Here is an 82,805-nt window from a genome sequence, read left to right on the forward strand (position 1 = left end):
GGTTACCGACCGCCGTCCGTGTTCTTGGCGTTCTTGGCGTTCTTGGCGTTCTCGACCGCGTGGCCGCCGAACTGGTTGCGCAGCGACGCGATCATCTTCATCTGCGGGGAGTCCTCTTGGCGCGAGGCGAACCGGGCGAAGAGGGAGGCTGTGATCGCGGGCAGCGGCACAGCGTGGTCGATGGCCGCCTCAACGGTCCAGCGGCCCTCGCCGGAGTCCTGGGCGACGCCCTTGAGTCCGTCCAGATGCTCGTCCTCGTCGAGGGCGTCGACCGCGAGGTCGAGCAGCCAGGAGCGGATGACCGTACCTTCCCGCCAGGAGCGGAAGACCTCGCGGACGTCGGTGACGGAATCGACCTTCTCCAGTAGCTCCCAGCCCTCGGCGTAGGCCTGCATCATCGCGTACTCGATGCCGTTGTGGACCATCTTGGAGAAGTGCCCGGCGCCGACGTTGCCCGCGTGGACGTAGCCGTACGGCCCCTCCGGCTTGAGCGCGTCGAAGATCGGCTGGACTCTGGCGACGTGCTCGGCGACGCCGCCGACCATCAGCGCGTAGCCGTTCTCCAGCCCCCACACGCCGCCGGAGACACCCGCGTCGACGAAGCCGATGCCCGTGGCGCCCAGTTCGGCGGCATGTCTCTCGTCCTCGGTCCAGCGGGAGTTGCCGCCGTCGACGACGGTATCGCCGGGCTCAAGGAGCTTTCCGAGTTCGTCGATGACGGACTGGGTGGCGGCGCCGGCCGGAACCATCACCCAGACCGTACGTGGCGCTTCGAGTTTCTCGACCAGTGCGGACAAGCTGTCGGCGTCGGAGAGTTCGGGGTTGTGGTCGTAGCCGACGACGGTGTGGCCGGCGCGGCGGATCCGCTCGCGCATGTTGCCGCCCATCTTGCCGAGGCCAATGAGTCCGAGCTGCATGTCAGTTACTCCTGTGCTGTTCGTGGTCGGTCAGCATGCCGATGCGACGGCTGTGGCCCGGGTCCTGGCTGAAGGGGGTCCTCACGACGACCTCCCACAGGTGCCCGGCTGCCACGACGGTGTGCATCCGGGCGCCCGATGCTGATGACGTCGGCGTCGTTGTGCTCGCGGCCGAGGCGTGCGGCGTTGTCGTTCCGGGCCGGGGACATCGCTGCTCCCGGCGTCAGACATCGTTCTTCAGCTCCCTGGCGGTGGCGCTCAGGGCGTCGGCGTAAGCCTCGTCCGGGTCGAGACGACGCAGTTCCTCGGCGATCAGCTCGGCCGTGCCGCGGACGCGCAAAGGGAGGGCGCGGGTGGGCTGGTGAGGGATGGACAAGGTGGCAAGGGTCCCGTCCGGGCGGTCGATGACGATCTCGCCGTCGGCGGTGCGCAACCGCACACCGGTGATGACAGGGCCCTTGGTCACAACGCGTCGCACCGGCACGCCGAGTCGGTCGGCGAACCAGCGGGCCAGCAGCTCGGCGCTGGGATTCTCGGCCTCGCTCTCCACGACCGCCCAGGTCACTGTGGCGCGGGCCTGGTCCAACGCCGCCGCCAGCATCGAGCGCCACGGAGTGAGCCGGGTCCAGGCGAGGTCGGTGTCACCGGGGGCGTACGTGGTGGTGCGTACGGCCAGCTCCCTGAGGGGTTCCTCGACGGCGTACGAGTCGGTGATGCGGCGCTGCGCCAGGGCGCCGAGCGGATCCTTCGCCGGGGCGGCCGGGGCGTCCACCGGCCACCAGACGACCACCGGCGTGTCAGGCAGCAGCAGCGGTACGACCGCAGAGTCGGCGTTTTCGGTCAGTTCGCCGTACAGCCGCAGGAGGACGGTCTCGGCGTTGCCGGCGTCGCTGCCGACCTGTACTTCGGCGTCCAGGCGGGTCTCGCCGCGCCGCTGTGCCCTGCGGGTGGGGCGCTTGATGACAGCCAGGATGCGGGAGGGGTGTTCGCGGGAGGCATCGGACGCGGCCTTGACCGCGTCATGAGCGTTCTCCTCGTCCGTGACGATGACCAGGTTGAGCACCATGCCGACGGCAGGGCTGCCGTTGGCCCGGCGTGCCTGGACCAACGCTTTGTTGATCTCGCCGGCTGTGGTGTTCGGGAGTTCGATGTTCATGGCCTTCGCCAGCTTCTTCCGTCTCGTGCGAGCATCTGATCCGCCTCGACAGGCCCCCAGCTTCCAGCGGCGTACTGGGCCGGTGTGCCGTGCTTTTCCCAGTACTCCTCGATGGGATCGAGGATCTTCCAGGATTCCTCGACCTCCTCGGTGCGAGGGAAGAGATTGGCGTCGCCGAGCAGGACGTCGAGGATCAGCCGCTCGTACGCCTCGGGGCTCTCCTCGGTGAAGGACTCGCCGTAGGCGAAGTCCATGGTGACGTCGCGGATCTCCATCGAGGTGCCCGGCACCTTGGAGCCGAAGCGGACGGTAACGCCCTCGTCGGGCTGGACGCGGATGACGATCGCGTTCTGGCCCAGTTCCTCGGTGGCCGTCGAGTCGAACGGGGAGTGCGGGGCGCGCTGGAGGACGACCGCGATCTCTGTCACGCGCCGCCCGAGCCGCTTGCCCGTGCGCAGGTAGAAGGGGACGCCCGCCCAACGCCGATTGTCGATCTCCAGCTTGATCGCGGCGTATGTGTCGGTCTTCGACGCGGGGTCGATGCCATCCTCTTCGAGGTAGCCGATGACCTTCTCACCGCCCTGCCAGCCGGTGGCGTACTGCCCGCGCACCGTGTGCTTGCCCAGGTCGTCGGGGAGCGTGGCGGCCTTGAGGACCTTCAGTTTCTCCGTGACCAGGGACTCGGCGTCGAAGGCGGAGGGCTCCTCCATCGCGGTCAGCGCGAGGAGTTGGAGGAGGTGGTTCTGGATGACGTCCCTGGCCGAGCCGATGCCGTCGTAGTAGCCGGCGCGGCCGCCGATGCCGATGTCCTCGGCCATGGTGATCTGCACGTGGTCGATGAAGGACCGGTTCCAGATCGGCTCGAACATCTGGTTGGCGAAGCGCAGCGCCAGGATGTTCTGGACGGTTTCCTTGCCCAGATAGTGGTCGATGCGGAACACCTGGTCAGGAGGGAAGACCTCATGGACGACCTGGTTCAGTTCCTTGGCGCTGGTGAGGTCGTGGCCGAAGGGTTTCTCGATGACCGCACGCCGCCACGAACCCTCGGGGGCATCGGACAGGCCGTGCCTCTTCAGCTGCCGTACCACTTGGGGGAAGAACTTCGGCGGAACGGAGAGGTAGAAGGCGTAGTTGCCGCTGGTGCCCCGGGCCGCGTCGAGCTCGTCAACCGTCTCGCGCAGATTCTTGAACGCCTCGTCGTCGCCGAAGTCACCGGGGATGAATCGCATCCCTTCGGACAGTTGGTTCCAGACCTCCTCGCGGAATGGGGTCCGAGCGTGTTCGCGTACGGAGTCGTGGACGATCTGGGCGAAGTCCTGGTGCTCCCACTCGCGACGAGCGAAACCGACCAGCGAGAAGCCCGGCGGCAGGAGACCGCGGTTGGCGAGGTCGTAGACGGCCGGCATCAGCTTCTTGCGGGACAGGTCGCCGGTGACGCCGAAGATCACGAGGCCGGACGGTCCGGCGATGCGGGGAAGGCGACGGTCCGCGGGGGAGCGCAGCGGGTTGGTCCAGCCTTCGGTGACGTTTTGTGGCATGACGTCAGGCCTCCTTGGAGTCAAGGCGCTCGGTCTCGGTGGAGGCGAGCAAGTCGTTCCATGCCCGCTCGGACTTCGCGACGCTCTCGTCCTCCACAAGCCGCGCCACTCCGTCGTACGAGATTCCGGGCCTCTCGACCGCGTCGAGGTCGGCGCGCGTCTGCTTGTAAGGGACGGTGATGGTGTTGCCGGTGATCCGGCCGTGGTCCTCGGCGGCCGTGGCCTCCGGCATGGTGTTCACCGTGTTCGGAGCGACCGGACCGTCGACGTACAGGGTTTCGGTCAAGGTGGTCATCTTCTTTCTGGCGATCGGATCAACCGCGCGCGGCAGCCAGCGACTCTCGGGCGGCGGCGGCGACCTTCTCGGGGGTGAAGCCGAATTCGGCGAACAGGGTCTCGGCGTCGGCGGAGGCGCCGAAGTGTTCGAGAGAGACGATGCGCCCTGCGTCACCTACGTACTTGTGCCACGTCAGGCCGATGCCCGCCTCGACCGCGACGCGGGCCTTCACGGACGGTGGCAGAACGCTGTCGCGGTACTCGCGCGGCTGCTCCTCGAACCACTCGACGGACGGCATCGACACGACCCGGGTGCCGATCCCCTCGGCCTCCAGACGTTCGCGGGCGGCGACGGCGAGCTGGACCTCGGAGCCGGTGGCGATGAGTACGACGGCCGGGGTGCCGTCGGAGGAGTCCTGGAGGACGTAACCGCCGCGTGCGGCATCCTCGTTGGGCGCGTACGTCGGCACGCCCTGGCGGGTGAGGGCCAGGCCGTGCGGGGCCGGGTTGGTGGCGTGGCGTTTGAGGATCTCGCCCCAGGCCATGGCGGTCTCGTTGGCGTCGGCGGGACGGACGATGTTCAGGCCGGGGATGGCGCGAAGCGAGGCAAGGTGTTCGACCGGCTGGTGGGTCGGGCCGTCCTCGCCGAGGCCGATGGAGTCGTGCGTCCACACGTATGTCACGGGAAGCTTCATCAGCGCGGCCATGCGGACGGCGTTGCGCATGTAGTCGGAGAACACCAGGAAGGTGCCGCCGTAGATACGGGTGTTGCCGTGCAGCGCGACGCCGTTCATCTCCGCGGCCATCGAGAACTCGCGGATGCCGAAGTGGACCGTACGGCCGTACGGGTCGGCCTCGGGCAGCGGGTTGCCCTGGGGCAGGAAGGACGACGTCTTGTCGATGGTGGTGTTGTTCGAGCCGGCCAGGTCGGCTGAGCCGCCCCAGAGCTCGGGCAGGACCGCGCCGAGCGACTGGAGCACCTTGCCGGAGGCGGCCCGGGTGGCGACCGCCTTGCCGGGTTCGAAGACCGGCAGGGCGTGTTCCCAGCCCTCGGGCAGCTTACCGGCCACGACGCGGTCGAAGAGCTTCGCGCGCTCCGGGTTGGCACCGCGCCACTTGTCGATCCGACTGTCCCAGGCCGCGTGTGCTTCGGCGCCCCGGTCCAGGGCCGCGCGAGTGTGAGCGAGGACGTCGTCGGCGACGTCGAAGGTCTTGTCCGGGTCGAATCCGAGGACCCGCTTGGTGGCCGCGACCTCGTCCGCGCCGAGTGCGGAGCCGTGCGCGGCCTCGGTGTTCTGGGCGCCCGGGGCGGGCCAGGCGATGATCGTGCGCATGGCGATGATCGAGGGTCGCTCGGTCTCGGCCTGCGCCGCCTTGAGAGCCGCGTAGAGCGCGTGGACATCGATGTCGCCGCTCTCGGTGGGCTCGATGCGCTGCGTGTGCCAGCCGTACGCCTCGTACCGCTTCAGCACGTCCTCGGAGAACGCGGTGGCGGTGTCGCCCTCGATGGAGATGTGGTTGTCGTCGTAGACGAAGACGAGATTGCCGAGCTTCTGGTGTCCGGCGAGGGAGGATGCCTCGGCGGAGACGCCCTCCTCAAGGTCGCCGTCGGAGATGATCGCCCAGATGGTGTGGTCGAAAGGGGACTCGTTCGAGGGAGCGTCCGGGTCGAACAGGCCGCGCTCGTAACGGGCGGCCATCGCCATGCCGACGGCGTTCGCGACGCCTTGGCCGAGGGGGCCCGTCGTGGTTTCCACACCGATGGTGTGACCGTGCTCGGGATGGCCAGGTGTGAGCGAACGGTGCGTACGGAAAGACTTGAGATCGTCCAGATCGAGACCGAACCCGGCGAGGAAGAGCTGAGTGTAGAGCGTCAGCGAGGTGTGTCCCGGGGACAGGACGAACCGGTCACGGCCGAACCAGCCCGCGTCGGCCGGGTCGTAACGCATCACCTTCTGGAAGATCGTGTACGCGGCAGGGGCCAGACTCATCGCGGTGCCGGGGTGGCCGTTCCCGACCTTCTGTACGGCGTCGGCCGCCAGGATGCGGGCAGTGTCAACAGCCCGCTGGTCCAGGTCTGTCCATTCGAGACTGCTATGTGAAGGCTTGCTCATCGTGATCGAGCTCTCTCCGTCGTCTTCGGCGCTCGGGTGCGCCCTTGGTAAGTAGTTGAACGTTATACAACGTGGATCGAGCGTGTATTCCCCTCGATTGGACGCGATGTGCCGCCTCGGGGGCACGGACACCGGATGTCATGGCCACGGCAGCGGGACCACCGCGATACCGTGCGTATGCCGTGGGTGTGCGCGGGTGCCTACGGGGGCGACGTTAGGCCCTGCGCCGGGGCTCGCGTTGTCCGGGAACGCATGCGGACGTGCCCGGCAGCGTACGGAGTTCGGTGTGGCGCGCGTTCCCGGCTCCGCGCTGCTGGGCGCGGCCTCGTGCTGGTCGAGGCTGGTCTGGATACGGTCGGGACCGCCCCTGGCCTCGCTCACCTTCTGGTTTCACGGCAGCACGGCATGATCATTTATCGGACAGCCCGCCGCTTCCGAACCAGGGCGTGTTTCGAAAGCGGAGCTGTCCGCCCGGAGGGCGGGGCCCGCGGTGTCTGGTGCGTGCGATCGCAGGGCGGAGGATCGGCATCGTCGATGGACTTCGACGTCCTTGCTGCCTGGGCCTCATACGGACCTGCGTGAGCTGGGACTGGACCTTCCCGCGATCCGGAGGGTCTATGCGCGCAGTTCCGGCGGCTCCTTCTCGATCCCGAGGTCGGCGTCGACGTCGTAGCCGACCGCTGTGTGCCGCACTGTCGGATGTCCTATGTCGGCGCCCATGTCGAAAGCGGCCTCACCGACCACCTCGGCCAGTTCCTCTTCCTCGCGCCGCTGGACGGCACGGTTGTGGTGCTCGCTGATCCGTTCGACTACTTCCCGGACGTATCCGTGGTGCCGCCCCGAGGGCTGCTCGACATCGCTCATGTACCAGATCCTCCGTGTGTGCGACCGGCCTCCTCAACTGTGCCCAGGTGACAAGCCGGTGACGTTGTGGGTGCCGGGAACCACAGGTTTGCCGGTGAGTTCCAAGAAATGAGTTCCAGGAAGCGCCAAGGGCCGACCCACGCTAGGGCGCGTTTCGAAAGTAGCGCCGTCCGCCCCCTGGGGCGGGGCTCGCGGCGTCTGGTGCGTGCGATCGCAAGGCGGAGGATCGTTCGCGTACTGGACGTACTGGGACGACTCCGGCAACTCGGCGAGCGTGCGTGCCAGGCGTTGCGAGCCAGGCGGGGCTTTCGAAACACGCCGTAGAACCACGGTAGGGGTAGTAATGGCCCGTGCGCGTACGACCGCTGTACCGACAGCGCACGGAAGGCGGCAGCCGTACCCGAGTGCCGGCTGACGAGGACATATCGGTGCGCTGTGAGGACGAATTCAGTGCACGGACAGACCAGCCAGGCATGACGCCAACGTTGTGACGGTGGGGATGGCCGACAGGTGTCCCGGTCTCCGTCAAGTGATGTGACGCAGCAGCGCGGCGACCGCCAGCGGTGCTTCGCCGGGAGGTCGTACCACCATGATCTTCCAGTTCGGCGCGTACCGGTCGAACCGATGCTGGGGCAGATCGGGGAAGCGGTCCGCGATCGACTTCGGCATGATGCAGACGCCCAGATCATTGCGGACCAGTTCGGCTGCCGCGACGATGTCGTTGACCTCGAACGTCGTGCCGCGGTCGACACCCGCGGCCCGGAAGGCCCGGTCGACCGCGTAGCGGATGGCCCAGCCGGGTGGGAATTCGACCTGAGGTAGCTGGGCGATGTCGCCGAGCCGTACCTCGCCGTTCGGCGACGTCCCGGCGAGCACCCGCCGGGACGACGCCAACAACACCATGTCCTCGCGGGACAGCAGCCTGGTCACCAGCCCGCGCTGCTGCTGGCGGTCGAGCGCCACCACGGCCAGGTCCACCGTGCCCTCGCGCAGTGCCTGCCGGATGTCGGCGACCGCCGCCTGCCGCAACTGTACGACCACGCCCGGATGCTCCGCCCGTAGTGCGGCGAGGGCGTGATGGAGCCCCGCCCACACCCCTTGCATCGTGCCGACCGTCACTCGCCCGCGTAGCTGTCCCTGTACGGCATCGACGGCCTCCCGTGCCAGTTCGGCGGCCCGGAGCACCGTGCGTGCGGCGGGTACGAACGCCTCCCCGGCCGGGGTCAGCACGACATGGTGTGTGGTGCGGTCGAAGAGAGGGGTGCCCAGTTCCCGTTCGAGGGCCCGGACCGTGCTCGACACCGCGGACTGGACTACGTGCAGCCGTCTTGCCGCCGCCGTGAAACCGCCCGCTTCCGCAACCGAGACGACGACCTCCATCTGCCGCAGATCCATCATCCGCTCCCGGTTCAGTAGCGCTCCGTCTGGTGCGAAGGCGACGGTTCCTGATCTTCGCCGCATCGTATGCGGAAGGCGGAGCGTCGTCGTGCGCTGCCGGGTCATGCCTCCTCAGGCACCCTCATATGTACGCTGACGGCGGCCCGCCATTCCTCAGACGCGGACCAGTGGCGTGTCGACCAGATGTTCGGCCAGGAACCACGCCTGCCGTTCACCGCTCCGGATCACCTGTGACACCAGCAGGTCGATGGTGCCGTCGTCACCCCACTCGGCGGTCCGGGCCGAGGCGTCGTGGGCGTCGATGAGGATGGCCTCGTGGGCCTCCAGCAACCGGGAGAGCATGGCGGGCACCTCCTCAACGCCGTCCGGAGGCCGCGGGATCGAGGTGATCTCCGCGACATGCCGGGGATCTCCGACCGCGACGCCGCCCAGGGACTGGACGCGCTCGGCGATGGTGTCGATGATTTCCAGTTGTTCTCCCGCGTGCTTGTCCAGCACCAGGTGCAGTTGGTAGAAGGTCGCGCCGCGCATCAGCCAATGGTGCTTCTTGTAGAGGCCGTAGAGGATCTGTGTGTCCGCCAGGACCTTGTTCAGACGCTGGCAGGAATACATCCGGGCCTCGTAGGTCAGGCCGACCGGAAATTGCTTGACGGTCCCGAATTCCTGGATCACCTGGCCTTTCTGGTGCAGCCAGGGCTGGCTGCCGTTCACCGGCTTGGAATTGGTGGTCATGGTCCGCCTTTCACAGTGCCGTGCTGTGCGTACCAGGGCGACGCTAGGTGTGAGAACGCGGACCGGCTTGTCCTGCAGCGCATGACTTTGCACCCGTCAGCGCACTGTGCTCGGCGTTCGCGCCCGCGTTCGCTCTCGGTCAAGCCTTCCCGCGCGGCGGACCCTGGCCGGTTGGGACAGTCCTGAGGGAGGCAGTGCGCTGTCGGAACGCAGCCTGTGCGCTGCCGGGTCATACAGACGCTTCGGCTCGAAATAGCTTTGCGTCGCCAGCAGTTGTGGGTCACCGGGTCCGGGGCTCTGCATCGCGCAGAAAGCCCACCCGGAACGCGGATCAGTTCAGCGTGGGCGCGGTAACACGCGTCTCCGCCTTCTCTCCGGCCCGCCGCTGACGACGCGTATGGCAGTCGATCCGAATGAAATCGACGCCTTTCATCCCGCAGGAGGTTGTCGAAGGTGTCCCCGATGCCGGTCGGTGGGCTGGTTCCCCACGCCACCGACAACGCCGCGGACCTCGTGGTCCGCAACGCGAAGATCCACACAGGAGACCCGGGCCGCCCGCAGGCCGAGGCGATCGCCATCCGCGATGGTGTCATCACGGTTGTCGGCGACGACAACGACGTGGCCTCTCAGGTCGGCCCTGCCACAAAGGTGGTCGACGCCCTCGGCCGTCGGATGGTGCCCGGCCTCAACGACGCCCACGCGCATGTCATCCGAGGCGGACTCAACTACGTACTGGAGCTGCGGTGGGACGGTGTCGCCACGCTGCGCCAGGGCCTGGCGATGCTGCGCGAGCAGGCGGCGCGCACTCCCAAGGGCCAGTGGGTGCGGGTGGTGGGCGGATGGTCTGCCGAGCAGTTCGCCGAGCGGCGGCTGCCGACCGTCGCCGAGCTGAACGCCGCCGCGCCGGACGTCCCGGTGTTCGTTCTGCACCTGTACCAGTCCGCGGTGCTCAACCGGGCGGCGCTCAAGGCCGCCGGATTCACCCGGGATACCCCCGACCCCAAGGGCGGCCAGATCGTGCGGGGCCGGGACGGTGAGCCCACGGGCATGCTGCTGGCCGCTCCCAGTGCCCTGATCCTCTACTCGACCCTGGCCAACGCTCCGGTGCTGGAGGGCGAGGACAAGAAGACCTCGACCCGTCATTTCCTGCGGGAGCTGAACAGGTTTGGCCTCACGTCGGCGATAGACGCGGCCGGAGGGTTCCAGAACTTCCCCGACAACTACAGCACGGTCATCGAACTGGCCAAGGCCGGTCAACTGTCGCTGCGCATCGCCTATCACCTGTTCCCACAGACCGCGGGCCAGGAGATCGACGATCTCACCCGCTGGATCGAAATGGCCAGACCCGAGGACGGGGACGAGTGGCTGCGCCTCAACGGTGCCGGAGAGAACCTCACCTGGGCGGCGGCGGATTTCGAGAACTTCGCCGAGCCGCGACCGGAACTCGCCGACTACGAAGAGCAATTCGAGAAGGCCGTACGTCTCCTCATGGAGAACGGCTGGGGATTCAGGCTGCACGCCACCTATGACGAGACCATCCGCCGAGATCTCGCGGTATTCGAGAAGCTTGCCGCGGAAGGGCTCTTCCCGGCCGGAAATCGGTGGCTGTTCGACCACGCGGAGACCGCCTCCGCGGACAGTCTCGATCGCGTCGCCGCCCTCGGCGGCGCCATGTCCGTGCAGAACCGGCTGTCCTTCCAGGGCGAGGCGTTCGTACGCCGCTACGGCCCCGGTGCCGCCGCGGACGCGCCTCCGATCCGGGCCATGCTGGAACGCGGCCTGACCGTCGGCGGCGGGACCGACGCCACCCGGATCTCCACCTACAACCCGTGGATCGCCCTGCACTGGCTTATCACCGGCCGCACCGTCGGCGACCTCGTCGTCCGACCGCCGCACAACCGGGTCGACCGGCGGACGGCGCTGTCGATGTTCACCGAGGCCGGTGCGGCGCTGACCGGCGAGGCGAGTGTCAAGGGCGTCCTGCGGCCGGGCTACCTCGGCGACCTCGCGGTCCTGTCCGAGGACTACTTCACCGTGCCCGAGCCGGACATCGCGCACATCGAGTCCCTGCTGACCGTTGTCGGCGGCCGGATCGTCTACGCCACCGCCGAGTACGAGGGCCTGGACGAGGAACTGCCGCCGGTCAGTCCGGGCTGGAGCCCGGTGGCGTACTTCGGTGGCTACCAGGCCACGCCCCGAGCCGGCCTGACGGGCACGCGCCAAGCCGAGTTGCTCGGCCAGGCGGTCGCCGAGTCCGAGCAGCACCGCCAGTGGCGCGCCCGCCGCGGTCTCACCCGTGAGCCCGCGAGCACGCTGTTCGACCCCTGCTTCTTCCTGTGATCTCCCGGGACGGGCCCGGTCACGAACCGCCTGTCCCGGCACCACCCCAACTCGCGCCGCCCGCCGGGCGGTTGCTCTCAGAAGCGGACGCCCATCCGTGATCACAACACAATTGGAAGGCTCTCTCATGGTCAACATCTCCGATGTCACCGCGGCCCCCAGCCCGGACCTGCTGACCCCGGACAACTGCGCGGTCCTGTTCGTGGACCACCAGCCGCAGATGTTCTTCGGTACCGGCAGCGGCGACCGCACCGCGATCATCAACTCGACGGTGGGCCTGGCGAAGACCGCCAAGGTGTTCGACGTGCCGGTCGTGCTGAGCACCGTGGCCGCCGAGTCCTTCTCCGGTCCGATCATGCCCCAGCTTGCCGAGGTCTTCCCCGGCCAGGAGATCATCGACCGCAGCACGATGAACGCCTGGGAGGACGCCGCCTTCGTCGAGGCGGTCAAGGCGACCGGTCGCAAGAAGCTCGTCATCGCCGGTTTGTGGACCGAGGTCTGTGTCGTCCTGCCCACGCTCTCCGCGCTCGCCCAGGGCTACGAGGTCTACGTGGTCACCGACGCGTCCGGCGGCGTCAGCCCGCAGGCCCACGAATACGCCATCCAGCGCACAGTCCAGGCCGGCGCGATCCCGGTGACCTGGGTGCAGGTGCTGCTGGAGCTCCAGCGCGACTGGGCCCGTACCGAGACGTACGGCGCCGTGACGCAGGTGGTGAAGGAGAACGGCGGCGCCTACGGGCTCGGCCTGGTGTACGCGCAGGCCTTCATCGGCGCCCACGCGGCCGGCTGACCTCTTCACACGGTCGTCGACGGACGCCAGAGACAGGCAGGAACGCGTATGGACACCGGACTGTTGGTCCTCCGGCTGGTAGCGGGCCTTCTCATCGCCGGACACGGAATGCAGAAGGTCAGTTTCCGGCTGGGAGGCAAGGGCTTGTCAGGCGGAACCGAGGAGTTCCGGCACGACGGATTCCGCGGTGGCCGGCTCACCGCTCTCGCCGCGGGCGGCAGCCAGGTCGGCGCCGGCCTGTTCCTGGCGATCGGACTGCTCACCCCCGCGGCGGCGATGGCCGCCATGGGGGTGATGACGGTCGCGAGCACCGTCAAGTGGCACAACGGGCTCTGGGTGCAGGACGACGGCTACGAGTACCCGCTGGTCCTCGTAGCCGTCTCCGCGGTGCTGGCCCTGACCGGCCCCGGCCGCTGGTCGGCCGACCACGTTCTCGGGCTGACACCTTGGCCGCTGTGGGTCTCCCTCGCGGTCATCGTGATCGGCCCGGTCAGCGGACTGCTCACCCGAGTGGTACTGCACCGCACGCCCGCTCCCGATCGAAGGACTCCCCATGCACAAGCTGCTGACTGACGTGGTCCGCACGCTCGTCCCGCCCAGCGGAGACCGGCACGGCCCGCTGCCACCCCTCATGCTGACGCTGACCGCGGTGACCGGTCTCGTCGACGCCGTGAGCTACCTGGCGCTCGGGCACGTCTTCGTCGCCAACATGACCGGCAACGTCGTCTTCCTCGGGTTCGCCCTGGCGGGCGCCAAGGGCCTGTCCGCGCTCGCCTCCATCGTCGCGATAGCCTCGTTCCTCGTCGGCGCGCTGATGGGAGGACGGGTCGGCACCCGGTTCGCGGCACACCGCGGGCGGCTGCTGACCCTTGCCACGGCACTGCAGGTCGGGCTCGTCACCGTGGCCGTCATCACAGCCGCGGTGACCGACGGCAGAGTGACCACCACGGTCCAGTACGCCCTGATCGTGCTCCTCGGCCTCGCCATGGGAACGCAGAACGCGGTCGCCCGGCGACTCGGCGTACCCGACCTGACCACGACCGTCCTGACCCTCACTCTGACGGGACTGGCCGCGGACTCCACTCCGGCCGGCGGGACGGCGCCCCGGCCCGGCCGACGGATCCTGTCCGTCCTGGTCATGTTCCTCGGAGCCCTCGCCGGTGCCGAGCTCCTGCAGAACGCCGGACTCGGCTTCACCCTGGGCCTGGTGCTGGTGCTGCTCGCGGTGACTTCCATAGCCACCCATCGCCTCTCGGCCTCCAACGCCGCCTGGACCAAGCCGCAGTCGTGAACGCGGCGTCGGCCCCTCATCCGCGATTCGGGTGAGGGGCCGACACCGCGTTCACCAGGCCGCGTGCCGCCGGCTGAGTTGTGCACGTACATCGGCACTGGCTTCGGCATCCCGCACAGCACACGCCCCGGGCGACCGCTGCTGAAGGGCGAGGAGAAAGCCGGGACTTCCATCCCGCACCCGGGCGGCGACCGCCGGCCCCCGGCAGCGGCCGCCGTACGGAGACCATGCGGGCGAGGTGCCGTAGCTGTCGTCGCGCGCCCGCCCGGACAGCCCTCAGGGGAGTGGCTTCAGCCGCAGGATGTGGGATGCGGCGAAGGGTATCCGGTCGTCGAACCGGTCCGGTAGGGCGATCACCAGGGCGCTGTCGGGCAGGGCGCGGCGGACGCCCGTCAGCATCCGCACCGCCGTACGGTCGTCGAGGCCTGCCGTCGGCTCGTCGAGCAGGAGGACCGCGGGCGCCCGCAGGACCGCTCTCGCGATCACCAAGCGGCGTCGCTGGCCCTGCGAGAGCGCACTGCCCAGCGGGCCCGCCGGAGTGTGAAGGGGTAGCCCCTCCAGGGCCGCTGCCGCGAGCGCGGCCCGGAGTGTGTCGTCGTCCGAGCCCGGAGCGGCCTGCCGGAGGTTCTCGGCGACGGTCGCGTCGGCGATCCAGTCTTCCGCCTCGACGAGAGTGAGCGTATCGGCGATCATCCTGGCGGGCAGGGACTCGATGGGCACACCGTCGAGCAGCACCGATCCGGGCGCGGCGGGAGCGATGCGTCCTGCCAGTGTCTCCAACAGGGTGCTTTTCCCACTGCCGTTGGGCCCGGTGACGACGATGACACCGCGTGGCTCGATCACCGCGGACCACCAGGTGCGGTCGTCGCCGCCGCCCACGGGCACGTGGTGGACCACCAGTGTTTTCGGCCCCGCGAGCGGCGGAGTCGCACAAGACGCGGGTCCCGGCCCCTTGGGGAGCGCGCGGCTCGCCAGATCCGTCAGTCGCCGGGCGGCATCGGCTGCCAGGCCGTGGTCGCGGAGCACCTGGGGCAGTGTCTCCATCAGCTCGTAAGCGGCTGCGACCAGCAGCACCTCGCCGATGGCGTCGGCGGCCGGCTGGGTGAGGACGGGGCCGGACAACGCCAGGACCAGCACCGCTGTCTGACCGGCCATGGCCAGCAGCCGCAGCAGCAGCCGGGTCCGGCGCATCAGCGACGCGGCCTCGGCCTCGGCCCGCCGGGCCCGGCCGACCGCCTCGGCGACCTGACCGCGGACCAGGTCGACGGCGTCCAGGCAGCGCAATTCCGGAAGAGCGGAGCGGGCGCTGAGCAACGCGGTGCGTGCGGCGGCACGGGCCACCGCGGCCGTCCGCTGGTGGCTGCTGTTCGCTTTCTCCGCGGTTACGGCGGTGGCCGCCGAGAAGGCGAGCAGCAGCAGTTCGGCCGCGCCGGCCGGCGGGCTTGCCACCAGCAGCAGCGTGACGACGACGGTGACGGTCACACCGATTCCGGCCAGCGGCGGGACGACCTGGCCGGCTATCCCGCCCACCGCGCCGACGTCGCTGGTGAGCCGGGTCATCAGGACGCCGTCACGTTGGTCGCGCAGTTCGCGCGCCGGCACGGTGGTCGCGGCGCGAACCATCCGTGAGCGCAGCGAGACGGTCGCGCCGAGCAGGGCGCCATGGCTGACCAGACGCTCCCCGTAGCGCAGACCGGTGCGGCCCAGCGCCAGTGCTCGGACCGTCCCCGAGGGGTACATCCACGACCAGGTGGTGTTCGCCTGTGCGGTGACCACGGCGCAGGAAGTCAGAAACCAGCCGGACACCCCCAGCAGTCCGGCGGCGCAGAGTTCGGCGGTTCCGGCGAGCACCGCTGCGAAGAGCAGGTCTCGGCGTGCCCGGTGGTCCGCCACCGTCCACAGCAGTCTGAACGCGCTCACCGTGTCTCCCTGGTCCGGGACACTCGTCCCTGGCTCAGCCGCACGACGTCGTCGGCGATGTCGAGCAGTGCCCGGCTGTGTGTCGTGAGCAGCACGGTGCGGCTGCGCGCGAGCGTTCCGATGGCGCCGATGACGCGGGCCTCGGCGCCCGGGTCCAGATGGGCGGTGGGTTCGTCCAGGCACAGCAGCGGTGTGTCGCGGAGCAGTGCCCGGACCAGCACCAATTGCTGCGTCTGCCCGGAGGACATCCCATAACCGCGTTCTCCGACCCGGGTCCCCAGGCCCTGCGGAAGCGCGGCCAGCAGATCCTCGAAGCCCAGTGTCCCGAACGCCGCGGTCAGTTGCTCGTCGTCGGCGTCGCGCCGGGCCAGCAGCAGGTTGTCGCGCAGCGTGCCCGGGAGGAGATAGGAGGGCTGGCCGGCCCACGCCGTCAGAGAGGGTGATGCGGGCAGGATTCTGGGACCGGTGGTGTGCAGACACCGCCCGCGGTCCGGTTCGCGCAGGCCTGCCACCACGGAGAGCAGCGTGGTCTTTCCGGCGCCGCTGGGCCCGCTGATGGCCACGACCGAACCGGGCCGCACGGTCAGGTTGACGTCGTCCAGGGCCACGTCGTCGCGACCCGGATACCGCACCGTCACCTCCTCCACGATCACGCCGGCCGGGTCCGGCAGGCTCGGACACCGCGCGGCGGGCACGCGGGCCGGGGGAGTGATGGCCGGTGCGGCCGGAGCCCGGTCGATGATTTCCAAGATCAGTTCGGCAGCCGCGGACGCCTCGGCACGGGCGTGGTAGCCGCGGGCGAGTTCCCTGGCAGGGGCGAAGTACGCCGGGGTCAGGACGAGTACGAAGAGCGCGGTGCCCAGGCTCATGGTGGAGGGGACCACCGGCAGGTCGAGGTAGCCGAGCAGGGCGAGCCCGCAGTACGTGGCGACAACGGCCATGGCCACGGTGATGAGGAGTTCGATCCAGGCGGTCGAGAGGAAGGCCACCCGCAGCACGGTGTGGGTGCGCTCGGCCAGTTCCCTGTCGGCCGCCTCGGTTTCGCGCACCGCCTCCTCCCCGGCCCCCAGGCCGACGAGCGTGGGCAGTCCGCGGAGCTGATCCAGCAGGTGAGTGCTCAGCCTCCGGGTGGCAGTGAGCTGGGCGTGCACGGCGGCGCGGGTACCCATGCCGATCACCTTCAGGTTGAACGGCAGCAACGGGGTCGCCAGCGCCAACAGCAGTGCGACGGCCCAACTGCCCACCAGCACGGCGGCCAGGATGATGCCGCTTCCCAGCAGCATCGCGCGCCGGGCGGGGACGTACGTCGTCAGCCACTGGGTCAGCCGGCCCACCTCGCTGTCGAGCGCCTCACCGAGAGCGGCGTCGGACACCTCCTCGGGTGGAGTGCCCGTCGTCGGGAGTGCGGCCAGGAGCAGGCGGGCGCGCAGGTGGTCCTGGACCGCGGCCGCCCCGTTGTCGGCGACCCGGTCGGCCGCCGCGAGCAGGACCGTGCGCAGCAGCAGCCCGGCGGCGACCAGAGCCGCACTGGAGAGCACCGGAGCCAGAGCCACGCCCCCGTGCGGGGCCCGCAACGCGGCCTGGGCCGCCCGGCCCAGCCCCGCGGCCCACAGCACATGGCCCACGGCCGCCAGCCCGCGCAGAGTGCCGGCTCGCCGGAACGCGGGTTCGCCGACCGCCGCCCACGCGGTGAGCGGTCCGGCGGTCCGCTGCTGACCTTCGTCGTCCCGGCCGAGCCCGGCGAGCTGGCCGGCGATGTCGTTCACTTCTCGGCTGCCCGGAGGTCGAATTCGCCGGCGGCGGCGGAGCGGCGGTCGGACCGGATCCACACAGCGAGTGCCGTCACGGAGCACACCGCGATCCCGGCCGGGCCGATCCACGCCCGTACGCCGCCGAAGACGTCCTGCGAGAGTGCGGCCACCGCGACGGCCAGCAGCGTCAGGAGCACGCGTCGCCCGACAACGGCCGCCCACGGACCGTTGTCCTCGGCCGGCGCCCGCACCGTGGGCCGCTCGGCGGCGGCCGCGCCGCCGGACGGGCCCGATGCGCCGGTGGGGGCCGGCGGCTGGGCGAACTTCCCGCGGAACACCCACCACGCGTAGATGTTGTAGGCCAGGACGACCGGTATGCAGCCGCCCACTCCGATGAGCAGGAAGAGCTGTGTCCCGTGGGGGCCGGCGGCCGCGTGCACGGTCAGGTCGGGTGGGACGACGACGGGCGCGGTGGCGGCGACAAGGGCGAGCAGGCCCGCGGCCTCCGCACCGGCCACGGCTGCGAACGGACGCCAGTCCGGCCGGCGGCCGAAGCCGTACCACGCGATCGCCCCGCATGTCACGGCCACCGCCACCGCGAGGCCGAACAGCGCCGCGCGGAGCGGTTGGTCGAAGCGCAGGTGCTGCGGGTCGGCGAGCCGCAGCCCGAACGCCAGGACGACAGCGCTCGCCGTGACCACCAGAAGCAGCGGTCGGCCCAGTCGGCCCGCCCGCTCGTGGGCGGTACCCGTGGTCTTGTCCTGTAGCCATGCGGCACCCGCCAACAGGTAGACGGCCGTGAGCCCCAGGGCGCTCAGCACGCTGTAGGGCGTCAGCCAGTCCCAGGTGCCCCCGGTGAACTCCCCGCCGCGGTGGGGCAGTCCGGACAGGACGGCCCCGCCCACGAGGCCCTGGCACAGAGCGGCCACCAGCGATGAGAGGCCGAAGACGAGGCCCCAGCCGCGCCGGTAGCCGGGGGCGGCGCTCTGCAGCTCGATGGCTGTGCCGCGCATCACGATGGCGAGCAGCATGACCACGAGCGGCAGGTAGACGCCTGGTAGCACGGTGGCGTAGACACCGGGCAGGCCCGCCCACAGCACGACGCCCGCCAGGATGATCCAGCTCTCATTGGCGTCCCAGGCGGTCGCGATCAGCTCGCTGTACTCCTTGCGCCGCCGGTCGCTGCGGTCGAACAGGCTCAGGATGCCAATGCCCAGGTCGTAGCCGTCGAGCAGCACATAGGCGCCGAGCGCGAACAGGACCAGAGCGTATGACGCGTACTCAAGCATGGCTGATCTCCGTGGGGCGGACGGTGGTGTCGTCGTCGGTCACCAGCTCTTCGGGGCCGCTCCGCACCGTGCGGACGATGTAGCGGATCCACAGCCCGAGCAGCAGCGCGTAGACGGTGACGAAGCCGGTGAGACTGGCGATCGCCGCGCCGAGGGAGAGGTGGGAGACGGCGTCACTGGTGCGGATCAGGCCGTAGACGACCCAGGGCTGCCGACCGGTCTCGGCGGTGATCCAGCCGCCGCTGATGGCCAGGACACCGGCGGGGGCCATCCAGACCATCAGCCGGTGGAACCTCCGGGCTGTGTACAGCCTGCCGCGCAGCCGCAACACCAGTCCGGCGAACGCCATGCCGAACATCAGCAGAGCGCTGAAATACATCGCCCGGAAACCGTAGAAAGCGGACCACATGTTGGGGCGCTCGTCCTTGGGCGTCTGCAGCAGTCCGGGGACGTTCGCCTGTCCGGACAGGTCCTTGCCAATGACGGCGCCCAGGTGCGGTATCTCGACATGGAACTCGTTCTCGGCCTTGTCCGTGTCGGGCACCACGAGCAGGTTGTAGCCGTTGTTGTCGGTCTTCCAGTTGCCTTCGAATGCCTGCAGTTTCGCCGGCTGGTGCACACCCATGAACGCCGCGGTCGCATCACCGACGTACAGCTGTACGGGCATCAGGATGGCCAGCACTCCCAGGGCGATGGACAGGGTGCGGCGCGCGAAGGGCAGAGCACGCTGCTTGACCAGGTACCAGGCGGCGATTCCGCCGATGAACCAACTGGCGCTTATCAGCACCGCGAGCAGGATGTGCGGGTACCGGTAGGTGAACGCCGGATTGAACAGCACGTGCCACCAGTCGTTCGCCCGGAACTGGCCGCCGACCTCGGTGAAACCCACGGGGTCCTGCATCCAGCTGTTGGCCGACAGGATCCACGTCGTGGACAGCAGGGTGCCGACGACGAGCATCCAGCAGGCGAACGCCATCGTCCGGGGACGTACCCGGCCTTCGCCGTACAGCATGATGCCGATGAATCCGGCCTCCAGAAAGAAGGCCGTGATGACCTCCATGCCGATCGTGACACCGAGGATCGGACCGACCGCATGAGCATATCTGCCCCAGTTGAGGCCGAACTCGAATGTCATGACGGTTCCTGCGACTACACCGAGGCCGAATCCGACGGCGAATATCTTCTTCCAGAAACGGAATATCTGGAGATACAGCGGGTTCCCGGTCCTGAGGTAGACCGTGTACATCACGGCCAAGAAGATGGAGAGTCCGACGGTCAGTGCGGGAAAGCTCATGTGAAAGACCGCGGTGATGGCGAACTGCCATCGAGAGATCTCCACCACTGCGGGCGAGGCCATGGTGTTTCCCCTCGGTTGATAACGATCGGCCCGGCGGCCTGGCGGAATGGCCCGCCTGCGGGGGCCCTTTGAGGCGTCACGGCCGACGGGAAAATGGCCCAGTGCGTGGGCGTCCTCCAGGCTGAGGCCCGTGAGGCGACCGGCTGCTCACCATGACGGTGTACGAGGCCTTGGGTCTGGAGAGGCCGGGCGGAGCTTGACGGAGCTTGTGGCCACGCCTTGCCCTCTTCGTGTACGACTCGGGCCGAAACGGCGGCCCCGCATTCCGGGACGGTCTCGGAATCTCCGGCTCCCGAGATCACCATAGGACCGGTCGCTGGGCATCCATTGCCTCCGGGCGCATCGCTTGTGTCCTCGCAGCGCAATGCGCGGGATGCGACGCGGACGCAGTTCGCTCCTGGACCGAAAGCAGTGCGCTGCCGGGCAGGAGAGGTACACCGGGCGGCTGATCCGTTGGTCGCGTGACATCGGCGTCCGGTGCGCTCAGGAGCCACCGGCGGTGCGCTGTCGGTCAACCGGCTTCCGCCAACTCCCTTACGGTGGCGGCGGCTTTGTTTCACGGCGCCTGAGACACCCACCGGCCAAGGCGGATTTCCCCGGCACTCCGCCCAGTCGGATGTGCCTCAGTCTCGTCTGCCCATGAGCTCGGCAAGGGCACGGTCCATGTCGATGTGAAGGCTTTCCGTCCCCGGGGGCACGCGTGAGACCGTTCCTTGCAGAAAAGCGGCGACCGCCGACGCCGCGATGTCGACCAGCGCCGCGCCGGCGGCAGATCTCAGGACGACGCGTAGCAAGCCCGTATGGCAACGGTGCGGGGGGATCACCAGAACGTCGCCGGTACCCGTAGGCCGGTGCATGCCCTCCATGAGCAGCGAGCGGGCGAACACCCAGTTCACGGGCCGGGCCGCTGGTGCGCCGATGGAAAGCCGGACGGCGTAGGGGTCGGCCATGTCGTAGTGCAGCTCCGCGGGCAGCGGGGTCGGCAGTTCGTCCGGGACGCGGACATACACCGTTACCATGCACATAACTGAGGGAAGAGGCTGGATCATTTCATCCCTCATTTCAATGGCTACAGAAGAAGATTCCCTGCGAATGACCCTAAAACCGCGTGATGGATGCATCTTGTCGAGGAATGCACGGTATGTGTCCTGAGGAAGAACAGGGCACCGGCCTCAGGTATCCATGAGCTCTGTGGATGACGGGGTGTGCAGCGTCAAGCTCTGGGTGTCGCGCCATTCACGGGGAGACATCCCATAGGCCGCCCGGAACACCCGGCTGAAATGCGGTGCGCTGGTGAAGCCCCATCGGTGCGCCACCGCGGCGATGGTGGAGCTATTCGCGCGGCGCACCAGATCGCGTCCGCACTCTTCCAGACGACGCCGCTGGACCCACCGGCCGACAGTGACGTCTTCGCTCTCGAACAGCCTGTGCAGATGGCGGAGGGATATGCGGTGGACGCGGGCTATGACCTGCGGGGTCAGATCGGGGTCCGCGAGGTGACGGTCGATGAACGCCTGGATCCGCAGCAGCAGTGCCCGGTTCGCGCCGGGCGTGTCCGCGTTCGTCCGGCCGAGCCCCTCGTGGGCCAGTACGCCGAGCAGGTCCACGATGTTGCGGGCCATCAGTTCACCGGTGTGTGGCGGGAAGGTCCCCGCGCTGTCCACCAGCCCGGCCAGAAAGGGCGACAGCAGCCCACCCATGGGTGAGTCGGGCCCGATCGGGGTCGCGGTGACGCGCGTCACGTCGGGCTCGCTCAGACCGAGAATGTCTCTCGGCAGCACGAGGGACTTCGTGCGGAAGGACTGGGGAAAGTGCAGCCGGAAGGGGCGCGCTCTGTCGTAGACGAAGACGTCCCCGGGCCCAAGGAGCGCTTCACGGCCGTCCTGCTCCAGCCGGGCGACTCCTCTGTCCAGCAGTTTGACGACCACGTACTCGTCGTCGCCGCCTTGCGCGATCAGTCGGCGAGTTCGCAGGGCGGACAGGCGGTCGGCGTCCACGGTGACGGCCCGCAGCCGGCCGAGCGGTACGGTGCGGATCTTGCCGGAATACACCTCGTCGGGGACGGTGGTGCCGACGGAGCCGAACGTACGGGACAGTGATTCGCACCAGTACGCCCGTCTGCGGTGGGTGGGCAGAGAGTCGGTGGTGTAAAGGGTGCCCGGGAGTTGGTCAGGCTCCAGGCGCGATGAATCCGGCGACATGATGTCCCCCTTCAGCGGCAGTGCTTTGGCAACACCGTGCCAGCGGGACCGGGCTTACACATCGCGTGAATCCGCTAGGTACTGTCCGGACTTGTCCACGAAGACCGACCGGACCGGGCCTTGGTCAGAGGCGCGGGTCCGCGATGCGGAGGCGGGACCGTCTCTCGCTTGACGGCTCCGCCGTTGGCGACGGCGACATGGCGCCGAGCGACGACCAGGAGCACGGCCGCCGGTACGGAGGCCAGAACGGTGGTGGCCGTTCCCGGGGTGACGGCGCCGCTTCTCGCCTGATGCTCATCCGGAGGCAGGTCAGTCACCGGTCGCGATTCGCTGCGCACGCTTGAGCGCTTCCTCCGGTGTTCGCTCACCCGTCACCGCGGACTGGATCGCGGTGTATATCCCGGTCGCTGCCTGGGGCCACCTGACGCCGAGTTCGCTGGTACGGGCCCGGGCCCCCGCGACGCTTTTGACAAAGGCAGCCATCGACGGGACCCGGTCGGCGTACTCGGAGGCGACCGCGGAGCGGGAGGGCACGGTGAAGTGCTGCTCGGCCAGGGTGAGCATGTTCGTGGAGTTGTTCAGGCAGGCGAGGACCTGGGCGGCCTTCTCCTGCCGGGCCTTGGAAGCGCTCTGCGGAACTGTCCACACCTCGCCACCGAGCGGTGTGACAGGAGTCTGCCCCGTCTGAGGAACAGGGATGGAAGCGACCCCCCAGTGCAGGTTCTTGGCTTTGTTCAGAGAGGGGATCCGCCAGGGGCCGTTGACCATCATGGCTGTCTTGCCGGCGACGAACTGATCGTGGACGTCGGCCTGCGTCCAGTTCAGCACTGACTTCGACATGGATCCGCTCTTCACCAGGTCGACCCACAGCTGGAGTGCTTGTGCGGCTCGCGGGGTGTCCAACCGCTGCTCGTCCCCGCCGTTGGACCACAGGAAGGACAGGAACTGCCAGGTGCCCTCAAAAGAGGCGTTCGCGTCGACCGCCATGCCGTAGCGTCCCGGGCGGGTCAGCTTGGCGGCCGCCGCCTTCAGCTCGTCCCAGGTCCTCGGCACGGCGACACCGGCGTCGGAAAGCATGTCCTTGTTGTAGAAGAGGGCGACCGTGCTGACGTTGGGCGCCAGTCCGTACACCTTTCCTCTGTAGGTGCCCGCCGACAGGATGTCCTTGTCGAAGCCGCTGGAGTCGATGCCGTACTGGTCCAGCGGGGCCAGCGCGCCGCTCGCCGCGATCTGCTGCATGTCGGGGTTGTCCAGCATCAACAGGTCAGGAAGGGTCCGCGACGAGGCCTGCCGCAGGACCTGTGGGACGAGCGATGCCGCCGGGACGCTTGTCTGCTCGACCTTCACGCCGACGGTTTTGCCGCATCTGGTGAGCAGATCGCCCCATTGGGCGTGCTCGGATTCGTCGGTGTAGTAGTCAAGTGCGGTGATGGAGGTGACCTTGCCCGCGGCGGATCCGGCACCGGTTCCCCCGCCACACCCCGTGGCAGCCAGTATCAAGGCGACGCTCCCCAAGAGGGCTGCGATCTGCCGCGCCGGGGGGCTGGCCGGTGAGATCATGGCGGTGCCTTTACCGAGTGAGACGAGTGGCCGAAGTGTCGGGTGGAAGGTACAGGCGTGGTCCGGGACCTCCTGCGGCGACTCGACGAGCGTAAACGTTTGTGCGAAGGCCAGGCGTCCGGTGGTCGTCAGACGAGACGGCCACCGGCCGGATCCGCTTTCGCGACAGGCCCTGTCGGTGTCCGGTGGCGATGCCTTCCTTCACCTGCTCAGAGGGTGTGTCGCAGCCCGTTGCCGTCGCCGCGACCGGCGTCCTGTCCGGCGGCCTCCCGGATCATCGCCGCCACGGCGCCGGGCTGTGACAGCACAACGGCGTGCGAACCGTGCAGCACGCGTTCGGTGGCCGCCATGCGCTGTGCCATGAAGCGCTGAGCGGTGGGGTTGAGGACCTGGTCGGCGGTCGCGACGGCGTACCAGGACGGTTTGGTGACCCATGCCGGCGCGCCGGATCTACCGGTCAGCGCGCTCCGGGCGATCGGGCGTTGCGCGACGGACATCACATTCTTGACGCGGGACGGCAGGTCGGCGGCGTACACCTGCGGGAACCGTTCCTCGCGGATGTACAGCTCGGCGTCCGAGCCGCCGGGAAACAGGGTGGGGAGGGCCGCGGTGAAGATCGCATCAGCCACCGGCATGGCGGCGAAGCGGTTCGTGATGTCCAGGAGGCACTCGCCGGCGTCCAGGCCGAACGCCGCGACATAGCACAACGCCACGACATTGTCGCCGTCGGTAGCGGCGTGGGTGATGACCGCGCCACCGTAGCCGTGGCCGACGAGCACGACGGGGACGCCGACGTCACGCACCACGCTCCTGATGTAGGCGGCATCCTGCGTCAGACCGCGCAGCGGATTCGCCGGGGCGCACACTCTTGATCCGGCGGCGCGAAGGAGGCTGATGACCCCCGCCCAGGATGAGGCATCCGTGAACGCCCCATGTACGAGCACGATGGTTGGCGGTACGGGGGTGGGTTGGTGCATGTCGGTGACCTCCGACTGAGTGTGGAGGCTGCCAGCCAAGCGCATCGCGGTACGGCGGAGCATCGCGTGAACGTACCAACAGGCCCGCTCAGTCCTCGGGCAAGGCCAGGACCAGATTGGCGAGCTGGACCCGGGAGTTGACCGACAGCTTGCGGAAGACGGAGGTCAGGTGGGTGTTGACCGTGTGCGGGGAGACGACGAGGAGGTCGGCGGCCGACCGGTTGGTGTGGCCCCCGGCGACAAGGCGCGCGACCTTCTTCTCCGACGCCGTGAGGGATCCCCAGCCCTGGACGGGGCGCTGCGTGGTCGCTGCGCGGTGGCCGCGGGCCCCCGCGCCGTCCAGGTCCCGCTGAACGCGTGCCGCCGCGGCGTCGGCGCCTGACTCCGCGAAGGTGCCATGGGCGTGAGTCAGAGCGGCCACTGCCTGAGCTTTCCGGCCCGCCACCAGGAGCGCTTGCCCGAGATCGGCGTAGGCGGCGGCCTGGACCAGCGGGCGAGGGCTTGTCCTGAGCAGCGTTACGGCGTGTTCCAGCATCGCGAGATCGTTCTTCACGAGCCCCAGGGCCTGCGCCGCGAGGCCCGTGGCGCTGGGCACAGCCGGGTTACGTTCGGCGTGGGCTCCGGCCTGTGCGGCCAGTTCCTCGGCGAGCGCGTGATCTGCGCCTCGCAGAGCCATGCGTATCGCGGATTCGACCCAGGTGCGCAACAGCCGCCAGCGCATGAAGAAACCCTGCTGCTGTATCTGTCGGATCTTGTCGACGGCACGGCCGCAGTCCCCGTCGGCCTCGGCGTGGAGGGCTTCCAGGAAGCGCACCGCGGCCGTGTTGCCAGGGTTCGGTTTGACGGCCAGTCTTTCCTGCGCTGCGGCCAGGTGCCGCCGCGCGGCTACCCGATCGCCGCGCAGAAGGGCGATCTGGGAACGGATCACGCGAGCGTTCACCTGCTGGACCGGCACCTGCACGTCGTCTTCCAGGCGCTCCATTGTCGCGAAGTCGGCCTCGGCGTCGTCGAGTCTGCCGAGCCCCAGGTCGTACTGGCCCTGGGCCCACAGCAACATCGCCGGTCGCGTCACTCCGGCATTGTCGGCTGCCCGCAGGAGCAGTCGTTCGCTGGACTCGAAGTCGTCGGCGTGCAAGCGCGCGACGATCTCTTCGGGAAGGAAAGCGGAATCGACGGCGCTGAGCGCGGTGAAGCGCTCCAGCGCGACGGCGCTTTCGCCGGCGTTCTGCGCGATCTCGCCGAGTCCGGACAGGGCCAGGACGTGCGCCTCCCGGTCACCGATCGCGGTGGCGGCACGCAGCGCGGTCTCGCCGGCCTCACGCGCCGCGACAAGATCATGGTCCCGGGACAAAGCCAGCGCACGCAGGGCGGCCAGCCTCGCCCCGATCTCCGGGGTGGCGCCTCCGATCGCGAAGGCCGTTTCGGCGCGGCGGCGCAGCTCCTCCGCCAGATCCATGTTCCACAGCGTCCCGCCGAGGGCCGCCTGCAGCCGACCGAACGCCTCCAGTGGTGGTTGGTCGGCCAGCAGCCGGTCGCCGATTGCCAGCGCCTCTCGATTCCTCCCGGCTCGTGTCAGGCTGACGATCGCCCGCTCACCCACCGCGAACCTCAGCGGTCGTGCGGACGGCAGCAGTTCCAGGGCCCGCGTCATCAGGTCGGCCGCGAGGCCCGGCGTGACCGAAAGTACGTCGTCAGCGGCTCCCCGCAGCAGCGCCACGGCTTCCTCGTCTCCTGGCAGGGCGCCCTTGAGGATGTGCGGTACCGCGTCGATCGGCCGGTGGCCCGTGGAGACAAGGTGGTGGGCGGCTTCTCGGTGCAGGGCCTTCCGGGCTGACGGCGGGATGTCGACGTAGACCGCCTGGCGCAGCAGATCATGCCGGAAGACCAGATGGTCGCCGTCGTCCTCCAGGAGTCCGGCGCGCATCGCCTCTTCGAGCGCCGCGATCAATGTGCCGGACGGCTGTCCGTAGAGCCCGGCGGCGTCCTGGAAGCCGAACCTGCGCCCCAGCACCGCTCCCATCTGCAGGAAGCGCAGTGTGCTGGGCCGCAGGGACTTGAGTCTGCCGCGCACACCCACCACGAGCCCCGGAGGCACCAACTCACCGGACACATTGGCTGTCCGCAGGCCCGCGAGCATCTCGACCGCCAGAAAGGGGTTTCCGCCGGCTCCGTCGAGCAAGTCCCGTATCCGCTCGTCAACGGCCGCACCCATCGCGTCGCCGGCCAGTTGGCCGATCGCCTCGCTGGAGAGGGGCCCCAGTGACACAGTGACCGTCGGGAGGTTGCCGGTCGCGGCGTCGACGACCTCGGCCGCTGGACCAGCGGGCTCCAGCCGCCCGGTCAGCATCCATAGAACCGGCGAGGTCCGCAGGCGTGCCGGAAGCAGCTTCAGGGCAAACCGGCTCAGCGGGTCGGCCCACTGCACATCGTCCAGGGCGATCAGCACCGGGGCGCTGTCGGCTCTGGTTTCGATCGCCTCTGCCAGGCGCTCCACCAGCCAGATCCGCTGTTCGCGATGGCGCGCGAGATCGACAAGGGCATCGCCGGACACGAGCGGCTGATCGCCGTGCAGGACGCAGGCCGCCAACGATGAGAGCGGAACGATGTGATGCAGCTCATCGGCCGTGCCGAGGCCGACGGAGAATCCCGCTGCCCGGGCCCTGGCGACGACCTCAGCGAGCAAGGTGGTTTTGCCGATGCCTGGTTCCCCTCGGATGAGGGCCAGACCTCCGCTTCCGGTGCGAGCCACCGAAGCGATCAGTGCCTGCAGCTCTTCGAGCTCGACCCCTCGGCCGCGCAGACCGCAACGGGTCAGCGATCCGCCTGACCCATCCACGTACGCCCCTTCTCTTCCGCTCTCGCCGGCCGGAGTCCGGCTCAACCGATGCCGACCGGTGACTTTGCCCGCCGGCATCACCTGCCGGTGCTGGAAGGTCTCAGCGCGGGAAGAACCGCCGGGTGCCTCGGGCAGCGGATGGCCGCCTCAGGTCCCCATGAGGTGAGAACGCGCGCGGGCGGTCGTGAATTCCAGCAGGTCGCGGCTCTCCGCGGGGACGCCTTGCGTGGCCGCCTCGCGGCACGTCATGTCCATGGTCTTCGCGCGCGTCCGCGTCGCCCTGGGTTTGGCGGCCCCGTTGGTGAACGCGTACGACCACGTCATCGCATCGCTCCGGCACGCGTGCAGGTTCTCGGTTTCGCTGTCAGGTGAGGGCGCTGTGACCTGTTGTCCTTCTCCTTGTCTCAGGCCGCGTCGCTGGACGGCCGTCTCAGGAATGTGTCATTTCCTCATGCCGGGGTTCGAGGAACCGGCGCGAGGATTCCCGGAAGTGGGCTACGAGCGGGTTGTGGTCGCCTGCGCGGCCGGCGACGACCACCTGACAGGGCTCGATGTCGTCGACGGTGATGGCGGCGATGTCGTCCCGGAGTGTGTAGCGCCGGTCATACGCGGGCACGACGGCGATCGCGCGCCCGTCCGCAACGCCTTCGAGCTTGTCCTCGAAGGCGTCCACGAGCAGCGGACCGATGGGGGCAGGGGTGCCGTCCGACCGGGGTTCGAGCCGCCAGAACCCGCTCCAGACCGCGGCCATGCCGGCACAGGCCGGCAGAGGCTCGTCGGCGAAGTCGTCCATCCTGACCGACTCCTTGTCGGCGAGGTGGTGGGACGCGGGCACGAGGAGTACCCGGGGTTCGTCGTAGAGGACGGTCACGCTCAGGTCACTGTCCGGGATGGGAAGCGGCGTGCGGGCGACGAGCACGTCGACCCGGCCGTCGGGAAGGGCGCGGGTTTCGTTCCAGTCCAGATGCCGGGTGCGGATATGGGCGTCGGGATGACGGCGGCGCAGGTCCCGCACCGCGGGAGTGATGACGAGGTCCTCGACGTACCCGATGGTGATCGTGCGCGGTGGCGCCGCGGCGCGTGCGGCCCGCACCGCCTGCTGGGCGGAGTGCAGGAGTGCCCGCGCCTGCGGCAGGAAGGCCGCGCCCGCCGCGGTGAGAGCGCTGCCCTGGGTGGTGCGCTCCAGCAGACGCACGCCGAGGGTGTCCTCCAGCCGCTTGATCTGACGGCTCAGGGAGGGCTGGGCCACGTGCAGCGCGGCCGCCGCCCGGGCGAAGTGCAGATGCTCGGCGACGACCGTGAAGTACCGCACCAGCCTCAAGTCGATGTCCAGGCCGGAATCGAGCGCCGGAGCGGGCGAAACTTCATCGGGCATGCGGACACCCTACTCGTGATACCGATTCTGCATGAGGGGGTGCGAAACAGGTCTTGGACGCCCTGCCGCAGACGGCTGTTGACTCGATGCCGTCCCTCCGTGACCGCCCCGGAGGGACATGATCCGCAGGCCGATTCCTGAAAAAGAAGGTGTCCACCATGGGCAAGTACGAGGGCAAGAACGTCGTGATCACAGGAGGCAGCAGCGGACTGGGCCTGGCCACCGCCCGGCTCCTGGTGGGCGAAGGGGCACGGGTGCTCATCACCGGGCGTAATCAGGCTGCGCTGGATGCCGCCCGCGACCAGCTCGGCGACAGCGCGAGCGCGGTACGCAGCGACGCGTCGTCGTTGGCCGACATCGACGCGCTGGCCGACCGCGTGAAAGCCGAGTTCGGCACGGTCGACGCCCTGTTCGCCAACGCGGGTGTGAACGGATTCGCACCGTTCGAGGCGACGAGCGAGGAGCTCTTCGACGAGTTGCTGACCATCAACACCAAGGGCCCGTATTTCACGGTGCAGAAACTCGTCCCGCTGCTGGCCGAGGGCAGTGGCGTGGTGCTCACCACCTCGGTCGTGAATGTGCTGGGCCTTCCCGCGCTCAGCGCATACGCGGCGAGCAAGGCGGCCCTGCGCTCGATGACCCGCAGCATGGCCCGCGAACTGCTGCCGCGGAAGATCCGCGTCAACGCGGTCAGCCCCGGTCCGATCGACTCCGGGATCCTGGAGAAGTCGATGACCCCGGAAGCGGCGGAACAGACGAAGGCACAGATGGCCGCCGACATCCCCATGCTGCGCGTGGGCACCCCCGACGAGATCGCCAGGGCAGTCGCCTTCCTCGCCTTCGACGCCACCTTCACCACCGGCGCCGAACTCGCCGTGGACGGCGGCGGTTCCCAACTCTGACAGGAGTCTCCGTCCTGGGCGGGAGCGGCCCCACACCGCGCTCCCGCCCGTGTCGTCCCTCCCGGACGAGCCAGGAACGGCCCACGAAGTCACGATGCCGTCATATGACCTTGAGCGAGCCACCCCGTGCCCACCGTTACCGGTCCGCCGGGCTCGGATTCGCCGTCGCCCGCTGTCGGAGTTCGGTGGTCCAGTAGAGCAGGGCGATGAGCGGAAGGGCGGCACCGAGGACAGTGACGGCGGTCCAGCCTCCGGCGTGGTAGAGGACGGAGCCGAGCTGGGAGCCGATCGCGCCGCCGATGAAGAACACCGCGATGAAGGCGCTGTTGAGACGGGCGCGGGCGGCGGGGTCGAGCTGGTAGACGACGTGCTGGCCGAGGACGAGAGTGGTCTGTACGGCCATGTCGATCAGGATCGCGGCCAGGGCGATCAGGACAATACTGTGTCCGCCGAACCCGGCGACCGCGAAGGCCAGGGCTGCGACCAGGAAGGCGACGCCGGTGATGGGACGTGCCAGCTTCCGGTCCGCCCAGTGTCCGGCGAACGGGGCGATCGCCGCTCCGGCCGCGCCGACGAGGGCGAAGACGCCGACTCCGACCTCTGAGTAGTGGAAACGGGGACCGGTCAGGACGAAGGAGACAGTGGTCCAGAAGGCGCTGAAGGCGCCGAACATCGCCGCCTGGTAGAGGCCGCGGCGCAGCAGTGCCGGGTGTGTGCGAACCAGCCGGAGGGTCGACCGCAGCACGGCGTGGTAGGGGACGGTGGTGGTCGGTGCGTGCTGCGGCAGGGCCACGCGCAGGGCCACGGCGAGCAGGGCCATGAGCCCGGCGGAGCCGAGGAAGACGACGCGCCAGCCGGCGAGGTCGGAGACCAGGCTGCTCAGGGTGCGGGAGAGCAGGATGCCGGCGAGCAGGCCGCTCATCACGCGGCCGACGATGCGGCCCCGGGCGTGGTCGGGAGCGAGGCTGGCGGCAAAAGGCACCAATATCTGGGCCACGACCGAGGTGGCGCCGCTGACCAGCGAGGCGATCAGCAGCATGGGGAAGCTGGTCGCGAGTCCCGCCGCCACGAGGGCGAGGGTCGTGATCGCCAGCAGGACGGTGACGAGGTTGCGTTTCTCCAGCCGGTCGCCGAGCGGGACCAGGAAGAGCATGCCGATCACATAGCCGACCTGGGTGAGTGTGATCAGTGCGCCGGCGGTGGTGGTGCTGGTGTGGAAGACGTCGCTCAGCGTGGACAGCAGGGGCTGGGCGTAGTACAGGTTGGCGACCGTCATTCCGGAGGCGACGGCCAGGAGCGCGACCAGCCAACCCGGCACGCCGTGAGGGGCCCTGGCGGTCGCGCGCCGGCGCTGGCTTTGGACGTCGGGTGATGCGGACATATGCACCTTCTTGACGGGGCGAACCGGGAAACCGGCTCGGACGGACGTGCTGTGCGGTGGTCGGCAGCGTCTTCGATGCCGTCACGCACCCGTAAGCGTCGGTCCGCCCCTTGATGCTTCCTCGCCGCTCGCGATGGTTCGGGATTGCAGTCATCTCCATCGGAGATGAGCATGGCCGGGCGCCGTTCCGACGGTGGCGAAAAAGGCGGCGGCGCCGCCGGTCACCGTGGCAGCACGGTCTCCAGCCACTGCAGAAGTTCGGGGGTCACGGGGTCGGTGATGTCAGCGAACTCGTCGTGCTTCTTGAGGAATTTTGCGACGTAGGGGCAAACCGGCACGATGCGCTTCCCGGAGACACGTACGTCGGCCAGGGCCTGCTGGACGAGGAGCGAGGCCAGGCCTTGACCGGCGAAGGCGTCGTCGATCTCGGTGTGGTAGAAAACGCGCCGGTCATCGCGGTCGCGGTAGGCGGTGAAGCCGGCGGTTTCGCCGTCGACCAGGATTTCGTAGCGGTGCTTGGCGTCCACTCGCTGGACACTGGGAGCGGTGGCGGCGGGCTGTGTCATCGGGTGCCTTTCAGCGGCGTGGGGTTCTTGCGCGGAGCGATGGTGGCATGGGGAAGGGCCGGCGCGGGAAGACGGTCGCCGTCATAACCACCGACAGTGCCGAAGCGGTCGGACGCGTTCTCCCAGGCTTCTCTGGCTTCGGCGATGTCTTTATGGTCGCGGCCGATGAAGTTCCACCACATGACGATCTGTTCCTCGAACGGCGTCCCGCCGAGCAGCACCACCCGAGCGGGGGAGGACGTCTCGTTCGCCAGGGTCAGCGTGTCGTTTCCCGTGCCGAGGTAGCCCAGTTCCGCCGGGCGCAGGAGTGTTCCCGCCATGCGGACGTCCCCGTGATCGACGAGAAGACCGTACTCGAAGGCGGAATCTACCGGGAGTGTTGTCGTCGAGCGCGGATCGAGGACGAGCTCGGCGCCGAGCAGGGGCGTAAAGGTAGGTACCGGAGAGGTGTCACCGGCGAGGGATCCCAGGAAGACTCTGATCTCCGCTTTGTCCAGCCGGACCGGGCTCGGGACGTGGTGCCGGAAGTCACGGTCGGCATGCCGGTGCTCTTCGGGCAGAGCCACCCACAACTGGACGCCGTGCAGGGTCGTGGTGCGAGTGGTGGAGACTTCCGAATGGCTGATGCCGTACCCGCCGGTCATGAGATTCAGTTCACCGGGCCGTACGAGCGCGTGGCTGCCCATGCTGTCGCGGTGCTCGATCTCTCCGCTGAACAGCCAGCTCACGGTCTGAAGGCCGGTGTGCGGATGCGGAGCGACGTCCATGCCGCCCGAATCGGCGACGTTGTCGGGGCCGTAGTGGTCGACGAAACACCAGGCTCCGATCAGCGTGCGGGCACGCTGCGGCAGTGTGCGCCGTACCGTCATCGCTCTTGGCCCGCCCAATGGGACGTCCCGCGCGGTCAGCACGTCGACCCGCTGCGCGGCCTCACCCTGGCCCGCGGCCCCGCGATGCGGCGCGGCGGGATCCACTTCGACGTTACTCATCGCACGCCCTTTCACACCCGAGAATGATTTCATATTCAATGATCATGCTTGATAGTAAAGTCCCTGCCCCAGCACGTGCACGGCACAGAGAGCGACGGCCGAGAGCGGCCTTGAAGGAGTCCACGTTGGGTGACACCGCAGCAGATCCCGCGCGCCGGCGGGTCTTCATCGACAAGCAGAGTCCCAAGGCCTACCACGCACTGGTCGAGACGGCCGATGCGGTCCGTGCGGTCGCCGCCGAGGCGGGGCTGGACCGTGGCTTGGTAGAGCTGATCAACCTCCGCGTATCGCAGATCAACGGCTGCGCCTACTGCCTCAACGTGCACACCAGGGCTGCGCTCCGCGTCGGTGAGACCCCTCAGCGTCTGGGCGTGCTCGCCGCCTGGCGCGACACCGAACTGTTCACGGCACGGGAACGCGCGGCACTCGCCCTGGCGGAGGCGACCACCGAACCGGCGAACGCCGTCGCGCAGGAGAGCGCCTACGAAACAGCTCGTCAGGTCCTCAACGACGACGAGATCTCCGCGGCGATCTGGGTGGCGATTACCATCAACGCGTTCAACCGGGTGTCCATTCTGAGCAAGCACCGCGTCACTCGGATACCCGGTTCCGCGGGTGGGTGATCGCCACCTCGGTCCGCTCAGCAGGCAGCGCGCAGGGATCAGATCGGTAACGGGGCCGGGGGCGCTCACGGTGACCGCGTGAGGTGCGCGAGGACCGGGGCGGGGTCAGCGGACCGTGGCCTGGACGGCCTCCTCGATCAGCGTGATGACGTGCTCGGGATGGGCGAGCATCACCAGATGCGAGGAGTCGACCTCGACGCTGGTCATGCCGGCCCGCTGGTAGCCGTGTCGCTCCACATCGGGGTTGATCGTGTGGTCGGCCGTGGCGACCAGACCCCAGGAGGGCTTGGTCTTCCACGCCGCCGCCGGTGCCTTCTCGGTGAATGCCTGGGCGGCAAGCGGACGCTGGGAGACGGCGAGGACGGCTGCGAGGCGGGGGTCGACGTCGGCCGCGAAGACAGACGGGAATGTGTCGATCCGGACCGACACGTCGGTGCCGGGAGTGGTGGAGCCCTCGATCGGGAAGGGGGTGTAGACGAGCGCGCCGGCGAGGTCGGAGTCGGGGAAGCCGCCCTGCAACTCGCCCAGGCTCTCGCCCTCGTCGAGGGCGTAGCCGGCCAGGTAGACCAGCGCTCTGACGTTGTCCTCCACGCCGGCGACGGTGATGACGGCGCCGCCGTAGGAGTGTCCGACCAGGATGACCGGTCCGGGTATTCCACGGACGATCGAGGCGATGTAGGCGGAGTCGCCGACCAGGCTGCGGTTGGGCACCGCCGGTGCCACGACATCCAGGCCGCGGGCGATCAGCTCGGGGATGACACGTGCGTAGCTGGACGCGTCGGCGAAGGCGCCGTGGACCAGGACGACGGTGGGCTTCTCGGAACGGGACACGGCACAACTCCCTGTTGCTGTTGATGTGGTGGCGATCGGATGATGCGCGGCCGGAGATGGGGAAAGGTCCGCTGCCTGTGCCGGGAGCGAGTGACACCAGGAGACAGGGACGGCTGCCTCGACCGAGGCGTTTCACCAGGCGGACCGGCGCGGACAGTGTCCGAGCCGGGCGATGGACCGCGCAGGCTTGAACACCACATTACGGGCGGCCGGTGAAGGTGTCTTGCCTCTTGGCGCACCACGTGTGGTCCGTTGGTGCACCACATGTGGTCCGCCCGAAGGGTGAGGGGATGGACGTCCTCGAAGGCATTGGGCGGCAGCGGACCGGGAAACGTCCCTTCCCTGGCACTTCCAGGCAAGGAGCAATGCGTTCGAAGGCAACAGGCGGCGATATGTTCGCTCTAGTGTGATGACATTCCGTGCCGAGAATGCCCGGATGTCGGATGCCGATGAGCCGGTGCCGTCTCCACAACGCTCTGCCTCATCGAGCTCATCGAGACGGAGCACGGTCTTGCGCGCACCAGTCACTCCTGACGAAGGGACGAGACCTTGCCGCACATCACCGCGGGCCAGGAGAACTCCGCCACCATCGGCCTCTATTACGAGGACCACCGCACTGGGCAGCCGGTCGTCCTCATCCATGGTTTATCCATGGGTTCCCGCTCGCCTGCACTCAAGATTCTTCTGCTGCAAATTCTGCGTGAGATTGTTCCTTCAATTCTTCCTGGACTGTTGGACGTCGAAACTGTGTCATTGGTTGCGCCGGCTCCGGAAGCTGGTCGATCACGATCTACGTGGAGGGAGACCGATGTCCATTGTCCTGTCCACCGCGCCGCTGTCCGCCTCCGACCGGGCGGAGCGCTGGCACGAAGCTGTGCGTAGTGCCTTCGTACCACTGGATGTGACTCTCCTCGAAAGTGAGCCGTCACCTGGAACGATTGTCAGTAATCAGCTCGGGTCCCTGCGGATATCCAGCGTCCAGGCGGGACCGCAGATAGCGACGCGCAACCGGCGTCTGATTTCGCAGGACGGCCAGGAATCACTTATCCTCAGCCTTCAGCACCGAGGCACCGCAATTAAGGAGCAGGACCGGCGAGAATCTCTGATAAAACCGGGTGAATTCTCCATCAGTGACGCGTCGCGCCCGCTCAGAAAGAAACTCGACGGAGAATTCAGCTTCACCTCGTTCCAGTTCCCTCGCAAAGAGCTTCATGTGCGGGACGAAGATCTTCGGGCGCTGACCGCAACCGCCTTCGCCAGCGACGAGGGCAGCGCCGCGCTGTTGGCAACCTATCTGGCGCGCATGGCGCGCGAAGCGGCGAGCTTCGACGACACCATCGGCCGTCGAGTCGCCGCCACCGCGCTCTGTCTTGTGGAGCTGCTTATCGAAGAGCGGTGTGGTCGCTTCTCTTCCGTGGCCCCGCAGCCCGGCGCGGCCATGCTTGTACGTGTGAAGGACCACATCATGCGAAATCTTTCCGACCCTGACTTGTCACCGTCAAAAATCGCCAAAGCGCACTTCGTGTCGGTTCGCTACGTCCACAAGCTGTTTCAGATGGAGGGCGTTACGTTGGGCGGGTGGATTCGGACGCAGCGACTGGAGAGATGCCGCCAGGATCTTCTCCGTCCCATGGCCAAGGAGTTGGGAGTGGCGGCCGTTGCCAGGGACTGGGGTTTTGCGAATCCCAGTCACTTCAGCCGTGCCTTTCGTGCGGCTTACGGTATGACGCCTCGCGACTGGCAGGTCGAGGGCCTGTCCGGTAAACGGCGCATCAATGAGAGCCATTGAATGTTGCCGTTCTCCTTCGGATCCGAACGCTAATCCGTCGGTGCGTGCACTCGGAACTGGTCGGCAGTAAGGCCGTCGAGCCGCCCGCGGGTCTTCGCGTTGCGCACGGTCAGGTCCGTGTCGAAGTCGATAGCGCGGGGCAGCAGCCCGCCGACCGGCACCGTGGACGCCTTTTGATGACCTCCTGTGGGATAAAAACGTCGATATCCTCCAAGCGGTAGCGGCAGCGGCAGGCGAGGAGGGAAAAGCCCCATCGTTACAGCGCCTACAGTTACGAGGACATGAACCCTGGCGGGCTTGCGATGAAATGCATCCGGCCCAGCCGTTCTCTGACTGCTCCGCCACGTTATCTCGGGCCGATGTGTCCGTGCGTCCCGGTAGCGCACTGATTTCTTGCTGCCAGTGCACACGTTTTTCTTTCAGTGCGCTGCGAGGCCAGAGCCGGTGCGCTGGTGGGCAATTCCGCTTCGCCAGGACGGTTTAGCCTGGTCAGCGGCGTCCGTGCAGTCCTATTACGTCCGCTTCGGAGCCCGTTTGCCGGATGGGCCGGCATTCACAAGAAACGCAGGAGTTTGTTATGCAGGATGTTGTGGAGCCCACGCGGCCGGTACTGGAGCCGGCAGCGGCCGCGTTCGCGGAGGCGACCGCGAATCCTCCCTACCTGTTCGATCTGCCGCCGGCCGAGGGCCGCAAGGCGGTGGACGAGGTGCAGTCCGGTGAGATCGACAAGCCGGCCGTGGACGAGGAGTGGATCACGGTCTCGGGCGGTCCGACGGGCAGTGTGCGGGCTCGGATCGTGCGCCCGGCCGGTGTCCAGGGCACCCTGCCGGTGATCCTCTACATCCACGGCGCCGGCTGGGTGTTCGGCAACGCTCACACTCACGATCGTCTGGTGCGCGAGTTGGCTGTCGGCGCCGGCGCGGCGGTGGTGTTCCCCGAGTACGACCTCTCCCCGGAGGCCCGCTACCCGGTCGCCATCGAGCAGAACTACGCGGTCGCGCAGTGGGTTGTCCAGCAGGGTGCCTCCAAGGAACTGGACGGTTCCCGGCTGGCCGTGGCCGGCGACTCCGTGGGCGGCAACATGTCCGCCGCGCTGACGCTGATGGCCAAGGAGCGCGGCGACGTCGCGCTGGTGCAGCAGGTGCTGTTCTACCCGGTCACCGACGCGAGCTTCGACACCGCCTCGTACCACCAGTTCGCCGAGGGCTACTTCCTGCGCCGTGACGGCATGCGGTGGTTCTGGGACCAGTACACGACCGACGAGGCCCAGCGCGCGGAGATCACCGCCTCGCCGCTGCGCGCCACCACCGAGCAGCTCACCGGTCTGCCGTCGGCGCTGGTCATCACCGGCGAGGCCGACGTCCTGCGCGACGAGGGCGAGGCGTACGCCAACAAGCTCCGCGAGGCGGGCGTGTCCGTGACCGCGGTCCGCTTCCAGGGCATCATCCACGACTTCGTGATGCTCAACACCCTCCGCGAAACCCACGCCGCCCAGGCGGCAATCACTCTGGCCGTCACCACTCTGCGCACCGCGCTGCACGCCGGCTGACCCGACGCCCACAGCCACCAGCACCAAGGAGAAAAACAACATGGCCACCAAGCCCACTCCGACGGTTGTTCTCGTGCACGGAGCCTTCGCCGACGCCGGCAGTTGGTCCGGGGTCATCGCGGAGCTTCAGAACCACGGCGTCGCGGTGGTGGCGCCGTCCAACCCGCTGCGCGGCCTGGCCTCCGACGCCGCGTACATCGCCTCCGTGGCGTCCCAGATCGACGGTCCCGTCGTCCTGGTGGGCCACTCCTATGGCGGTGCGCTCATCACCGTGGCGGGCATCACGGAGAATGTCGTCGGACTCGTCTACATCGCCGCCTACGCCCTCGAAGAGGGCGAGAGCCTCGGCGAGCTCCAGGGCCGCTTCCCCCTCTCGCCGCTCGTGAGTAACCTCAAGCAGGCGACCTACCCTGTCGAGGGTGCGGATCCCGCGGTCGAAGTCACGATCAAGGCCGAGGCATTCCCGGCCATCTTCGCCGCCGATGTGCCGGCCGCCGTCACCAAGGTCCTCGCGGTGACGCAGCGCCCGCTGGCGGCGGGAGCGTTCGAGGAAACGGCCTCGGCGGCCGCATGGAGGACCAAGCCCTCCTGGGCGCTCGTCGCTGGGGCGGACCAGGCGATCAACCCAGAGGTGGAACGCTTCGGCGCCACGCGGGCCGGGGCGACGATCGTCGAGATCGAGGGCGCCTCGCACGCGATCGCCGTCTCCCAGCCCAAGGCCGTGGCAGAGCTGATCCTTGACGCGGTACGCGCGACGAGTTAGCAAGCCGACTCAGCCACCGCCCCATCGCCAAGCGCGGCGACGATGCCGGCAGCGGCAGCGATCTTGGGCTCAGTTGATGAAGCCGTTGAGTTCGGCCCGGTCTCGTCGCACCTGTTCTCGTGCGGAGCCGAGTGCTCGGGGAAGCTGGTTGACGGGGATCGATGCTTCGTGTGTGTGTCTTGCCAACGGAGCGAGCTGAGCAGTGGTGTTGCTCAGGACTGTCCGGTAATCCCAGGCGGGCGCGCGATTGTTGGCTCCGGCACTTCGCCGCGTTGTCGGAACGCCCGGTCCCGTATGCGAGCGCCTCTCCGCCTTGCGACGCACCCCTTCGGCCGTCTCGCCGACCAGCGGAAACCGGCATGACGTCACCCAGTCGATGCCCCTACTGGACGCGTAACCCGACATCCGCGGTGTGCGCGGGCGGCCGCGTCAGAGGCCGAGGGCAGCCACAACCGGTCGCGACCAGGACGCCGGAACAACAACCGGAACGTCTGATCGACCCAACCTCGGCAAAATGAAGCCCACCAGGTCCTCGCCGCTCATGGTGAGCCGCGCGAAGTGTTCCGAGATCCGCGCTGCATGGGCGTGCGTGGAGGTCGCTGCTCCGGCGCCAGACCGCCCGTACGAGCGGCCTGGCGCCAGGGTGGTCTGCGAAACGGTGGGACGGAATCCCGTGGGCGTCCGTCACACCAGCAGGCCGCCTATGCGGCGACGTGGCGTCAGTTGACAGACGAGGCCGCGTCGAGGATGACGTTGGTCACCGCGCTCGGCTTGGTGACCAGGGACAGGTGGCCGGCGTCGACCTTGGTGATGTGTGATTTCGCGCGCTTGGCCATGGAGAGCTGCTCGGCGGGCGGAATGACATGGTCCGCCGTTCCGACGATGGCCCATGACGGGATCGTCTTCCAGGCGGGTACTCCGGACGGCTCCGAGCCGGCGCTGACCGCGAACGGCCGCTGGCCGGCGGAGAGGAGCTGTGCCTGGTCGGCCGGGACCCCGTTGGCGAAGCAGCCGTTGAAGCCCTTGTAGTCGGCGTTGGGCGCGACCTTGAGGTAAGCGTCGTAGTCGCCTGAGGGCGAGTTCGGATACGTCACCAGGTTCAGGAACGTCGACGGGTCGCCGCCGACGCATGAGCCCGGCTTGGCGGCGTTGATCTCGAAGACCGTCTCTCCCTGCTCAGGTACGTAGGCGTTGTCGTAGACCAGCGCCTTGACGTTGCTGTTGTGGGTCGCGGCGTTGGTGATGACCATGCCGCCGTAGGAGTGTCCGACCAGGACGACCGGACCGGGAATGGTCGCCACGAAGTTGGACAGGGTCTGTGCGTCGTAGGAGACGCCGCGCAGCGGGTTCGGCGGGGCGTAGACGGTGTAACCCTCGTGCTGAAGGCGCTCGGTGACCGCGTTCCAGCTCGACGCGTCCGCCCAGGCCCCGTGTACCAGCACGATCGTCGGCTTGGGGCCGTGGTGCTTGGAGGGAGCGGCGTGCTTGGAGGGAGCGGCCGCCTGCGCGGTCACCTGGGCGCTCGTGGCCAGTCCGGCAGTGGCGGCCAGGACGCCCGAGGCGACGAGAAGACGCGTCTTTCGACCCCGCATTATCTGAGCTATTTTCACTGTGCATCCTTTTTCAGCCCTGACAGGGCCCTTGTGGTGTCCATCAAAAATGTGTGGACGGTTTTCAGCGGTGGAACCGGGCTGTGACCGGACAGTCACCCACTGATCGGTGGAGGGCCGGTGGGACCGGCTGATCGGGGCGACGGCGCGCGGGTCTCGGCGCTCGGTGATCCTGGGGAAGACGGGACGGTTCGGACCGCAGGGCCACTACCACCCGTTGCCGCCGTTGAAGTGCTTGCGGCGATATCGACGATAGCCGCGCTTTTGAGTGCTTTCTGGAAGGAGAGCGCACAAACTCGGTCCTGTGAGTGCACTGTTGGTGCGGGCTCGAAGTCACTCCACGTAACGCGCCGTTCGATGCCAAGTGCCCTGATCGGGCGGTGAGCCAAGTCCTCACGCGGGTCTTGGCGAACAACCGCGTGGACATGGGGGTGCGGTCACCGGGCTCGCCCGCCTCGACCGAGCGAAACTGTGCGGCGTGGTGCGGCACTCGAAGCCAGTGCCGGTTGCCGCTGTGAACCCCTGCGCCCGGCCGCACGGGGGGCCGCGGTCAGTGCCCGCCAAGTAAGTACACCAGTGCCTTGACGTTGTCCTCTGTTCCGGCCACGGTGATGACGGCGCCCCGGTAAGGCGCCCGACTGGGTCGTCTTGCCTGTGCGTGCTCGCCGTTTGTCCCTCCACGCATGGCTTTACGGACGACGCCACACGCACCGTGACGGCTGCCGGAGCACAGGGGCTCCACCCCAGCGGAGTGAACGACCTGTGCGGCACCGCGCCGAACCGGATCTGTCGCCCTCGGACTGTCCGGGACACTCACGGTGCGCAGGGAGCCCGCGGCCGATTCTTCCTGTGATTCTTCCTGGTCCGTGCGGCCCCCAAGCAGTTTCCTGGTGATGCACGGGCCGGCTCCGAGCGCCGGTCGATCACATGCCCAAGAAGGTATCTGGTGGCCATAGTCGTTTCCACTGCTCCACTGCCCGCACCGGAACGAAAAGAACTCTGGCACGAGGCGGTGTCACGCGCCTTCGTGCCGCTCGACGTCAATCTCCTGGAGAAGGAGCCGTCGGCCGGAACGATTTCCAGCCAACGGCTTGGCGTTATGCAGATCTCCAGTGTCGAGGCGGGACCACAGGTGGTGACACGCAGTAAACGTCAGATTTCTCAGGATGGCAAGGAGTTTCTTATTGTCAGCCTCCAGGAGCGAGGCACGGCAATAAAGGAGCAAGACGGACGAGAAGCCCTGATAAAGCCCGGTGAATTCTCGATCTCCGACTCCTCCCGCCTGTTCAGAAAGAAATGTCGGGACGATTTTCGTTTCACCTCTTTTCATTTTCCTCGCGAAGCGCTTCGTGTGCGGGAGGATGATCTCCGGGCGGTGACCGCGACAGCCTTCAGTGGTACGGAGGGAGTTTCCGCACTGGTGGCGACATATTTCGCGCGTATGGCGCGGGAAGCAGCCGGCTTCGACGACATCGTCGGCCGTCAGGTCGCCGCCACCGCGCTTGAGATGCTGGCGATGCTGGTCGACGAGCGGCGCGGCCGCTTCACCTTCCAGGCGCCGGAGACGGCCGCGGCCACACTTCTGCGGGTGAAGGACCATATCTTGCGGAACCTTTCCGACCCCGACCTGTCACCGCATGCGATCGCCGCCGCGCATTTTGTCTCGGTTCGCTATGTGCACAAATTGTTCCAGATGGAAGGAGCCACGCTGGGCGGATGGATTCGTACTCAGCGCCTGGAGCGATGCCGCCAGGATCTTCTGCGGCCCCGGGCCAGGGAGCTCGGCGTGGCGGCCATCGCGCGACGTTGGGGTTTCGTGAGCGCCAGCCACTTCAGTCGGGTCTTTCGCGCGGCTTACGGTATGACGCCTCGCGACTGGCAAGTTCACGGCCTGTTCGGTGAAGAGCGGGTCGCCTTGGGCGCTTGAGGTCTCTCAGTCCGGCGAGCGCGCCGTCGAACTCGCGGCCCTGCGGCGGCCAGGAGGGCAGTCGCGCAGGCGGAGACTCCGGCCGCGACGCACCGCGACCGGCGGAATGTCGCGCAAGCGACCCTCGTGCGCCGAGGCGCCGTACACGAGAGCCGAGGCGCCGACTGTGCCGCGTGCGGTGGGCGGGCCGCCGTTGTGAACCCCCGTTCCCCAACCGCACCCCGTTCTCCAACCGCACACGGCGCGGATACATCACCGCCACCGCACAGCGGGCCACCAGGCCGACGTGTCCGGTGCCGGTTTCCGTGTGCCCGCCGTCCGGTGGCGGCAGCCGGGAAGTGTCAGCGCTCCCTGAGCCGGGTCACTTCGCCAGGAAGGCCAGCAGCGCCGCGTTGACCTCCTCCGCGTGAGTCCACAGAAGGCCGTGCGGCGCGCCTTCGATCTCCACGTAGTCGGCGGAGGGGAGTGCCTTGTGGAACAGTCGCGCGGTTCCCTCGGCGGGCAGGATCCGGTCGGCCGTGCCGTGCAGGATCAGAGTCGGCACATCGATGGCCGGGATGTCGGCCCGGAAGTCGGTGTACCAGGTCGACGGCGCGGCAGCGGCCGCGAAGAATCCGCCGGCCGCCGCGGTGTTCCAACTGCCGCGAACCGCTTCCTCGCTGATCCTTGTGCCGAGGTTCTCGTCAAGGTTGTAGAAGTTCTTGAAGAAGTCGCTGTAGAAGGCGTAGCGGTCCGCCTTGACGGCCGCGACCACGCCGTCGAAGAACTCCTTCGGCGCGACCCCGTCCGGGTTGTCGTCGGTCTTGAGCAGATAGGGCTCCAGCGATCCCAGGAACGCGAGCTTGGAGACCCGCGCCGAGCCGTTGGCGGACACGTATCGGGCGACCTCACCGGTGCCCATCGAGAAGCCGACCAGGACGGCGTCCCGCAGGTCGAGTGTTTCCATCACGGTGTTCAGATCGGCCGCGAAGGTGTCGTAGTCGTAGCCGGTCGTCGGCTGGCTGGACCTCCCGAAACCGCGGCGATCATAGGTGATCACGCGATAGCCGGCATCGAGTAGTGCGGCGCTTTGCCGCTCCCAGGAATGTCCGTCGAGCGGGAAGCCGTGGATAAGGACAACCGGCTGCCCGGTTCCGTGATCCTCGTAGTAGAGGTCGATGGTGGCGGAGTTCTCCTGACCCACGGTGATGTACGGCATGACTTCTCCTTCATCCGGAATAGTGGTGCGTGCCGCGCTCCCTTGCCCTGTCGGCTCAGGAATGCGCTCTGTGAAGCCCGTCAGCCCGGATTGGTGCGGGGCCGACCCGGCGTGCGCGGCACGGGAAGTGCTGACGGTGCCCCGTCCGCACAGTTGCTCTCTTCATGGCTTTCGAGGCGCGGGACACCATGGTCGACCACCGCTCGCAGCCTTGCGGTCGTGTCCCTTTCAGGCGCGGACCAGAGGGGTGTCGACCAAGTGCTCCGCCAGGAACCACGCCTGGAGTTCGCCGGTCCGGATCACCTGTGACACCAGCAGGTCGTTGGTGCCGTCGTCACCCAGCTCCCCGGTCCTGGCAGACGCGTCGTGAGCCTCGACGAGGATGGACTCGTGTGCCTCCAGCAGACGCGACAGCATCACAGGCACTTCCTCCACTCCGTCCGGCGGGCGCGGAATCGATGTGATCTCCGCGACGTGCCTGGGATCCCCCACCGCGACGCCGCCCAGGGTCTGGACCCGCTCGGCGAGAGCGTCGACGAGTTCGAGCTGTTCGCCCGCGTGCTTGTCCAGCAACAGGTGCAGTTGGTAGAAGGTCGCCCCGCGCATCAGCCAGTGGTGCTTCTTGTAGAGGCCGAAAAGGATCTGGGTGTCCGCCAGCACCTTGTTGAGCCGCTGGCAGGAGTACATGCGTGTCTCGTAGGACAGGCCGAGTGGGAACTGCTTGACGGTCCCGAACTCTTGGATGACCCCTCCCTTCTGATGCAGCCGAGGCTGGCTGCTTCCGGGCCGAGAGCTGGTTGTCATGTTGGGCCTCCTGCGCTGCTGTCTATCGGTGCACGATCGACGCTAGATGCCTGTTCGGCGGCTCTGTAGCCCAGGAGCGCATGCGGTGCTGCTCAGCAGCGCACCGCAACACGGCCTCTGCCCGGTGTTCGTTCTCGGGCAAGCGCTCGTGCGCCGGCGGAGCACCTGGCCGGTGTCGTACCTGCCTAGCCTCCTTGCGGGCCGAGTCGGTCCGACGAGCAAGTGGGAGAGGCATGAGTACGAGCGAGCAGGCCGATGTGGTTGTCCTGGGGCTGGGGCCTGGTGGCGAGTACGCCGCGGGGACCCTCGCGGAGGCTGGGCTGGACGTGGTGGGGATCGAGGCGGAACTCGTCGGAGGCGAGTGTCCGTACTGGGGCTGCGTTCCCAGCAAGATGATGATCCGGGCCGGGAACCTCCTCGCCGAGGCGGAGCGGGTCTCCTTTCTCGCCGGTGACGTGCGGGTCGCTCCCGACTGGAGCCGGGTCTCCGGACGTATCCGGGGCGAGGCCACCGACGACTGGAATGACCAGGCGGCCGCCGACCGCCTCGCGGCGAAGGGCGGCCGACTCGTCCGCGGAAGGGGACGACTCACCGGGCCGCGCCAGGTGACCGTCGGCGAGCGTACGTTCCAGGCCCGACGCGGTGTTGTGCTGGCCACGGGCACCCGGCCCCGCGTTCCCCCGGTCCCCGGCCTCGCGGAGACGCCGTACTGGACCAACCGGGACGCCATGGCGACCAAAGAGATGCCCGCCTCGATGCTCGTGATCGGCGGAGGTGCCATCGGTGTGGAACTCGCCCAGGTCTTCGCCCGGTTCGGGTGCGCGGTCACGGTCCTGGAGGGACAGGACCGGCTGCTGTCGCAGGAAGAACCGGAAGCCGGGGATCTGGCCGCGAAGGTTCTGCGGGCCGACGGTGTCACTGTTCTCACCTCGGCCCGGGCCCGGCTCGTCAGCCATGACGGTAGCGGGTTCACCGTCCGCCTTGAGGGTGAGGAGGAGCCCTTGCGCGCTGAGCGGCTTCTCGTGGCCACCGGGCGCGGCGTCGATTTCTCCGAATTGGCGGTCGACGGGGCGGGCCTCGACCGTTCGGCGCGGAGCGTGCGCACGGACGGGCAGATGCGGGCTGGTGAGGGGCTGTGGGCAGTCGGCGACATCACCGGTCGCGGCGCCTTCACCCATGTGTCGATGTATCAGGCGCAGATCGCCGTAAAGGACATCCTCGGGCGCCCCGGTCCCGACGCCGACTACCGCGCACTGCCCCGTGTCACCTTCACCGATCCCGAGATCGCGGCCGTCGGGCTCACCGAGCGGCAGGCGCGCGAGCAGGGCCTGCGGGTGCGCACCGGGCTGGTGCCGATCGCCTCCTCCACGCGTGGCTGGATCCACGGGCGGGGCAACGAGGGGTTCATCAAGCTGATCGAGGATGCCGACCGTGGCGTGCTGATCGGGGCGACCTCGGCGGGACCAGCGGGTGGTGAGGTTCTGTACGGGCTGAATGTCGCCGTCCACGCGGAGGTGCCCGTCGAGCGCCTCCAGCACATGATCTACACCTATCCCACCTTCCACCGCGCCGTGGAAGCCGCTCTGGGAGCCCTTCGCTGAGCCCCCGCCGGACATATACGCTCCCAGCACGGCCATGGCGCACTCTGCCGGCCTGGGCCTCGGACCGTGCCGTTCACGGCCGGGCCGGTAAGGCGCGGGGATCGGGCGGCACCATGCTGGGCCGGGATCCCGGCGAACCGCACAGGACCGCCACCTCGCTGGAACTCTTCTTCGACCTGTGCTTCGTCATCGCGGTGGCGCAGGCATCCGAAAGTCTGCACGAAGCGGTCGCTGACGGGCACTACGCCACCGGCTTCCTGCGCTTCGCACTGGTCTTCTTCACCATCTGGTGGGCGTGGATGAACTTCACGTGGTTCGCCTCCGCCTATGACCCGGACGACGTCTCCTACCGGTTGACGGTCCTGGTCCAGATCACGGGCGCCCTTGTCCTCGCGGCCGGTGTTTCCCGGGCGTTCGAGGAAGGCGATCTGCGCGTCATTACGCTGGGATATCTGATGTTGCGTACGGCGCTGGCCGGGCTGTGGCTGCGTGCCGCGCGCTCGGACAGCGGTGGGCGGCGGACCGCTCTTCGATTCGCCGCAGGGGTGACCGCGTGCCAGGTCGGCTGGGTCGGGCTGGTTTTCGTCCCGGCTCCGGCACGGTTGCCGGGCATCATCGTGATGATCATCGCCGAGCTCTCCGTGCCGGTGTGGGCCCAGTCCGCCGGGATGACGCCGTGGCATCCGCGTCACATCGCCGAGCGTTACGAGCTCTTCATCCTCATCGTGCTCGGTGAGTCCGTCTCAGCCGCCACCACGGCGGTCCGCGACGGCTTCGACCAGCACCACAGTTCCAGCGCGCTGTACGCCCTCGCGGCGGGCGGCCTGCTCATGGTCTTCGCCATGTGGTGGTTGTACTTCGCCTGGCCCGCGCACACCCTGCTCGCCACGACGCACCGGACCGATCGCAAGATGTTCACCTGGGCGTACGGCCACTATCTGATCTTCGCCTCAGCGGCGGCCACGGGAGCCGGCCTGGCAGCGTACGCCGGGCTGGTCACGCGGAACACCGGTGTCCCGTCGCCGGCGGCGGGGGCCGCGGTCACCGTCCCGGTGGCGCTCTTCCTGATCACCGTGTGGGCCGTGCACGTCCGGCCTCACCAACGGAGCGTGGTTGAACAACTCGCGTTCCCTGTTGTCGCCGTCTGTGTGCTGACAGCCGCGTACTCCCCGGCGCCCGCACTCGCCGCCGGTCTGATGATGGTGGCCCTGGTCGTCGTGGTCACGCTGAGCGACCGCGCCGGACGCGGACGGAAGGAGGAAGGACTGACGTCCTCGGCACTGGCAGCGGTCCGCGGTCCCAGGAGACCACCCGGTTCCGCGAAATCGTGAACACTCCGGTCAGTTCCTGCCGGCCGGTGCGGACCAGTGAGCGGGAGCGGGGCTCCGAAGGCCGCCGGCTGCTCCAGGACAGGGCCTCTGGTCTCCTCGGTCATGAAGGAGCAAGCCGCGTCGCGCACATGCGGGCCGTCGAGCGAGATCGACAACGCGCCGGACCGCCCCCGCTGCCTCGACGGCGGCGGGGGCGGTCCGGGCGATACAGGCGTGTGGATCGTCGTCACACGGCGACGACCTGCCCGGTTATCAGGCTGAGTGAAGCGCGGTGCGCAGGGTGTTGACCGCCATCGTGATGGCGGCCTCCGCGGCGTAGGTCCCACGCAGAGCGTTCAGCATCACGAAGTCGTGGATGATGCCCTGGAAGCGCACAGCGGTGACGGGGACACAGGCCTCGCGGAGCTTGTTGGCGTACGCCTCGCCCTCGTCGCGCAGGACGTCGGCCTCGCCGGTGATGACCAGCGCCGACGGCAGTCCGGTGAGCTGCTCGGTGGTGGCGCGCAGCGGCGAGGCGGTGATCTCCGCGCGCTGGCTTTCGTCGGTGGTGTACTGGTCCCAGAACCACTGCATGCCGTCGCGGCGCAGGAAGTAGCCCTCGGCGAACTGGTGGTACGAGGCGGTGTCGAAGCTCGCGTCGGTGACCGGGTAGAACAGCACCTGCTGGACCAGCGGAATGCCGCCGCGCTCCTTGGCCATCAGGGTCAGCGCGGCGGTCATGTTGCCGCCGACGGAGTCGCCGGCCACGGCCAGCCGGGAGCCGTCCAGGCCCTTGGTGCCGCCCTGCTCCACGACCCACTGGGCGACCGTGAAGTTCTGCTCGATGGCGACCGGGTAGCGGGCCTCCGGGGAGAGGTCGTACTCGGGAAAGACCACGGCCGCGTCGGCGCCGACGGCCAACTCGCGCACCAGGCGGTCATGGGTGTGGGCATTGCCGAAGACCCAGCCGGCGCCGTGGATGTAGAGGATCACCGGCAGGGTGCCCTCGGCGCCGGTGGGCTTGACGACGCGGACCCGTACGCTGCCCGTGGGACCGCCCGGGACGGTGATCCACTCCTCGTCGACCGCGGGCTTGTCGATCCCGCCGGACTGCACCTCGTCGACAGCCTTGCGCCCGTCCGCCGGGGCGAGGTCGAACAGGTAGGGCGGGTTGGCCGTCGCTTTCACGAAGGCACCTGCCGCCGGCTCCAGCACAGGCTGGACCGGCTCCACGGAATCGGACATGTGAAACTCCTAAGATGTCATGCGATATGCCGGGTCTTCCGGCGAAACAACCCGGATCGCGCGCGGAGCGCCCCGGTGTCGCTGATCACCACGCTAAATTTTGTGAGCGGGCGGGAACCGCTCGCGAGCGCACTACTCGTGTTCCCGCAGCGCACCGAGGGACGGCGGCTCCCGGCCGGCGACGGTGACATGGGCGAGCGCGTGGTGTGTACATCCCTGGTGGACAGGGCGTACTGGCGCGCGGCGGCCTCGATCCGCTCCGCGCGGGAGCGGTTCTCGGCGTAGAGCGCCGGTGCCTGTCCGGTGGTGTCGCTCCGGCGGTCAGCGCGCGGCGCCGGAAGCGACCAGCTCCTCCGCCGGGCCGTTGACCGGCTGCGGCGTGCCGGTGAGATCCAGTGCGAAGAGCGGCAGGCCGACCTCGTCCGCGCGGGCGAGGGCGTCGTCCGCGTAACCGGCCAGCGAGAAGAAGACACTCACCGCGGAGGCGTTCAGCCCGTTGAGCCAGAGGCACTCGACGGAGCGCAGCGAGGTCGCGCTGGTGGTCGGGTCGACCTGGGCGATCAGATCGGGGCCGCGCAGATCGATGCCGGAGGGCGACGGCTCCTCGGCCTGGACGACGCTCTGGAAGCCCAGCCAGCGGAGATAGAGCGCCGCGGCGGTCACCGCGTCGTGGGCCGTACGGATGGTGAGCGGACTGAACGGCGGACGTGCCGGTGGCTCCTGCGAGGGCCGTCCGGCCGGGTCCGGCGCCTCGGCGCCCGGCGTGAGCGGCGGTGTCGCGCCCGCGCGCGGCGTACGTACCGCAATCCGCAGCACGGAGCCGCACGGGCAGCCCAGCTCCGGCTGCGGCCAGTGGTCCTCGCGCCCGCATGCCGTACAGCGGACCGGCACCCACTCCTCCGCCCAGGTGCGGCGCGTGATCGGCTGCACGGCTGCGCCCGTGACCAGCGGCGGTGCGACCGGAGCGCCGCAGGCGCACGGGTAGGCCGACGCCATGAAGGCGTGGCGGCGCCCGCACGACGGGCAGTGTACCGAGACGCTCTCTCCCACGAGGACCTCCTCCGGCCGTGCCGCGTGTCCATATCGTCCATCAACGGCGAGGCCCCGGGAGCGTCTTCGGCCATCCCTTGACGCCGCATCACAGGCGTCTTAGATTAATTCCATATAGCAGAACTAAACTTCCGCAATACGGAATCGACTCTCAGGTGGCGCGACAGAGCCCGAATCCCGACCGGAGCAGGAGCACTCCATGCCTCGAATGACCGCTGCCCGAGCGGCAGTTGAGATCCTCAAGCGCGAAGGTGTGACAAACGCGTTCGGTGTGCCGGGCGCCGCGATCAACCCCTTCTACGCGGCCCTGAAGGCGTCCGGCGGCGTCCGTCACACGCTCGCGCGCCATGTCGAGGGCGCTTCGCACATGGCCGAGGGCTACACCCGTACGCACCCGGGCAACATCGGCGTCTGTGTCGGTACGTCAGGGCCCGCGGGCACCGACATGATCACCGGCCTGTACTCCGCGCTCGGTGACTCGATCCCGATCCTGTGCGTCACCGGTCAGGCGCCGACGGCGGTGATCCACAAGGAGGACTTCCAGGCCGTCGACATCGCCTCGATCGCCAAGCCCGTCACCAAGGCCGCGACGACCGTCCTGGAGGCCGCCCAGGTCCCCGGCGTCTTCCAGCAGGCGTTCCATCTGATGCGCTCGGGCCGTCCGGGTCCTGTGCTCATCGATCTGCCGGTCGATGTGCAGCTCACCGAGATCGAGTTCGACCCGGAGACCTACGAACCGCTGCCGGTCTACCGGCCCGTCGCGAGCCGCGCGCAGGCCGAGAAGGCCATCAGGCTGCTGAACGAGTCCGAGCGTCCGCTGATCGTCGCCGGCGGCGGCGTCATCAACGCCGACGCCGCGGGTCCGCTGGTCGAGTTCGCCGAACTGACCGGCGTCCCGGTCATTCCCACCCTGATGGGCTGGGGAGCCATCGCGGACGACCACGAGCTGAACGCCGGCATGGTGGGTCTGCAGACCTCGCACCGCTACGGCAACGCGACGTTCCTGGAGTCGGACTTCGTCCTGGGCATCGGCAACCGCTGGGCCAACCGCCACACCGGCAAGCTCGATGTCTACACACGGGGCCGGAAGTTCGTCCATGTCGACATCGAGCCCACCCAGCTCGGCAAGATCTTCGCGCCGGACTACGGCATCGCCTCCGACGCCGGGGCGGCGCTGGAACTCTTCATCGAGGTGGCCCGGGAGCTGAAGGCGGCCGGCGAACTGCGCGACCGCGGCGCGTGGGCGGCCTCCGCGCGAGAGCGCAAGGCCACGCTGCACCGCCGTACGCACTTCGACGACGTGCCGCTCAAACCGCAGCGCGTGTACGAGGAGATGAACCGCGCCTTCGGTCCCGAGACCCGGTATGTCACCACCATCGGCCTCTCCCAGATCGCCGGCGCGCAGATGCTGCACGTCTACCGGCCGCGCCACTGGATCAACTGCGGCCAGGCGGGCCCGCTCGGCTGGACCGTACCGGCCGCGCTGGGAGTCGCCATCGCCGATCCCGAGGCGACGGTCGTGGCGCTCTCCGGCGACTACGACTTCCAGTTCATGCTCGAAGAGCTGGCGGTCGGCGCCCAGCACCACATCCCGTATGTCCATGTGCTGGTGAACAACGCCTATCTGGGTCTGATCCGCCAGGCTCAGCGCAACTTCGACATCGACTTCCAGGTCAATCTGGAGTTCGAGAACCTCAACTCGCCGGAACTGGGCGTCTATGGCGTCGACCATGTCAAGGTCGTCGAGGGCCTGGGCTGCAAGGCGATCCGGGTCACCGAGCCGGACCGGCTGCTGCCGGCCTTCGAGGAGGCGAAGAAGCTGGCCGCCGAGCATCGCGTACCGGTGGTCGTCGAGGCGATCCTGGAACGCGTCACCAATATCTCGATGAGCGGCAGCGACATCGCGAGCGTGAACGAGTTCGAGGATCTCGCCACGGAGCCGTGGCACGCGCCCACGGAGATTCTGCCGCTGGCCTGACCGGCGCCCGGGCCCACGGAGCGGCCACGTCCACCGAGGCCAAGTCCACCGAGGGGGGAAGGCCGGCCCCGCACCGGAGAGATCGGGTGCGGGGCCGGCCGTTGTGCTCAGCAGCCGGACACGCGCCGGCCGGCACCGAGGCGTGTACGCCCTGGCACCGGTGATTCGGTGATTCGACGGTGATCCGACGGTGAGATGGTTCCGGGCGGCGGCAGCGCCTGGGCGCGACAAGGACAGGTGTCAGCGCTGCCGCTGCCCGGGTTCTGGGGGCCGGTACGCGGTAATCCCGTGGTCCGGCCGTCAGGTCGGGTCAGACCTGCTCGCCGGAGAGGCGTTCGACGGAGCGCAGCAGCGCGGAGTGGTCCAGACCGCCGTCGCCCTGAGCACGCAGGGAAGCGACCAACTGGGCGACGACGGCGCCGACCGGGAGCGCGGCACCGACCTCGCGGGCGGCGTCGGTGACGATGCCCAGGTCCTTGTGGTGCAGGTCGATCCGGAAGCCGGGCCTGAAGTCACGGTTCAGGAAGTTGTCCCTCTTACGCGTGAGCACGGTCGAGCCGGCCAGGCCGCCGTTGAGGACATCCAGCGCGGCGGCCAGATCCACGCCCGACTTCTCCAGGAAGACCACCGCCTCGGCGCAGGCCTGGATATTGACCGCGACGATGAGCTGATTGGCGGCCTTCACCGTCTGGCCGGCTCCGTGCGGGCCGCACAGCACGATGGTCCTGCCGAGGGCGTCCAGCAGCGGCCGGGCCTCGTCGAAGTCGGCCTCCTCGCCGCCGACCATGATGGAGAGGACCGCCTCGACCGCGCCGGCCTCGCCGCCGGAGACCGGGGCGTCCAGGACACGGATGCCCTTTCCCGCCGCGTTCCTCGCGAGGTCCACGGATGTCACCGGCGTGATCGAGGACATGTCGATCAGCAGCGCTCCGCGCCGGGCGTTCGCCAGGATGCCGTGCTCGCCGTACGCGACCGCCTCGACCTGCGGGGAGGCCGGAACCATCGTCACGATCACATCGGCGTCGCGCACGGCGTCCGCGACGGAGGCCGCGACCGTCCCGCCGGCCGCCGCCAGCCGCTCCAGCTTGTCCTGCTCCAGAGTGAAGCCGGTCACCGGGTAACCGGCCTTGATGAGGTTCTCGGACATGGGAGATCCCATGATCCCGAGACCTATCCATGCGACCTTGGGGAGATTGCTCATCGGGGATCCTCTTTCCACGCGCGCGTCGGAACGGTCAGTTGGCGATCCAGCCGAAGGCCTCGGCGCTCGGGCGGGCGCCCGGCTTGTACTCCAGGCCCACCCACCCCTCGTAACCGGCCTTGTCCAGGCGGTCCAGCAGTTCCTGGAGCGGCAGTGATCCGGTGCCCGGCGCGCCTCGGCCGGGGTTGTCCGCGATCTGTACGTGGCCGGTCCTGGCGGCGTACCGGTCGATGACCTCGTTGAGGTCCTCGCCGTTCATCGACAGGTGGTAGAGGTCGAGCAGGAACGCGGCGTTGCCGAGTCCCGTCGCCGCGTTGACCCGGTCCACGACCTCGATCGCGGACTCCGCGCTCACCAGCGGATAGAGCGGTGACTCCGGCTTGTTCAGCGCCTCGATCAGCAGGGTCGCGCCGATCCGGTCGGCCGCGCGCGCGGCGAGCACGAGATTCTCCAGGGCGAGGGCGTCCTGGACGGCCGGGTCGACGCCGTCGACGCGGTTGCCGTACAGCGCGTTGAGCGCCGTGCAGCCCACGGAGGCGGCGAAGTCGGCCGCGACCTCGATATTGGCCCGGAAGCGGTCGGACTCCTCGCCGGGCACGGAGAGCGCGCCGCGGTCCGGCCCCGGCAACTGCCCGGCGTACAGATTCAGTCCCACCAGTCTGGTGCCGGCGTCGTCGAGCGCCTTCTTGAGCGCGTCGAGCTCGGCCCGCGGCGGAGTGGGCGTGTCGGTCCAGGGCCACCACAGCTCCACCGCGGTGAAGCCCGCGGCGGCGGCCGCCGCCGGGCGTTCCAGAAGCGGGAGCTCGGTGAAGAGGATGGACAGGTTCACATCGAAGCGCTGGTCGGCGCCGCGCCCGTTCGTGGAGTGAGGGGCCATGAGGAGTCAGGCGCTCCTTCCGTATCGCGGAAGTATTATTCTGCTTGATGGAAAGCCTGCCTTTGTGGTCCAGGGCTGTCAAGTGTGCTCCGGGATTTCGTCGACGCCGTACGCGCGGACCAGTGCGGGCCCAGGGAGATCGTTCACTCCCGGTCGACGGTGAAGGTGCGGCGCGTCCTCGGGCCTTCGCTCTCCGGCGCCGCGTCCGTAACGGAAAGGAACCGGTCGCGCGGTGCGTGGCCTCGGGCCGCCGCTGCCGGTACAGGCCCCGCGCAGCGCGGATGCGCCCACCACGCGAACTGCCCAGACTGAGGGTATCGAGGACTGGACTGGTAACCATGGGCGCATCGGATGCCACTGAAGGCCACGCCCGTACGGACGGGGCCGGTCGCGGCGCACACGTGGTGCTGGACTCCCGGGCCGTCGTCATCGCGTGGAGTCCGGAGGCCCAGGAACTCCTCGGCTACCGCGCCGCGGAGATCATCGGGACGCCGGCTGCCGAACTGCTGGCCGGCGACGGCCCCGGGCCAGGAGTCCTGGTACGCCATCGGGCAGGCCATCTGCTCCGGTGCCGGCTGGATCTGCGACCCGGCGAACCGGCCGACGGCGCCATGAGGTGGATCGCGGTGCTGACCGCCTCGCCCGCGCCGGAACTCGCCGACGCCGAGCACGCGGCCCTTGAGGCGCTGTTCACCGAGTCACCGATCGGACTGTTCATACTCGACCCGGAGCTGCGCGTGGTCCGGTTCAACGCCGCCGCGGAAGGCATGCAGGGCATCGAGATCGAAAGAACCCTCGGCCACCGGTTGAGCCAGATCTGGCCCGGCGCCGATGCCCGGGCGGTCGAAGAGACACTGCGCCGCGTCCTGGAGTCGGGCGAGCCGGCGACCGGCTTCGAGAAGCGCTGCTACCCGCCCAGCGATCCGCTCCGCCAACACGTCTACGAAGCCTCCGGGTTCCGCCTCCGGGATCCTGCGGGCCGGATCCTGGGCGTGGCCGAGGCCGCCATCGATGTCACGGCCCGGTACCGGGCCAGGGAGCGCCTGGTCCTGCTGGCGGAGGCGAGCGCGCGGATCGGAACCACTCTGGACCTCATGCGAACGGCTCAGGAACTCACCGAGACGGCGGTGCCGCGGTTCGCCGACGGCGCCTGCGTCGATCTCGTGGACGCGGTACTGCGAGGCGCTGAACTGCCCGCGGGACCGGTCGGCCAGGAGACCGAGCTACGGCGTGTCGCGACGCTCTCGGCCGGTGGCGGCGAGCGACCGCGGGCTGGGCCCGACGACGCGAGCGGTCCGCCGCGTTGCTTTCCCATGCCGCACGGCCAAGTCCTGGCCGACCTGCGGCCCCGGCTGGTCAGCCCGCTCGACAGCGACCGGGAAGGCGCGCACTCCATGATGGTGGTGCCGCTCACCGCCCGTGGTGTGGTCCTCGGACTGGTCAGCTTCTACCGGTGGCAGGACGAGCCGGGACCGTTCCAGGACGACGATCTGACCCTGGCCGTGGAACTCGCCACACGCGCCGCCGTCTGCGTGGACAACGCGCGCCGCTACATCAAGGAGCGCCACACCGCTCTGTCCATGCAGCGGAGCATGCTGCCCCAGGTCATTCCGGAGCACAGCGCGGTGGAGGTCGCTCATGGCTTCGCTCCGTCCGGTGAGGGCTCGGAGTGGTTCGATGTCGTCCCGTTGTCCGGAGCGCGTGTCGCGCTCGTGGTCGGCGATGTCTCAGGACAGGGCCTGAACGCGACCGCCACGGCGGGCCGGCTGCGTACCGCCGTACGCGCGCTGGCCGATCTGGACATGGCACCCGATGAGCTCCTGGCCCGTCTGGACGATCTCGTGGCCGGTCTCAACGCGGGACTGGACGCCGTACCGGCCGGAGAGCGGACGGCCGAGCCGGTCGCCGGGCACACCTGCCTCTATGTCGTCTACGACCCCGTGAGCCGGAACTGCACCATGGCCAGCGCGGGACACCCGCCACCGGTCATCACCCGTCCCGACGGTTCCGTGGACATTCCGGAGCTACCGGTCGGCCCGGCGCTCGGCACGGGCGAGACGCCGTTCCGCGAAGCGACGCTGGCACTTCCCGAAGGCAGTCTGATCACTCTGTACAGCCGTGGTCTCCTCCGGGCGCGCCACCGCGACCCGGAGGCCGGCCGGTCCGTACTCGAACGCCTGCTGGACCACTCCGACCCGGACCTCGACCGTGATCTGGAGACGATCCGCCGGACCGCCGCCGACGCGCTTCTGCCCGGACATCAGGCGGACGCGGGCCTGCTGATCGCCCGCACCAGAGTGCTGACTCCGGCCCAGGTCGCCTCCTGGGACCTGCCGCGCGATCCCGCCGTGGTCGGAACCGCCCGCGCGCTCGCGGACCGTCAACTCGCCATCTGGGGACTGGAAGGCGATGTCTCGTTCACCACCGAGCTGGTCGTGAGCGAACTCGTCACCAACGCCATCCGGCATGCCGAGGGAACCATCGGCCTGCGGCTCATCCGGGAACGCGGCCTGATCTGCGAGGTCTCCGACGGTAGCTGCACCGCGCCCAGGCTGCGTCACGCCCGTACGGACGACGAGGGCGGACGCGGACTCCTCCTGGTCGCGGAGTTCGCGTCGCGCTGGGGCACCCGCTACGAGAACGGCGGCAAGACCATCTGGACGGAGCAGCCGCTGCCGGTCCCGGCCGCCTGAGCGCGCGGGTGGTGGCGAGGACCGCGAGCACCTGCCGCCTTGGCCCGCGTGTCCGTTAAGGTCGGGTGCGGGTTCCTGGGGCACACGGACGCCGCGACGACTCTGGATGTCCCGGCGTTTCAGTGGAGGTTCCGTGCGATTGCGAGTGGAGTTCACGACCGAACCCTTCGACCTCGACGAGGTGCCCGCGCACGCGGTGGTGGCCCGTGAGGTCGTCCAGGACGCCGAGCTGGACTCCGTCGATGTCGGTCCGTTCGGCAATACGGCGGAAGGCGGCGCGGAAGCGGTACTGAGCACGGTGGACGCCTTGCTGCGTCAGTCGCTGGCCGCCGGTGCGACGCGGGTCTCGCTCCAGGTCAATGTGATCGCGGACGAGGAGGGCGGGCGGTGACCGACCCCCGGGACCATCCGTTCGTCGCGGCCGTCAAGCCGCTGATCGATGCCATGGGCGGCGAACTGATGGCGCCGCACGAGGCCCGGCCGGACGATGTCGTCCTCGCCTGGGAGGGCGAGGATCTGCTGGCCGTGAGGCTGCCGCAGCTTTCGGAGTCCCTGGACCACATCCTGGCGGCCCTGGAGCGCGGGCACGGTGTGCCGCTGGCCGAACTGGACCGCAAGTCCAAGCAGTCGGTCGTGCGTGTGCTGGAGGCCAGAGGCGCCTTCTCCGTACGCCACGGCGTGGAGACGGTGGCGAGCGCTCTCGGCGTCAGCCGCTTCACCGTCTACAACTATCTCAACCGCGAGAGCGCCGCCAAGGGTGAGTAGCCGCACTCGGGCGGTGGCTCTCGTATACGAGATTTCAACAAAGTGTTGACGTGATGTGGCCGAGGGCGTTAGCTGTGCGAAGCCCGCCCAGCAGAGCCACGGAGGCTGCCGTGACGTCGACACCGACACCGGGCCTCACCCGGTTCAACGCCCTTCCCGACAGCGCGGCCCTGGCCGCACTGCACGAGGTGTGCGCGAGTCCGGCGTGGAGCGGCAAGCTGCTCAGCCGGCGTCCGTTCGCCACTCTGGACGCCCTTCTGGACGCGAGTGACGCGGCGACGGCCGCTCTGGGCCCCAGCGATCTGACCGACGCGATGGCGGGCCATCCGCCGATCGGCCGGCCCGCTCCCGGAGACCCGGTCTCCTCCCGCGAACAGCGCGGGATGGCCGGCGCCTCGGCGGAGCTCAGGGCCGAGATGCTCGAACTGAACCTGGCCTACCAGGACACGTTCGGCCATGTGTTTCTGATCTGCGCGACCGGAGCGACCGCCGAGCGGATGCGCGACGCGCTGAAGGCCCGGATCGGCAACACGCCCGAGCGGGAGCGCGCGAACGTACGCACCGAGCTGGGCAAGATCAACCGGATCCGGCTGACCCGTCTGGCCGAAGACCTCGCGGAAGATTCGCCGGCCGGACGCGACGGAGGAACCGAGGGAGAAGGAGAGCGGCGGTCATGAGTACCGACACCACCGCCTCGGTGTCCACACACATCCTGGACACCAGCGCCGGACGGCCCGCCGTGGGCGTCGCCGTCTTCCTCGCCGCACGCGGCGGCCCGCACGAGGACTGGGCGTCGCTCGGGTCTTCGAGGACCGGCGCGGACGGGCGCTGCACGGACCTGCCGGCACTGCCGGAGGGCACCGGCCAGGTACGTCTCGCCTTCGAGACCGAGATGTACTTCTCCACAGGAGGAACCGAGGCGCACCAGGACGCTCCTCGGGGAAGGGACGGCGAGGTGTCGTTCTTTCCGGAGGTCGCGGTCACATTCACCGTCAGCCCCGGCGAGCACTACCACGTACCGCTGCTGCTCAGTCCGTTCGGCTATTCGGTCTACCGGGGGAGTTAGGCGATCAGGGACTGATGACAACGCCGTCAGACGCGGCGCCGGGCCGGCGAGCCCGGCAGGATCCGAAAGGGAGGCTCCACCAGATGCCCACGATTCTCGGTCAGAACCAGTACGGCAAGGCGGAGACCCGCGTCGTCAGGATCACGCGCCACGGCCGGACTCATCACATCAAGGACCTGAATGTCTCGGTCGCGCTCTCCGGCGACCTGGACGATGTCCACTACTCCGGCTCGAACGCGCATGTCCTGCCGACCGACACCACCAAGAACACGGTGTACGCGTTCGCCAAGGAGCACGGCATCGAGTCGGCGGAGCAGTTCGGCATACGTCTGGCCCGGCACTTCGTGACCAGCCAGGAGCCGATACACCGGGCGCGCATACGGATCGAGGAGTACGCGTGGGAGCGCATCGAGACCTCCGACGGTGAGTCAGGGTCCGGCGCGGACGAGGCCAGGCACTCCTTCGTCCGCAAGGGCCAGGAGACCCGGGTCGCGCAGATCACCTTCGACGGTGAGAAGTGGCAGGTCATCTCGGGTCTGAAGGACCTGACCGTGATGAACTCGACGAACTCCGAGTTCTGGGGTTTCGTCAAGGACAAGTACACGACGCTCCAGGAGGCGCACGACCGCATCCTCGCGACCGAGGTGTCCGCCAGATGGCGTTACGGCTGGTCGGGCGGGGACGAGCCGATGCCGGACTGGGACGACTCGTACGAGCAGGCCAGGAAGCAACTGCTCGGGACCTTCGCGCGGACGTACTCCCTCTCGCTCCAGCAGACGCTGTACCACATGGGCTCACAGATCATCGAAAACCGCGACGAGATCGACGAGGTCCGGTTCTCGCTGCCGAACAAACATCACTTCCCGGTCGACCTTGAGCCGTTCGGGCTCAAGAACGAGACTGCCGACGGCGCTGTCTATTTCGCGGCCGACCGTCCGTACGGCCTGATCGAGGCCACGGTCCTGCGCGACGGAATCGAGCCGCGGATCCCGTTCGACATGACCGATCTCTGAGCAACGCCGCACCGGAAGTCACCGGAAGCCCGAAGTCACCGGAAGCCCGAAGTCAGGAAGAGGAACAGCCATGGCGGCCTCGCGCATCGTCATCGAGAACTGCGCCATCGCGACCGTGGACGCGCGGGACACCGAGTACGCCTCGGGGCACGTCGTCGTCGCGGACAGCCGGATCGAGTCGGCCGGCGCGGGCCGGGCCCCGGCCGGTCTGGAGAATGTGGTCCGCCGTATCGACGGCACCGGCCATCTCGTCACGCCGGGCCTGATCAATACGCACCACCACTTCTACCAGTGGATCACCCGTGGACTCGCCACCGACCACCATCTCTTCGACTGGCTGGTCGCGCTGTATCCGGTCTGGGCGCGTATCGACGAGCCGATGGTCCGCGCGGCCGCGCGGGGCTCTCTCGCGATGATGGCCCGTGGCGGAGTCACCACCGCGATGGACCACCACTATGTGTATCCGCGCGGCTCGGGCGATCTGTCCGGGGCGATCATCGGAGCCGCCGCCGAGACAGGCGTACGCTTCACTCTCGCCCGTGGCTCCATGGACCGAGGGAAGTCGGACGGCGGTCTGCCGCCGGACTTCGCGGTGGAGTCCCTCGACGACGCGCTCGCCGCGACCGAGGAGACCATCGACGCCTACCACGACACCTCCTTCGACGCGATGACACAGATCGCGGTCGCGCCGTGCTCGCCGTTCTCCGTCTCCACCGAACTCCTCAAACAGGGCGCGGAGCTGGCCCGTGGCAAGGGCGTGCGCCTGCACACCCACGGCAGCGAGACCGTGGAGGAGGAGCAGTTCTGCAAGGAGCGGTTCGGCATGGGACCGACCGACTACTTCGAGTCGGCCGGCTGGCTCGGCCCCGATGTATGGATGGCGCACTGCGTCCATATGAACGACTCCGACATCGCGGCCTTCGCCCGTACCGGCACCGGCGTCGCGCACTGCCCGTCCTCGAACGCCCGCCTGGCCGCCGGTATCGCCCGCGTTCCCGACATGCTCAAGGCCGGTGTGCCGGTCGGCCTCGGTGTCGACGGCACCGCCTCCAACGAGTCCGGCGAACTCCACACCGAACTGCGCAACGCACTTCTGATCAACCGTCTCGGCGCCCGTCGCGAGGCCGCGCTGAACGCCCGCCAGGCGCTGCGTCTCGGTACATACGGCGGCGCGCGGGTCCTCGGCCGCGCGGACCAGACCGGCTCGATCGAGGCCGGCAAGCTCGCCGACCTCGTGCTGTGGAAACTGGACACGCTGGCCCATGCCTCCATCGCGGACCCGGTTGTCGCGCTGGTCTTCGGAGCGGCGGCCCCGGTGACGCTCTCCCTTGTCGGCGGAAAGACCGTCGTCGAGGACAACCGACTGACCACGGTGGACGAGGACGAGATCGCCCGCGCCACACGGAGCGAGGCCAGACGCCTCGCGCGGATCGCCGCAGCGGACTGACGCGGCCTCGACCGCACCGAGAACCACCTCCCTGACAACCGCGTCGCCGCCGACGCGCAACCGACCGGAGGAAGCGCCGTGGCCACTCGGCCCAGGACCGGCAAGCTTCGAGGTGTACGCGGCGAGGAGGACACGCGCGCCGCCGCCGACACAGACGCCGATATAGCCGCCGGCCCCGAAACCGGCCCCGAAACCGGCCCCGTCGCCGGCCGGAAGCATCCGGTCGACGAGAGGCTCCCGCCCGGCAGGACGTTCACCAGCGGCCTCCAGCATGTGGCCGCGATGTACGCCGGTGTGGTGGCACCGCCCATGATCGTGGGCCCCGCCGTCGGCCTCGATGCCCGGGACACCGCTTTCCTGGTGGGCGCGAGCCTCTTCACCGCCGGTATGGCCACGCTCCTCCAGACCCTCGGCCTCTGGAAGATCGGCGCGCGGCTCCCGTTCGTGAACGGAGTCTCCTTCGCCGGTGTGACCCCGATGATCGCCATCGGCAAGGAGCGCGGCGCCGACGGCGTCGCCGTCATCTTCGGCGCGATCATCGTCGCCGGTCTGCTGGGCTTCGTCCTCACTCCGTATTTCTCGAAGCTTGTCCGGTTCTTCCCGCCCGTGGTCACCGGCACCGTCATCACTCTGATAGGTGTCTCGCTGCTTCCCGTGGCCTTCACCTGGTCGGGAGGCGGCGACGCCGCGGCCGCCGACCACGGTTCGATCCGGAACGTCGCGATGGCCGCGCTCACTCTGGTGATCGTGCTGGCGCTGCGGAAACTGCTGCGCGGCTTCCTCCAGCAGATCGCCATCCTGCTCGGCCTCGTCGCGGGCACGGTCATCGCGATTCCGCTCGGGATGACGAGCGCCGACGCCATCGAGGACGCCGCTCTGGCCGGCTTCCCGGCGCCGTTCCACTTCGGCGCTCCGCAGTTCGAGATCGCGGCCGTCATCTCCATGTGCGTCGTGATGCTCGTCTGTATGACCGAGTCCACCGCCGACATGCTCGCTCTCGGCAAGATCGTGGAACGACCGGCGGACGAGCGGACCATCAGAGCCGGACTGCGCGCCGACACCCTCGGCAGTGCCGTCAGTCCGCTGTTCAACGGCTTCATGTGCAGCGCCTTCGCGCAGAACATCGGCCTTGTCGCCATGACCGGGGTCCGCAGCCGCTTTGTCGTCGCGGCCGGCGGCGGCATCCTGGTCCTGCTGGGCCTCTGTCCGGTCCTCGCCTCCGTGATCGCGCTCGTCCCGCTGCCGGTCCTCGGCGGCGCCGGCATCGTCCTGTTCGGCTCGGTCGCCGCGAGCGGTATCCAGACCCTGGCCACCGCCGCGCTGGAGAAGGGCGAGAACGCGCTGATCGTCGCGGCGGCCCTCGGTATCGGGCTGATCCCGATCGCCGCTCCGGACTTCTACCGTGCCTTTCCGGAGGACCTGATGGTGGTGCTCGACTCGGGCATCAGCACCGGATGCGTGATGGCCGTCGTCCTCAATCTCGTCTTCAACCACCTTGGCCCGAAGCGGCGTTCGCAGGCGGAGCCCGCCGAGCCCGCTCCGGCGCCGTCCGTCACCGTGCGCTGACGCCGCCGAGAGCGCCCGCGGTGCACACGCCGACGGCCCGCACCGCCTGGTAGCGGTGCGGGCCGTCGGGTGTTGTGGTGTCCGGTCAGGCGGTCGCCACGGCGAACACGTGGATCGTGCCACCGGCGGTCGTGTCCGGCAGGGTCACGCTCGCCAGCCGCTTACCGGCGGCCAGTTCGATCGGCGCCGTGGCGAAGACATCCGTGCCCACCGGGTCCGTACCGCCTCCGGAGACATCGCGGTACGTGGTGTGCACGGCCACCGTGTTGCCGAACCGCGGCTGTCCGGAACCACCGTCCAGCGTCCAGTCGCTGAAGCCGATCTCCGCCCGCTGGGTCGTACCGTCGGTGTAGGTCAGCGTCACGGTCCCGGTGGTGGCGCCGTTGGCGGCGCTGCCCAGCAGACTCAGTTTCGTGGCGTCGGCGGACGCCGGTACATCCAGCACCTGGCCTCCTCCGACGACCTCGATATTGTCCGGCTCACCGGCGTTCACCTCCGGCCAGAGGAAGTCGAACCCGGCGGCGGAGACGGTGCCACCGGGCTTGGCTCCCGCCGCGGCGAGGGACGCAGCCGAGTAACTCCAGCCGCCGCCGTCGAAGTTGGCCCCGGGGTTCTTGTCGTCCGCCGAGATGCCGTTGTTGTTGAGATTCCACATCACGCTGTTCCGCGTGGCGACCGTCACCGCCAGCGATCCCTTCGGCAGTGCGGCGCCGGAGGAGGAGGTGAAGGTCACCGGTACGGAGTAGAAGCCCGGCCGGGTGCCGGCCGGCGCCGCGACAGAGATCTTCGTGCTGCCCAGACCGCCGCCCGGTACCGCGAAGTCACCTTCGGACGGAGTCACCGTGACACCGGCCGGCGCGGTGGCCCTCCAGTGCACCGTGGTGGCCGTGTCCTGCAACGACTGCACCTTGACGGTCGAGTCCGCCGCCGCGCCGCCGGGCTCGGCCTTCACCAGTCCCGGACTGGTTCCCGTGAAGAACGGCACTCCGCCTTCGCGGAAGGACGGCGGGACATCGGCCGGCGCGCTGCCCCAGGAGGTGTTCGGCTTGCTTCCCAGGGTGTAGTCCAGGGTGCCGCCGCGCGTGACGAACGAGGCCGGGACCCACGGCTTGCCGGACTTCTTGCCGTTGGTCCGCAGCGACTGGATGTACTTGTTGTCCGCCGAGGCGTTCGGAGCGTTGACCGTGATCGTCTTGCCGTGGCCGGTGCGGATCACGGCGCGCGGGAAGAGCGGCGCCGAAAGCACCAGGTCGGCGCGGCTGGGGACCTGCGGATACATGCCCAGCGCGGAGAAGACGTACCAGGACGACATCGTCCCCGCGTCGTCATTGCCCGGGATGCCGCCGGGCGTGTCGGTCCACAGCGTGTCCATCTCCGCGCGGACCGTCTCCTGTGTCTTCCAGGGCGAGCCCAGATAGTTGTAGAGATACGGCGTGTTGATGTCGGGCTCATTGGTCGGGTCGTACCGGGTGGGATCCTTGGCCGAGAAGTCGAAGGCGCCGTCCGGGGTGCGGAAGAACGCGTCGAGCCGCGCCTCCGCCGCCTCGGGGCCGCCCATGGCGCGGGCGAGGCCGGCCACATCGGAGTAGACCATCCAGGTGTAGCGAGCACTGCTGCCCTCGACGAATCCGCTCTCGGTGCCGGGGCTGAACGATCCGCCGGACCACGTCCCGTCGGACTTGCGGTCGCGCATATAGCCGGCGCCGGGAGTGGCGTTCGGGTCGAAGACATTCATCCAGTTCCCGGAGCGCTCCAGGAACTTCTTCTGGTTCGCACGGTCGCCGGTGTGACGGGCGAGTTCGGACAGACCGTAGTCGGCCGCCGCGTCCTCCAGGGTCTCCGCCGCTCCGCCCCAGCAGTGGCAGCCGTCGGCCGGTACGTATCCGAGGGCCAGGTACTTGTCGAGAGCCGGGCGCTGGCCCACGCACTCCACGTTGCAGCCCGCGCTGTCGGAGTCGTTCGCCGTCGGCACGGTCGCGGCCGTGATCAGCGACCGCAGGGCGCCCTTGACATCGAAGTCATGGCCGCCGAAGGCATAGATGCCGGCCAGCGCCGCGTCCGACGGGTCGCCGGACATCACGCTCGTCTTGCCGTTCTGCAGCAGCCAGCGGTCCCATTCGCCACCGCGCTGCCCGGCATAGTTGAACAGGGACTGCGCGTAGTCACTGCCGGCCTTCGGGTTGAGCAGGGTCATCAACTGCACCTGCGCGCGGTACTGGTCCCAGCCGGAGAAGGTGCCGTACTGCGCCTTCTGGCCCTTGGCCAGCTTGTGCGGCTTACGGTCGGCGCCGAGATACCGGCCGTCGACGTCGCTGGTCAGCGTGGGTTCCAGCATCGAGTGGTAGAGCGCCGTGTAGAACGTGGTGCGCTGTGCGTCGGTGCCGCCGCTCACCTTGATCTTGTCCAGCTCGTTCTTCCAGGCTCCGGCCGCCGCCGCGGCGACACCGTCGAAGCTCTTGCGCGGCGGGTTCTCGGCGCGGAGGTTGGCCTCGGCGTTCTCCGGACTGACATAGGAGATCGCCACCTTCGCGCCGACCTCGCGCGTCCCCGCGCCGAAGGTGACGTACGCGCCCGAGCCCTTGCCCGCCACCGGATTGCCGGACGAGCTGTAGCCCGTACCACCGGTGGCCGAGGTGGAGCCGGGCCGCACCGTCCCGTCCGTCCAGGTGCCGACCTTGGCGAAGGGCCGGTCGAAGTGGGCGGTGAAGTACAGCGTGTACAGGTCCTTGCGGTTGTTCGCGCTCTGCGGGCCGCAGAAGTTGCCCGCGCTGACCGAACCGGTCACGGTCCTGGCGGCGGCGTCCACTCGTACGGTGGCATCGGTGCTGCCGCTCTCGGAGTTGGACGTGCGGAACAGCATGCTGGCCGGTTTGTCGGCCGGGAAGCCGAATCGTCCTGAACCGGTCCGGGAGGTCACGGCCAGCTCTGCGGACGCGCCGCTGTCGAGACCGACCTTGTAGTAGCCGGGCCGCGCCGTCTCGTTGCTGTGGGAGAAGGTGCTCGCGTACTTGGCGTCGGTGGTGTCGGCCGTCGGCGAGGAGTCGACGTCGCCCACATACGGCATGACCGGGATGTCACCGTTGGCTCCGGAGCAGCCGACGCCGTTGAGATGCGTGAGGCTGAAGCCGCGGATCTTTGTCGCGTCGTACTGGTAGCCGCCCGGAGCGGGCGTCGAGACCTGATTGCCGCGGGAGTTCTGCGGACTCCACGCCAGCATGCCGAACGGCGTCACCGCGCCCGGATAGGTGTTGCCCGCGTTCGACGAGCCGATCAGCGGATTGACGTACGAGACCGGATTCTTGACTTCGCCGCGCCCGGGTGTGGCCGAGGCGGGTGTGACGGCCGTGGTCATCGCCAGGGCCGCGACGGCGACTGCCGCGACGGAGCCGAGAAGCCGCTGTCCCGGGAGACGCCGGCCGTTCGAACGGGTCCCGCGTTTCACATGGGCCCCGCGTCTCGAATGGGTCCGGCGCACAAGCCGCACGAGTGAGTCCGACACCGTTCCTGCCCTTCATGTGTGACGGAAGGTGGACGCGCCGGAGCGGGCGCGTCGTTCTCCACTCGGAAGTGGCCTGCCGACAACGTTGTCAGTGAACGGTCAGGATGCTCCTCCGAGCGATCGGGAAGTGTCAAGGGTTTCCGGAATGCGACGTTCGGCTGTCGGCGGGCCGGCTCGCCCGCTCATGGATTGACCTGATGGGCGGTCAGGGGCCGCCGTTGCGGAGGGAAACCGCTGGTGCGGGCCAGGAACCGCCGGTGCGCGTCCGTGTCGCGACGGGCACGGACGCGCACCGGCGGGCGAAGCGGGTCGTTCGGCCTCGCGCCGGCGCCTGGGGTCTTTCGTTGGATCAGGTTGGATCAGGCTGGATCAGGCGCGGTGCCAGAGCATGCGGGCCCGGTAAGGTCCGGACGACAGTCCTCAGCCGATGAGGAAGCTGTCGCCGTACACCTTCCAGTCGAGCGGCGGATCCAGATTCAGATTGCCCGCGTCGAGGAACACCCGCTGCGCGGTGTCCACTCGGCTGGTGTCCTCGTGCGCCTCTTCCTGCCTCATGGCCCAGACCCGGGCGTCGAGGAAGGCGTTCAGATACTCCGTCTCGCCGCCGCCCTCCGCCGGAGTCCGCGCCTGGTCCCTCGCCCGCTGGCGGATGCTGCCGAAGCTGGTGCTGTCGCCGCCGTTGCCGTGCATCACGATGGCGTCGTAATAGATGAACTGGCCGAGCGTTCCGAGGCCGTCCTGCTTGGCGCGCTCCACGGCCGGGTTGAAGTAGACCCGGTCGCGTTCGTCGTTCTGCGCGGTCCGGAACTCCGTGTCCTTGGCGGCCTGTTGCCAGGCGCCGGTGAAACCGGGGTCGAGACCCTCGTGCGACTCCGTGCCGTCGACCCGCCGCAGGGCGGGCAGATAGCCGGCGAGCGGATTGCCGGGCTCGCGGTCGGTGTACAGCTCGACAAGATCCAGCATGTCGCCGGTGCCCGAGCAGAATCCGATGATGCCGGCGGTGTAACCGCGGCCGTCGCCGATGTCCTCGATGTAGCGGTACTGCGCCTGCCAGTCCAGCGAGGAGTTCTCCGCGCTGGAGACCAGTCGCATGGCGATGTCCTTCTTCGCCGGATCGTCGAGTCCTGCCGCGGCCTGAGCTGTGGCGGCTGTGGCGGCTTTCATGCTGATGGGCTCCGGTGCGGCCGCGGTCGCCACACCGGTGGCGGGGACGGCGATCAGTGCCAGGCCGAGCAGGATGTGGGGGAGAAGCCCGAGCCGGCGTGCGGTGCGTATGTGGGGGGTGGGCACCTGACCTCCATGGAAGGTGAGTTCGCTTTTCTGTTAGGAAGGTTTCCTACCAACGTTCGAAGCGACGTACACCTGTTCCATGTAAAGAAGAGGTAAGAGCCTGGCGGTACCGCCGTACGGGGCTACCGCGCGGCGATGTGGTAGCTGTCGCCGTAGACCTTCCAGTCGAGCGGCGGATCCAGCGGGAGATTGCCCTGGTCGAGGAAGACCCGCTGGGCCGTGTCGATCCGGCTGGTGTCGGAGTGCGACGGCTCGCGGCGGATCGCGGCGGCCCGTGCGTCCAGGAACGCGTGGAGATATCTGGTCTCGTCGCCGCCGCGCCGAGGTGACTGGGCGCGGCCCAGGGCCTGTTCGCGGATCGTGCGGAAGCCGATCGACCCTTTGGAGTCGCCGTAGCCGTGCATCACATAGGCGTCGTAGTAGATGAACTGTCCCAGCGTGCCAAGACCGTCCGCCTTCGCCCGGGAGACGGCCGGGTCGAAGTACAGCCGGTCCCGCTCCTTGTTCTGCGCCGCGCGCATGGCCGGGTCCTCGGCCGCCTTCCGCCATGCGTCCGTGAACGCGCGGCCCAGCCCCCGGTGGGAATCGCTGCCCGCGACCGCGCGCAGCGCCGGGAGGAAACGCGCCAGCGCGTTGCGCGGCCGGGTGTCCGTGTACCGCTGGACGACCTGGAGGAGATCGCCGCAGCCGGTGCAGAATCCGACGATGCCGGCGGTGTAGCCGCGGCCGTCGCCGATGTCCTCGATATAGCGGTACTGCGCGCGCCAGTTCAGTGAGGAGTTCTCCGCGCTGGAGACCAGCCGCATCGCGATCTCCTTCTTGGCCGGGGCGTCGAGCCCTCCGGACCCGCCCGAGGCGGAGGCGCACGCGGTGCAGACGGTGAGGGCCAGCAGCGAAAGGACGAGCGGCAGTCGGCGGAGCGCCTGGAACACGTATCGGCCCTTTCCCGTGGTGTGCACCGGCCGGTCCCGAGATTACGTGAGTGCTCCCGGATCATCCCGTATGAGCCCGCGGAGCCGTGCGGCTCGCCGATCTCCTCGCGCGGCCTCGGCCGACTCGTCGACGGGCGTTGTCAGACCTCCGTGCCACGATGCGGTCATGGATCTCGTACAGGTTTTCGCCGATCTGGACGTCCAGCCGTGGGCGGACATGCGGCACGCGTCCGGCAGCGCCGCCGATGTGCCCGGCGCGCTCCGGGCGCTGGCCCATGGCGACCTGACGCCCCGGAGACCGGCCGCCCGGCCGGTTCCTGATCGAGGCGTCAGGCCCGGACGGACCGGCCACAGGGCCCCCCGGCCCTTGGACGGTCAGTCCGGCTTCGAGGAGGCGATACAACGGGCGTGGTGAGCCGGGCGGCCGTTGTACTGCCTCTTCCTTACGCCCCCGGCTTCCAGTCCGGGCGGCGGCCGGTCAGACCGACCACCCGGTCCAGCAGCGGGGCGTCCTCGGGAACCTCGACCGGAGGTCCGAAGAGACCGTCGACGGGGCCGTCCGTCTGTGCCGGTCCCGACCCGAGGGCCGGCATCGTGTACAGCGCCTGGAGGCTCGCCTCGTCGGGTGCGTACGGCCGGCCGGTACTCCGCGCCAGGTCCCAGCCGTGGACGAGCACCTCGTTCAGGCCCACGAGCCCGGTCACCGCGCCCGGCAGATCGACACCGCCGACCCGGGTATGGCCTTGCCAGGCCCCGGGGGAGCGCCAGGCGGCGGCGAGCTCGTCGAGCTGCCGCGGCAGGATGTCACGCCAGTCGGCCGCCAGCGCGGGAGCCGCCGCCGAGACGGGCGGCCTGTCGGTGGTCGGGCCCAGCTCCTTGTGCGCGGCGTCCCGGAAGGCGACCGTCAGCCCGATCAGATGCGCGAGGACATCTCCCACCGAGTATTCGGGACAGGGCGTCGGCCCGGCGAGCTGGTCGTCGGTGATCGAGTCGAGCAGCCCGGCCACCTCGCCGCACACGGGCGCGAGATCGATCAAGCCGGTGGCCGCGCCGGTCTTGTCGTTCGTTTCCGGTTTTGTTTCCGGTTTCGTTTCCATACAGGGCAGACCGGCCTCGACGTCAAAACTCATCGCTGCCACGGCGCCTGTTCCACGGATCTGCCCGCGAATCGCGAGGACGTCGTCCCTGGCGATTCGACGTACATGCCGGGAGACGGCCCGGAGAGGGCGCCCCGAAGCCGTGGCCTCCCGGACTCCGGCACGCTATGGAGTGCTCACTCACCGGGCGTGACGGCGTTGGCCTCGCTCGACGGTGTCGGCCGGGCTGTCCGGTGTGGTGTCAGGTCAGTTCTGGGCTGTCGTGCAGGAGATGAAGTGGGCCCAGGCGGTGGGTGTGAGGGCGAGTTGAGGTCCTTGTTCGTGCTTGGAGTCCCGGACGTGGACCGTGCCGGGGCTCGTGGCGACCTCGACACAATCGTCGCCTTGCGAACCGCTGTAGCTGCTTTTGAACCAGGCCGACGTGGGCTCGGTGGTGCTCATAGCGATCCTCGCATTCGCCTCAGCAGGCTCACGGAATCCTCGGGGGTGAGGGCCTGCGTACGAAGTCTGGCATATCGCTGCTGCATCAGGCTGAGCTCTTTCGGGCCGCTGATCAGTTGGCCGTACTGCTGGCCTTCGCTGTAGCCGAGCCACTGGTGGTCCGGTGTCTCCAGCAGTCGCATCGGCCCGTCAAAGCCCGCGTGGTCCGGCTGGGTGAGAGGCATGATCTGCAGTTGGACGTTGAAGAGTTCGGCGCAGACCAGCGTGTTGTCGATGAGCTGCTTGGTGATCTCCACACCGCCGGTGCGCCGTTCCAGAAGTGCCTGTTCGAAGATGAAGCTGACCGCGATCGGCTCCGTGCGGCGCAGCAGCGCCTGACGGTCGAGGCGAGCGGCGATGCGCTGTTCGAGCCGCTCCTCGGAAGGCAGCGGCGGCACGCTCATCATCACCGCCCGTGCGTACGCCTCCGTCTGCAACAGCCCAGGGATCACTCGGCACTCGTAGGTGTACAGGCTGATCGCGGTCTCCTCCAGCTTGGCCCACTGGCGGAACCACGCCGCGAGACCAGGGTTGCGCGAAAGATGCTTCGCCGCCTCTCGCAGTGCGTCGAAGGCGTCGAGTTCCACCTCCGCCCGCTCCACGAAGTCCCTCGGCGGGAACCGCCGCCCCTGCTCGATCGAGGCCACGGTGTGCGGCGCGTACCGCACGAGTGGGGCCAGTTCCTCCTGGGTCAGGCCCGCCCGTTTCCTGAACGCCTTGACCACAGCCCCGAAAGCCCGGAGGCTGTCCGAGGATTCAGGCTCGTTGCTGTCCGCACTGTCGTCCGTGCCGTCCGTCATCGTGACTCCTCCGGTGCACTCTCTGCCGCACTGAACTCACCCAGGGTCACGAAAAACTGAGCGTACTGTCCATGTTTTGAGCCCGTACGCTGACACGGCGTACGGGTGGCTGACCTGGTCGCGGGCGTCTGAGGAGGTCTCTGCGCGATCATGCCGACCCGGACCTATCTTCAAAGCCCGCTCACCGTACGTATGTTCACTCAACGGAGCCCGCACGGGTGTCTGCCGAGCATGACGAACGGTGGTTTGTCGGCTGGTGCTGCCTCAGTAGATGCCGTTGAGGTCGGTGCCTTCAGGGGCGCGGAAGCAACCGGAGACGACGTTGACCAGGATCAGGGGCTGCTCCTTGCCGGATTCTCCAGTGACGCGCAATTCGGCGTTGACCGCGTAGTGGTCCGTCTCGGAGTCCGCCGTGAGTTCAAGGTTCTTGTTGGCACTTGTGTTCGGTCCGTATTCGACGATCTTCCAGCCGTGCTTGGGCAGAGTCTCCTTGAGTCGTTGGAAGCCTCGTGTCAGCTCGTCGGGAGAGACACCGTAGATCGACCAGGGATGGCGCGACAGGAAGAGATGCTCGGAGTCCTCATCGCAGGTAGAGACACCGGGGCCGGGCTCGGTCGTCTTGCCCTGCTTGATACCGATCATGTCGAAAATCTGGCTGGAGACGTTCTTCGTCTTTGCCCGGGCCTCTTCGACGCCGAGTGTGATGGGGGTGTAGCCGAGGTCGTCCACGTTCTTTGAGCATCCTGTCGTGAGGGTTGCCAGGGCAAGGACGGAAGTGAGCACACCGAGTGAGCGCCGTCGGGATCTGCCAGTGCCAAGGAGCGGCATCAATCATCCTCTTTCACGTCTGCGTAGTGGCCCACAACGACAGCAGCCTGGTTCTTCAGACTCAAGGAGTCCCGCTTCCAGTAGTTGCTGTGGCCGCTGGTGTCCACGTCCATCCGGTGGGCGCCGAATGCCTCGTCGGAGGGCACCGTCTGGATGTATCCAGGGTTGTACGGGATGCCGTTCCAGGTCTGTACGCCCCACTTGAAGCCGCCCAGTCCAGCGGCCTTTCCGCCGAGCGGAACCAGGTCGTCGCCGGCGGCCTCGGACCAGACGTGGTCCTTGCCGACGTCGAGGTCGCCGGCCTCGGCGGCCATCATGCCGGGACTGCCCGCGACCACGATGTCGTCGGCGGAGAGATCACCCTTGTTGGAGGCGTCGCCGACGACGGTGGAACCGTAGCTGTGGCCGATGACGGTGGTGTGGCTGCCGGCGGGGCCGCCTTGTGTGGCCTCCAGTCCGTCCATGAAGGAGTTCAGCTTCGGCGATCCGTCGTACGCCCACTGCTTCTGCATGGCCTCGGGGACAATGGACTGCGGCGCGTTGTAACCGAGCCAGGTGATGGTTGAGACTGATTTACCGGGAGCCTGCGAGTTGGCCTCTTTCCACAGCTCGGTCATCCGGTCGATGTCGCCACCGATGCCTCCGAGCTTCGATGTCGTACCCGGTACATACACCGCCGTGTGGTCGGCCGTGTCCGGGTTGCCGTTGGCGATGATCGCGTGGCCGTTGCCCTTGGTGTCGAAGCCGAGCAGGAACGCCGGCGGGAGACCGGATGAAGGCGGGGCGTCGAACCGTTTCTGGATCGCGTCCATCCCTTTGATCTGGGCCTGGAGCCGGGTACGGGTTTTGTCCCAGGTGCTCCACGCCGGGTTGAGCATGGAGACCGCGTACGGACCGCCGTTCGGGTCCTTGAGCATCTTGGGCGGTTCGGGGCCCAGTCCGTCCAGGCTCAACTGGGCCTGAGCGCGTGTCTCGGCGAGCACCATGCGGTTGGCGTCGTCCCGGACATCGCTGGGAATGCCGTCGAGGGCGCCCACCTCGGCCGGATAGAGAGTCGCGTACTCGTCGCGCTGCTCCTGGGTGAGGCCGTTCCACCAACTGGCGTTGTCAGCGGCGGATTTTCCCTGGGGAATGGCCGATGCGTCGGCGTACTTCCCGGCCGCTTCCCGCAGCGCCCTGGTGTCCTGGGCCGCGTCGGCGAGCATGGCGTCCGTGACATCGAGGCCACCGGTGGTCTTCAGCGCGCGCAGGACTCCCGCGTACCGGCCGTCGATCTCGGCGGCTTCACCGACCGCGCCGGCGATGCGTTCCGCGATGTCCTCGGCGTCGGCCTTGTTGGGGTCGGCGCCGCCTTCCGCCCTGCCGGGCAGGAGAGGGACGGGTGCTCCGGGAGTGGCGGTGCCTCTGCCGGGCGCGAGCGGGACGACGGCGGAGACGGGATATTCGACGGAACCGTCGGGACGCACCGTGAACCTGCGGTTCTCGGCGTCCTCCAGCGCCTGCTTCAACTTCTTCTGAGGCGCGGCGAGTTCGGCGGCCAGTCCGTTCAGCGCGGTACGGATCAGTCCGCACTCGGTGTGGATGTACTGGTAGTTGCGGCTGAGCCGGGACAGGTCGGCGGTGGCCCCGGTGGCGGTCTCGCCTTTCTGGGTCTCGCGGAGAGTGCCGAGCATCTCATTGTCGACACGGTCCTTCGCCGCGTTGGCACGCCCCGAGATCTTGCCCCAGCCGTCCGCCGCGTCCTCGTACTCGGAGAGCCTCACATCGCGTAACTGCTGCCAGGTGGTCACCGTGGGCCTCCGCCCGCGAACCGCTCCTTGGTCTTTGTCTCCTGCTCGCCGAATTCCTTGCCGGCGCTTCTGAGCGCGCCTTCGAGGCGTGAGCATTCGTCGCGTACGGAGGTGAGGCGCTCCGTCCACGAGGTACGTGCCTCCTCCAGCGCGGCCGTGCTCGCGAAGCCCCGCGTGCCGCCGCCGACATCGTCTGACGCGACGTCAAGTTCGGTCAGGGAGGCGGCCGAAGAGGTGTGCAGTTCGCCGGCGACGGCGGAGGCGGACGTCCAGGGGCCCTGGCCGGCCTTGAGGTCCGGGCCGCCGCCGTCGTCTCCGCCACCGCCGCCGTGCGTCCCGGCCGAGGCCAGGACCGTCCTGGTCCCGGAGCTGTCGTCACCGAGCAGATCTGCCCATTTCCCGTTGAGTGCCATGCGTGTTCCCCCGTGACATCGGTCCGGCTGTGTTACCGGGTCTTTCCAGCCTGATCCAAACGAAAGAGCGTAGCCGATCCGCCTCTGCCGTGTAGGCCTGTCTGAGGCATGGCGCCGTCCGCCCGGGCGGGGCCCGCATGGTCCGGTGGCGTGCGATCGCGAGGCGGAGGAGCAGGCGGAACCGCCGGGAGCGCGCGCCGCCCTCGGCGCCGTGGGCGGCCGAGGGCGGGAGCGTTGTGGTGCCGGAGGTATTGCTGTGCGAGCGCGTGGAGGATCAGCCGCGGAGCTGCTCATAGGCCGGCAGCGTGAGGAAGTCCGCATAGTTCTCGTCCAACGCGACCTTCAGCAGCAGGTCATGGGCCTGCTGCCAGGTGCCGGACGCGAAGGCCTCCTCGCCGATCTCCTGTCGGACCGCGGCGAGTTCGTCCGCGGCGAGGCTGCGGGCCAGTTCCGGCGTGGCCCGCACGGTCCGGCCGTCGTGTTCGAATTCGACGCCCGCGTTGATCCACTGCCAGATCTGCGAGCGGGAGATCTCCGCGGTCGCGGCGTCCTCCATGAGGTTGAAGATGGCGACGGCGCCGAGGCCGCGCAGCCACGCCTCGATGTAGCGGATGCCGACCTGGACGGCGTTGCGCAGTCCTTCGTAAGTGGGCCTGGCGTCAAGGGAGTCGACGGCGATCAGATCGCCCGCGGCGACGGAGACGTCCTCGCGCAGGCGGTCCTTCTGGTTGGGCCTGTCGCCGAGGACCGCGTCGAAGGACGCCATGGCGATCGGCACCAGGTCCGGATGAGCGACCCAGGAGCCGTCGAAGCCGTCGGCCGCCTCGCGGTCCTTGTCGGCCTTGACCTTCTCGAAGGCGACCTTGTTGACCTCGGCGTCGCGCCGGGAGGGAATGAAGGCCGCCATGCCGCCGATGGCGTGCGCGCCGCGCTTGTGGCAGGTGCGGACGAGCAGTTCGGTGTAGGCACGCATGAACGGCGCGGTCATCGTGACGGCGTTGCGGTCCGGCAGGACGAACTTCGCGCCGCCGTCCCGGAAGTTCTTGACGATCGAGAAGAGATAGTCCCAGCGGCCCGCGTTCAGCCCGGAGGCATGGTCGCGCAGCTCGTAGAGGATCTCCTCCATCTCGTACGCCGCCGTGATCGTCTCGATCAGCACGGTCGCCCGGACGGTCCCCTGCGCCACGCCCAGATACTCCTGGGCGAAGACGAAGATGTCGTTCCAGAGGCGTGCCTCCAGGTGCGACTCCGTCTTCGGAAGGTAGAAGTACGGTCCCTTGCCCCGCTCCGTCAGCCGCTTGGCGTTGTGGAAGAAGTACAGCCCGAAGTCGACCAGCGCGCCGGGCACCGGGTCACCGTTCAACTGGAGATGACGCTCCGTCAGATGCCAGCCGCGCGGCCGCATCACCACGGTCGCGAGCTGGTCCTCGTCCTTCAGCGCGTACGACTTGCCGGAGGCCGGGTCGGTGAAGTCGATGCGGCGCTCATAGGCGTCGATCAGATTGAGCTGTCCGAGGATCACGTTCTCCCAGGTGGGGGCCGAGGCGTCCTCGAAGTCCGCGAGCCAGATCCGCGCGCCGGAGTTGAGCGCGTTGATGGTCATCTTGCGGTCGGTCGGCCCGGTGATCTCCACCCGGCGGTCGTTCAGCGCGGCCGGTGACGGCGCGACCCGCCAGCTCTCGTCCTCGCGGACGGACGCCGTCTCCGGCAGGAAGTCCAGGCTGGAGGTGCGGGCGATCTCGGCGCGGCGTTCGGTACGGCGGGCGAGCAGCTCGTCACGGCGCGGTGTGAAGCGCCGGTGCAGCTCGGCCACGAACGTGAGTGCTGCCTCGGTGAGAACCTCCTCCTGCCGAGGCAGGGAATCGGCGTCGACGATGGCCAGCGGGGAGGGCGCTGGTGCGGACATGAGCTGTCACTCCTTCGCGGGCGGTACCCGGCGGCCGCCGGGGTGCCTGGGGCGGGTCGCGGAAGCCCCGCCGGGTCCGCCGCGGCGGCCGGTCGCACACACGCGGCGCCGGACGGCACGCGGTGCCATGGCATCGGGATACGGCCGCGGGCTCCGCGCCGGGTGTCGGGTGCTTCTGACCTGTGGATACTAGTTTTCTCATGGTGGAAGTTCAATGGTGTGTCGATGTCGAGGTTCTCCGCGTCGAGAGACCGTGGCGCCGAGTGCCGCCGCCTCGACCGGCCAGGGGCAGGGCCTAGGCACGCGGCCCCTTCTCCAGACGCGACAGATCTTCCTCCGTGTCGATGTCGTATGCCCGCGCGACATCCCCGCATTCGACAAGGACGATGTCGCTCTCATGGGTCTTCAGATAGTCACGTGCGCCGCGGTCGCCTGTCGCGTCCGCGGCGATCTCCACCCACCGGCAGGCGCCGAACAGCACGGGATGCCCGCGCCTGCCCTCGTAGGAGGCCGCGGCGAGGGAACCGGGAGAGCGGTACGCGGCGACGACCCGGGCCGCCGCCGCCGCGCCGATTCCCGGCTGGTCCACCAGCAGGACCAGCGCCGCCCGCGCGTCCGTGCCGGCGAGCGAGATGAGGCCCGCACGGAGCGAGGACCCCATCCCCTCCTCCCACAAAGGGTTCTCGACCAGTACGCAGTCCGGCAGCTCGGCCCGGTTCCGTACCTCTTCCGAGGCCGCTCCCAGCACCACATGCACCGGGCCGCAGCCGCCTTCGCGCAGCGCGCGCGCCGCGCTCTCGACCAGCAGGCCGCCCCGGTGCTCCAGCAGCGCCTTCGGGCGTCCGCCGAGTCTGCGTCCGCCGCCCGCCGCGAGCAGCAGCCCGGCGACCGGCGGCGGGTTTGTGTCGTTGCGTGTTCCTGCCATGGGCCCTGCATACCTCATCCCTGGGCGCTGTGCCGGGCGCGCGGTCACCGGGTGTTCCGTCCCCATTCCCGCCGTATTCGGCCGACGGAGTGGCGCGAACCGCTCGTAATGGCGTTAACTTGCCCGCGAACCTGACGCTTGACCACCGTTCAGGAACACAGACCAGCACTGAGGCATGCCCGGCACAAAGACGTGCGTGGGCGAGGGCAAGGGGGAGAGCTTTGTTGCGGAGCGTGCGGCAGACGCCGGTGACAGAGAAGAACGAGGACCCGAGGGTGGCGGAGCTGCAAGCTGCCGTCTCCCGGCTACGGCGCGAACTGGCCGCGCATCCGGCCGAGTTCAGGGACCGGGCCATCGCCGAGGACGAACTGGCCGCGCTCTCCGCGATGGTGGCGAGCGGCGATCCCGAGATCCCCCGTATGCGCCGCTCGCTGCTGCTGATCGTGGGTTCGATCGGTTCGGTGAGCGCGCTCGCGGCGGCGCTGATGGGCGTACGGAACGCGGTCGATCTCTTCGGAGACGTGCCCCGACGGTACAGTTGAGTCTTTGGTCCGGCCGGACCACCGGGGCGCGGCTCTTCGGGACCGCGCCCTCGGGCGCGTCCGGCGCGGGCCGTCAGGCCTGGGCCGCCGCCGTATTGGCCAGCGCCTCGGAGAGATCGCGCGCGACCTCCTGGAGCACCGGGACGATCCGCTCCGTGGCCTCCTCCGTCACCCGGCCCGCCGGGCCCGAGATGGAAATGGCCGCGGCCGTGGGCGAGTTGGGCACCGGAACCGCCAGGCAGCGGACTCCGATCTCCTGCTCGTTGTCATCGATCGCGTATCCCGATCTGCGCACCACCTCCAGGGCCGCCAGAAAGCCCTCGGGCGTGGTGATCGTCTTTTCGGTGGCGGCGGGCATACCCGTGCGGGCGAGCAGCGCGCGGACGTCCTCCGGTGAGGCGCCCGCGAGCAGCGCCTTTCCCACGCCCGTGGAGTGCGGCAGCACACGTCGGCCCACCTCGGTGAACATCCGCATCGAGTGTTTGGAAGGGACCTGCGCGACATACACGATCTCGTCGCCGTCGAGCAGTGCCATGTTCGCGGTCTCGCCGGTCTCCTCGACCAGACGGGCGAGATACGGCCGGGCCCAGGTGCCGAGCAGCCGGGACGCCGATTCGCCGAGGCGGATCAGGCGCGGACCGAGCGCGTACCGCCGGTTGGACTGCTGGCGCACATAGCCGCAGACGACCAGCGTGCGCATCAGCCGGTGGATGGTCGGCAGCGGCAGACCGCTGCTGGCGGAGAGCTCACTCAGCCCGACCTCGCCGCCCGCGTCCGCCATTCGTTCGAGCAGGTCGAAGGCGCGCTCAAGGGACTGGACGCCGCCGCTGGCGGAGGCGGATTTGGTGGCGTCGGTGGTGCTGGCGCTGGACGACGGCACGTCACGGTCCTTTCGGGGCGGGCGGGCAGGCACGCAGCCTACCGGCCGGGCGGCCGGGAGCATGGCCCGGCGCTGGGCGTCTGAGCCGGTCAGGGTGTGTTTGTCCGCGTCCGGAGGCGACAGTGGTGATCTATTGATGCTGTATATAGGCAAAGATGCATTCTGCTCCGCGAAAAAATTATTCCGCTTTACGGAAGATGTCCAGTGTACGGCGCCGGCGCCGGTGGTAGCCGACGCCTCCCAGTGTGGTCTTGACGGGCCGGAAGCCGGAGTGAAGACTCGTTCAACAGTTCGTTGAACTCCCGGTGGAGCGCCCGGCGCAAGGCCAGGCGCGGCGCGCCCGGCAGCTTTGCGAAGCTCTCCGTCAGCTCTCTGTCAGCTCTGTGAAGTGAGGAGCGCGGGTGTCCGATGTGACTCTGGTGCTGCGGTCGACGCGTGTCATCACACCTGAAGGGACACGGGCCGCCTCGATCGCCGTCGCCGGCGCAAGGATCGCGGCCGTCCTGCCGTACGACTCGCGGGTGCCGCCCGGCGCCCGCACGGAGGACGTCGGCGACGATGTCGTCCTTCCTGGTCTCGTCGACACCCACGTCCATGTGAACGACCCCGGCCGCACCGAGTGGGAGGGATTCTGGACCGCCACCCGCGCCGCCGCGGCCGGCGGCGTCACCACTCTGCTCGACATGCCGCTCAACTCCCTGCCGCCCACCACGACGGCCGCTCATCTCCGCACCAAGCGGGAGGTGGCCCGTACCAAGGCGCATGTCGATGTCGGCTTCTGGGGCGGCGCGGTCCCGGACAACATCAAGGATCTCCGGCCGCTTCATGACGCCGGGGTGTTCGGCTTCAAATGCTTTCTGTCGCCTTCCGGAGTGGACGAGTTCCCGGAGCTCGACCAGGAGCGGCTCGGCCTCTCGCTGGCCGAGATCACGGGCTTCGGCGGACTGCTGATCGTGCACGCCGAGGACCCGCACGAGCTCGCCTCCGCTCCCCGGCGCGGTGGCGCCGCCTATGCCGACTTTCTGGCGTCCCGGCCCCGGGACGCCGAGAACGCGGCGATCCGGAGCCTGGTCGCCCAGGCGAAGCGGCTCGACGCGCGGGTGCATGTGCTGCATCTGTCGTCGTCGGACGCGCTGCCGCTGATCGCCGCCGCCAAGCGCGAGGGCGTCCGGATCACCGTCGAGTCCTGTCCGCACTTCCTCACTCTCACGGCTGAGGAAGTGCCTGACGGCGCGACGGAGTTCAAGTGCTGCCCGCCCATCCGCGAGGCCGCGAACCAGGACGCGCTCTGGCAGGGACTGATCGACGGCACCATCGACTGCGTCGTCTCCGACCACTCGCCGTGCACCGCCGACCTCAAGACACCGGACTTCGCCTCGGCATGGGGCGGTATCTCCTCGCTCCAGCTCGGCCTTCCCGCGATCTGGACGGAGGCGCGCCGACGCGGCCGTTCACTGGAGGACGTCGCCCGCTGGATGTCGACGGCACCGGCCGCGCTCGCCGGACTGCCCCGCAAAGGCGCCATCGAGGCCGGCCGCGACGCCGACTTCGCGGTCCTCGCACCCGATGAGACCTTCACGGTGGACCCGGCCGAGCTGCACCACCGCAATCAGGTGACGGCCTACGCGGGCAAGACCCTGTACGGCGTGGTGAGGTCGACCTGGCTGCGTGGCAGCCGGATCGCACGGGACGGCACTCTCGCCGATCCCGCCGGCCACCTGCTCGAAAGGAACAACTGACCGTGTCCAGAACCGCGTCGTCGGCGTCGTCGCCGTCCTCGGCGTCCTCGCCGTCCTTGCCGTCCGCTTCGTTCACCGGTGCCGCCGGTCCGTACCGGGGCGGCGATCCGTACGCCGACTACCGCACCGCCGACCTTCCCTTCACGCACCTCACCGACCTCGCCGGCCGCCGGCTCGGCGCCGGTGTCATCGCCGCCAACGACGAGTTCTTCGCGGACCGCGAGAACCTGCTGAATCCCGGCGCCGCCGAGTTCGATCCCGAGCGCTTCGGACACAAGGGCAAGATCATGGACGGCTGGGAGACCCGGCGCAGGCGCGGCACCAGCGCCGAGCGGCCGCATCCCGCGGACGACGACCACGACTGGGCGCTGGTGCGGCTCGGTGCTCCCGGCGTGATCCGCGGGATCGTCGTCGACACCGCTCATTTCCGCGGCAACCACCCGGCGGCGGTCTCGGTCGAGGCCACCTCGCTGACCGGCTCACCGTCCCTCTGGCATCTCCTCGCCGACGAGGTGAAGTGGACGACGCTCGTGGAGCGTACGGAGATCGGCGGTCACGCGGCCAACGGCTTCACGGTCGACGCCGAGCAGCGCTTCACGCACCTTCGGGTCAATCAGCATCCCGACGGCGGGATCGCCCGGCTGCGGGTGTACGGCGAGGTCGCGCCCGACCCGGTGTGGCTCGGCGCCCTCGGTACCTTCGACCTTGTCGCGCTGGAGAACGGCGGCCGGGTCGAGGATGTGTCCGACCGCTTCTACTCTCCCGCCACCAACACGATCCAGCCGGGCCGCTCACGCACGATGGACGAGGGCTGGGAGACCCGGCGGCGGCGCGACCAGGGCAATGACTGGATCAGCTACCGGCTGGTGGAGCAGGCCGAGATCCGCGCGGCCGAGATCGACACGGCGTGTCTGCTGGGCAACGCGGCCGGCTGGGCCGCGCTGTCCGCCCGCGACGGCGCGACCGGCGACTGGACCGAGATCCTGCCCAGGACCCGTCTCCAGCCCGACACCAACCATCGCTTCGTGCTGCCGGCGGTCGCGGTGGCGACGGACGTACGGATCGACATCTTCCCGGACGGCGGAATCTCCCGGCTCCGGCTCTTCGGCTCCCTCACGGAGCGCGGCGCCGACCGGCTCGCGGCACGCCACCAGCAACTACTGCCGTGACCGGCGCTGTTCGCGCGACAAGGCGAGCACGGCCGGGAGGCGCGCTCGGCGGACGACACCGCTCCGGCCGACCGTCGCACACCGCTTCGAAGGCTCCACAAACGCGTCCGAATCGCCGTGCTTGTCCATGATGCGGATCCGGCCATCGGTAACGGCTGAGGACGGAGCGGAGACGTACGCTGAGCCGATGGCGGTCATCGAACTGAAAGAATACGGTCCGGACTTCAACGTCGACCCCTATCCGTACTACGCCAAGCTGCGCGAGGCGGGACCCGTCCACGAGGTGCGAAGCGCGCAGGGCGAGCGCTTCTGGCTGGTCGTCGGATACGAGGAGGGGCGCGCCGCGCTGGCCGATCCGCGCCTCTCCAAATCTCCGTCCGTCGCCGGCCATCCGGCGGGCGACGAGGTGATCATGGGCCCGCATGTGCTGACCCTCGACCCACCCGACCACACCAGGCTGCGCAAGCTCGTCGCGCCGGAGTTCACCGCGCGCCGGGTGGAGCATCTGCGCTCGCGCATCCAGCGGATCACCGACGAACTGCTCGACGCCATGCTTCCGGCCGGCAGCGCCGATCTGGTCGACGAGCTGGCCTTTCCGCTGCCCATTATCGTCATCAGCGAACTGCTCGGAGTGCCGCACGAGGACCGTGACACCTTCCGGGCCTGGACCAATGAGATCGTCGCACCCACCCGGCCGACCGGTGCCCGCGACGGCACCATCGAGCTGTGCGCCTATCTCGACGAACTCATCGAGGACAAGCGCGTCGCTCCGCCCGCCGACGATCTGCTCTCCACGCTGCTGCGCACCAGAGCGGAGGACGGTGACCGGCTGTCCGCGGCCGAGCTGCGCGCCTGGGCCTATGTGCTGCTGATCGCCGGTCATGAGACGACCGTCAACCTGATCTCCAACGCGGTACGGACACTGCTCGCGCATCCGGGCCAACTCGCCGCGCTGCGCGCCGACTTCACGCTTCTCGACGGTGCGATCGAGGAGACGCTGCGATTCGAGGGCCCGGTGGAGACCAGCACGCTGCGGTTCACCCGGGAGCCGGTGCCCTACGGCGACACGGTGATTCCCGCACGCGAGACGGTCCTTGTCGGGCTGGCCTCGGCGGACCGTGATCCGGCCCGCTTCCCCGACCCCGACACCTTCGACATCCGGCGGTCCACGACGGAGGGCCGGGGCCACGGCCATCTGGCCTTCGGCCATGGCATCCACTTCTGCCTGGGCGCACCGCTCGCCCGGCTGGAGGCCCGGGTCGTCCTCCGTACGCTGCTGGAACGCTGCCCGGAGCTGGCCCTCGATCCGGCCGCGGGTCCTTACGACTGGCTGCCCGGCCTGCTGATCCGCGGGGTGCGGCGGCTGCCGGTGCGCTGGTAGGACGGATCCGGGCCGATCCGGCCGCGTCTCCGTGGAGAGGCGGCCGGATCTTATTCGGCGGTGGCCGTGTACGGAGCGGAGCCGGCGGGCGGGATGCGTACGGCGATCAGAGCGATGTCGTCCGTACTCGTCTCGCCGAGGCCGGTCATGAGCTCGTCGCAGAATGTCTCCAGCGGCGCGCGGGCCAGCGCGGCGGCGTGCTGACGCAGCCGCGTCATGCCGTCGTCGAGGGTCTCGCTGCGGCGCTCGATCAGTCCGTCGGTGTAGAGCAGCACGGTGGAGCCGGGCGGCAGGGACTCCTCGCCGTCGGGGCGGATCGTGTCGGGCGCGGCTCCGAGGAGGAGGCTCCGGCCGGCGGTCAGAAAGCGTGTGTCGCCCGTACCGGTGACCAGCAGCGGAGCGGGATGGCCGGCCGCGGCATAGTGCAGAAGCCACTGTCCTTCGGGATCGGGCTTGGTGACCAGGGCATACAGGCAGGTCAGAGTCTGCGCGGGATAGAGGATCTCGTTGGCCGCGTCCAGCCGGGCGAGGATCTTGCCGGGAGGCTCTTTGCGGTCGCACGCGATGCCGCGCAGCATATTGCGCATCTGGCTCATGGACACCGCGGCCTTGAGGTCATGACCGGTGACATCGCCGATGATCAGTGTGAGCGCGCCGTCCGGCAGCAGGAACGCGTCGTACCAGTCGCCGCCGATCTCGGCGCTCGCCCGCGCCGGGTCGTACCGCGCCGCGATGTCGAGAGGGCCGTCCCGGGGCAGGTCGGGCAGCAGGGAACGCTGAAGGCGTTCGGCGGTGTTCGAGATCTGCGCGTGCAGGTGTGCGTTGTCCACGGCCATGGCGACGCGATGCGCCAGTTCCTCGATCAGCGGCAGCCGCTCCTGGCTGTCCATGCCGCTGGGACAGTCGGGGCCGTTGCGCACCAGGGTCAGCACACCCAGCACCCGGCGACGCGCCCGCAGCGGAACCAGCACCGCGCGGCGCGCTCCGAGCTGTCGGAAGGTCTGGAGTTCGAGGACGTGCAGGGAATCGGCGCCCGTCGTCTCCTCGGGTGCGGGAAAGTCCGACAGCCGCAGCGGCCCGGCGCCGCGCAGGGCCCGGGCCAGCGGGGCCTGCGAGTGGTCGTCCGCCGCCGGCAGCAGCCCTTCCAGGAAACCGGAAGGGAACGCGTCGGGTTCGCGGTGCTCCACCACCACTCGGCGCAACCGGCCCTTGGCATCCTGCTCGACCAGGTCGATCGCGCACCAGTCCGCCAGCGCCGGGACGAGCACCCGGCACAGCCGGCGCAGTCCCGTTTCCAGCTCCAGCGTGCTGGACAGCGCCTCCGAGGCATTGGCCATCAGGGTCAGCCGGTCCAGAGCGTCCTGCACGGCCCGGTCCACATCGAAGCGATCGTCCTCGGGCGGCTGCGTGATCACATTGCTTCTTCCCTCTGCCCAAGGCGCCCCCGGCCGCTCACGGAGAGCGTGCCCGACTCATCGGCGCCTCTCTCCAGCGTATCCCGGTCCGGCGCTTCGGGCCGAAGCTCACGCTCTCCCGGCGTGGGCCAAAAGCCCAGGTCGCCGGGGTGTGCGGGCGCTCTGCCGCCAGTCCGGATCGGCCGGGACAGGAACTAGGGCGTGTTTCGAAAGTAGCGCCGTCCGCCCCCTGGGGCGGGGCTCGCGGCGTCTGGTGCGTGCGATCGCAAGGCGGAGGATCGTTCGCGTACTGG

The 82,805-nt window shown here is 68.8% G+C and carries 68 protein-coding genes and 2 pseudogenes; 28 read left to right on the plus strand and 42 right to left on the minus strand.

Features of this window, described 5'->3' with window-relative positions:
- Window positions 1–2 precede the first annotated feature (2 nt).
- The 8 genes and pseudogenes from gnd to PV679_RS09265 all read right to left on the minus strand — a co-directional run bounded on the left by gnd (window position 3) and on the right by PV679_RS09265 (window position 8,995).
- On the minus strand, window positions 3–917 hold the full coding sequence (gene gnd, locus PV679_RS09230) for a phosphogluconate dehydrogenase (NAD(+)-dependent, decarboxylating) (RefSeq protein WP_319679606.1): 915 nt from the start codon (window positions 915–917) through the stop codon (window positions 3–5).
- A gap of 223 nt (window positions 918–1,140) precedes the next feature.
- The gene (gene opcA, locus PV679_RS09235) at window positions 1,141–2,073 is read right to left on the minus strand and encodes a glucose-6-phosphate dehydrogenase assembly protein OpcA (protein ID WP_319679607.1); all 933 of its coding nucleotides are present in this window, start codon (window positions 2,071–2,073) and stop codon (window positions 1,141–1,143) included.
- On the minus strand, window positions 2,070–3,611 hold the full coding sequence (gene zwf, locus PV679_RS09240) for a glucose-6-phosphate dehydrogenase (protein WP_319679608.1): 1,542 nt from the start codon (window positions 3,609–3,611) through the stop codon (window positions 2,070–2,072). Before zwf ends, opcA begins: the two co-directional genes overlap by 4 nt.
- A 4-nt stretch (window positions 3,612–3,615) precedes the next feature.
- Window positions 3,616–3,894: pseudogene (locus PV679_RS09245) on the minus strand (transaldolase); the annotation flags it as partial.
- Window positions 3,895–3,925: 31 nt separating this feature from the next.
- The gene (tkt, locus tag PV679_RS09250; RefSeq protein WP_319679609.1) at window positions 3,926–6,001 is read right to left on the minus strand and encodes a transketolase; all 2,076 of its coding nucleotides are present in this window, start codon (window positions 5,999–6,001) and stop codon (window positions 3,926–3,928) included.
- Window positions 6,002–6,616: 615 nt separating this feature from the next.
- Window positions 6,617–6,865: a hypothetical protein gene (locus tag PV679_RS09255; RefSeq protein WP_319679610.1), complete on the minus strand. Its 249-nt coding sequence runs from the start codon at window positions 6,863–6,865 to the stop codon at window positions 6,617–6,619.
- A 525-nt stretch (window positions 6,866–7,390) separates the two neighbouring features.
- On the minus strand, window positions 7,391–8,260 hold the full coding sequence (locus tag PV679_RS09260; protein ID WP_416069679.1) for a LysR family transcriptional regulator: 870 nt from the start codon (window positions 8,258–8,260) through the stop codon (window positions 7,391–7,393).
- A gap of 156 nt (window positions 8,261–8,416) precedes the next feature.
- Complete coding sequence (locus PV679_RS09265) at window positions 8,417–8,995, minus strand: DNA starvation/stationary phase protection protein (RefSeq protein WP_319679612.1); 579 nt, start codon at window positions 8,993–8,995, stop codon at window positions 8,417–8,419.
- 462 nt (window positions 8,996–9,457) lie between these two features.
- Between PV679_RS09265 and PV679_RS09270 the strand changes: the two genes are divergently transcribed.
- The 4 genes from PV679_RS09270 to PV679_RS09285 all read left to right on the plus strand — a co-directional run bounded on the left by PV679_RS09270 (window position 9,458) and on the right by PV679_RS09285 (window position 13,416).
- A complete protein-coding gene (locus PV679_RS09270; protein ID WP_319679613.1) occupies window positions 9,458–11,335 on the plus strand; it encodes an amidohydrolase in 1,878 nt (625 codons plus the stop codon).
- A 127-nt stretch (window positions 11,336–11,462) separates the two neighbouring features.
- A complete protein-coding gene (locus PV679_RS09275) occupies window positions 11,463–12,125 on the plus strand; it encodes a hydrolase (RefSeq protein ID WP_319679614.1) in 663 nt (220 codons plus the stop codon).
- Between the two features lie 48 nt (window positions 12,126–12,173).
- Window positions 12,174–12,698: a DoxX family protein gene (locus PV679_RS09280; protein ID WP_319679615.1), complete on the plus strand. Its 525-nt coding sequence runs from the start codon at window positions 12,174–12,176 to the stop codon at window positions 12,696–12,698.
- Window positions 12,679–13,416 (plus strand): YoaK family protein, encoded by a 738-nt coding sequence (locus PV679_RS09285; protein WP_319679616.1) that lies wholly within the window; start codon window positions 12,679–12,681, stop codon window positions 13,414–13,416. Before PV679_RS09280 ends, PV679_RS09285 begins: the two co-directional genes overlap by 20 nt.
- Window positions 13,417–13,692: 276 nt before the next feature.
- On the opposite strand, the gene PV679_RS09290 is transcribed toward PV679_RS09285, so the two are convergent.
- The 10 genes from PV679_RS09290 to PV679_RS09335 all read right to left on the minus strand — a co-directional run bounded on the left by PV679_RS09290 (window position 13,693) and on the right by PV679_RS09335 (window position 28,682).
- Window positions 13,693–15,336 (minus strand): ATP-binding cassette domain-containing protein, encoded by a 1,644-nt coding sequence (locus PV679_RS09290; RefSeq protein ID WP_319679617.1) that lies wholly within the window; start codon window positions 15,334–15,336, stop codon window positions 13,693–13,695.
- On the minus strand, window positions 15,333–17,102 hold the full coding sequence (locus tag PV679_RS09295; RefSeq protein WP_319679618.1) for an ATP-binding cassette domain-containing protein: 1,770 nt from the start codon (window positions 17,100–17,102) through the stop codon (window positions 15,333–15,335). Before PV679_RS09295 ends, PV679_RS09290 begins: the two co-directional genes overlap by 4 nt.
- Window positions 17,099–18,376 (minus strand): cytochrome d ubiquinol oxidase subunit II, encoded by a 1,278-nt coding sequence (locus tag PV679_RS09300; RefSeq protein ID WP_319679619.1) that lies wholly within the window; start codon window positions 18,374–18,376, stop codon window positions 17,099–17,101. The genes PV679_RS09295 and PV679_RS09300 overlap by 4 nt, the downstream gene beginning before the upstream one ends.
- Complete coding sequence (locus PV679_RS09305; protein ID WP_319679620.1) at window positions 18,369–19,733, minus strand: cytochrome ubiquinol oxidase subunit I; 1,365 nt, start codon at window positions 19,731–19,733, stop codon at window positions 18,369–18,371. Before PV679_RS09305 ends, PV679_RS09300 begins: the two co-directional genes overlap by 8 nt.
- A 623-nt stretch (window positions 19,734–20,356) precedes the next feature.
- The gene (locus PV679_RS09310) at window positions 20,357–20,782 is read right to left on the minus strand and encodes an SsgA family sporulation/cell division regulator (RefSeq protein ID WP_319679621.1); all 426 of its coding nucleotides are present in this window, start codon (window positions 20,780–20,782) and stop codon (window positions 20,357–20,359) included.
- Window positions 20,783–20,905: 123 nt separating this feature from the next.
- Window positions 20,906–21,934: a helix-turn-helix domain-containing protein gene (locus PV679_RS09315; RefSeq protein ID WP_319679622.1), complete on the minus strand. Its 1,029-nt coding sequence runs from the start codon at window positions 21,932–21,934 to the stop codon at window positions 20,906–20,908.
- Between the two features lie 309 nt (window positions 21,935–22,243).
- Window positions 22,244–23,434, minus strand: a complete 1,191-nt coding sequence (locus PV679_RS09320; protein WP_319679623.1) for a sugar ABC transporter substrate-binding protein — start codon at window positions 23,432–23,434, stop codon at window positions 22,244–22,246.
- 269 nt (window positions 23,435–23,703) lie between these two features.
- Window positions 23,704–24,516 (minus strand): alpha/beta hydrolase, encoded by an 813-nt coding sequence (locus PV679_RS09325; protein ID WP_319679671.1) that lies wholly within the window; start codon window positions 24,514–24,516, stop codon window positions 23,704–23,706.
- Between the two features lie 43 nt (window positions 24,517–24,559).
- Entirely contained in the window at window positions 24,560–27,307 is a 2,748-nt protein-coding gene (locus PV679_RS09330) for a helix-turn-helix transcriptional regulator (protein WP_319679624.1), read from the minus strand.
- A gap of 430 nt (window positions 27,308–27,737) precedes the next feature.
- Window positions 27,738–28,682, minus strand: coding sequence for a LysR family transcriptional regulator (locus PV679_RS09335; RefSeq protein ID WP_319679625.1), 945 nt, complete (start codon window positions 28,680–28,682; stop codon window positions 27,738–27,740).
- Between the two features lie 158 nt (window positions 28,683–28,840).
- Here PV679_RS09335 and PV679_RS09340 point away from each other — a divergent pair, with 158 nt between their 5' ends.
- On the plus strand, window positions 28,841–29,584 hold the full coding sequence (locus PV679_RS09340) for a glucose 1-dehydrogenase (RefSeq protein ID WP_319679626.1): 744 nt from the start codon (window positions 28,841–28,843) through the stop codon (window positions 29,582–29,584).
- A 136-nt stretch (window positions 29,585–29,720) separates the two neighbouring features.
- Here the strand turns inward: PV679_RS09340 and PV679_RS09345 are convergent, their stop codons facing one another.
- The 3 genes from PV679_RS09345 to PV679_RS09355 form a co-directional block, all read right to left on the minus strand.
- Window positions 29,721–30,902, minus strand: coding sequence for an MFS transporter (locus PV679_RS09345; RefSeq protein WP_416069680.1), 1,182 nt, complete (start codon window positions 30,900–30,902; stop codon window positions 29,721–29,723).
- Between the two features lie 284 nt (window positions 30,903–31,186).
- Entirely contained in the window at window positions 31,187–31,531 is a 345-nt protein-coding gene (locus tag PV679_RS09350; RefSeq protein ID WP_319679628.1) for a GNAT family N-acetyltransferase, read from the minus strand.
- Window positions 31,528–32,520 (minus strand): pirin family protein, encoded by a 993-nt coding sequence (locus tag PV679_RS09355; protein ID WP_319679629.1) that lies wholly within the window; start codon window positions 32,518–32,520, stop codon window positions 31,528–31,530. Before PV679_RS09355 ends, PV679_RS09350 begins: the two co-directional genes overlap by 4 nt.
- Before the next feature lie 125 nt (window positions 32,521–32,645).
- Here PV679_RS09355 and PV679_RS09360 point away from each other — a divergent pair, with 125 nt between their 5' ends.
- Window positions 32,646–33,143: a carboxymuconolactone decarboxylase family protein gene (locus PV679_RS09360; RefSeq protein WP_319679630.1), complete on the plus strand. Its 498-nt coding sequence runs from the start codon at window positions 32,646–32,648 to the stop codon at window positions 33,141–33,143.
- 105 nt (window positions 33,144–33,248) lie between these two features.
- Here the strand turns inward: PV679_RS09360 and PV679_RS09365 are convergent, their stop codons facing one another.
- Window positions 33,249–33,974, minus strand: a complete 726-nt coding sequence (locus PV679_RS09365) for an alpha/beta hydrolase (protein ID WP_319679631.1) — start codon at window positions 33,972–33,974, stop codon at window positions 33,249–33,251.
- A gap of 549 nt (window positions 33,975–34,523) precedes the next feature.
- On the opposite strand from PV679_RS09365, the pseudogene PV679_RS09370 reads away from it, so the two are divergent.
- The 4 genes and pseudogenes from PV679_RS09370 to PV679_RS09385 form a co-directional block, all read left to right on the plus strand.
- Window positions 34,524–34,640 (plus strand): annotated as a pseudogene (locus tag PV679_RS09370) (alpha/beta hydrolase); the annotation flags it as partial.
- A gap of 142 nt (window positions 34,641–34,782) precedes the next feature.
- Window positions 34,783–35,763 (plus strand): helix-turn-helix domain-containing protein, encoded by a 981-nt coding sequence (locus tag PV679_RS09375; RefSeq protein WP_319679632.1) that lies wholly within the window; start codon window positions 34,783–34,785, stop codon window positions 35,761–35,763.
- 577 nt (window positions 35,764–36,340) lie between these two features.
- Complete coding sequence (locus tag PV679_RS09380; RefSeq protein ID WP_319679633.1) at window positions 36,341–37,312, plus strand: alpha/beta hydrolase; 972 nt, start codon at window positions 36,341–36,343, stop codon at window positions 37,310–37,312.
- A 40-nt stretch (window positions 37,313–37,352) separates the two neighbouring features.
- Window positions 37,353–38,075, plus strand: coding sequence for an alpha/beta hydrolase (locus tag PV679_RS09385; protein ID WP_319679634.1), 723 nt, complete (start codon window positions 37,353–37,355; stop codon window positions 38,073–38,075).
- Between the two features lie 719 nt (window positions 38,076–38,794).
- On the opposite strand, the gene PV679_RS09390 is transcribed toward PV679_RS09385, so the two are convergent.
- Window positions 38,795–39,667 carry an alpha/beta hydrolase gene (locus PV679_RS09390; protein ID WP_319679635.1) on the minus strand — a complete coding sequence of 291 codons (873 nt, stop codon included), beginning with the start codon at window positions 39,665–39,667 and terminating at the stop codon, window positions 38,795–38,797.
- A 964-nt stretch (window positions 39,668–40,631) separates the two neighbouring features.
- Here PV679_RS09390 and PV679_RS09395 point away from each other — a divergent pair.
- The gene (locus PV679_RS09395) at window positions 40,632–41,612 is read left to right on the plus strand and encodes a helix-turn-helix domain-containing protein (protein ID WP_319679636.1); all 981 of its coding nucleotides are present in this window, start codon (window positions 40,632–40,634) and stop codon (window positions 41,610–41,612) included.
- A gap of 361 nt (window positions 41,613–41,973) precedes the next feature.
- Here PV679_RS09395 and PV679_RS09400 read toward each other — a convergent pair whose 3' ends face one another.
- Together PV679_RS09400 and PV679_RS09405 are read right to left on the minus strand one after the other, a co-directional pair.
- Entirely contained in the window at window positions 41,974–42,810 is an 837-nt protein-coding gene (locus PV679_RS09400; protein WP_319679637.1) for an alpha/beta hydrolase, read from the minus strand.
- Between the two features lie 228 nt (window positions 42,811–43,038).
- Window positions 43,039–43,614 carry a DNA starvation/stationary phase protection protein gene (locus PV679_RS09405; RefSeq protein WP_319679638.1) on the minus strand — a complete coding sequence of 192 codons (576 nt, stop codon included), beginning with the start codon at window positions 43,612–43,614 and terminating at the stop codon, window positions 43,039–43,041.
- A 233-nt stretch (window positions 43,615–43,847) separates the two neighbouring features.
- Between PV679_RS09405 and PV679_RS09410 the strand changes: the two genes are divergently transcribed.
- Complete coding sequence (locus tag PV679_RS09410; protein WP_319679639.1) at window positions 43,848–45,215, plus strand: NAD(P)/FAD-dependent oxidoreductase; 1,368 nt, start codon at window positions 43,848–43,850, stop codon at window positions 45,213–45,215.
- Window positions 45,216–45,328: 113 nt separating this feature from the next.
- Entirely contained in the window at window positions 45,329–46,546 is a 1,218-nt protein-coding gene (locus tag PV679_RS09415) for a low temperature requirement protein A (RefSeq protein WP_319679640.1), read from the plus strand.
- Between the two features lie 252 nt (window positions 46,547–46,798).
- On the opposite strand, the gene PV679_RS09420 is transcribed toward PV679_RS09415, so the two are convergent.
- Complete coding sequence (locus tag PV679_RS09420) at window positions 46,799–47,770, minus strand: alpha/beta hydrolase (protein WP_319679641.1); 972 nt, start codon at window positions 47,768–47,770, stop codon at window positions 46,799–46,801.
- Between the two features lie 102 nt (window positions 47,771–47,872).
- Here PV679_RS09420 and PV679_RS09425 point away from each other — a divergent pair, with 102 nt between their 5' ends.
- Window positions 47,873–48,055 carry a hypothetical protein gene (locus tag PV679_RS09425; RefSeq protein WP_319679642.1) on the plus strand — a complete coding sequence of 61 codons (183 nt, stop codon included), beginning with the start codon at window positions 47,873–47,875 and terminating at the stop codon, window positions 48,053–48,055.
- Window positions 48,056–48,091: 36 nt separating this feature from the next.
- Here the strand turns inward: PV679_RS09425 and PV679_RS09430 are convergent, their stop codons facing one another.
- Entirely contained in the window at window positions 48,092–48,766 is a 675-nt protein-coding gene (locus tag PV679_RS09430) for a hypothetical protein (RefSeq protein WP_319679643.1), read from the minus strand.
- Between the two features lie 253 nt (window positions 48,767–49,019).
- Between PV679_RS09430 and gcl the strand changes: the two genes are divergently transcribed.
- Window positions 49,020–50,798, plus strand: coding sequence for a glyoxylate carboligase (gene gcl / locus PV679_RS09435; RefSeq protein WP_319679644.1), 1,779 nt, complete (start codon window positions 49,020–49,022; stop codon window positions 50,796–50,798).
- 310 nt (window positions 50,799–51,108) lie between these two features.
- On the opposite strand, the gene PV679_RS09440 is transcribed toward gcl, so the two are convergent.
- Together PV679_RS09440 and PV679_RS09445 are read right to left on the minus strand one after the other, a co-directional pair.
- Window positions 51,109–51,999 carry a 2-hydroxy-3-oxopropionate reductase gene (locus PV679_RS09440; RefSeq protein WP_319679645.1) on the minus strand — a complete coding sequence of 297 codons (891 nt, stop codon included), beginning with the start codon at window positions 51,997–51,999 and terminating at the stop codon, window positions 51,109–51,111.
- 34 nt (window positions 52,000–52,033) lie between these two features.
- Entirely contained in the window at window positions 52,034–52,876 is an 843-nt protein-coding gene (locus tag PV679_RS09445; protein ID WP_319679646.1) for a TIM barrel protein, read from the minus strand.
- Between the two features lie 338 nt (window positions 52,877–53,214).
- On the opposite strand from PV679_RS09445, the gene PV679_RS09450 reads away from it, so the two are divergent.
- From PV679_RS09450 to PV679_RS09485, 8 genes are all read left to right on the plus strand, one after another.
- A complete protein-coding gene (locus tag PV679_RS09450; RefSeq protein ID WP_319679647.1) occupies window positions 53,215–55,569 on the plus strand; it encodes a SpoIIE family protein phosphatase in 2,355 nt (784 codons plus the stop codon).
- A 133-nt stretch (window positions 55,570–55,702) separates the two neighbouring features.
- Window positions 55,703–55,960, plus strand: a complete 258-nt coding sequence (locus tag PV679_RS09455) for a hypothetical protein (RefSeq protein ID WP_319679648.1) — start codon at window positions 55,703–55,705, stop codon at window positions 55,958–55,960.
- Complete coding sequence (locus tag PV679_RS09460) at window positions 55,957–56,334, plus strand: helix-turn-helix domain-containing protein (RefSeq protein WP_319679649.1); 378 nt, start codon at window positions 55,957–55,959, stop codon at window positions 56,332–56,334. The genes PV679_RS09455 and PV679_RS09460 overlap by 4 nt, the downstream gene beginning before the upstream one ends.
- Before the next feature lie 110 nt (window positions 56,335–56,444).
- The gene (gene uraD, locus PV679_RS09465) at window positions 56,445–57,011 is read left to right on the plus strand and encodes a 2-oxo-4-hydroxy-4-carboxy-5-ureidoimidazoline decarboxylase (protein ID WP_319679650.1); all 567 of its coding nucleotides are present in this window, start codon (window positions 56,445–56,447) and stop codon (window positions 57,009–57,011) included.
- Window positions 57,008–57,400, plus strand: coding sequence for a hydroxyisourate hydrolase (gene uraH / locus PV679_RS09470; RefSeq protein WP_319679651.1), 393 nt, complete (start codon window positions 57,008–57,010; stop codon window positions 57,398–57,400). The genes uraD and uraH overlap by 4 nt, the downstream gene beginning before the upstream one ends.
- A gap of 83 nt (window positions 57,401–57,483) precedes the next feature.
- Window positions 57,484–58,413, plus strand: coding sequence for a factor-independent urate hydroxylase (gene pucL, locus PV679_RS09475; protein WP_319679652.1), 930 nt, complete (start codon window positions 57,484–57,486; stop codon window positions 58,411–58,413).
- Window positions 58,414–58,483: 70 nt separating this feature from the next.
- Complete coding sequence (locus tag PV679_RS09480) at window positions 58,484–59,860, plus strand: 8-oxoguanine deaminase (protein WP_319679653.1); 1,377 nt, start codon at window positions 58,484–58,486, stop codon at window positions 59,858–59,860.
- Window positions 59,861–60,022: 162 nt separating this feature from the next.
- Entirely contained in the window at window positions 60,023–61,426 is a 1,404-nt protein-coding gene (locus PV679_RS09485) for a nucleobase:cation symporter-2 family protein (RefSeq protein ID WP_319679672.1), read from the plus strand.
- An 85-nt stretch (window positions 61,427–61,511) separates the two neighbouring features.
- Here the strand turns inward: PV679_RS09485 and PV679_RS09490 are convergent, their stop codons facing one another.
- The 3 genes from PV679_RS09490 to PV679_RS09500 form a co-directional block, all read right to left on the minus strand.
- Window positions 61,512–64,778: a GH92 family glycosyl hydrolase gene (locus PV679_RS09490; protein ID WP_319679673.1), complete on the minus strand. Its 3,267-nt coding sequence runs from the start codon at window positions 64,776–64,778 to the stop codon at window positions 61,512–61,514.
- A gap of 567 nt (window positions 64,779–65,345) precedes the next feature.
- Entirely contained in the window at window positions 65,346–66,215 is an 870-nt protein-coding gene (locus tag PV679_RS09495) for a chitosanase (RefSeq protein WP_416069676.1), read from the minus strand.
- A gap of 122 nt (window positions 66,216–66,337) precedes the next feature.
- Window positions 66,338–67,174, minus strand: coding sequence for a chitosanase (locus PV679_RS09500; protein WP_416069677.1), 837 nt, complete (start codon window positions 67,172–67,174; stop codon window positions 66,338–66,340).
- Window positions 67,175–67,313: 139 nt separating this feature from the next.
- Here PV679_RS09500 and PV679_RS09505 point away from each other — a divergent pair, with 139 nt between their 5' ends.
- Window positions 67,314–67,562, plus strand: coding sequence for a hypothetical protein (locus tag PV679_RS09505; protein ID WP_319679654.1), 249 nt, complete (start codon window positions 67,314–67,316; stop codon window positions 67,560–67,562).
- A gap of 28 nt (window positions 67,563–67,590) precedes the next feature.
- On the opposite strand, the gene PV679_RS09510 is transcribed toward PV679_RS09505, so the two are convergent.
- From PV679_RS09510 to PV679_RS09545, 8 genes are all read right to left on the minus strand, one after another.
- Entirely contained in the window at window positions 67,591–68,277 is a 687-nt protein-coding gene (locus PV679_RS09510; RefSeq protein ID WP_319679676.1) for a TIGR03086 family metal-binding protein, read from the minus strand.
- A gap of 213 nt (window positions 68,278–68,490) precedes the next feature.
- Window positions 68,491–68,685: a DUF397 domain-containing protein gene (locus PV679_RS09515; RefSeq protein WP_319679655.1), complete on the minus strand. Its 195-nt coding sequence runs from the start codon at window positions 68,683–68,685 to the stop codon at window positions 68,491–68,493.
- The gene (locus tag PV679_RS09520; protein ID WP_319679656.1) at window positions 68,682–69,524 is read right to left on the minus strand and encodes a helix-turn-helix transcriptional regulator; all 843 of its coding nucleotides are present in this window, start codon (window positions 69,522–69,524) and stop codon (window positions 68,682–68,684) included. The genes PV679_RS09515 and PV679_RS09520 overlap by 4 nt, the downstream gene beginning before the upstream one ends.
- Window positions 69,525–69,788: 264 nt before the next feature.
- Window positions 69,789–70,253, minus strand: coding sequence for a hypothetical protein (locus tag PV679_RS09525; RefSeq protein ID WP_319679657.1), 465 nt, complete (start codon window positions 70,251–70,253; stop codon window positions 69,789–69,791).
- A 98-nt stretch (window positions 70,254–70,351) separates the two neighbouring features.
- Complete coding sequence (locus PV679_RS09530) at window positions 70,352–72,142, minus strand: alpha/beta hydrolase (RefSeq protein ID WP_319679658.1); 1,791 nt, start codon at window positions 72,140–72,142, stop codon at window positions 70,352–70,354.
- Window positions 72,139–72,555 (minus strand): hypothetical protein, encoded by a 417-nt coding sequence (locus PV679_RS09535; protein WP_319679659.1) that lies wholly within the window; start codon window positions 72,553–72,555, stop codon window positions 72,139–72,141. Before PV679_RS09535 ends, PV679_RS09530 begins: the two co-directional genes overlap by 4 nt.
- Before the next feature lie 274 nt (window positions 72,556–72,829).
- A complete protein-coding gene (gene aceB / locus PV679_RS09540; protein ID WP_319679660.1) occupies window positions 72,830–74,461 on the minus strand; it encodes a malate synthase A in 1,632 nt (543 codons plus the stop codon).
- Between the two features lie 295 nt (window positions 74,462–74,756).
- Window positions 74,757–75,386 (minus strand): nucleotidyltransferase family protein, encoded by a 630-nt coding sequence (locus PV679_RS09545; RefSeq protein ID WP_319679661.1) that lies wholly within the window; start codon window positions 75,384–75,386, stop codon window positions 74,757–74,759.
- A 221-nt stretch (window positions 75,387–75,607) separates the two neighbouring features.
- On the opposite strand from PV679_RS09545, the gene PV679_RS09550 reads away from it, so the two are divergent.
- A complete protein-coding gene (locus tag PV679_RS09550; protein ID WP_319679662.1) occupies window positions 75,608–75,928 on the plus strand; it encodes a DUF5955 family protein in 321 nt (106 codons plus the stop codon).
- Between the two features lie 73 nt (window positions 75,929–76,001).
- Here the strand turns inward: PV679_RS09550 and PV679_RS09555 are convergent, their stop codons facing one another.
- The gene (locus tag PV679_RS09555) at window positions 76,002–76,808 is read right to left on the minus strand and encodes an IclR family transcriptional regulator (RefSeq protein ID WP_319679663.1); all 807 of its coding nucleotides are present in this window, start codon (window positions 76,806–76,808) and stop codon (window positions 76,002–76,004) included.
- A gap of 401 nt (window positions 76,809–77,209) precedes the next feature.
- Between PV679_RS09555 and allB the strand changes: the two genes are divergently transcribed.
- From allB to PV679_RS09570, 3 genes are all read left to right on the plus strand, one after another.
- Complete coding sequence (allB, locus tag PV679_RS09560) at window positions 77,210–78,547, plus strand: allantoinase AllB (protein ID WP_319679664.1); 1,338 nt, start codon at window positions 77,210–77,212, stop codon at window positions 78,545–78,547.
- Between the two features lie 56 nt (window positions 78,548–78,603).
- Window positions 78,604–79,716 (plus strand): allantoicase, encoded by a 1,113-nt coding sequence (gene alc / locus PV679_RS09565; protein WP_319679677.1) that lies wholly within the window; start codon window positions 78,604–78,606, stop codon window positions 79,714–79,716.
- Between the two features lie 187 nt (window positions 79,717–79,903).
- Window positions 79,904–81,097 (plus strand): cytochrome P450, encoded by a 1,194-nt coding sequence (locus PV679_RS09570; protein WP_319679665.1) that lies wholly within the window; start codon window positions 79,904–79,906, stop codon window positions 81,095–81,097.
- A 50-nt stretch (window positions 81,098–81,147) separates the two neighbouring features.
- Here PV679_RS09570 and PV679_RS09575 read toward each other — a convergent pair whose 3' ends face one another.
- Entirely contained in the window at window positions 81,148–82,512 is a 1,365-nt protein-coding gene (locus PV679_RS09575; RefSeq protein ID WP_319679666.1) for a SpoIIE family protein phosphatase, read from the minus strand.
- Window positions 82,513–82,805: the final 293 nt, after the last annotated feature.

Origin of the sequence: Streptomyces sp. AK02-01A, from assembly GCF_033795305.1 — a bacterium.
Taxonomy (GTDB): domain Bacteria; phylum Actinomycetota; class Actinomycetes; order Streptomycetales; family Streptomycetaceae; genus Streptomyces.

What these genes read in the sequence shown, in the direction of transcription:
- PV679_RS09270 (WP_319679613.1), top strand. Translation starts at nt 9,458, where the DNA reads ATGCCGGTCGGTGGGCTGGTTCCCCACGCCACCGACAACGCCGCGGAC.
- PV679_RS09415 (WP_319679640.1), top strand. Translation starts at nt 45,329, where the DNA reads ATGCTGGGCCGGGATCCCGGCGAACCGCACAGGACCGCCACCTCGCTG.
- PV679_RS09450 (WP_319679647.1), top strand. Translation starts at nt 53,215, where the DNA reads ATGGGCGCATCGGATGCCACTGAAGGCCACGCCCGTACGGACGGGGCC.
- PV679_RS09570 (WP_319679665.1), top strand. Translation starts at nt 79,904, where the DNA reads ATGGCGGTCATCGAACTGAAAGAATACGGTCCGGACTTCAACGTCGAC.
- uraH (WP_319679651.1), top strand. Translation starts at nt 57,008, where the DNA reads ATGAGTACCGACACCACCGCCTCGGTGTCCACACACATCCTGGACACC.
- PV679_RS09420 (WP_319679641.1), bottom strand. Translation starts at nt 47,770, where the DNA reads ATGTCCGATTCCGTGGAGCCGGTCCAGCCTGTGCTGGAGCCGGCGGCA.
- PV679_RS09445 (WP_319679646.1), bottom strand. Translation starts at nt 52,876, where the DNA reads ATGGCCCCTCACTCCACGAACGGGCGCGGCGCCGACCAGCGCTTCGAT.
- PV679_RS09400 (WP_319679637.1), bottom strand. Translation starts at nt 42,810, where the DNA reads ATGCCGTACATCACCGTGGGTCAGGAGAACTCCGCCACCATCGACCTC.
- PV679_RS09505 (WP_319679654.1), top strand. Translation starts at nt 67,314, where the DNA reads ATGGATCTCGTACAGGTTTTCGCCGATCTGGACGTCCAGCCGTGGGCG.
- PV679_RS09410 (WP_319679639.1), top strand. Translation starts at nt 43,848, where the DNA reads ATGAGTACGAGCGAGCAGGCCGATGTGGTTGTCCTGGGGCTGGGGCCT.
- tkt (WP_319679609.1), bottom strand. Translation starts at nt 6,001, where the DNA reads ATGAGCAAGCCTTCACATAGCAGTCTCGAATGGACAGACCTGGACCAG.
- PV679_RS09440 (WP_319679645.1), bottom strand. Translation starts at nt 51,999, where the DNA reads ATGAGCAATCTCCCCAAGGTCGCATGGATAGGTCTCGGGATCATGGGA.
- PV679_RS09300 (WP_319679619.1), bottom strand. Translation starts at nt 18,376, where the DNA reads ATGCTTGAGTACGCGTCATACGCTCTGGTCCTGTTCGCGCTCGGCGCC.
- PV679_RS09260 (WP_416069679.1), bottom strand. Translation starts at nt 8,260, where the DNA reads ATGGATCTGCGGCAGATGGAGGTCGTCGTCTCGGTTGCGGAAGCGGGC.
- pucL (WP_319679652.1), top strand. Translation starts at nt 57,484, where the DNA reads ATGCCCACGATTCTCGGTCAGAACCAGTACGGCAAGGCGGAGACCCGC.
- PV679_RS09325 (WP_319679671.1), bottom strand. Translation starts at nt 24,516, where the DNA reads ATGCGCTTGGCTGGCAGCCTCCACACTCAGTCGGAGGTCACCGACATG.
- opcA (WP_319679607.1), bottom strand. Translation starts at nt 2,073, where the DNA reads ATGAACATCGAACTCCCGAACACCACAGCCGGCGAGATCAACAAAGCG.
- PV679_RS09335 (WP_319679625.1), bottom strand. Translation starts at nt 28,682, where the DNA reads ATGCCCGATGAAGTTTCGCCCGCTCCGGCGCTCGATTCCGGCCTGGAC.
- PV679_RS09545 (WP_319679661.1), bottom strand. Translation starts at nt 75,386, where the DNA reads ATGGCAGGAACACGCAACGACACAAACCCGCCGCCGGTCGCCGGGCTG.
- PV679_RS09480 (WP_319679653.1), top strand. Translation starts at nt 58,484, where the DNA reads ATGGCGGCCTCGCGCATCGTCATCGAGAACTGCGCCATCGCGACCGTG.
- gnd (WP_319679606.1), bottom strand. Translation starts at nt 917, where the DNA reads ATGCAGCTCGGACTCATTGGCCTCGGCAAGATGGGCGGCAACATGCGC.
- PV679_RS09350 (WP_319679628.1), bottom strand. Translation starts at nt 31,531, where the DNA reads ATGACACAGCCCGCCGCCACCGCTCCCAGTGTCCAGCGAGTGGACGCC.
- PV679_RS09515 (WP_319679655.1), bottom strand. Translation starts at nt 68,685, where the DNA reads ATGAGCACCACCGAGCCCACGTCGGCCTGGTTCAAAAGCAGCTACAGC.
- PV679_RS09285 (WP_319679616.1), top strand. Translation starts at nt 12,679, where the DNA reads ATGCACAAGCTGCTGACTGACGTGGTCCGCACGCTCGTCCCGCCCAGC.
- gcl (WP_319679644.1), top strand. Translation starts at nt 49,020, where the DNA reads ATGCCTCGAATGACCGCTGCCCGAGCGGCAGTTGAGATCCTCAAGCGC.
- PV679_RS09390 (WP_319679635.1), bottom strand. Translation starts at nt 39,667, where the DNA reads ATGCGGGGTCGAAAGACGCGTCTTCTCGTCGCCTCGGGCGTCCTGGCC.
- PV679_RS09405 (WP_319679638.1), bottom strand. Translation starts at nt 43,614, where the DNA reads ATGACAACCAGCTCTCGGCCCGGAAGCAGCCAGCCTCGGCTGCATCAG.
- aceB (WP_319679660.1), bottom strand. Translation starts at nt 74,461, where the DNA reads ATGTCCGCACCAGCGCCCTCCCCGCTGGCCATCGTCGACGCCGATTCC.
- PV679_RS09375 (WP_319679632.1), top strand. Translation starts at nt 34,783, where the DNA reads ATGTCCATTGTCCTGTCCACCGCGCCGCTGTCCGCCTCCGACCGGGCG.
- PV679_RS09380 (WP_319679633.1), top strand. Translation starts at nt 36,341, where the DNA reads ATGCAGGATGTTGTGGAGCCCACGCGGCCGGTACTGGAGCCGGCAGCG.
- PV679_RS09385 (WP_319679634.1), top strand. Translation starts at nt 37,353, where the DNA reads ATGGCCACCAAGCCCACTCCGACGGTTGTTCTCGTGCACGGAGCCTTC.
- PV679_RS09305 (WP_319679620.1), bottom strand. Translation starts at nt 19,733, where the DNA reads ATGGCCTCGCCCGCAGTGGTGGAGATCTCTCGATGGCAGTTCGCCATC.
- PV679_RS09490 (WP_319679673.1), bottom strand. Translation starts at nt 64,778, where the DNA reads ATGACCACGGCCGTCACACCCGCCTCGGCCACACCCGGGCGCGGCGAA.
- PV679_RS09255 (WP_319679610.1), bottom strand. Translation starts at nt 6,865, where the DNA reads ATGAGCGATGTCGAGCAGCCCTCGGGGCGGCACCACGGATACGTCCGG.
- PV679_RS09310 (WP_319679621.1), bottom strand. Translation starts at nt 20,782, where the DNA reads ATGATCCAGCCTCTTCCCTCAGTTATGTGCATGGTAACGGTGTATGTC.
- PV679_RS09275 (WP_319679614.1), top strand. Translation starts at nt 11,463, where the DNA reads ATGGTCAACATCTCCGATGTCACCGCGGCCCCCAGCCCGGACCTGCTG.
- PV679_RS09355 (WP_319679629.1), bottom strand. Translation starts at nt 32,520, where the DNA reads ATGAGTAACGTCGAAGTGGATCCCGCCGCGCCGCATCGCGGGGCCGCG.
- PV679_RS09280 (WP_319679615.1), top strand. Translation starts at nt 12,174, where the DNA reads ATGGACACCGGACTGTTGGTCCTCCGGCTGGTAGCGGGCCTTCTCATC.
- PV679_RS09340 (WP_319679626.1), top strand. Translation starts at nt 28,841, where the DNA reads ATGGGCAAGTACGAGGGCAAGAACGTCGTGATCACAGGAGGCAGCAGC.
- PV679_RS09510 (WP_319679676.1), bottom strand. Translation starts at nt 68,277, where the DNA reads ATGAGTTTTGACGTCGAGGCCGGTCTGCCCTGTATGGAAACGAAACCG.
- PV679_RS09520 (WP_319679656.1), bottom strand. Translation starts at nt 69,524, where the DNA reads ATGACGGACGGCACGGACGACAGTGCGGACAGCAACGAGCCTGAATCC.
- PV679_RS09430 (WP_319679643.1), bottom strand. Translation starts at nt 48,766, where the DNA reads ATGGCGTCGGCCTACCCGTGCGCCTGCGGCGCTCCGGTCGCACCGCCG.
- zwf (WP_319679608.1), bottom strand. Translation starts at nt 3,611, where the DNA reads ATGCCACAAAACGTCACCGAAGGCTGGACCAACCCGCTGCGCTCCCCC.
- PV679_RS09265 (WP_319679612.1), bottom strand. Translation starts at nt 8,995, where the DNA reads ATGACCACCAATTCCAAGCCGGTGAACGGCAGCCAGCCCTGGCTGCAC.
- PV679_RS09315 (WP_319679622.1), bottom strand. Translation starts at nt 21,934, where the DNA reads ATGTCGCCGGATTCATCGCGCCTGGAGCCTGACCAACTCCCGGGCACC.
- PV679_RS09535 (WP_319679659.1), bottom strand. Translation starts at nt 72,555, where the DNA reads ATGGCACTCAACGGGAAATGGGCAGATCTGCTCGGTGACGACAGCTCC.